Genomic DNA, 115,343 nt, shown 5'->3' on the forward strand with positions numbered 1-115,343 from the left:
CGAACGCGCGGTCGATGATCTCGACCTCGACCCGCTTGATCGCCACCGGGTCGGAGTTGATGCCGAGCACGCACGCCGCCTCGCACGGAGCCGGGCAGAGCCTGCCGGTGAACTCCGGGAAGTTGTTCGTGGCGTGCAGCCGCTCGATCGCCTCCCGCCAGTCGGTGCGGTGGACCAGGTCGTTCCACTCGGGGATGAGGTTGCCGAGCGGGCAGCCGTTGTGGCAGAACGGGATGCCGCAGTCCATGCAGCGTGATGCCTGCTTGGTCAGCTTGTCCTGGGAGAAGTCCTGGTAGACCTCCCGCCAGTCGCCGATGCGGACGTCGATGGGGCGGCGCGCGGGCAGCTCCCGGTCGTGCGTGAGAAAACCCTTGGGGTCAGCCATCGGTTACGCCTCCCTTAACCCTTGACCGCGGCGGCCATGACCGCCTCGTCGATGTCCCTGCCTTCGATGCGGGCCGCCTCGGCCGCCTCCATGACCCGCTTGTAGTCGGTCGGCATGATCTTGCCGAACCGGGCGAGCGCCGCGTGCCAGTCGGCCAGCAGCTCCTTGGCGACCGGGGAGCCGGTCTCCGCGAAGTGCTTCTCGACCGTCTCGCGCAGGAACTCGCCGTCCTCCTCGGTGAGCTCCTCGATGGCGACCATCTCGCGGTTGACCCGCCCGAGGTTGAGGTCGAGCAGGTAGGCGACGCCGCCGGACATGCCGGCCGCGAAGTTGCGCCCGGTCGGGCCGAGGACGACCGCCTTGCCGCCGGTCATGTACTCGCAGCCGTGGTCGCCGACGCCTTCGACGACCGCGGTGGCGCCGGAGTTGCGGACGCAGAAGCGCTCGCCGACGACGCCGCGGATGAACGCCTCCCCGGACGTGGCGCCATAGAGGGCGACGTTGCCGGAGATGATGTGACCGTCGAGCGGTGCCTCCTCGTGCGGCCGCAGCGTGATGCGCCCGCCCGACAGGCCCTTGCCCAGGTAGTCGTTGGCGTCACCGGTCAGCCGCAGCGTGATGCCGCGCGGCAGGAACGCGCCGAAGGAGTTGCCCGCCGAGCCGGTGAAACTGATGTCGATCGTGTTCTCTGGCAGGCCGGCGCCACCGTAACGCTTGGTGACCTGGTAGCCGAGCATGGTGCCGACGGTCCTGTTCACGTTGCGGATCGGCAGCTCCAGCGTGACCGGGGTGCCGTTGTTCAGGGCGCCTTCGGCCAGCTGGATCAGTGTGTTGTCGAGCGCGTGCTGCAGCCCGTGGTCCTGCTCGACCGTGCGGCGCAGCGGGGTCCCCGCGGGCAGCTCCGGCTGGTGCAGGATCGGCGACAGGTCGAGGCCGTTGGCCTTCCAGTGGTTCTGGGCGGCCGTCATGTCGAGCAGCTCGACGTGCCCGATCGCCTCTTCGAGCGAGCGGAAGCCCAGCTCGGCGAGGTATTCGCGGATCTCCTCGGCGATGAACTCGAAGAAGTTCACCACGAACTCGGGCTTGCCGGTGAAGCGCTTGCGCAGCTCGGGGTTCTGCGTGGCCACGCCCACCGGGCAGGTGTCGAGGTGGCAGACCCGCATCATCACGCAGCCGGACACGACCAGCGGAGCGGTGGCGAAGCCGTACTCCTCCGCGCCGAGCAGCGCGGCGATGACCACGTCGCGGCCGGTCTTGAGCTGGCCGTCCACCTGCACCACGATGCGGTCGCGCAGCCCGTTGAGCAGCAGCGTCTGCTGCGTCTCGGCCAGGCCGAGCTCCCACGGCGCGCCCGCGTGCTTGAGCGAGGTGAGCGGTGAGGCGCCGGTGCCGCCGTCGTGCCCGGAGATGAGCACCACGTCGGCGTGCGCCTTGGACACGCCCGCCGCGACCGTGCCGACCCCGACCTCGGCCACGAGCTTGACGTGCACGCGCGACTCGGGGTTGGAGTTCTTCAGGTCGTGGATGAGCTGGGCGAGGTCCTCGATCGAGTAGATGTCGTGGTGCGGCGGCGGCGAGATGAGGCCGACGCCGGGCGTGGAGTGCCGGGTCTTGGCGATCCACGGGTAGACCTTGTGGCCGGGCAGCTGGCCGCCCTCACCGGGCTTGGCGCCCTGGGCCATCTTGATCTGCAGGTCCGCCGCGTTGACCAGGTATTCGCTCGTCACGCCGAACCGGCCCGACGCCACCTGCTTGATGGCGCTGCGCCGCGTCGCGTCGTACAGGCGCTCCGGGTCCTCGCCGCCCTCGCCGGTGTTGGACTTGCCGCCCAGCTGGTTCATCGCGATGGCGAGCGTCTCGTGCGCCTCCATCGAGATCGAGCCGTACGACATCGCGCCGGTGGAGAACCGCTTGACGATCTCGGAGACCGGCTCCACCTCGTCGATCGAGATCGGGGTCCGGCCCGCCTTCAGCTTGAACAGCCCGCGCAGCGTCATGAGCCGCTCGGCCTGGGAGTCCACCATGCCGGTGTACTCCTTGAAGATCTCGTAGCGGCGCGTGCGGGTGGCATGCTGCAGCTTGAAGACCGTCTCGGGGTTGAACAGGTGCGGCTCGCCCTCGCGCCGCCACTGGTACTCGCCGCCGATCTGGAGCCCGCGGTGCGCGTTCGCGACCCTCGGGTAGGCGTGCGCGTGCCTGCGGGCGGCCTCTTCGGCCAGCACGTCGAAGCCGACGCCGCCGAGCCGCGAGGTGGTGCCGGTGAAGCAAGCGTCGATGACCTCCTGGCTCAGGCCGAGCGCCTCGAAGATCTGCGCGCCGGTGTAGGAGGCGACGGTGGAGACGCCCATCTTCGACATCACCTTGATGACGCCCTTGCCGTAGGCCTTGATCAGGTTCCGTACGGCCTTGTGCTTGTCGATCTGGAGCGCACCGGTGTCGACCAGGTCCTCGACGGTCTCGATGGCCAGGTACGGGTTGACCGCGCCCGCGCCGTAGCCGATGAGCAGCGCCATGTGGTGGCACTCCCGCGCCTCACCGGTCTCGACGACGAGGCCGATCTTGGTGCGGGTCTTCTCCTGGATCAGGTGGTGGTGGACCGCCCCGGTCAGCAGGAGCGCCGGGATCGGCGCCAGCATGTCGGACGAGCCGCGGTCCGACAGCACGATGATGCGCGCGCCGTTGGCGATCGCCTGCGACGCCTCGGCGCGGATCTCCTCCAGGCGGTGCAGCAGCGCCGCGCCACCGCCCGACACCTCGTAGAGGCCGGAGATCACGTGCGGGTGGAAGCCGGGCAGGTCGTGCTCGTCGTTGATGTGGATGATCTTGGCGATCTCGTCGTTGTCGATCACCGGGTACGGCAGGACCAGCTGGCGGCACGACGAGGGCCCGGGGTCGAGCAGGTTGCCCTCCGGTCCGAGCACGCTGGCCAGCGAGGTCACCAGCTCCTCGCGGATGGCGTCCAGCGGCGGGTTCGTGACCTGCGCGAACAGCTGGGTGAAGTAGTCGAACAGCAGCCTGGGCTTCTCGCTGAGCACCGCGACAGGCGTGTCGGTGCCCATGGAGCCGATCGGCTCGGCACCGTTCTTGGCCATCGGCGACAGGATGATCCGCAGCTCTTCCCCGGTGTAACCGAAGGTCTGCTGCCGCTTGACGAGCGCCTCGTGCGTGGGGATCTCCCGCTGCCGGGCCGGCAGCTCCTCGAAGCGGACCAGTCCGGCGTGCAGCCAGTCCTCGTACGGCAGCGCGGCCGCGAGCTCGGCCTTGATCTCGTCGTCCTCGATGATCTTGCCGCGGGCGGTGTCGATGAGGAACATCCGGCCGGGCTGCAGGCGGCCCTTGCGCACCACGTCTTCGGGCTTGAAGTCGAGCACGCCCGCCTCGGAGGCCAGCACGACCAGCCCGTCGGCGGTCACCCAGAACCGGCCCGGGCGCAGGCCGTTGCGGTCGAGCACGGCTCCGGCCAGCGTGCCGTCGGTGAAGGTGATCGACGCGGGGCCGTCCCACGCCTCCATCATCGAGGAGTGGAACTCGTAGAAGGCCCGCCGCGCGGGGTCCATCTCGGTGTGGTTCTCCCACGCCTCGGGGATCATCATCAGGACGGCGTGGGGCAGGCTCCGACCGCCGATGTGGAGCAGCTCCAGAGCCTCGTCGAAGGATGCGGTGTCGCTGCCATCTGGATCGCAGATCGGGAAAAGTCGCGACATGTCGCCCGGGATCTGGGCGGATTCGAGCATCGCCTCGCGGGCCCGCATCCAGTTGCGGTTGCCCTTGACCGTGTTGATCTCGCCGTTGTGGGCGATGTAACGGTAGGGGTGGGCCAGCGGCCAGCTCGGGAAGGTGTTGGTGGAGAAGCGCGAGTGCACCAGCGCGATCGCGCTCTCGTAGCGCTCGTCCGACAGGTCGGGGAAGAACGGCTCGACCTGGTCGGGGGTGAGCATGCCCTTGTACACGATCGTACGGGCGCTCAGCGAGGGGAAGTAGACATCCACCTCGTGCTCGGCCCGCTTGCGCAGGCAGAACGCCAGCCGGTCCAGCTCCAGCCCCGACTCTCCGTTGGGGCTGGCCACGAACAGCTGCGTGAAGTGCGGCATGACGGCTCTGGCGCTCGGTCCGGGCAGCGCCCGGTCGACCGGCACCTCGCGCCAGCCCAGGACGTTCAGGCCTTCCTCGGCGGCGATCTCCTCGATCATGCGGAAGGCGATGTCGCGCGCCTCACCGTCGAACGGCAGGAAGGCCATGCCGACGGCGTAGTGGCCGGGCTCGGGCAGCGCGAAACTCACGTTCGTACGGAAGAAAGTGTCCGGGATCTGGGTGAGGATCCCGGCTCCGTCGCCTGTGTCAGGCTCGCTACCCTTGGCCCCCCGGTGATCGAGATTGCACAGCGCCGTCAGCGCCTTCACCACGATCCCGTGCCCGCGGCGCCCGGCGACGTCGGCCACCATGGCGACTCCGCAGGCATCATGCTCGTTGGCGGGGTGGTAGAGGCCCTGGGGCTCGGGGAACCCGAGGTGGGCAGCAGGCATTGAATCCCTCCCGTCGTCATCGTCTGTCAAGAACTGCTCTACAGGCGGGGACGACGTTGGCCCTGCTGCGTGTGCGTAGAGGTTACAACACCCTGCCGGAATAGTTCCCGCCTGGTCCACATCGCGAACATTGGCGACAATCCCGACATACGAGCTGCTATGTCCCAAACACCGGACTGGAGGCCCGGAATTCCCTCGATAGGGTTGGACCATGGACCGTGACGGGGTGGAACGCCTGCTCGACGAGGCCGGAGTCGACGGCAGAAGGCTCAGGCACGCCCTGACCCTCCTCTGCGACGGCCAGTGGTGGACCCTGTCCGACCTGGTCAGGGAGGCGGCAACGGCCCGCCGGACGATCGAGGCGCTGCTGCGCGAGGTCCCGCTGGAGCACTCCGGCGACAGGTTCCGGGTGCCTCTCACGCATTCGCCCGATTTCCAGGACCTGCTGGCCGTGGCCCCGCCCCCGGCCGACCCGGTCGCCTATCTGCTCCCCCACTACACACATGTGCTCGACCGCCTGCGCCGCCTCATCGACGAGGCGCCGCGCTCCCGCCACGCGCTGGACCACGTGGCCGCCACCCCCGACACCGTGCTGCGCAGAGCGCTGCTGCTCGGCGCCCGGTTCTGGCTGCGGGGCGCGAAGCTGCTGTTCGTGGGCGACCACGACCTCACCTCGCTGGCCGTCAAACTGGTCCACCCCGAGGCCGAGGTCACGGTGGTCGACGTGGACGAGCGCATTCTGGCCTATCTGGACGCCCAGGATCTCGGCGTACGGACCCGGTGGGCCGATCTGCGGCTGTCGCTGCCGCCGTCGGCCCGTGACCACGACCTGGCCGTCACCGACCCGCCGTACACACCGGAGGGCGTCGGGCTGTTCGTGGCGCGCGCGATCGAGGGGCTCAAGGACGATGGGCGGGTGCTGCTGGCGTACGGGGCGAGCGAGCGTACTCCGATGCTCGCCCTGAAGGTGCAGAACTCCCTCTCCGCCCTCAACCTCGCATATGACGCTATTTACCCAGATTTCAACAGATATTTCGGGGCGGAAGCCATCGGCTCCGCCGCCGACCTCTACGTCCTGCGGCCCACCACCAAGACCCGTCCCGCCGTCACCGCCCGCCTCGACCGCCTGACCACCGCCATCTACACCCAGGGCCCCCAGTCGATCGAGTCCACCGGCTCCTCGGCGGCCGACAGCTCCTCGGCGGCCGACGCTGACCTGCTGGTGGGTGAGTGGCCGAAGGAGCTGTCGCAGCCCCGGGTGAAACTGTCCACATGGCTGGCCAAGCCCTACGCCGCCGCCGTGGAGCGGGTGGCGATCGCACTGCCCGCCGGCCTGGAGGCCGCGCTCCCGCGCCTCCTGCTGGCCACGCGAGCCGCCCACGTGCGGGTCCTGCTGTCCGCGCCGGCCCCTCTCCCGGACGTCCTTGGGTCCGTCTACGAGCTGACGTCCGACGGCGGCGTCCTGGACGCCGTACGACTCCCGCAGCCGATCGGCGACGAGGCCGGGGTGCTGCGGCGGATCCTCGACAACGGGCACGGCAAACTGGCCAACACCTGGCGCGAGGGGCTCATCGCGGTGGCCCGCTCACAGGGCAGCACCCTCACCAAGAACGACGCCCGCGCCCTCATCCGGCAGGCGGCGCCCTGGGCCGAGGCCGTCACCCCGCTGGAGACGCCCCTCCACCGCCTCGCCGACCTCCCCACCACGGTCTCCGCCACGGTCACGGCCTTGTCCAAAACCACCTGACCACGGCCGCGGACGCCGGCCCCACCGACGCTGGAGCCCGTGAACGCCGGGCCTACGTGCGCTGGGCCCGCGAGCGCATGAGGCCATCGGCCCCGTCGATGCCGGGCCCATGGGCGCGTCAGGTCGCGTCGACCACGCGCTTCTGGATGATGTGCCCGAGCCCGTCGAGGGCCACGAGCTGCGACACCAGGTCCCCCGTTTCCCCTGGCCGCACCGGCCCCACCCACGCGACGGTGACGTAATGGCCGAGCGCCCTGGCCTGCGCGCGGCTGCGTACGGCGTCGAAGGGGACCATCTGCCGGACGAACCCGTCCTTGGCCAGCGCCTTCACCAGCGCGTCGGCCGCCCGCCCGTCGGTGAGGTTGAAGATGACGAACTGCCCCGCCCCCAAGTCGCCCGTGTACGTGGCCCGCAGCGCCTGCGTGCAGCCCGCCGCCGAGACGCCCCAAAGGGCGTCGTCGCAGTCCGCGAGCTGCTCGGCCGAGACGCGACGCAACCCGCCGAGCGTCGCCGTGGCGGGGGCGAACACCTCGTCCACGGTCAGCGGAGCCGCGTCGCGCTGCCGGGAGTCGATGAGGGAGTAGAGCGCCGAGGTCGGCTCGCCCCGGAAGGCGGACGGCCGGGCCTCGGGCCGAAGGAACAACAGCCAGCCCGCGACGGCGAGCACCGCCACCAGGGCGATGCCCAGCGGGATCATGACGCGGGCGCGCATCATGACGCCGGCCCGGTGACCGAGACGACCCGGCGGTAGACGGACTTCTCGGCCCCTCGGAGCGTCAGCGAGAGCGAGACGAAGTCGTCCTTGGGCGTCGGGGCGGCGCCGTCGGCCCGGCCGATCCAGACCAGCCCGACGTAGTGGCCCAAGGCGTAGCCCCCTCCCTCGGTGTGAGCTCCCGGCGGGAAGGCGGTCTTGCCGGAGCCGACCGGGCTCGTCCAGCCGCCCCGGTAGAGCGTCTTGAGCGATTCGACCAGCTCACTGGCGGCCTTGCCGTCGCGCAGGTTGAGCAGGGTGTACTGGCCCACGTAGCGGCCGTCCGGGGTGGTGTAGACACCACGGGCCGCCTGGCTGCACTCGGCGCCGGCGACCAGGTCGAGGAGTTCGGGGCCCCAGACGGCGGCCGAGCAGTCGGTGTCGAGCTTGCTGCCGGCCAGCTTGAGAGTGAGTTTCTTCTCACCGGTGAGCGTCTTCTGCCCGAAGACCTCCTTCTCGGTGAGCGGCGTACGGTCCTTGGCCCGGTCGGCGATCGGATCGAACAGCTTGGGCGAGGCCCAGCTGTGGTAGGTCTCCGGCAGCGCCGCGTCGGCCTGCACGATGGCGGCGCCGCGGCGCTGTTCGGGGGTGTACTGGCCCAGCGAGTTGACGAAGGCGACCAGGGCGAACGCCGCGGCCAGCACCCCCACCGCCGACACGATGATCACCAGGAGCTTCTGCTTCTTGGGGTCCATCCCCAGGTCGGTGAGCAGGGGGAACTGCCAGTCGGAGCGCGCGGGGCGCCGCCGCTTGCGGGTCGCCGTTCTGGAGGCCATCACAGCCCACCCGCCCCGATCAGGTTGCCCAGCCCGAATGTGAGCCCGGCCGCCACCACGCCGACGATCAGCTGCCGCAGCCCGGAGTACAGCCAGGAACGCGCGGTCACCGTGGAGACCAGCGCCCCCGCCCCGAACAGCGCCAGGCACGAGATGACCGCCGACACCCACAGGCTCGTCACGCCGATCAGGTACGGCAGGAGCGGCAGGAGCGCGCCCACGCTGAAGGACAGGAACGACGAGCCCGCGGCCACCTTGGGCGAGGGCAGGTCGTGCAGGTCGACGCCGAGCTCGCTCTGGGTGTGGACCTCCAGGGCCTCGGCGGGGTTCTCGGAGATCTGCCTGGCCACCTCGGCGGCCAGGTCCGGCGCCACGCCTCTGGCGATGAATACCTGGGCGAGCTCTTCCTGCTCGGCCTCGGGGTGGCGTTCGAGCTCACGGCGCTCGACGGCGATCTCGGCCAGGGCCAGCTCGCGCTGGCTGGCCACCGAGACGTATTCGCCACCGGCCATCGAGAAGGCACCCGCCGCCAGGCCCGCGATGCCCGCCAGGGCGATGACCTTGGTGTCGCCGGTGCCGCCCGCGACACCGGCGATGAGCGCGAAGTTGGACACCAGGCCGTCCATCGCGCCGAACACCGACGGCCGCAGCCAGCCGCCGGTGACGTCACGGTGCTGGTGGTGCTGCTCCGCGCCCCCGCTCATCTGGAGTTCTTCTCCTGCTGAACGACCTCGGGGGTCTCTCCCTGCTTCGCGGTCGCGTCGCCCTCGCTGGCGTCGCCCTCGCTGGCGTCGCCCTCGCTGGCGGACTCCTCAGGTACGGACTCCTCGCGTACCGACTCCTCGCGTACGGACTCCTCGCGTACGGGCTCCTCCTTCGGCGCGACGTCCTCAGCGACCGCCGCGGGGTCCGGAGCATCCGCACGTACGACCTCAGGATCCGGGGTGTCATCCGGCGCCTTGTCCGCTTCCCCGGCCTCTGAAGCGGCCTCTGAAGCGGCCTCTGAATCAGCAGCGGCGTCGCCCGCCGAGTCGGCCTGGTCGACCCCGTGAGCCGGATCCGGGCCGCTCGCAGCGGCCGCCCGCACGTCGGCCGGGAGGATGAACTCCTCGCTGTCCTTGTTGCGGGTCAGCCAGAAGTAGGCCAGCGCCCCGATGAACACCACGATCGACGTCCACTGGTTCAGCCGAAGTCCCAGGAGCGTCACCGCGTGGTCCACCCCGCCGACGGGGTCGATCCGCAGCCCCTCGATCCAGAACCGCCCCAGCGTGTAGCCGGCGACATAGAGGGCGAACAGCCGCCCATGGTGCAGCGCGAACCGCTTGCCCGCCCAGAGCAGGGCGAAGCCCAGCAGGACATCCCAGATCGACTCGTACAGGAACGTCGGGTGGTAGAGCACCCCCGGCTCGCCCCCGTGCAGCTGGTCGATCTCCAGCCCCCACGGCAGCGTGGTCGGCCCGCCGTACAGCTCCTGGTTGAACCAGTTGCCCCAGCGGCCGATCGCCTGCGCGAAGATGATGCCGGGCGCCACCGTGTCGGCCACCGCGCTGAGGGACAGGCCGCGCCTCCGGCAGGCCAGCCAGACGCCGACGCCGCCGAGCGCGACCGCGCCCCAGATGCCCAGCCCGCCTTCCCAGATGAACAGGGCCTGGTAGGGCTTCTTGATCGCGCGGTCGCCGAAGTAGGTCTGCCAGTCGGTGATGACGTGGTAGAGGCGTCCGCCGATGAGGCCGAAGATCACCGCGGGGACGGAGATGTCGATGATCGTGCCCGCCTGGCCGCCGCGGGCGCGCCAGCGGCGCTCGCTCAGCCAGACGGCGAAGATGACGCCGAGCACGATGCACAGGGCATAGGCCCGGATCGGCACGAATCCGAGATACCAGACCCCTTGAGAAGGGCTGGGAATCGAGGCAAGGGGCATGTCAGGTGAGGGTAGCGGAAGCGGGACTACTTGGCCGCCTTCGTGACCGCATCGCGAAGATCCTTTGGCGCGAAGACGACCTTGTTGTCCAGGGCCGTACCGTTGAGCTTGACGGTCGGCGTGCCGCCCAGCTTCTGCTCCTTCATGACCTTGGCGCTGTAGTCGAGCTGGGCCTGCACGTTCTTCTGGCCGGTGATGCAGGTGTCGATGCCCGCCCCCGTGGCCCCGGCCTGCTTGGCCCAGTCCACCATCTGGTCGGTCTTGAAGCCCTCGACCGTCTCACTGGGCTGGTTCTTGTAGAGCAGGTCGTGGAAGGCGATCCATTGCTTGCCGTCGCTCAGGCAGCGGGCGGCGGCACCGGCCCGCAGGGAGTTGGACTTCGTCGGATCGGTACTGAAGATCGTGATGGGGTGGTAGACGACCTTGGCCTTGCCCTCGGCCGCGAGGTTCCTGAACGTGCTGCCGCTCACCTCTTCCATCTGCTTGCAGGCGGGACACTGGAAGTCCTCGAAGATGTCGACGACGGGCTTGGTGACACCGCTCTGGGCCATGGTGACCGAACCGTCGGGGTTCACCGTGGTCGGCGGAAGCTGGCCGCCGGCCTGCTCCGCCTGCGAGGTGCTGGCGGCGTACCAGACGCCGAGCCCGACCGCCGCCACCGCGACCACGCTCACGGTCACGTAGGTGACGGCTTTTCTGCGCCGCTCCCGCACGCGGTCGGCGGCCTGCTGCGCCTTGATCTTCTCCCGCGCGGACTTCGCACGGTCCCCCTTGCTCATTGGTCGATCCCCTCTTGTTCATCGTGTACGCGCTCGCCGCCCGCCAACCCGAGCGCCGAGTCGAGCGCGAAACGTCCCGGTGGGAAGCGCACGATCCAGGCGCCGAGCACCACGAGACCGAAGTCGCGCAGAATGTCGAGCAGGTAGGCCGGCTGCTCCCCCGCCCCGAGCTGTCCGCCGCCCCCGAAGCAGCCGCAGTCGATCCGCAGGCCGTGCGCCCACGCCCAGGCGATGCCGAAGACGAAGGCGAACATGAGCAGCCCACCGATCACCCCGGCCACCCTGGTCAGCAGCCCGACGACCAGCAGCACCCCGACCACGATCTCCAGGATCGGCAGGCCGTAGCCCACGGTCGTGGCGAGCGAGTCGGGCAGCAGCTCGTAAGCCTTGACCGCCACGACGGAGTCGGACGGGTTGCCGATCTTCAGCCACCCGGCCACGATCAGCACCCCGCCCAGGACCAGCCGGGCAACGGTCGTCACCCAGAGTACCGCCGTCCGAGCGTTAAGTGACTGTTTCGACGCGACCACGGATAGGGCTCCTCTTTCTCTGCGCTGGAAAGCGCACAGTATCGGGAACCCATCTGACCACGCCCGGGATAAGACTCGGTTAAGAGGGTTTTCCCGCGCACGGGCCGTACGCGCTGCTCACGGCGTCGCGGCGAGCGACCACGACTCACCGCCCGCCAACCGCGAACGAACCCGACCGACCGCTAACGGCAAAAGCCGCAGAGGCCCCAGACGAACCTGACCGACCCCTACCCGCCGACGAACCCGACACGCCGCTGACCGCAGAGACCGCCGACGAACTCGTCAGACCGCTAGCCGCAGGCGAACTTGGCGGCGCCCCAGTCCGCGTGGTCGTTGCCGTTGCCGTCGCCGCCGTCGCCCGCCACGAGGTCCACGTACCGGGCCCCGGTGAGGTCGGCGGTCAGCTCGTAGGCCGGATCGGCGGCCCGCAGCACCGGGCTGTGTGCCTTGACCGCCCCGTCGACGACCACGCTGTACTCCACGGACCCCCTGGTGGCCTGGACGTCGTCCACGCCGACGGAGGCTGTGAAGGCCGTACACCGGCCGCCGAGGTAGAAACGGACGTCGGCGGGCGCGTGCGTGCCCAGCCCCTTGGTGAACGTCTGGCCGCCGATCACGATCGGCGTGCCGTCGGCCGCGCCGAGATCGCCGTTGGACCGGTCACGCTCGACCGGCCCCCAGCCGTTGGCCGCGCTGACCCACTCCAGGTCGCTCGCCCAAGCCTCCGCCGTGGGTGGCGGCGGCAGCGTCCGTACGGTCGTCACCGCGCCGATCGACTTGGCGGCTCCCGCCGCGGTGTAGGCGGCGTCGGCCTTCAGCTCGTAGGTGTCATAGGGCGCGTCCGCAGGAGGTGTCACCTTCCAGGTGGTCACCAGCTTGCCGCCAGGCTCCACGGTGCGGGACTCCACAGTGCCGGTCTCCACTGAGCCGGACTTCACAGCGCCGGACTTCACAGCGCCGGACTTCACAGCGCCGGACTTCACAGCGCCGGCCCCGGTGGCGGTCCAGCCCTCGGGTACGGTCAGCGTCACCTTGACGTCCTGGGCCGCCACGTCCTCCAGGTTGACGAACGTGGTGGTGACCTCGGAGGCCGCGCCCTGCTCGAACGCGGGCGTCGCGGGCACCACGTCCAGCGACGCGCACGCCTGGGCCTCGGGGTCCTCCCCCAGGTCCTTGACGGCGAAGTCGTCGAGGACGAAATCGGCCCCGGCCTGCTCGGGCAGCAGCGAGCGGAGCCCGACCCAGACGTCGCCGCAGCCCGCGACCACCCGCTCGGCGAACCTGCCCGTGCTCCGCCGCTCCGGCACCGGCGTCCGCCGGGTCTCCACGCTGGAGGTGCCCTTGTCGTAGCCGGTCACCCAGGCGTAGGCGTCCGCCAGGGCGCTCTGGTAGCCGAAAGACACCTCGTAGGCGTGTCCCGGCTCGAACCGCACGGTCTGCGGCACGGTCCGGTAGACCAGCCCCTGCCGCTCCTCGTGCGCCTTGAGCGACCAGTCGCCGCTGATCACGTCGTCTACGGTCTTGCCGTTCCAGCCGGCCTGCGTGTACGGCTCGTGCCGCTCCGACAGATGCGTACGCGCGTCGAACGCGCCACCGGCGTCACCCTTGACGAACGGGCCCCACCCCGGCTCGGCGGACTCGAACGTCTCGGTCCCACCCGCCGGATCGCTCCGGATGAGCCGTACATCGTCCACCCGCACCGTCGCCGCGCCGGCGGCGGCCGTGATCCGCAGCGTGACGGAGTCGCGCGGCGCGGTGAAGGCGACCTTGACGCGCTGGAAGTAGGTGTCGTGCTTCTCGTCGGAGGCGATGTAGTTCTTGGCGGTCGAGCGCTGGATCGTCGCCTTCCGGCCACCGGCCTCCAGCGTGGTCTGCCTGGCCTGTCCGGGTTCGACCTCGACGAACGCCGAGGCGGTGTAGGTGCGGCCGGGCTGGAGGCCGGTCAGCCGCTGCTCCAGCCGGGCCTGCGGACCGCCGCCGAGCAGGGCCACGCGCTGGCCGCGCTCGTTCTTCTGGACGCTCACCGGGCCGGTGACCCGCCAGTCGCGCAGTCCGTCGCCGTTGAAGCCGGGATCGCGGACGCCGCTCCCCTCGCCCCAGCGGGGCTCTGCCTGGGCGGGCGCCCGGCCGGGGTAGAGCACGTACGGCACACCCGCCTCGGCCCGCAGGGTGATCTTGCCATCGGCCGGAGTGGCGACGCCCACCCGGACCCGGCCCTGGTCGGTGAGCTTGTAGACGGTCATCGGCCGGGCGGCGTCCCAGGTGGTGGTGCCGCCGGCCGGGTTGTAGTGGTAGAACTTGCCCGCCCACGGCAGCAGGTACGTCGTGCCGTCGAGCACCTTGTGACCGCCTGCGAACAGCTGGCGCCGGCCGTCCACCACCTTGCCGCGTACGCCTCCGGTGAAGGCGATTTCGTCGGGGTTCCAGTCGGTGATCTGGTAGTGCTGCAGGAACTTGGCCGGCAGGTTGTGTTCCCAGATGTTGCGGTAGAAGGCGGTGAAGTCGTTCTGCGCGGTCCAGCCCTCGAACTCGACGATGCGGGCGTTGCCCAGGATGGGGTGGGCGTTCCAGACGTCCTTCTCGCCGTTGCGGATGAACCGGATGATCTGCGAGTTCAGGCCCTTGTTGGTGGCTCCGCCGTAGTTGAGGTCGTTGGCCCAGTGCGACCACAGCGACGAGCGCTCCAGCTTGTCGGACCATTCGGTGGCCACCTGCCAGCCCTGCCCGCGCAGCTCGGTGAGCAGGCGGTCGGCCACCCAGCCGTGCGGGCGGTAGACGTCCACGTACAGGAGGGCCAGGTTCCTGTCGGTCTCGGCGCGCAGGCGCTGGAGCCGCTTGGCGAGGGTTCCTCTGGTCAGGTCGCCGCGCTGGTCGATCAGGTACGACTGGTCGAGCCAGTTCCAGCCCTTGGTGTCCTTGTTGACGAGCTGCTCGCTGAAGCTCTTCGCCTCGGGGTAGGACTCGGTGGCGTTGACGTGCACGCCGAACGTCGCGTTCCAGTCCTTGCCGGTTTTGAGCAGCGTGTTGAGGTCGGCCAGGCCGCCGGCGCGCTTGTTGTAGTCGCCGCCGTAGTCGGGGTGGGCCGAGTCGTGGCCCTCCGACTGGTACCCCTTGAGCAGGGCCAGCTGGCCCAGGCCGTCGGTGGCCAGCGAGATCCGCTTGACGTCGTCGAGGGTGCGCAGGAACGGGTGGGTGGCCTGGCTGGAGAAGTTGAACGGGATGTGCGCGATCACCCGGTCCTTGGTCCGGTCCGCGCCGGGCGCCTTGACGCCGATGCTCCTGAACGCGACGGCGCCGTCCTGCCAGTCGAGGCCGCCGTCGCCGTTGGCGTCGGGGGTGACCACGACCTTGGCCCACGGCAGGTCCTCGGTGAAGGGCGCTCCGGTGCCCCGGTAGGTCCACTGACCGCTCCACACGCCGACCCTGATCCGGCCGCCGTCCTCCTGCCTGGCCTGGTGCCAGAAGCGGGCCGCGTCCTTGTCGGTGACGCCTGAGGGGCGGTCGTAGGTGGAGTTCGACTCGACCGCGGCGGCCAGGGCGCCGGTGTTGACGATGGCGTACGAGGCGCCGATCGGGGCGGCGTCGGGCGCCGTCCCCGGAGTGACGGCGGAGAAGACGTCGGCCGTACGGGTGGAGTTGGGGTCGAGCCTGGTGAACGCGGTCGCGGCGCCCGGCTGGTCACTGCTCACCGACACCAGATCGTGTCCTGGCAGGTCGATGGTGTTGACCCGGAACGCCTCGGTGTCGGAGACCGCGTCGATCGCGAAGGTCGTCACCCGGTCCTTGACGCGGATGCTGGCGTCCAGCGTGACGCCCGCCTCGAAGGTCAGCCGGTAGCGGGCGGACGCGCCGTCGGTGCCGCGCAGCGCGACCGTGGCCTCGTACGGTGTGCCGTTCAGCACCACGCCGGGCACGGCGGTGCTGCCGTCGAGTACGGCGCCGCTCGCCTTGTCGGTGTAGCGCAGGATCCTCGGGAAGGCCGGGTCGAGGTCGACGGTCAGCTGCCCGGAGGAGATCCTGACGGGCTCGGCCACAGTGGTGGGCTCGGGGGCCAGGTTCTGCTGCGTGGGGGTCGGGGGCGTGGGGCCGGTGGTCGGCTGGTCGGGCGAGGACAGCTCGTAGGTGGGCGTCGGCTCCGGGTCGGGTTCCGGGGTGGGCTCCACACCTCGCGCGGAAGCCGCGGTGCCTTGTGCGGGAGTCTCCGGTACGCGCGTGGCCTGTGCGGGGGCGGCCAGGGCGACGCCCGATAAGACCAGGAGGGCGGCGGCTACGAGGGTAACGGGACTCCGACGCATATATGTCCTTTCACAGGCATGCGTCGTACTGCGTGGGGCCCCGATACCAACAACCCGCCACCGCAACACGCGCCATGGACCGACGCCAGAAATACTGACACTTGTCCAGTTGCGAGTCGCGGTATTTGACAGAAAACGGTTAGGCGCGGGAGCGGACGCCCGCCGCCATCTCCCGGGCCAGCACGCCGATCGACTCACGGCCGGCCGCCTCGTCGGGCGCGTCGAGCATCCGGCGGATGAACGCCGAGCCCACGATGACGCCGTCGGCGTAGCCGGCCACCTCGGCCGCCTGCTTGCCGGTGCCGACGCCCAGTCCCACGCACACGGGCAGCGCGGTGTGCGCGCGGGTGCGCTTGACCAGGTCCTCGGCCGCCACGTTGACGGTCTCCCTGGCGCCCGTGACGCCCATCAGCGAGGCCGCGTAGACGAACCCGGTGCAGCAGTCGACCACGGCCTTGATGCGCGCCTCGGTGGAACTGGGCGCCACCAGGAACACCGTGTCGATGCCCGCCGCGGCCGAGGCCGCCCGCCACGGCTCCGACTCCTCCGGCGTCAAGTCGGGCGTGATCGTGCCGACGCCGCCCGCGGCGGCCAGGTCACGTGCGAACCGCTCGGCGCCGTAGCGGTCGATCGGGTTCCAGTACGTCATGACCAGCGTCGCCGCGCCGGTGGCGGCGACTCCCTCGACCGTGCGCAGGACGTCGGCGATCCGGGTGCCGTTGACCAGCGACCGGTGCACGGCGTCCTGGATGGTCGGCCCGTCCATCAGCGGGTCGGAGTAGGGCAGCCCGATCTCGATCACGTCGCAGCCGGCCTCGACCAGGGCGGCGGCCGCGGTGATGGCGCCTTCCTTGGACGGGAAGCCCGCGGGCAGGTAGCCGACCAGTGCGGCCCGGTTCTCCGCCTTCGCCGTGGCGAAAACCGTCTGAAGAGTAGTCATGATCGTCCGTTCTCAGTGGTCAGGGGCCGCATCGCCGCCGTCCTTGCCATGGTGCCATCGGCCGCGGTGCTCGGGCATCTTCCAGAGCCGGTGCGGCGCGAACCCTGGGCCGTCAGAGGTTGAAGTACTTCATCGCCGTGCCCATGTCCTTGTCGCCGCGCCCCGAGAGGTTGACCAGGATGGTCGACTCGGGACCCAGCTCACGACCGAGCTCCAGCGCGCCCGCCAGGGCGTGTGACGACTCGATGGCCGGGATGATGCCCTCAGTCCTGGCCAGCAGCGAGAACGCGGCCATCGCCGCGTCGTCGGTCACACCGTGGTAGACCGCCCGCCCGGTGTCCTTGAGCCAGGCGTGCTCGGGCCCGACGCCCGGGTAGTCGAGACCGGCCGAGATCGAGTGCGACTCGATCGTCTGGCCCTCCTCGTCCTGCAGGACGTAGGTGCGCGAGCCGTGCAGCACGCCGACGGAGCCGGCGGTGAGCGTGAGCGCGTGCTCGCCGCTCTCCAGCCCGTGGCCGGCGGCCTCGTAGCCGTGCAGCTGGACGCCCTCGTCACCGATGAAGGCGTGGAAGATGCCGATCGCGTTGCTGCCGCCGCCGACGCAGGCGGCGACCGCGTCGGGCAGCCGGCCGGTCAGCTCCAGCATCTGGCGGCGGGCCTCGACGCCGATGATGCGCGCGAAGTCGCGCACGATCTCGGGGAACGGGTGGGGGCCGGCGATGGTGCCGAACAGATAGTGGGTCGTGTCGACATTGGTGACCCAGTCGCGGAACGCCTCGTTGATGGCGTCCTTCAGCGTCTGGGAGCCGTTGGTCACCGGCACCACCGTGGCGCCGAGCAGCTTCATCCTGGCCACGTTGAGCGCCTGGCGCTCGCAGTCGACCTGGCCCATGTAGATGACGCACTCCAGGCCGAGCAGGGCCGCCGCGGTGGCGGTGGCCACGCCGTGCTGGCCCGCGCCGGTCTCGGCGATCACTCGCTTCTTGCCGAGCCGCTTGGTCAGCAGCGCCTGGCCGAGCACGTTGTTGATCTTGTGAGCGCCGGTGTGCGTGAGGTCCTCGCGCTTGAGGATGATCCGCGCGCCGCCGGCGTGCTCGGCGAAGCGCGGCACCTCGGTCAGCGTGGTCGGCCTGCCCGCGTACGTGCGCAGCAGGTGATCGAACTCGCGCAGGAACTCGGCGTCGTTCTTGGCCTTCTCGTAGACCGCGGCGACCTCGTCGAGGGCCGGGATGAGCGCCTCGGGAACGTAGCGCCCACCGAAGATGCCGAACTTGCCGTGCACGTCGGGGTCGTTGCCGTAGGCGCCGTTACCTGCCAGGTCGGCGGCGGTGAGAATGGTGCCGTCGTTTGCCACTGCTATCCCTCTGCTCCGTGGTCGGGGCGCGTCGCGGGGTGGGCGCCGGCGGTCACCAGCGCCTCCACGGCCTTGCGTGGATCCTTGCCGGTGACCAGGCTCTCGCCCACCAGGACGGCGTCGGCGCCGACCCGTGCGTAGGCGAGCAGGTCATGCGGACCCCGCACGCCCGACTCCGCGATCTTGATCACATTATCGGGGACCTTCGGCGCCAGCTTGGCGAACACGTCGCGGTCGACCTCGAGTGTCTTCAGATTGCGGGCGTTGATCCCGATGATCCGGGCGCCGGCCGCTACCGCCCGCTCCAGCTCCTCCTCGGTGTGCACCTCGACCAGCGGGGTGAGCCCGATGGACTCGGCCCGCTCGATCAGCGACACCAGGGCCTCCTGCTCCAGGCAGACCACCATCAGCAGCGCCAGGTCGGCGCCGTGGGCCCTGGCCTCCCACAGCTGGTAGGAGGTGAGGATGAAGTCCTTGCGCAGGATCGGGATGTCGACGCGGGCACGGACAGCGGCCAGGTCTTCGAGGCTGCCGCCGAACTTGCGCCGTTCGGTCAGCACACTGATGACGTGGGCGCCGCCCGCCTCGTAGTCGGCGGCCAGCGCGGCCGGGTCGGCGATGGCGGCCAGCGCGCCCTTGGACGGGCTGGAGCGCTTCACCTCGGCGATCACCGAGATCCGGTCGCCGCCGAGCGCGGCGAGCGCGTCTTTGGGCCCCGAAGCCCGCTCGGCCCGCTGCTTGAGCTCGTCAAGCGACACGGCCTGCTGACGGGTGGCGAGGTCGGCGCGCACCCCGTCGAGGATGTCGTCGAGGACGCTCGGCCCTTCGGTCCGCTCACTCACGCGCTTGGGATCCCTCCGGTCGGCAGTTGGGGGCGGCAGAGAGTTCGCATCGCGTCCGCTCCCGGCCTGTCTTGCGATGGTATCGGCCCCGACGTGGTCACCTCACCACAGGCCCCCGACTACGGCGCGAGAAACGCCCCGAATGGCAGGTTTCGGACCACCCAGTACACCAGCACTATGCCGAGAAACGCCCAAAGCCAAGCTGGATGCGCGAGTGTCGTCCGCCGGGGCTTGCCCTGCCAGGCGCGGACCAGCCAGCGCCCCCACCAGAACAGCAGAAACGGGATCATCGCCATGGCGAGCGGGTTGAGGCCGAGCGCGGTCACCGGGTCGAGGTGGGCCAGCGCGTGGATGGTGCGCAACGTACCGCAGCCCGGACAGTAGAGGCCGGTGGCCCACAGGAACGGGCAGGTCGGATAGTGGCCCGGCTGGTTGGGGTCGATCGTGCCGACGACCGCGAACACCGCCCCCGCCGCGGCGGCGACGCCGAGCGGCGCGAGCACGGACCGGAGCCGGTCGGTGCCGCGCCGCTCGAAGTTCGCGATGTCCATCAGTAACCGGACGGGGCGTTCGCGGCGACGATCACGAAGAGCAGGATGTAGCCGATGACGATGAGGATGTTGATGATCGCGCCGAAGATCAGCGCGCGCTTCCACCACGTCTTGGCTTCTTCCGAGGACTGCATCGCGCCCTGGTAGTCACCGGCCTGCCACTTCGAGTTCACCTGCGACGACTTGACAATCGACACGATCCCGAAGGGAAGGCAGCAGAACAGCGTCGTGAGGATGGCCGCGACCAGGTGGTTGTCCGGCGGGCTCTGCGGCGCGCCGTAACCGCCGGGCTGACCGTAACCGCCACCGGGGGGCGGGCCGTAGCCGGGAGGCTGGGCACCGTAGCCGCCACCGCTCGGGGGCTGCTGACCATAGCCACCCCCGCTGGGCGGCTGCTGACCGTAACCGCCACCACCACTCGGGGGCTGCTGACCGTAGCCACCGCCGCCGCTGGGCGGCTGCTGACCATAGCCACCGCCACTGGGCGGCTGCTGACCGTAACCGCCACCTCCGCTGGGCGGCTGCTGACCGTAACCGCCACCTCCGCTGGGCGGCTGCTGACCGTAACCGCCACCTCCGCTGGGCGGCTGCTGACCGTAGCCGCCGCCGGGCGGCTGGGCGCCGTAACCGCCGTCGCCCTGGTTTCCGTAGCTCATGCTGATGACTCCTCAATCTGTGGCGCGTTGCGCGCGGCAGCCTAGCGACAAACCACTATCGACGTGGAATAACGTCCACGTTGCGGACAATTTGTAACCGACTGGATGCCCTGCGGGTCAGTAGTTTCCAGTCGTGGTGGCGGTCGCGAGCCCCACGAAGGTCAGCCAAATACCGCCGAACACGAGCCAGAGAATCGCCCAGAGCACGATCGTGATGTACGAGGTGATCAGGCCGCCCATGGCCATGCCCTGGCCCTCTTCGCCGGTGCGCTTGATGCGGTTGAGGGCGATGTGACCGACGATGGCACCGGGGATGCTGGTCAGGCCGCAGAACAGCAGCCCGACGATGCCCAGGACGAGCGAGGCGACGGCCAGGCCGCTGGTGTTCCTCTGCGGGGCCCCGTACGCGCCGTAGCCAGGTTGCCCGTAGGCGCCCGGCGACTGCTGACCGTACGCATATTCGCCGGACGGCTGCTGGCCGTAGCCGTAGTCGCCGGACGGCTGCTGGCCGTAATAGCCGCTCGGGGGCTGCTGACCGTAACCCGGAGACTGACCGTAGCCCGGGGATTGGCCGTAGCCCGGAGACTGCCCGTAGGCCGGAGGCTGGCTCTGGCCCGGAGGCTGTCCGTAGCCTCCGCCGGGCGGCTGTGCGCCGTAACCCCCGCTGTTGCCCTGATCCCCGTAGCTCATGCCACTGGCACCTCATCCCCTCTTGGCCCGTTGCAGAGGCAGCTTATTGACGAAACGCGCGCCGGTCCGGCAACGGTTCAGACCGTGGACTTTTTGTGATGAGCCCGCGACTGGGAGGGGTCGCGCGCGGCTAGGTCGGGTCGTCGCCGCGGTCCAGGGCGTCCCACATGGAGCGGTCGCCGGTGGTCTCGGGACGCTCGCGGGTGTACTTGGCGGACATACCGGCCCAAGCGCCACCTCGTACGACGGCCACGACGCCACCCGCGACCATCAGCACCGCCCCGAGGCCGCACACCACGGGCCAGAGCGGCACCACGTCCCACTGGATCGCGCCTGTCGCGCGCATGACGTTCCGCTCGCGCAGCCAGCTCAGCACGCCGCTCCCGCCGGCCGCCTGCCACGCGCCGAGCCCGGCGCCCACGCCGCACAGGGCCAGTAGCACTCCGATCACCCGGCGACCGGCTCCCTTGGTGGCCAGCACGGCCACCACCCCGGCCAGCCCGGCCAGGGCCAGGGGCGTCAGAACCGGACTGAGGTCACCGCCGCTCGGCACGGCCAAAGCCCCTGTGCCGGCGCCGCGCACGTTCGTCACCCACGCCCGACCCGCGGCGACCAGCACCAGCACGCAGCCGAGCGCCGTCACCACCAGCCAAGCGGTCAACTCCCGCCGCCCCCGCCGAGCCGCGACCTCAGCCGGAGACCCGCCCTGCTCCCCCGCTCCGCCCTGCTCCCCGGCTTCGGACACGTCACCCGTCTGAGACACGTCCGCCGCCCCGCCTGTCCCGGCCACGACCTCCGCCTGGGTCTCGGGCTCCCGGCCACCCGACTCGGACCCGGCACCCGACCGCGACTTGGACATGGCCTCCGGCTGAGACGCGCTCTCCCGGCCACCTGTGCCGGACAGGTCGCCCGCCCGAGCCCCGGACTCCCGACCGCCCAACTCTGGCATGGCCTCCGGCTGGGACACGGACTCCCGGCCATCCGACCGGGACATGGCACCCGACCGAGACCCGGACTCCGGGCCGCCTGATCGGGGCGCGGCGTCTGGCTCGGGCCGGGCACCTGACTCGGGCCGAGCGACCGACCCGGCTCCAGCGCTCGGCTCAGGTCCGGTGGCCGACCCGGATCCGGTGTCCGGGTCAGGTCCGGTGGCCGTCATGGTGTGATCGTCACCTCAAGCGTGTCGGCGTCGAAGCAGGTGTGGTCGCCCGTGTGGCAGGCCGCCCCCACCTGGTTCACCTTGAGCAGCACCGTGTCACCGTCGCAGTCGAGCGACACCCCCTTGACGTGCTGCACGTGCCCCGATGTATCCCCCTTCACCCAGTACGCCCCCCGGCTGCGCGACCAGTAGGTGGCCCGGCCCGTGGTGAGGGTGCGATGCAGCGCCTCATCGTCCATCCAGGCGAGCATCAGCACTTCGCCTGAGTCGTACTGCTGGACGATCGCGGGCACCAGCCCGTCGCCGTTGCGCTTGAGCCGCGCGGCGATCTTGGGGTCAAGGGACATGTCGTCATTCAACCAGCCGGAGCGGCCGCTCCCCGAATCGACGGTGGCACAGCCGCAGTTCCGGCCTGCCGTCGCCGGCGTGGGGAGGCGGCCGGTCACTGGTCACAGGACCGTCTTGATCCCTGTGACGGTCCGTCGTGGCTGGCGTCCCTTTGGAGGAACACCCCCTCCGAGGGAGTGAAAGAAGCTGCCCGTCCTGGCAGAGGCCCCTAAGGATGGACGTCCCGCCCCTGGGACAGCAGAAGAAGACCGTCCGTCGTGACAGAGGCCACCGACGCCCCTCCAGGAGATCCGACGAAGAAGCCCACCCGCCGTGACGGAAACCCCCACGAAGGACACCCCTCCAGGAGAGCGGAAGAACGGATACCCGGTGAACGGGCACCGCCCCCGAGGATCTAGTCGAGTGCCTGCGACAGCGTCTCGTAGATCGGGAACAGCGGTGCGATGTTGGTCCGGCGCAGGCGCCTCAGGACTTGGCCGTCCGTGGCGACCAGCGCCATGGTGCCGTCGCGATCCCGCAAAGCGGCAAGCTGGCGAACCAGCACCCCCAACCCCGATGTGTCGATGAAGGTCAGGTTGCTCAGGTCGACGACCAGGCGCGGCCCGTGTGTCGCGACCGCCTCGTCGAAACATTTGCGGACCTTTGACACGTTGTCCGCGTCGACCTCGCCCGCGAGGCTGACAACCACGAGCTCGCCATGTCGGCGCCGCGTCATCTCCAGCACATCCACGCCCATGCTCCTCATGACTCCGCCACTAGCGGCCCCCGCGGAAAAGGTACACCGGGACGCGCCGCGTTACCGAGCGTTTTGCGAAGAACGCATTACGTAATGATGCGCGGCGGAGTATTTTCTGTGCGACGCCCGGCAGACGCACGGCAGGGGGAGGGACGATCGTGGTGGACGTCGCGGGTTCCGTCCTCGATCCCGACCTGGGCGATCATGTCTGCCTGCCGTTCCAGGGCGATCGTGAGCGGATGGCCGCGACCAGGGCGTTCACGGCGAACGGGCTGCGCCGCCGGGCCAAAGTGGTGATCATCACCCACACCGACACGCCGGAGCGGACGCGGGAGTGGCTGGCGCCGCTTGTGCCGGGGCTGGCCGTGGCGGAGGCCGCGGGGCGGGTCGAGATCACGGCGTGCGCGGGCGCGGACGGGGCCACGTGGCTGCTGGGCGTGCTGGTCGCGGCCGGCGAGCAGGCCAGGGAGCAGGGGCATCGCGGCGTCTACGCGCTGGTCGACGCGGCTTGGGGGGTGCGGGACCCAGAGGGGCGAGAGGGGTTCGAGGCGGCGGTCAACGCGCTGTTCGGCGAGCGGTGGCTGGCGGCCGTGTGCCAGTACGATCGCGGGCTCTACTCGGCCGCGGCCGTCAACCGGGCGGCGGCCATCCACCCGATCGCGCCGGGGCAGGCGCTGCTGCGGTTCGTCAACATGCGCCCGCAGCCGGGACTGCTGCTGTCGGGTGACATCGACATCACCAACCGGCTGGCGTTCGCCTCGGTGCTGACCCAGCTGGAGGCGGTGGCGGCCGAGGTGGTCATCGACGCGACGGGGCTCGACTTCATCGACGCCGGCTCGGCCCAGTTGCTCGCGCTGACAGCGCTGGCACGCGCCGCCGCCCACCACCATCGCACGGTGGTGGTGTGCCGTGGGACGGTCGCGCGCGTGCTGCGGCTGATCAGGGCCGACGAGGTCATCGCCGTCCGCCGGGCCGTCGATGGGTAGACAGGTCCTCTGTACGGGGTTCGCGCAGGGGCGGATCACTGCCCTGCGCAGATTGGTCACCGAGCGCGCGGCCGGGGAGGGTCTGGCGGGCAAGCGGCTGGAGGATTTCGTGCTGGCCGTCAACGAGATCACCACGAACGCCGTGCTGCACGGCGGCGGCAGCGGACGGCTACGGCTGTGGTGGCACGACGACCGGCTCTGGTGCGAGGTGACCGATGAGGGGCCGGGCCTGCCGCCCGGTTGGACCGGCGCCTCTCACACTCCGCCGGGGGACGAGCCGCGCGGGCGCGGGTTGTGGCTGACCAGGCTGCTGTGCGACCAGGTCACGGTCGTCTCCGGCCCGGGCGGCACCAGCGTACGCTTCGCCGCCGCCCAGGAATGAGCCCCGCAATGAGCCCGACCGCCCAGCAATGAGCCCGATCGCACCAAAAGAAGCGCACCAAAAGAGCAACACACTACGAGTGGGCGGCCGACACCCAGGAGGCGTGCAGGTCGGCGTACACGCCCGGCTCCGTCACCAGCTCGGCGTGCGGCCCCCGCTGCACCAGCCGCCCCGCGTCGAAGACGAGCACCTCGTTCGCGTTCTCGGCCGTCGACAGCCGGTGCGCGATCGAGATCGCCGTCCGCCCTCTGGTGACGCCTTCGAGCGCCCGCGCGAGTCGTACCTCCGTCGCCGGGTCGACCGCCGAGGTGGCCTCGTCGAGCAGCAGCAGGTCGGGGTCGGCCAGGTAGGCGCGGGCGAGCGCGACGAGCTGGCGTTCGCCCGCCGAGAGCGACTCGCCGCGCTGGCCCACCGGGGTGTCGAGGCCGGCGGGCAGGCCCTCCAGCCAGTCGGCCAGGCCGAGCTCGGTCATGGCCAGCAGGATCTCCTCGCGCGTGGCGGCGGGCCGGCCGTATCGGACGTTCTGCTCCAGGGTGCCGTCGAACAGGAAGCCGTCCTGCGGCACCATCACGATGCGCTCACGCAGCGAGGAGAAGCGCACGTCGCGCAGGTCGTGGCCGTCGACGGTGACGCGGCCCGCGACCGGGTCCATGAGGCGGGTGAGCAGTTTGGCGAACGTGGTCTTACCGGAGCCGGTCTCGCCTACGATCGCGATGCGCGAGCGCGGCGGGATGGACAGCGTGACCTCGCGCAGTACGGGGACGCCGCCGGGGTAGCTGAAGTGCACGTCCTCGAAGGCGACGGAGATCGGGCCGCGCGGCAGGTCCACGCCGGAGCCGCCGGGGTCGGCCACGTCGGGCGGGGTGTCGAGGACGCCGAGGATGCGCCGCCAGCCGGCGACCGCGTTCTGGGCCTCGTTCAGCACCTCGGTGGCGGTCTGCAGGGGCGAGACGAACAACGTCACGAGGAACAGGAACGCCACCAGCCGCCCGGCCGTGATCTCGCCCGACAGCCCGAGCCGGACCCCGAGCAGGACGATCCCGGAGATGGCCACGGCGGCCACGATCTCGGTCAGCGGGAAGACGAACCCGACGATCGTCTGCGCCTTGATCTGGGCGGACCTGTTGGCATCGACGGCGGTGTCGATGCGGTCGGAGGTGCGCCGCTCGGAGGCGTACGCCCTGATGGTGGCGGCGCCGACGACGGACTCGCTGACGGCGGCGAGCATGTCGCCGGTCCGCTCGCGGACGGTGGTGTAGGCGCCGGACAGCCAGCGCTGGAAGCGCGGCAGCGCGATCACCAGCGGGATGAAGCAGGCCCAGACCAGCAGGGTGAGCTGCCAGGAATAGATGAACATCAGCACGCTGGCCACGAGCACCTGGCCGAACGCCACGATGATCATCAGCCCGCCCCATTGCATGAACGTGCTGATCTGGTCGATGTCGTTGGTGACGCGGGAGACGAGGGCGCCGCGGCGCTCGGTGTTCTGGGTGAGGACGGACAGGTCGTGCACGTGGCGGAAGCCGCGGACCCGCAGGGTGGCCAGTGAGGACTCGGTCGCCTTGTAGAGGCGAACGTTCATGACATATCCGGCGAGGGCGGTCAGGATCACGGCGGCGGCGCACAGGGCGACGGCCCGCCAGATGTACGGCAGGTCGGGGGTGCCGCCCTTGAGGCCGGTGTCGATGGTCTGCTGCACCGCGATCGGCACGATGATCTTGCCACCAGTGGCGATGACGGCCAGCGCCAGCGTCCCGGCCAGGCCGTTGCGGAACTCCGGCGTGAGCGAGAACCCCTGGCGGATCGTGGCCATCGCCGACCGCTCGGCGTTGCCGCGGATGCCTGTCTCCACGCTCATGCGCTGACTTCCCGCCCGGCGTTGCCGGGGATCCCCTGCCCGACGCTCATGCGCTGACCTCTTCTTCCTCGCTCGATGCTGCCTCGATCGGATCAATCTCTATGGCGGCCCTCTCGGCCTCCTCCCGCTCGTAGGCGGTCACCAGGTTCCGGTAGCCCTCGCAGCGCTCCAGCAGTTCCTCGTGGCCGCCCCGGTCGACGACCCGCCCCCGGTCCAGGTAGACGATCTCGTCGGCCAGCGCGATCGTGGCCATCCGGTAGGCGACGACCACGACGCTCGACGCCGCGTCGCGCAGGCCGTATAGGATCTTGGCCTCGACCTGCGGATCGACGCTGGAGGTGGCGTCGTCGAGAATGAGCAGGCGCGGGCGGCGGACGACCGCGCGAGCCAGCGCGAGGCGCTGACGCTGGCCGCCGGACAGTGACGTGCCGCGTTCGCCGACGCGGGTGTCGAGTCCCGAGGCGAGCTTGGCGACGAACCCGTCGGCCTGGGCCACGCGCAGCGCCGCCCACACGTCCGCGTCGTCGGTGTCCAGCCCGAGCGCGATGTTGCCGCGCACGGTGTCGTCGAACAGGAACGTCTGCTGCGGCACCAGCGCGACGGACTCGGCCAGCCCGCCGTAGGCGAGCCGGCGCACGTCGACGCCGTCGAGCAGCACCTGTCCGGAAGCCGGGTCGACCAGCCTTACGAGCAACTGCACCAGCGTCGACTTGCCGGACCCGGTCGGCCCCACCAGCGCGACGGTGCCGCCGGCCGGTACGTCGAAGGTGACGTCGTGCAGCACCTCGTCGGCGCCGTAGGCGTAGGAGACGTCCGAGACCTCCAGCTTGGCGGGCCGGGCCTCGCTGAGCGCGACCTCGCCGTACTCCATGGAACCCTCGGCCTCCAGTACGGCCTGCACCCGCTGCCAGCCGACGACGCTGCGCGGCAGTTCGGCCAGCACCCAGCCGAGCGCCCGGATGGGGAAGGACAGCAGCGTGAACAGGTAGGCGACCTGCACCAGCTCGCCGGAGTCGATCGAGCTGGTGGACAGCCGCAGCGCGCCGACGCCGAGCACCGCGAGCACGCCGAGCGTGGGCAGGGCCTCCAGCAGGGGGTCGAACAGGCCGCGCACCCGCCCGACGGCGATGTTCGCGTCACGCAGCTCGTGCGCGCGCCGCTGGAAGCGCTCGGTCTCCATCGCCTCCCTGCCGAGCGTCTTGACGACCAGCGCGCCGTCGAAGCTCTCGTGCGCGATCTCGCTGACCTCCGCGCGCAGCTGCTGCGCGCGGGTGGCGAGCGGGCTCAGGCGGCGCTGGTAGATCAGGTTCAGCACGGCGATGGCCGGGAAGATCAGGAAGCCCACCAGGGCGAGCATGGGATCGGTGAGCAGCATCCCGATCGCCGCGGTGAACAGCATGACGATCACGCCGACCGCCATGGGCAGCGGCGCGAGCGGCGCCCAGGCCGCCTCGGCGTCGGCGCTGGCGTTGGACAGCAGCTGCCCGGTCGGGTGCTGGTGGTGCCACGACAGGGGCAGCCGCAGGTACTGCCTGGTGACCGCGCGCCGCGAGCGGGCCTGCATGCGGTACTGCATCAGCCCGGCCAGGATGCGACGGCCCGCCACACCGATGGATTTGAGCAGCGCCGCGCCCATGATGAGCAGCACGCCGATCCAGAGCGCCCCCGCGGCGGTGTCGCCGTGATCGAAGGCGGGGAGCACGACGTTCTGGGTGGCCCAGCCGAGAGCCCACGCGGACGCCACGGTCATGCCACCGTAGAGCGCGCTGGCCAGGACGGCCGCGGCGAACACCGCCTTCTCCGTACGGACGGCCACCCCAAGGACGCGCAGCCCTTGACGCATGACAGCCGAGGTGACCTTGGTCGCCACTCGCAAATTTTCCTTTCCCCGCCCATTTCTACATATGTCACTATCACTGGCGATCAACACGTTATTCCCGCGGGTAGGGTTGGCCGCGTGACTCACGCTCGTAGCGAACGCGCCGCGCTGTGCGACCTGCTCGACCAGCTCGGCCCGGACGCGCCGACGCTCTGCACAGGCTGGAACACCGCTGACCTGGCAGCCCACCTGGTCCTGCGCGAGCGCCGGCCCGACGCCATGGGCGGCATCGCCCTCAAGCCGCTGGCCGGCTACACGGCCTCGGTGCAGGAGGGGCTGAAGGCCAAGCACTCCTACCCCGAGCTGGTCGACCTGGTCCGCAAGCCGGGCGGCGTGTACGGCGTGCTCCCCTTCCTCGACGACGCCGTCAACACCCTGGAGTTCTTCGTCCACCACGAGGACGTGCGCCGCGCGCAGCCGGAGTGGGAGCCGCGCGAGCTGCCCGCCGATCTGGAGCAGATCATGTGGAAGCGGGTGGCCGGCGGCGGACGGATAATGCTGCGCCGATCACCCGTGGGCGTGGTGCTGCACCGCCTGGGCGGCGGCGTGACGCTGGGCGGCGCGCAGCAGGGCCCGAAGGTGGAGGTGACGGGCCGGGCGGGCGAGCTGCTGCTGTTCTGCTTCGGGCGTCAGGAGCACGCCAGGGTCGAACTGGCGGGCGATGCCGACGCCGTCGCCCGGCTCAAGAACGCCAAGCTGGGCATGTGATGGCACACCAACTTCCGGGGCTCCATAGGGGCCTCGGCGATACCTCTTGGCCTTACCATGGCGTGAGAAACAAGCCCCCCGGTTAGGATCAAGGAACGTCTTCACAGAAGATGCCAAGGATCGCCCAGATCCGGGTATATACGGCTGGGAATGGACTGCAGGAGGCCCCCATGCAGGTCAAGAAGGTGGTCACGTACGTTCTAGTGGCGTTCGTGATTTTCTACCTGTTCACCCGGCCGGCCCAGGCCGCATCCGCGGTTAACGGCGTGTTCGACGGGATCGTTCATGGCGCCAACCAGTTGGCTGTCTTCTTTACCAATGTGCTGACCTGACGTGTGGTTCTGTCTGCGCTAGACGCTTCCCCACGATGCCAGATCGTGTTACGCAGGCAGAATGAGAGATCGTCCGAGCGTCACCAAACTCAATCAGCCTGATCCCCACGCCCGGCGCGTCCTCGAACGCGCCGAGATCGAGGGGATCGAGCTGGTCCGCTTCCTGTACGCCGACCACGGAGGCGTCATCCGTGGGAAGGCGGCATCCCGGTCGCGACTCGCCGAGCGGCTCAACACCGGGATCGGGCACACGGTGGCGATGATGGCGATGAACATGCTCGACCAGTTGCAGGAGGTCGAGCACCTGGGTCCGGTGGGCGAGGTGCGCATCGTCCCCGATCCCTCTACCTTCGTCCCGCTCCCCCACGCTCCCGGCGCCGCGGCGATGCTCTCAGATCTCCGCGAGCCGGACGGCTCACCCTGGGCGGCCTGCGCACGCACCTTCCTCAAGGACGCGGTCGGCGCGCTGGCGGACGAGGGCTACACCCTGCTGGCCGCCTTCGAGCCGGAGTTCACGCTCGGCCGGCGCCTGCCCGACCCTGCGGGCGGCTTCGACCGGCTGGTGCCGCTCGACGACACGCTGTGCTACGCCGCCACCGGCTTCGACACCGCCCACGACTACACGATCAAGCTGATCCGCGCCCTGGAGACGCAGGGCCTGCACGTCGAGCACTACCACCCCGAGCTCGGGCCGGGCCAGCAGGAGCTGTCCGTACGCCACGCGCCCGCGCTACGGGCCGCCGACAACCACGTCCTCTACCGCGAGACCGTGCGCGGGGTCGCGATGCGCATGTCGATGTGGGCGTCACTGGCCCCCAAGCCGCTGGCCGACCAGGCGGGCAACGGGGCCCACCTGCACCTGTCCCTGTGGAACGACACCCAGAACGTCTTCGCCGAGGACGGCGAGCTGCGGGCGGCCTTCATCGGCGGCCTGATCGCCCACCTGCCCGCCCTGACCGCGCTGACCTGCGGCAGCGTCAACGGCTTCCGGCGGCTGGCGCCGCGCACGTGGGCCAGCGCCTACGCCGTCTACGGCCCCGACAACCGGGAGGCCGCGATCCGGGTCTGCTCGCCGCTCGGCGAGAGCGGCGAGCCGAACCTGGAGCTCAAGCCGTCCGACTCCTCGGCCAACCCGTACCTGTCGCTCGGCGCGGTCATCCACGCCGGGCTCGACGGGATCCGCCGCAAGCTGGACCCCGGCGAGGCGGTCGACGTCGACCCCGACACGCGGCCCGGCCGCTATCCGCGTCTGCCCGCCTCACTGGAGGAGGCGCTCGACGCCCTGGAGGCCGACGAGGTGCTCATGGAGGCGCTCGGCCCGCTACGGCGTAGCGCGTACCTGGCCGTGAAGCGGTCCGAGGCCGCCGCGTTCGCGGCCAAGGACGCCTCCTATGAGCTGTTCCACCACATGCGGGTGTTCTAGCCGGACCGGGTGGCCGACCGTCCGCTGGTCTGGCAGACCGGATGGCCAACCGTCCGCTGGTCTGGCAGACCAGCTGACCGGCCGTCCGCCGGTCTAGCGGACCGGGTGGCCGGCCATCCGCAGCGTGTCCTTGACCTCGGAGATCTTCAACGTCCCGAAGTGGAACACGCTCGCCGCCAGCACCGCGTCGGCGCCGGCCGCGACCGCCGGAGGGAAGTCCTCCAGCCGCCCGGCGCCGCCGCTGGCGATCACCGGCACCCGGACCGCGGCCCTGACCGCGTGCAGCAGCTCGAGGTCGTAACCGTCGAGCGTGCCGTCGCCGTCCATCGAGTTGAGCAGGATCTCGCCGACGCCGAGCTCCTCACCGCGCGCGGCCCACTCGACCGCGTCGATGCCGGTGCCGCGGCGCCCGCCGTGCGTGGTCACCTCGAAGCCGCTCTCGGTGCCCGGCGCCCGCCGCGCGTCGACCGACAGCACCACGCACTGCGCGCCGAAGCGCCGCGACGCCTCGGTGAGCAGCTCGGGCCGGGCGATGGCGGCGGTGTTGAACGACACCTTGTCGGCTCCCGCGCGCAGCAGCGTGTTGACGTCGTCGACCGAGCGGATGCCACCGCCCACGGTCAGCGGGATGAACACCTGCTCGGCGGTCCTGCGCACCACGTCGAGCATGGTGTCGCGCTCGCCCGACGAGGCGGTGATGTCGAGGAAGGTCAGCTCGTCGGCCCCCTCGGCGTCGTAGCGCCTGGCCAGTTCGACCGGGTCGCCCGCGTCGCGCAGGTTGGCGAAGTTGACGCCCTTGACCACGCGCCCCGCGTCCACGTCCAGGCACGGGATCACCCGTACGGCTACCGTCATGCCCGAAGCGCCTCTATCTCGATCTCGACCAGCATGTTGGGATCGACCAGCCCGGCGACGCGGACGCCGGTGCAGGCGGGGCGCACCCGCCCGAACACCTCGCCGATCGCCCGCCCGACCTGGTCGAAGTGGCCGTGCTCGACCACGTAGTAGCGGACCATGACGACGTCCTCCCTGCTCAGGCCGCCCATCGCGACCGCTTCGAGGGCGATGTCCATGGCCGTCCTGCTCTGCAGGTAGGCGTCACCGTGGTGACGTACCTCGCCGTCGACGGTGGCGGTGCACCCGGACACGATCACCCGGTCACCGACGACCACCGCCCTCGCGTAGCCGTATCTCTCTTCCCAGATGCCTCCGGAGAACACCCTTGGTCCGGTGCTTTCCATACTCATGCTGCCCATCACGCCCCCTCCCGAGGAACTAAGCGCGTACCGCGATCAGCGCGCTCTCCAGCGTGAAAGCTTGAGCGTAAAGGGCCTTGCCCACGATGGCACCCTCCACGCCGTCGGGCACCAGCGAAGCCAGCGCGACCAGGTCGTCAAGAGAGGAGACGCCGCCGCTGGCCACCACCGGCTTGTCGGTGCGCTCGCAGACCGCGCGAAGCAGGTCCAGGTTGGGTCCGCGCAGGGTGCCGTCCTTGGTGACGTCGGTGACCACGTAGCGGGGGCAGCCGTCGGCCTCCAGGCGTTCGAGCACCTCCCACAGGTCGCCGGCCTCCTCGGTCCAGCCGCGGGCGGCCAGCGTCGTGCCGCGTACGTCCAGCCCGACGGCGATCTTGTCACCGTGCTCGGCGATCACCCGGCGGCACCATTCGGGGTTCTCCAGCGCGGCCGTGCCGATGTTGACCCGGCGGCAGCCAGTGGCCAGGGCCGCGGCCAGCGAGGCGTCGTCACGGATGCCGCCCGACAGCTCCACGTTCACGTCGAGCCGGCCGATCAGGTCGGTGAGCAGCTCCCGGTTGGAACCCCGGCCGAAGGCGGCGTCGAGGTCGACCAGGTGGATCCACTCCGCGCCCGCCTCCTGCCAGGCCAGCGCCGCGGCGAGCGGCTCGCCGTAGCCGGTCTCTGTCCCGGCCTCGCCCTGGACGAGGCGTACGGCCTGACCGTCCGCGACGTCCACGGCAGGGAGCAATACGAGCGACATCAGGTCCTCCGGTCGAAAGCGAGAGTCATGACAACAGGTGCCAGCAGCAGGGAAAACACGAACACGGCCAGGCTCAGGAGCGGCGCGCCCCACACCAGCCACGCCACCACCTGGACCAGCACGAACAGCAGCCCCACCACGGCGTTCTGGCCTCGGCGGCGGCGGGCGAGCAGACCGCTCTGGCGGGCGATCCGGACCGGGCGCGGGACCAGCCGGCCGAGTAAGGCGCGGCGGCGCGCGGCTCGCGCCTGCCGTGCCTCGTTGAGCCGGATCGCGCGCGCCCGCTCCGCCTCACGCTCGGCCCGGCGGCGCGCCCGCTCCTTACTCAAGGGTGCCGAGCCAGTTGGACAGCAGCGCTGCCCCGGCGTCGCCGGACTTCTCCGGATGGAACTGGGTGGCCATCAGCGGGCCGTTCTCCACGGCCGCCACGAACGGCACACCGTGCTCCGCCCAGGTGACCAGCGGCTCGGCGAAGCCGTCACCGGGGTGCAGCTCCCACTCGCGCACGCCATAGGAATGCACGAAGTAGAAGCGCGTCGCCTCGTCGATCCCGTCGAACAGCACGCTGCCCGCGGGCGCCTTGACGGTGTTCCAGCCCATGTGCGGCAGGACCGGCGCGTCGAGCCGCTCGACCGTGCCCGGCCACTCGCCGCAGCCCTCGGTCTCGACCCCGTGCTCCACGCCCCTGGCGAACAGGATCTGCATGCCGACGCAGATGCCGAGCACCGGGCGGCCACCGGCCAGGCGCCGGCCGATGATCCGCTCGCCGTACACACTCTTGAGACCGGTCATGCACGCCTCGAACGCGCCGACGCCCGGCACGACCAGGCCGTCGCACTCGAGCGCGGCGGTGAAGTCGGAGGTGACGGTCACGTTGGCGCCCACCCGGGCCAGGGCCCGCTCGGCCGAACGCAGGTTGCCCGACCCGTAGTCGAGCACGACGATGTTCTTCACCACCACATCACCCCCGCGGTGATCGCCAGCGCGGCGCCGACCGCGCAGGCGGCGGCACCGAGCTTGAGCCCCTGCCTGAACAGCGAGAACACGCCGCCGATGAGGAACAGCCCGATGAACACCATGACGATGGCGATCGTGTTGTCGGTCACAGCACGCCCTTGGTGCTCGGCACGCCCGTGGCGCGCGGGTCGAACTCCGACGCCTCGCGCAGCGCCCTGGCCAGCGCCTTGAACTGGGCCTCGACGATGTGATGCGCGTTGCGGCCATAGGGCACGCGTACGTGCAGGCAGATCGCCGCCTGGGCGACGAACGACTCCAGGACGTGGCGCGTCATCGTCGTGTCGTAGTCGGGCCCGATCATCGGCGCCATGCCCTCGGGCTCGGTGTGCACCAGGTAGGGCCGGCCCGACAGGTCGACGGTCACCTCGGCGAGCGACTCGTCCAGCGGGCACGACGCATTACCGAACCGCCTGATGCCCGACTTGTCGCCCAGGGCCTCGCGGAACGCGGCGCCCAGCGCGAGCGCCGTGTCCTCGATCGTGTGGTGCGAGTCGATGTGCAGGTCGCCCTCGGTCTTGACGGTCAGGTCGAACAGCCCGTGCTTGCCGAGCTGCGCCAGCATGTGGTCGAAGAAGCCGACCCCGGTCGAGACGTCGACCCGGCCCGTGCCGTCGAGACCCACCTCGACCAGGACCGAGGTCTCCTTCGTCGCGCGCTCGACGCGACCGACCCGGCCCACCGGCCCACCTTCGTCGGGGCTGTGAGCCGCAGAAGCGCCGTTTCCGTTGGTTGGCTCGCTCACAGCAGGACTCCCTCCAGGGCGGCGCGGAACGCCGCCATCTCCTCATCGGTGCCGATCGACACCCGCAGCCATTCTGGCGGGCCCACCTCGCGGATGAGCACACCGCCCGCCAGCAGGGCCTCCCACACCTTCCGCCGATCGGCGAAACGCCCGAACAGCACGAAGTTGGCGTCTGAGTCGGCGACGGTCAACCCCTTACCGCGCAGCCAGGCCACGATGTCGTCGCGCTCCTGCCTGAGCGCGTCGACCGTGGCGAGCAGCTCGGCGCGGTGCCGCAGCGCCACGCGGGCCGCCGTCTGGGTGAGCGTCGACAGGTGGTAGGGCAGCCGTACCAGCAGCAGCGCGTCGATCACGGCCGGGTGGGCGGCCAGATAGCCCAGACGGGTGCCCGCCATGGCGAACGCCTTGGACATGGTCCGCGTCACGATCAGCCTCGGGTACGCGGGCAGCAGGGTGAGCGCCGAGGGCGTGCCTTCCCGGGCGAACTCCGCGTAGGCCTCGTCGACCACGACCATGCCCTTGGCCGCGTCGAGCACCCGGCTGATCGTCTCCATCGGCAGTGCGGTGCCGGTCGGGTTGTTGGGCGAGGTCAGGAACACGATGTCGGGCCGGTGCTCCTCGACCGCGGCGACCGCCTTGTCCGCATCGAGCGAGAAGTCGGCCTCACGGGCCCCCGAGATCCACTCCGTGCTGGTGCCGGTGGTGATGATCGGGTGCATCGAGTAGGACGGCTCGAAGCCCAGCGCGGTGCGCCCGTAGGAGCCGAACGCCTGGAGAATCTGCTGAAGGATCTCATTGGAGCCGTTGGCCGCCCACACCTGATCCTTGGTCAGCCCGTGACCCAGATAGGCGGCCAGGTCGGTGCGGAGCGCCTCGGCGTCCCTGTCGGGATAGCGGTTGAGCTCGGCCGCGCTGGCGCGCACCTCCTCCGCCAGGTCGGCGACCAGGGCCGGGGAGGGCGGGTAGGGGTTTTCGTTGGTGTTGAGCCGGACGGGCACGTCGATCTGCGGAGCGCCGTAGGGCGTGCGGCCCCGCAGGTCGTCGCGGATCGGCAGGTCGTCGAGCGTCACGTCAAGATTCACGCGGGGATTCACTGAGCCTCGTTTCGCGATGGGACCTGCCAGTCGAAGCGGGCGCGGATGGCGGCGCCGTGCGCCGGGAGGTCCTCGGCGTCGGCGAGCACCGTCACGTGCCCGGCCGCCTCGGCCAGCGCCTCGCGCGTGTAGTCGACGACGTGGATGCCGCGCAGGAACGACTGCACCGACAGGCCGCTGGAGTGGCAGGCGCAGCCGCCCGTGGGCAGCACGTGGTTGGAGCCGGCCAGGTAGTCGCCGAGCGACACCGGGGCGTAGGGGCCCACGAAGATCGCGCCCGCGTTGCGGACCCGCGCCGCGACGGCCGCCGCGTCGGCGGTCTGGACCTCCAGGTGCTCGGCGGCGTAGGCGTCGACGACCTTGAGGCCGTCATCGATGCTGTCGACCAGCACGATGCCGGACTGCCGGCCACCGAGCGCCTCGGTGATGCGCTGGGCGTGCTTGGTGACGCCGACCTGGCCCGGCAGCTCCTTCTCCACGGCCTCGGCCAGCCGGACGCTGTCGGTGACCAGCACGGCCGCCGCGATCACGTCGTGCTCGGCCTGGCTGATCAGGTCGGAGGCCACGTGCACCGGGTCGGCCGTCTCGTCGGCCAGGATCGCGATCTCCGTCGGCCCCGCCTCGGAGTCGATGCCGATGCGGCCCTTGAGCAGGCGCTTGGCGGCGGCCACCCAGATGTTGCCGGGCCCGGTCACCATGCTCGCGGCCGGGCACTCCTCCGTGCCATAGGCGAACATAGCCACCGCCTGGGCGCCGCCCACGGAGTAGACCTCGTCCACGCCCAGCAGCGCGCAGGCCGCCAGGATCGTGGGGTGCGGCAGCCCGCCGTGCTCGCGCTGAGCCGGGCTCGTCACGGCGAGCGACTCCACGCCCGCCTCCTGGGCCGGGACCACGTTCATGACCACGCTCGACGGATAGACGGCGCGCCCGCCGGGGACGTAGAGGCCCACGCGGTCGACCGGCACCCACCGCTCGGTCACGGTGCCGCCGGGCACGACGCGCGTCGTGACGTCGGCGCGGCGCTGGTCGCGGTGGACAAGCCTGGTGCGCCGGATCGCCTCCTCCAGCGCGGCCACGACCTCCGGCCGCAGCTCCCGCAGCGCCGCCTGGATCGCCTCCTGGGGAACTCGGGCCTGCTGGATCTCGACACCGTCGAACTTGGCGGTCAGCTCCCGTACGGCTGCCGCCCCGCGATGGCGGACCTCGTCGCAGATGGGCCGCACCTTCTCCAGGGCGGCCTCGACGTCGAGCTCGGCGCGGGGCAGCACGTCGCGCAGGTTCGCCGGGAGGGAACCGCGCATGTCAATACGGGAAATCACCCACCCAGTTTACGGAGTCCCCTCCCTGAATCCGGTTCTGTCCAGCATCCGGGACGGGGGCGGGTCGTCCCGAATGCCCCGCTATGGGAGTTCCCGAGCGCCACACCATGCTCGGCTTTAGGTGCATTTGTCCTGATATTACGAATCTAGTACGCCAGCGGCATAAGGCTCGCAGAGCCGTCTCCCGGCTTGACCATCTGCAGACCCCCGCCCTCAGGTGCCGATCTTGCCGCAGGGGTATGCCAGGGGTCATGGCGCGGCTGCCCGTCTATGCGCCGATGCTGGCTCAGCTCGGCTCCCTGCCGTCGGTACGCGGGGACAAGTGGGCCGTCGAGATGAAATGGGACGGCGTACGCGCCCTCGTCTACCTGGAGGACGGCGGCGTCCGGCTGCTGTCGCGCAGCGGCAAGGACGTCACCGCGGCCTACCCCGAGCTGCAGCTGATGGCCGGCGCCACCGGCGGGCGGCCGGCGGTCGTCGACGGGGAGATCGTGGCCTTCGACGACGCCGGACGGCCCAGCTTCGGCGCGCTGCAACCCCGCATGCACCAGCGCCACCCGGCCAAGGTCGCCGAGCTGGCCAGGGCCGTACCGGTGACGCTCATGGCGTTCGACCTGCTGCACCTCGGCTCCGACAGCACCATCGGCCGGCCCTACACCGAACGCCGTGAGCTCCTGGAGCACGTCCTGACGCCCGGCTTCCGCTGGCAGGTGCCGGTGTGGTTCCACGACCACGCGGACGGCGCGCTCGAGTCCTCTCGCCGGCTCGGCCTGGAAGGCGTGGTGTGCAAGCGCCTGTCGTCGCCGTACCGGCCGGGCCGGCGCAGCGCCGAGTGGACGAAGGTCAAGAACCTCACGGCCGTCGAGGTGATCATCGGCGGCTGGAAGGCCGGCGCGGGCCGGCGCGCGGGCACGATCGGCTCCCTGCTGCTCGGCGCGCACGACCGGGACGGGCGGCTGCGTTTCGTCGGCCACGTGGGCACCGGCTTCACCCAGGCGATGCTGGACGACCTGTACGAGCGCCTCACCCCGCTGGAGCGGCCCGACTCACCGTTCGCCACACCGGTGCCCCGCGAGGCCGCCCGCGACGCGCACTGGGTCGAGCCGCGCCTGGTGGGCGAGGTCCGCTACGCCGAGCTGACCGGTGACGGCCGCCTGCGCCACCCCTCCTGGCGCGGCCTGCGCCCCGACCGCGAACCGGCCGAGATACGCCTGGACACCGGCGACTGGGCCGCCGGCTGAGCCCTCGATCGCTACGCGCCGGCAGCGGGCAGCGGCTCCCGTACGGCGGGAGCGGGGTCCTTGAGCGTACGGGCCAGCAGCCAGGCCAGCGCCGGGAAGACGATCAGGCCGGCGAGCGCGACCCGCAGCGAGGTGGCCTCCGCCACCGCCCCGACGAGCGGGCTGGTCAGGCCACCGGCGCTCACCGCCAGACCGAGCGTGACGCCGCTGGCCGTGCCCAGACGGTTGGGCAGGAAGTCCTGGCCCAGCGTCACATGCAGGGAGAAAGGCGCGTACAGGGTGATCGACGAGGCCGCGATGAAGATGTACGCGGAAGGACCCGGCGCCAGCACCACACCGGCGATGGCCGGGACGGCGGCCGCGTACGCCAGGCACATGGTGCGCACCCGGCCCCAGCGCCCCGCCAGCCGGCCACCGAGCAGCGTCCCCACCGCGCCCCCGGCGAACAGCACGAACAACGCCACCGCCCCCGCCGCGCCCCCACCCATGTACAGGGCGACGAACGCGCTCAACCCCACGTACGCGATCGACCGGAAGACGATCACCAGGGTGAGCCGGACGAACGACGGCCAGTCGTCACGCCCGACGGAACGGGCGCTCGCCCGAGCCGCCTCACCGTGTCGGGAGAGCGAGCGGATCACCGTGAGCGTGAGCAGCGCGCCCACCACGGCGGGGATGACCAGCAACGGCGAGGCGCCGAGCCCCCACAGCGACAGCAGCGGTGTGACGACGATCGGCGCGGTGGCGAAGCCGAGCGTGCCGCCCAGCGAGAACCAGCTCATCCGCACGTGACTGCCCTCGCTGGCGATCCTGGCCAGGCGAGCCGACTCCGGGTGGTAGGCCGCCACGCCGAGACCCGACAGCGCCACCGCCAGCCAGGTGAGGACGTACACGTCGGTGACACCGCTGAGCGCGACCCCGAGCCCGGCCGTGAGCATGCTGACCGGGATCAGCCACGGCATCCGCCGGCGGTCGGTGAGCGCGCCGAAGACCGGCTGGACGATCGAGGACAGCAGCGTCGCGGCGAGCACGATGCCCGACGCGGCGACGTACCCGTAACCGCGCTGCGCCACCAGGAAGGGCACCAACGCCGGCACCGCCCCCTGGTACACGTCCACACCGGCATGGCCGACGGCCAGCATCACGATCTTGTTCGCCTTCACCCTCCGATCGTCGCCCCGGGATGACCTGGCCCGCTTCCGATAAAATGCCAATCCGTGATGGAAATCCGCCATCTTTCGGAGGCACCCACCGGGATCCGGCCACTCGCGCCCGGCACGGGGATCGACGCGCACCGCCACGACACCCACCAGATCACCTACGCCTGCCGGGGCGTCCTGTCGGTGACGACGAGCGCGGGCACCTGGGTGGCCCCGGCCAACCGGGCCATCTGGGTGCCGGCCGGCACCGTCCACGAGCACCGCGCGCACGGCGACACCGACCTGCGGCTCGTCGGCCTGCCCATCGCCGACAACCCGCTGCGCCTCGACCGGCCCGCCGTCCTCGCCGTCGGCCCGCTGCTGCGCGAGCTGATCATCGCCTACACCGCCGCCGCTGTGGGACCGGACCCCGACGACGGCGGCGCCGAGCGGCAGCGGCTGCGGGCCGTCCTGCTGGACCAGCTCCGCCGCTCCCCCGAGCAGCCGTTCCACCTGCCCACGGCCCGCGATCCCCGGCTGGCCGCCGTCTGCGCGCTCCTGCACGACGACCCGGCCGACCACCGCACGCTCGCGCAGTTCGGGCGGCTGGCCGGCACCAGCGACCGCACGCTGGCCCGGCTCTGCCGGAGCGAGCTGGGGATGACGTTCCCGCAATGGCGTACGCAGCTGCGCCTGCACCACGCGTTGCTCCTGCTGGCCGACGGGATCGCGGTCACCACGGTCGCGCACCGGTGCGGCTGGGCCACCGCCAGCGCTTTCATCGTCGCCTTCCGGGAAGCTCTTGGGTACACCCCGGGCCGCGCCTTTACAATGTAGATTCGCTACACTGGCATCCTGTGAGCAGATCGAAAGCCCAAGGGGGCACTCCGGCCACGGTGGCGCTGACGAAGGCCAAGGCCGAGTTCACCCTTCATCCCTACGAGCACGACGCCAACGCGCAGGCCTATGGCGAGGAGGCCGCCGACGCGCTCGGCGTGCCGCACGAGCGGATCTTCAAGACGCTGGTGGCCGAGGTGGAGGGCGCGCTCGCGGTGGCGGTCGTGCCGGTCTCGGGCAAGCTCGACCTCAAGGCGCTGGCGGCGGCGCTCGGCGGCAAGAAGGCGGCCATGGCCGACGCGGCGAAGGTCGAGCGCGTCACAGGCTACGTGGTCGGCGGCATCAGTCCACTGGGCCAGCGCAAGCGGCTGCCGACCGTGGTCGACGCGTCGGCGCTGGAGTTCGGGACGATCTACTTCTCCGCCGGAAAGCGGGGGCTGCAGATCGAGACCGCCCCCGCCAACCTGATCTCGCTGACGGGGGCCGTGACCGCCGCTATCGGAAGTGCCGGTTGATCCTGTCACGGCGATGACGCGGCTCCAGGAAATCGCGGGGACGCCGCGGTTCCAGGACATCATCGGGACGCCGAGGTTCCATGACGTCCTCGGGACGCCGAGGGTCTCGGGCGTCCTCGGGACGCCGAGGGTCTCGGGCGTCCTCGGGACGCCGAGGGTCCAGGGCGGCACCGGGACGCCGTTCCAGGACGTCACGGCGATGCCGTGGCTCCCGGAAGTCCCGGCGGTTCCATCGATCCATGAACGTGAAGCGTCCGCGGTGGTCGAACTTCCGGCGCCTGTCGCGGGCGAACCGCTCGTGCTCGTGACGGGCCTTCGCCTCCGCCTCCAGCGCCTCCTTCAGGCCCGGGGTGAAGCCGCCGCCGAAGCGGGACATGTCGGGGCGGGGAAAGCCCGACGGGGCGGTGTCGCTCAGCGCCTCCTGCATCGAGTCGACCCAGATCGGGCCCGGTAGCGAGGCACCCTGCACGGAGCCGTAGTACTCATCGCCGATCTGGACGTTCTGCAGGGGATAGCGGTAGGCGCCCCTGATGTCCCCGACGCTGACCGCGGCCGCCAGGTCCGGGGTGTAGCCGGCGAACCACGCCGAGGTGTAGCCGTTGTTCGTGCCCGTCTTGCCCGCCGCGGGACGGCCGATGCTCTGGCCGCGCATGGTGCCCTCGGTGAAGACGCCGCCCAGTACCCAGTTGACCGCATCGGCCACCGGCCGGTCGAGGGCCTCCTCGCAGGCGGGCGGCACCTGGGTGCGTTCGCCGGCCCGGCCGGTGATCTCCACGATCGCCAGCGGCCGGCAGTACCTCCCCCTGGCCGCGAACGTCGCGAACGCCGCCGCCACCGTCACCGGGTCCATCTCGTTGGCCCCGAGCGTGAACGTGGGCACCTCGCGCAGCGGCGTCCCGTCGGCGCGGGAGATGCCCAGCGATTTGGCGGTCGTGACCACGTTGCAGAGGCCGACCTTGCGCTCCAGCATCATGTAGAAGATGTTGACCGACTTCCAGGTGCCGGTCTCCAGGCTGTGCGGGCCGCCGGCGCCCTCGCCGGAGGCGTTGTAGATGGTCGTCTTCGGGTCGTTGACGCGCCGGCCCCGGCAGTCGCGATAGCCCTGATCGGGCGTCAGCTCGCCGGGGGTCTGGAAACCGTCCCCGAACCGCCAGCCCTGCTTCAGCGCCGTGGCCAGGGTGAACACCTTGAACGTGGAGCCGGCCTGGAACCCCATCCCGCCGCCGTGCGTCATGTCGGCCGGCAGGTTGAAGGTGGTCCTGGCGCCGTTCTTCTTGTTGCCCGGGTTGCGGCCGAAGCGCTTGCTCGCCGCCATCGCCATGATCCGCCCGGTGCCCGGCTCGACCATGGCCTCGGCGGCCACCTGGGTGTCGTCGGGGTGCACCCGCTGCCGGATGGCGTGCTCGGCGGCCCGCTGGGCCACCGGGTCGAGGCTCGTACGGATCACCAGACCGCCCGTGCTCATCCTCGCCTGCCGTTTGGCCGGAGTGTTGCCGAAGGCGGGGTTGGATAGGAGCTCCCGCTGAACGTAATAGCAATAGAACGGGTAGTTGCTCTGGGCGCACCCGCCGGGCTCCGGATGGAGCTTGAGGTCGAGGCCGGTCCGCTTGGCCGCGGCCGCCTCCTGCGCCGAGATCCCGCCCACCCCGACCATCCGGTCCAGCACGATGTCGCGCCGCTGCCGCAGCCGGACCAGGTGCCGGTCACCCAGCGAGGGATCGGTCGAGTACGGCATGCGCACCGCCCCCGCCAGCGTGGCCGCCTGGGTCAGGGTGAGCCGGGCGGCCGTGGTCGAGAAGAACCGCCTGGCCGCCGCCTCGACGCCATGAGCGCCCGCGCCGAAGTACGCGATGTTCAGATATTTCTCAAGAATCTCGTCCTTGCGGTACTTCTCCTCCATCGCCAGCGCGTACCGCAGCTCGGTGATCTTCCTGGCCAGGTTGGGCGCGCGGGCCCGGTCGCGCTCGGCGTCACTTCGGGCGCCTTCCACCAGGATGTTCTTCACCAGTTGCTGGGTGAGGGACGAGCCGCCCTGCTTGATCCCGCCCGCCTGCGTGTTGGTGAGCAGTGCCCGGATCGTGCCCTTGACGTCCAGACCGCCGTGCTCGTAGAACCGGGCGTCCTCGATGGCCACGATCGCCTTGCGCATCACCGGCGCCACCTGGTCGAGTCGGACCGTCGTCCGGTTGGCCTCGTAGAACTGGGCGAACTGCTTGCCGTTCCGGTCGAGGAGGCGGGTCACCTGGGACAGCGGCTCCTCACGAGGCGCGGGCGGCAGGTCGACGAACGTCGTGGCGACGTTCTTGGCGGACAGGCCCGCCCCGGTCACGACCGGGGCGGCCAGCGCCGCCGCCAGGACCCCGCCGATCGCCCCGGCCACGGCGAGCACGCCGACGGATCTGAGCACAGTCACTCAGTTGATCTGCGGCCGGGAAGCCCTCGGTAAACACCGGCCTCGCGCGTCTTTACTGTTGTCTGCGGATATTCAGACCAAGTGACGCGAACTGCTCGAACGGCTGGTGATATCCGCGCTCGATGTGGTTGACGCCGCGTAGCGTCGAGGTCCCGTCCGCCACCGCGGCGGCCAGCACGGCCGAGAATCCGGCCCGGATGTCGGGCAGCGTCACGTCCGCGCCCTTGAGCTGTGACACGCCCCGTACGACGGCCGAGTGCCTGGCGTTCGTGTCGTGGTAGCGGCAGGCCGGGCCGCCCAGGCACTGATCGAACACCTCGATCTCGCAGCCCATCTTCTGCAGTGCCGGAACGTAGACCAGGCGGTTCTCGAAGACGGTCTCGTGCAGCACCGACATGCCCTGGCTCTGCGTGAACAGCACCATGAGCGGCGTCTGCCAGTCGGTCATGAACCCGGGATGCGTGTCGGTCTGCACGGCCGCCGCGCGCAACCCCTCGGGCGGCGCGGTGGCGCACAGGTATTCGTCGTTGATGTCGAACTGGGCGCCCATCCTGGCCAGCGTGGTGATCGCGGTGACCAGCCGGTCCTGTGGGCAGCCGTGCACCCGCACCTCGCCGCCGGTGATCAGGCCCGCCGCGAGGTAGGAGAACGCCTCGATGCGGTCGCCCGCGAGCCAGATGGAGGCGCCGTGCAGCCGCTCCACGCCCTCGATGACGATCCTGCGGTCGGGCGAGAGCTCGATCCTGGCGCCCATCCGCTGCAGGAACAGCGCCAGCTCCACGACCTCGGGCTCCATCGCCGCGTTCTTCACCACGGTCTTGCCCTCGGCCAGCACCGCGGACATGAGGATCGTCTCGGTCGCCCCGACACTCGGATACGGAAGTTCCAGCCGGGTTCCGTTCAGCCGCTTGGCCTTGGCGAAGATCCCGGTATCGCCCACCTCGACCTCGGCGCCCATCGCGCGCAGCGCCTCGACGTGGAAGTTCACCGGCCGCCGGCCGATGGGGTCGCCGCCGACCAGCGGCACGAACGCCTCCCCCGCCAGGTGCAGCAACGGGCCCAGCATGAGGATCGGGATGCGGTTGAGCCCGGTGAACGCGTCGGGCACCCGCGGCCTGATCTCCGGCCCCTGACCGATGCGGATCTCCGTCCGGGTGATCTCCACGTTGATGCCCAGCGCGTCGAGCATCGCCGCCGTGATGCCGACCTCGCCGACCTCGGGGACGTTGTGGATGGTGCTCTCCCCGGTGCCCAGCATGGCGGCGACCATGTGCTTGGACACCGCGTTCTTGGAGCCGCGTACTTCGACGTCACCTCTGAGGGGACCGGAGGGTTCGATCAGCCAGACCTTGTCTTCAATCACGAAGCGAGCCTAGCCGGGAGATACGATCGACCTGATTAAGACGTAAATGTGAGGGGGAGCGGCGTGGCGAGGCATGTTCGCGCATTTGCGGTTACTGTCCTCATCCTCGCCACTCTGGCAGTGCTGGCCGGCCTGCTGTGGTCCCACCTGTCCCCCCGCGCGCCGTACCAGGTCACGGCGCAGGGACCGGTGCTGGCGGACCCGACCACGCAGGCGCTGATCGCCGCCGACGGATGGTACGCGGTGATCACCGGCGGGCTTGGGCTGGCCTGCGGGGCGCTCGCGTGGTTCCTCGGCCGGCGGCACCAGCTCGCCGTGCTGCTGGGGCTCGGCCTCGGCGGGGTGCTGGCGGCCTTCCTCACGCTCTGGGTGGGTTCGACGTTCACGTTCGGCGTGGTGGCCGTGGAGGCCGCGGCCGAGCCCGGGGTGAAGGTCGTCCCCGGGTCGCTGGCGCTGACCGCCACGGGCGTGATCGTGTCCTGGCCGCTGGTCGCGGTGGGCTTCTTCGGGCTGCTGGAGGGCATGCACGGGTATCGCGAGTCGCCGCTGCGCAAGCCGTACGGGATCGGCTGACGGCGCCCCTCAAGGGGCCGCTGGTCAGAGGCGTCGGGTCATCGGACGGACAGGTCCTTGGACGGGCTGGCCGTCGTCAGAACTGGCCGTCGGCAGGGCTGGCCGTCGGAAGGGCTGGCCGTCGGAAGGGCTGGTCAGAGGGGTGGGCGGCGCAGGCCGTGCTCGGTGGCCCGCTCGAAGGCGCGGGCCACGCGCAGCACCATGGCGTCGGCGAACGGCCGGCCGATGATCTGCACGCCGACCGGCAGCCCCGACGGCGTGAACCCGGCGGGGACCGACGCGGCGGGCGCGTGCAGGACGCTGATCCAGTACGCCGAGCGCATCCACGCCAGGTAGTCGGGCAGCCGGACCCCGTTGATCTCGCTCACGTAGGGGTGCTCGACGGGGAACGGCGGCACCTGGCTGACCGGGGCGATCAGCACGTCGTAGGTGTCGAAGAAGGCCGCCATGCGGTGGTAGAGGCCGCTGCGCAGGCGTTCGGCCCTGGCCAGGTCGGCGCCGGTGAGCTTGCGGCCCTGCTCGACGTTCCAGGCGGTGTTGGCGCCCAGCCCGTCGAGCTCACCGAAGGCGAGCGTGTAGTACCACGCCCGGTAGATACGGAAGGCGTCATCGGCGTCCGACAGGTCCAGCTCGACCTGCTCGACGCGCGCGCCGAGCCGCTCGAACACGCCGGGCGCCGTCGCGGTGACCGCCGCCGTCTCGGGGTCCACCGGCAGCCCGCCCAGATCGGGGCTCCAGGCCACCCGCAGCCCGGCGACGTCGCGCTCGTCGGAAATGAAGTCCTCGGTGATCGAGTACGGAGAACGAGCATCGAATCCCGAAATAACCGACATCATCAGGGTCAGGTCGTCGACCGTCCTGGCCATCGGCCCCTGAACGGAGAGCGTGTACCAGGCGGCCTGGTCCGACAGGGCGGGCACCCGGCCCGGCGTCGGCCGTAGCCCCACCACGTTGCAGAACGAGGCCGGGTTGCGCAGCGACCCGCCCATGTCGGAACCGTCGGCGAGCGGCACCATCCCGGACGCCAGCGCCGCCGCCGCCCCGCCGCTACTGCCCCCGGCGGACCTGGACAGGTCGTAGGGGTTGCGGGTGGCCCCGAACACCTCGTTGACCGTGTGGGAGCCGGTGCCGAACTCCGGCGTGTTGGTCTTGCCCACGAGGATCGCCCCGGCCGACCTGAGCCGCTCCACGATCACGTCGTCCTTGTCGGGGACATGATCGGCGTAGATCGGCGATCCGTAGGTGGTGCGGATGCCCTTGGTGTCGACGAGGTCCTTGTGCGCCACCGGCACCCCGTGCAACGGCCCCGTCGCCGCACCGGCGTCGGCGGCCTTGGCCGCGTCGAGCGCCTGCTCGGCGACCAGCGTCACGATGGCGTTGACCTGGGGGTTGACCTGCTCAATGCGGTCGAGGTGAGCCTGGAGCAGCTCGACGGCGCTCACCTGGCGGGTCCTGACCAGGTGAGCCATCTCGGTCGCGGTCAGGTAGTGCGGTGCGGTCACGATCCGATTGTCGCTCACACTTCCAGGCGGTCACGATCCGGTCGCCGCTCCCGCCCTCAGGCGGTCACGGTCCGATTGACGCTCACGCCCACGGCGATCACGATCCGTTCGCCCCTAAAGGCGGTCACGGTCCGGTTGCCGCTCAGCCCCTCAGGCGGTCACCGTCCGGTTCCCGCCCACGCTCCCAGACAGGCAGGACCGAGGAGTTGCTTAAGGTCGCCCATCAGCGCCGCAGACGGCGCCACCCGGAGCCCGTCGCCGACCCGCATGACCGTCGCCCTGGACCCGTCGTACACCCGCAGATGCACCTCCGACGCGCCGGGATGCGCGGCCAGGATCTCCTTCAGCCGCCCCACCACCGGCGGCGTGCAGCGGGTCAGCGGCAGGCTCACCAGCAGCGGCCCGCGCGGCTCCCGCGATAAGTCGGGCACCGTGACCTCCATCGCGATGATCTTGGCCACGTCCTCCCGCTTGTCCAGGCGCCCCTTGACGAAGACGAGCGCGTCCTCGGCCAGGATCGTCGAGCTCAGCTGGTAGGCCGACGGGAAGATCAGCACCTCGATCGCGCCTTCGAGGTCTTCCAGCTGGGTGAGCACCCAGGTGTCGCCCTTCTTGGTGCGCTTGCGCTGCAGGCCGCTCAGGATGCCGCCGACCGTGACGATCTGCCCGTCGGCGCGGCTGTCGTCCTGGAGCGCGGCGATGGAGCAGTCGGCCCCCGAGGCGAGGATGTGCTCCAGACCGAACAGCGGGTGGTCGGAGACGTACAGGCCGAGCATTTCCCGCTCGAACTGCAGCAGCGTGCGCTTGTCCCACTCCCCCACCGGGATCCGCACCTCGAACGCCTGGTCCTCGACGGCGCCGAACAGGGAGTCCTGGCCGATGGCCTCGTGCTTCTTGATGTCGACGATCGCCTCGACGGCCTGCTCGTGCACCAGGAGCAGGCCCTTGCGCTCATGACCGAGCGAGTCGAAGGCCCCGGCCTTGATCAGCGACTCGATCACGCGCTTGTTGCGGACGGGTGCCGGGACCTTGCGCAGGAAGTCCGTGAAGTCGGTGAAGCGGCCTTTCTGGCTGCGTGCGGCAATGATGCCGTCGACGACGTTGCCGCCCACGTTGCGGATCGCCGACAGGCCGAAGCGGATGTCGGCGCCGCGCGGGGTGAAGTCGAAGTCGGAGTCGTTGACGTCGGGCGGGAGCACCTTGATGCCCATGCGGCGGCACTCGTGGAGGTAGAGGGCTGACTTGTCCTTGTCGTCCTTGACGCTCGACAGCAGCGCGGCCATGTAGGCGGCCGGGTGGTTGGCCTTGAGGTAGGCGGTCCAGTAGGCGATGAGGCCGTAGGCGGCGGAGTGGGCCTTGTTGAAGGCGTAGTCGGAGAAAGGCAGCAGGATGTCCCACAGCGTCGTGATCGCCGCGGCGGAGTAGCCGTTGGCCCGCATGCCGCTCTCGAAGGAGGCGAACTGCTCGGCCAGCTCGGACTTCTTCTTCTTGCTCATCGCCCGCCGCAGCAGGTCGGCCTTGCCGAGCGAGAACCCGGCGACCCGCTGCGCGATGGCCATGACCTGCTCCTGATAGATGATCAGGCCGTAGGTCGTGTCGAGGATGTCGGCCAGCGACTCCTCGAACTCGGCGTGGATCGGCGCGATCTCCTGCTGGCCGGTCTTGCGCAGCGCGTAGTTGGTGTGCGAGTCGGCGCCCATCGGGCCAGGGCGGTAGAGCGCGATGAGAGCCGAGCAGTCGTCGAAGCCGTCGGGCTTCATCAGCCGCAACAGCGAGCGCATGCCGCCGCCGTCGAGCTGGAACACGCCCAGCGTGTCGCCCCTGCCGAGCAGGTCGTAGGTCTTGCGGTCGTCGAGCGGCAGCCTCAGCGGATCGATCCGCTCACCGGATGTCGCCTCGATCATCTTGAGGCAGTCGTCCATGATCGTGAGGTTGCGCAGGCCCAGGAAGTCCATCTTCAGCAGGCCGAGCGCCTCGCAGGCCGGGTAGTCGAACTGCGTGATGATCGCGCCGTCGGACTCGCGGCGCATGACCGGGAGGTGGTCGGTGATCACCTCGGCCGACATGATGACGCCCGCGGCGTGCACGCCGGTCTGCCTGATCAGGCCCTCCAGGCCCCTGCCGAGGTCCATCGCCGCCTTGACGTCGACCTCTTCGGCGTAGAGCCGGCGCAACTCGCCCGCCTCGGCGAAGCGGGGGTGGGCCTCGTCGAAGATGCCCGCCAGCGGGATGTCCTTGCCCATCACCGCGGGCGGGAACGCCTTGGACACCCGGTCGCCGAGCGCGTAGGGGAAGCCGAGCACGCGACCCGCGTCCTTGATGGCGGCCTTGGCCTTGATGGTGCCGAACGTGACGATCATGGCGACCTTGTCGGCGCCCCACCTCTCCGTCACGTAGCGGATCACCTCGGCCCGCCTCCGCTCGTCGAAGTCGATGTCGACGTCGGGCATGGAGACCCGGTCGGGGTTGAGGAACCGCTCGAAGATCAGGCCGTGCGGCAGCGGGTCGAGGTCGGTGATGCCCATCGCGTAGGCCACCAGCGAGCCCGCCGCCGATCCTCGGCCCGGACCGACCCGGATGCCGTTTTCCTTGGCCCACATGATGAAGTCGGCGACCACGAGGAAGTAGCTCGGGAAGCCCATCTGCTCGATGACGCCCATCTCGTACGCGGCCCGACGGCGATGCTCTTCGTCAAAGCCTTCCGGCCAGCGCCGGTCCATGCCCTCCCAGACCGTCTTGCGGAAGAACTCCCGCTCGGTCATCCCCTCCGGGACCGGATAGGCCGGCATCAGGTTCTTGAACGCGAAGAACCCGGTCGGATCGACCCTCTCGGCCACCAGCAGCGTGTTGCGGCAGCCCTCGGCCCACAGGTCGGAGGAGTCGACCGCGCGCATCTCCTCGGCGCTCTTGAGGTAATAGCCGCTGCCGTCGAAGCGCAACCGGTCAGGGTCGGACAGCTGCCTGCCGGTCTGGACGCACAGCAGGGCGTCGTGGGAGGCGGCGTCGGAGGCGTAGGTGTAGTGCGAGTCGTTGGTGACCAGCGGCGGCAGGCCGAGGTCGCGACCGATCGCGCTCAGCCCGTCGCGGACCCGGCGCTCGATGTCGAGGCCATGGTCCATGATCTCCAGGAAGAAGTCGTCCCTGCCGAAGATCTCCTGATATCTCGCGGCGGCGGCCCGCGCCTCGTCGTACTGGCCGAGCCGCAGCCTGGTCTGCACCTCGCCCGACGGGCAGCCGGTGGTGGCCATCAGCCCATCGGCGTGCTCGGCGAGGATCTCGGCGTCCATCCTTGGCCATTTGCGGACGAAACCCTCGGTGTAGGCGCGCGAGGACAGCCGCATCAGGTTGTGCAGGCCGACCTTGTCGCGCGCCCAGATCGTCAGGTGGGTGTAGTGGCCACCCGCGGAGACGTCGTCGCGTCTCTGGTGCGGCTCGCCCCACAGCACCGGTTGCTTGGTGTGGCGCGACTCCGGTGCCAGGTATGCCTCGGTCCCGATCACCGGCTTGATGCCCGCGGCGGTGGCTCGCCGGTAGAAGTCGTAGGCGCCGTGCAGGTTGCCGTGATCGGTGATCGCGATCGCCGGCATCCCCAGCTCGCCGGCCCGGCCGACCAACTGCTCCAGGCGCGCGGCCCCGTCGAGCATCGAATATTCGGTATGGACATGCAGATGCACGAACGAGTCGCTGGACGACATGGACCGGCGCCTCCCATCTGCATCGTGGCGTGCGCTCCGCACTTTAGTAGCCGCCACCGACAGTCCTGGCGTCGTACGGAACGGGCGTCCTCACCGTGAAGTCAGGTCGCGACGATCACCGGTCGATTAGGCTTCCAGGCGGAGTTGTCACCGCTTGGGGGAGGCCGCACTGAACGGGACGAAAGGGAAGATCGTCCAGATCGCCGCGGCCGCTCTGCTCGGCGCCGCGCTCGCTCTCGCGGGCGCTCCCCTGGGCCTGTACACCTCACTGGCCTGCGCCACCATCGGCGCGGGCTGTCCCGCCGGGGGGCCGCCGCCCGGCCGGCTCCCGGTCCTGACCCGCCTGTCGCCGGTGCAGGCCGCGCAGAGCGGCACGTACGTGGCGCTCGGCGACTCCTACTCCTCCGGCGAGGGCGTCTACGACCGCGCCGCGCGGCCGATCAACAGCGGCGCCGACCGGTGCCACCGCTCCCCGGGCTCCTACGTCCCGCTCGTCGCGGGCGCCCACCGGTTCGGCGGCGGCAGCGCCTTCTGGGCCTGCAGCGGCGCCACCACGCGCCAGCTCTTCTCCGGCCAGTACGGCCAGCAGCCGCAGATCGAGCGCGTGGACGCGGCCGCCAGTCTGGTGACGCTCAGCATCGGCGGCAACGACGCCGGGTTCACCAGCGTGCTCACCGGCTGCATCGTCAAGCTGCCCTGGTCCTCGGCGTGCGTCGACCAGCAGTCGGAGGTGGCCAAGCGGATCGCGGGGCTGCGGCCCAGCATGACGAAGGTGCTGCGGGAGCTCAGGAGCCGGGCGCCGAACGCGCGCATCATCGTGCTCGGCTATCCCCGGCCGTTCCCCGCCGCGCCCCCGGACGGGGTCGACAACCTGACCGTCGAGGACCAGCGGTGGCTCAACGGCATGACGCGGCAGCTGAACGACGTCGTGGCGCGGGTGGCCGGGGAGTTCGACCGGGAGATCGTGGCGTTCGGGGGGACGGGGAGCGTCGAGTACGTGGACGCCTATGACGCGTTCGCCGGGCACGAGGTGGGACGGCCTGACCCGTACGTGAACGGGCTGGCGCTGAACCTGGACGAGTTCGTGGTCAACAGCCGCAGCTTCCATCCGACGGGCGCGGGCTACCGGCGGTTCGCCGAGCTGATCAACGCCCGGATCGCCGCCGGGCCGGGGCGCCCGATGAACAACTTCCACCTCACGACCCCGAGCACCGGCGACAGCCGCTTCTAGCCCGCCGCTCCGGGTGCGGCGACCGCGATGGCCCCAGCCACGCCTCCCCCGCAGGGGGTATCCCCAAAGGGACACCAGCCACAACGAACGGACCGTCCTTCTTCCCCTCCCCCGCAGGGGTCCCCAACAGGACACCAGCCACAACCAACCGCTCTCTTCCCGTCCGCGCAGGGGGAATCCCTCAAAAGGACACCAGCCGCAAAGGACCGCCTTCGTCCCCTCCCCCGCAGGGGGGATCCCTCAGAGGGACGCCGGCCACGACGGACTGGCCCAGGGGTCGAGGCGGTCATGTGACGAAACACCGGAGCCCCTTCGGACGGACACCCCCTCCAGGCGAGCGCAAGCGAACGGCCCGACGTGGCAGAGGCCCCATGGGGGGAGCGGAAGCACGGACACCCGGCCCTAGGCCGTCGTTTCCGGTCGGTGGCTCCGGCCGTTGGCCGATCGTTCCTCGGCCAGGCTCAGGCCCGCCTCTATGACCGCGTTCATGATGGGAACCAGCCGGGCCTCGCCCAGCTCTGGGGCGTGCTCGGCCATCCGGGCGACGAGCGCGCGCTCGCGCGCCATGTCGCGGCCCGCGAAGCCGCCCACCGGCTTGAGGGTCTGCACGATCCCGGCGAGCGCGGCGCGGCGCTCCAGGAGCGTGGCCAGCGCCGCGTCCACCCGGTCGATCGCCTGCCTGCACTCGGGCAGCGTGGCGGGCGCCTCGGGACGGACCAGCGCTCCGACGAGCGCCACCGCCTCCTCGGCCAGCCCTACATCGGCCTCCCCGTGCTCTTCTGTCTGAAGGGCGTCACCCCCAACAGGGCCGCCCACGATCAGGCCGTCCGCGCCCGCCGCCACCGCCGCCGCCGACAGCCCGAGGTCCGCGCTCACGTCGGCGAGCACCGGCCGCCCCGACGCCGACCGCGCGGCCCGCAGCAGCCCCAGGTCCAGCCGTCCCGTCTCGCACAGGATCACCCGGTCGTCGCACTCCAGGGCGCAGTAGTCGGCCAGCCCCAGCCACTCCTCCAGCGTCGCCGACGCCCGGCGTTCGACCACCACCGGCAGGCCCAGCCCGGCCACGGCCCGCACCAGCGGGATGTCGCGCGTCCACGCCGCCCCGACGATCACGCCGTCGGCCGCCCCGGCGATCGCCGGCAGGTCGGCCGCCGAACCCGGCTCGACCAACGTCACCCTGTCACGCCGGGCTTCCACCCGGTCCCACCCGTTCGCCCCACCTGGCCCGGTCGCCCCGCCTGGCCCGGTCGCCCCGCCTGGCCCGACCGGCCCGGTCGTGCCCAGCCCGGTCGCGCCGCCCGGTCCGCGCAGGCTGATCCGGCGGTCGATCACCACCGCCGGGCCGTCGCCCACCCGCAGGCCACCCACGGTCACCACGTGCCGTTCCAAGGTCGATGACATCTCGGCTCCCCACATCGGCCGGCTCCCCTGGAACCGGCAGGAAATCAAAAAGGCAGAGACGATGGCGTCTCTGCCTGTTGCCGACTCCGGGTGGTCGCTAGCCGACGACCGGCCCTCCCGGAGCCGGCTCGGTAAACGCGTAGCGACAAGTCATGTCTAGACTTTACACCGGCCCTCCACCTGCTGGACTCCCCCTCTCACATAGCGGACTAGCGTCTTCGGTTCCCTGTGTTTACCTAGGTAAAGCGGACATCGGCGTAGGCTCGTCGCACCCAACCGGGGCCGGGCAGTGATCCGGTGGAAGCCGAAGCCGCGTCCGTCCGGCAAGCCGGGCGGACCGTGGATGAGAACCGCGTTGTCGGGGCCTGACTGCGCACTCCTGGAGGAAGTGCGCCTCTTGGGCCGCCGCCCCGCCGGACGCTGTCCCGTTGGTGCGGACACCAACGGGGGCGGGGACCGAGCGCCAGTCAGGCACCCGGCTGTGACAGAAAATTACCTCACGATTACCCTCCGTCGCAACCGAGCGATCAAACAACAGTTCTACCGGTAGCCATCGACTCGCATAGCGAGCGCCAGCAACGGTTCGTAGCCTTCAGGCGAGTCGCCGTTGATCCCTCGCTATGGGAGTATTTCCTGGCCTAGAGGAGGGTACGAGGCCGTTGATGTCGGATCGCAAGCGGGACGGACGCCGCATCGCCGGTCGTTACCAGCTGCAGGAACCCATCGGCAGGGGTGGCATGGGCATCGTCTGGCGAGCCCATGACGAGCTTCTGGACCGCACTGTCGCGGTCAAGGAGGTCAGATACGCCGCCGCCCTGGGTGACGAGGTGCAGCTGCTGAACCGGCGCACGATGCGTGAGGCGAGGGCAGCGGCCAGGTTCGAGCACCCGAACGTGATCGTCGTACACGACGTGATCGAGGAGGACGGCCGGCCCTGGATCGTCATGCAGCTCGTCCAGTCACGCTCCCTGGGAGCAGTGATCAAGCAGGATGGGCCATTGCCGCCCAAGCGGGTGGCCGAGATCGGCCTGGCCGTGCTCGACGCGCTGCATCGCGCGCACGAGTCCGGCGTCCTGCACCGGGATGTCAAGCCGGAGAACGTACTGCTCGCCGATGACGGCCGGGTGGTGCTCACCGACTTCGGCATCGCGACGCTGGAGACGGAGACGCAGCTCACGGTGACGGGGCTGGCGGGCACTCCGGCGTTCATCGCGCCCGAGCGGCTCAAGGGGCTGCCCGCGCGGCGCGAGTCGGACCTGTGGTCGCTCGGCGCGACCCTTTACACGGCGGTGGAAGGCCGCTCACCCCACGAGCGCGGCATGGCGCTCGCGACCATGCACGCTGTCTTAACCGACGAACCGGACCCGGCTCCCCACGCCGGGCCGCTCAGCGGCGTGATCAGCGGCCTGCTGACCAAGGAGCCGGTGCAGCGCCTCGGCTACGAGGAGACCGGGGAGTTGCTGCGGGCCGTCATCACGCAGCAACGGTCACGGAAGTCCTCGGCGTCCGCGCCCGCGCCGACCGCGGTGATCCCGCCGGCCGTGGACGAGACCCCGACCGACCCCAACCTGCTGGAGGCCGCCGCAGCCCCGCTCGAGACCGGTGCGCGGCTCACCCCGGCGACCGGCGAGCATTCCGAGGAACCTCCCCAGTCCACCCAGAACGCCGTCCGGCACGACGGCCGACGGTGGGGCCCGATCGTCGCCGTGGTCGTCGCGGTCGTGCTCGTGGCGGGCCTGGGCGGCTATCTCGGCCTGCGCTCGGCCAAGGACAGCCCGGAGGAGGGGACGAAGTCCGCGTCCGTCACGCCTCCTGTCAAGGAGTCGGCCAAGCCGCCCGCGGCGACCGCCGACCCGCCGAAGACCACGCCGAGCAGCGCGGCTCCATCCGCCACGCCGACCGTCAGCCCGTCCGCCGCGCCGACTCCGACGCCGACGGCGAAGCCCACTGAGACGGCCGCCGCGGTGCCCGACGGCTGGAAGATGTACACGAACAAGAAGCTGAAGTTCTCCGTCGCGCTGCCGAAGGGCTGGACGAGATACCGGCACAGCAGCAACCAGATCGCCTTCCATGGCAAGGGTGCGGGCAGCAACGCGTACATCATGTTCGAGATGACGAAGAGCCCCGGCAAGGACCCCCTCAAGGACTGGAAGAATCAGGAGAAGACCGCCAAATACGGGTTCGGCGGCTACGACAAGATCAGCATCAAGGCGGTCGACTTCCGCGGCTGGCCGGCCGCCGACTGGGACTTCACCTGGAACACGAACACGGGCCCGACCAAGGTGCGCAACCGCGGCTTCGTCGCCAACGGCCGCGGCTACGCGATCTACTGGCACAACCTCACGAGCAGGTGGAAGAAGGACAAGCACTTCTTCGACACGTTCGCCGCGACCTTCACCCCGGCCAAGTAGGCTTCCCTGCGTGGAAAGGCAGGTCAGTAACCGATATAGGCTCATCGAACCGCTCGGCGAGGGCGGGATGGGCGTGGTATGGCGTGCCTACGACGAGCTGCTCGACCGTACGGTAGCGATCAAGGAAGTCCGCTACACCGGTGTCGGTGAGGACAAGCGGGCCGAGCTCAACCGCAGGACCATCAGGGAGGCCAGGGCGGCGGGCCGCCTTGACCACCCCTCGGTGATCGTCATCCACGACGTCGTCGAGGAGGACGGCCGCCCGTGGATCGTCATGCAGTTGATCCGCTCGCGGTCGTTGGCCGAGGTGATCCGCGAGCACGGTCCGCTGCCGGTCGCGCAGGCCGCGGCGATCGGCGGCAGGGTGCTCGACGCGCTGCGGGCCGCGCACGCGACCGGGGTGCTGCACCGCGATGTGAAGCCCGAGAACGTGCTGCTCGCCGATGACGGCCGGGTGGTGCTCACCGACTTCGGCATCGCCTCGCTGGAGGCCGAGGCCGGTCTGACCGCCACCGGTGGCCTGGTGGGCACGCCCGCCTACATGCCGCCCGAACGCCTCAACGGCGAGCCCGCCCGGCCCGAGTCCGATCTGTGGTCGCTGGGCGCGACGCTGTACGCGGCCGTCGAGGGCGCGCCGCCGTTCAAGCGCGACTCGTGGGCGGCGACGGTCGCGGCGGTGCTGCGCGACCTGCCTGGGCAGCCGGTCCGGGCAGGCGTGCTCGGCCCGGTGATCATGGGCCTGCTGCAGCGGGACCCGGCCGCGAGGATGCCCGCCGACGAGGCCGCCCACCTGCTGCGGACCGCCGCCGCCGAACCCATGGTGTACGGATATGCCGGACCTCAGACCCCGCAACCCGGCGGCCCGGTAGCCGGCGGGTTCGGGTCCGCGGGAGCCCAGCTACCCGGCGGGTTCGCGTCCGCGGGAACCCAGGTACCCGGCGGATTCGCGTCCGCGGGAACCCAGGTACCCGGCGGATTCGGGCCCGCGGGGACCATGCCCGTACGGACCCGTCGCCGCGGGTGGCTCATGGCCGTGCCCGCGGTCGTGATCGCCGTCGGGGCGCTGGGCACGGGCGGCTGGTACGTCATCTCCTCCCAACAGCCCCCTACCGGCACGTCGACCCCCACCCCCACCCCCAGCGGGACGACGACGCCCACCCCCACCCGTACCGCCGAGCCGTCCGCGACCCCCAGCCCGCCGCGTCTGCCCGACGGCTGGCGCCGGCTCGTCAACTCCACCGGGCGCTTCTCGATCGGCCTCCCCGAGGGCTGGCAGGCCAAGAAGAACCCCAACCGGGACAGCGTCACGGTCACCGGCCCCGGCTCAGTGGGCCAGATGATCGTCGAGTGGACCGTCCCCGAGAAGCCTTCGGCCGACCCCGAGCGCCGCTGGGTGGAGCTGGAGAAGGAGATCCAGGCCAAGGGGGAGTTTCAGCGCTATAAGCGGATCGGCATCCGGGCCACGACCTACCTCGGGCGGTCGGCCGCCGACTGGGAGTTCACCAGGCTGCGCGGCAGCACGCTGATCCACGTGATCAACCGCGGCTTCCGCACCGCCGACGGCCGCCACTTCGCCCTCTACTGGGACACGGCCGACTCATCGTGGGACCAGGACCGCCACTACTTCGACGAGTTCGTCAAGACGTTCAGGCCCCAGTGAACGATCCAGTGAACGATCCAGTGAACGAGGCGGCGAAGGAGCGGGCGCGCTTCTGGCGCCACCCGGCGCTGCCCCAGCTGGACCTGCTCAAGGCCCACTACGTCACCCACCGCTTCACCCGGCACGTGCATGACGGCTACGCGATCGGGCTCATCCTCGACGGCGTGGAGGAGTTCGAGTACCGCGGCGACCTGCACCGGGCGGGCGCGGGCGAGATGGTGCTGGTCAATCCGGACGCGGTGCACACCGGCCAGGCGGGCACGGCGGACGGCTGGTCATACCGGATGCTCTACCCCTCGGTGGAGGCGCTCTCGGGGCTCGCGGCCGAGCTCGGCCTGCCGTACACGACGCCGTATTTCCCCGAGCAGGTGGTGCGGGACCAGGCGGTCGCGGCGCTGCTCGGCCGGGCGCACCTGGCCGCCGAGCGCGGTGACGCGCTGGCCGCCTCGTCGCTGATGCGCGGCTTCTTCGCCCGGCTGCTGATCCGGCACGCCACGCCGCGCCCGTCCGCCGTCCTGCCCGCCGAAGGCGGACGAGCGGTCGCCGAGGCGCTGGAGGTCCTGCACGAGAGCCTGGTGGACCCGCCGTCCCTGGACGATCTCGCGCAGGCCGTCGGAGCGCGGCCGTTCCCGCTGCTGCGCGCGTTCAAGGCCGCGACCGGCCTGCCGCCCCACGCCTACCTGATCTCCGTGCGGATCCAGCGGGCCCGCCGGCTCCTGGATTCGGGCGTACGGCCGGCGCAGGTGGCCGCCGAGCTGGGCTTCACCGACCAAGCCCACCTGAACCGGCACTTCAAACGCATCGTGGGCGTGCCACCCGCGGCCTACCAACGGTCAGCAGGAACGTACAAGACCGGCGATTTCCTCTTCACCTAGCCTCACCTCTCATGGGACAGACAACACACCGTTCCGCCGCAATACGGGACGGTCTTGGCGTGGGCCTGGCCGTGGGGCTGTCCGGGCTCGCCTTCGGCGCCGCGGCGATCACCGCGGGCCTCAGCGTGGCGCAGGCGTGCGTACTGAGCCTGCTGGCCTTCACCGGCGCCTCGCAGTTCGCGCTGGCCGGAGCGGTGGGCGCGGGCGGCGACCTGGTGGCGGCCGCCGCGGGCGCGCTGCTGCTGGGCGGCCGCAACACCCTGTACGGGCTGCGCCTGGCCGACCTGCTCCGGGTACGCGGCCCGCGTCGCCTCCTCGCCGCGCAGGGCGTGATCGACGAGACCACCGCCGTCACGCTCGCCCAGCCCTCGCCCGAGGCGGCGCGCACCGCGTTCGCGACCACCTTCGCCAGCCTGTACGTCACCTGGAACCTCACCACGCTGGCCGGAGCGCTCGGCACGTCGTTCCTGGGCGATCCTGGTGCGCTGGGCCTGGACGCGGTCGGCCCGGCGACCTTCCTGGCCATCCTGTGGCCGCGCCTGACGGGCAGCGCCCAGCTCAGGTGGCTGGCGCTGGCCGGCGCGGCGGTCGCGCTCTGCGCCACGCCGTTCTTCCCGCCGGGCGTGCCGGTGCTGCTGTCGGCGGTCGTGGTTCTGGCGGTGCTGGTCCGATGACGCTGTGGTGGGCGATCGCGGCCGTGTGCGCCGGGTGTTACGCCCTCAAGCTGGCCGGGCTGGCGGCACCGCGCCGGGTGCTCGACCATCCCCGGGTCCGCCGCTTCGCCGAACTCGTGCCCGTGGCGCTGCTGGCCGCCCTGATCGCGGTGCAGATGTTCACCGAGCACGGCGAGCTCCACTTCGACGCCGCCCGCACGGCCGGGCTGGGCGCGGCCGTCGTCGCGCTCCTGCTGCGCGCCCCTTTCCTGGTGATTCTGGCGACAGCAGCAATAGTGACCGCGCTTGTCCGGGTTTTTATCGGGTAGACGGCGGAGCATGTCCGATTCTGCGCTGCTGGTCGGCGGACGTTACCGACTGATCAGAACCATCGGCCAGGGTGGGATGGGAACCGTCTGGCAGGCCCACGACGAAGTACTCGGCCGAGACGTGGCGGTCAAAGAGATCCATCCCCCTCCTGACCTGACCGACCCCGAGCGAGACGTCTTCTCGGTGCGTACCTTCCGCGAGGCCAGAGCCGCGGGGCGGGTGGCGCATCCCGGCGTCGCCACCGTCTATGACGTGCTCGAAGAGCACGGCCACCCGTGGATCGTCATGCAGCTCGTCCACTCGCGCACCCTCGGCGAAATGGTGCGCGAGGACGGCCCGATGGCACCGGCCGAGGCCGCCGACATCGGGCTGCAGTTACTGGAGGCGCTGCGGGCCGCGCACGCCGCCGGGGTCCTGCACCGCGACGTCAAACCGGACAACGTGCTGCTCACCCCGGACGGCCGGGCGGTGCTCACCGACTTCGGCATCGCCACCACCGAGGGAGAGGCGCCCGTCACGAGGACCGGGGTGCTGCTCGGCACGCCCGCGTTCATGGCGCCGGAGCGGGCGGCCGGCGGTGAGGCCCAGATCGCCTCGGACCTGTGGGCGCTGGGCGCGACGCTGTACTACGCCGTCGAGGGCCAGTCGCCGTTCCAGCGCCCCCACGCGCTGGCCACGCTGGGCGCGGTGCTGCACTCCGAGCCCGCCCCGATGGCCCGCGCGGGCATGCTGGCCCCGGTCATCCTCGGGCTGCTGCGCAAGGACCCGGCCGAGCGGATGGCGCTGGACGAGGCCGAGCAGCGGATCCACCGGCTGCTGATCGGCAGCTCTCCGGAGGAGACCGCGCCGGTGAACGTCCCGGCGCCGCCCATGGAGCTCAAACGGGACCCCATGCCGCAGACGGGCGCGATGATGGGGCCGGGAGCCATGGCCGCGCCCGCCGCGGCGGCGGAACCCGAGGCGGACCCGGCGCCATCCGGGAGGCGTCGCAGACCGCCGCTCACCGCGGTCGCGGCCGGCACGCTCGCCCTCGTCGTCCTGACCGCGGGCGCGGCGTGGTGGACGAACCGGCAGTCCCAAGTCCGCCAGCCGGCGACGACGGTCCCGGCCGTGGTGCGTACGACCAGCGTCCGCCCCTCGGGCCCGACCCCCTCGGCGACGCCCACACAGACGGTGACAGAGACGCACGAGCCGACCACCAACCAGAACCAGGTACGGCAGAGCGCCCCGCCCTCCAGCGACCGGACCGGCGAGCCCACCCCGGCCCCGACCGGAACGCCGACGAAGAAGGAGCCCACGAAGGAGCCGACGAAAAAGAAGGAGCCGACGAAGAAGCCCTCGGCCACGCCCACCAAGAGCAAGACCCCCAAGAAGAGCACCAAGACCTCGGCGAAGGCCACCGACGAGCCCGACCAGCCCGTCGACGTCCCTCCGGCCGACAACGCCGACTAGGACGCCGTCCCGCACCGGAGAAGACCGGAGAAGGGCGCCGGTCAGGACTCGTCGCGCACGGCGTCCAGGGCCCGCTGGAGGTCGGCGGGGTAGTCGGTGGTGAACGTCAGCCACTCGCCCGAGCTGGGGTGCTCGAACCCGAGCGACACCGCGTGCAGCCACTGCCGGGTGATGCCCAGCCGGGCGGCGAGCGTCGGGTCGGCGCCGTACATCAGGTCGCCCACGCACGGGTGGCGTAGCGCGGACATGTGCACCCGGATCTGGTGCGTACGGCCGGTCTCCAGCTTGATGTCCAGCAACGAGGCCGCCCGGAACGCCTCGATGGTGTCGTAATGGGTGACCGACGGCTTGCCCCCGGCGACCACGGCGAACCGGCCGTCGCCCGACGGGTGCCGGTCGATGGGCGCGTCGACAGTGCCCCTGAACGGGTCGGGATGTCCCTGTACGAGCGCGTGGTAGCGCTTGTCGACCGTGCGCTCCTTGAAGGCGCGCTTGAGGTGGGAGTAGGCGTGCTCGCTCTTGGCCACGACCATGGCGCCGGTCGTGTTGGCGTCGAGCCGGTGCACGATGCCCTGCCGTTCGGCCGCGCCGCTGGTGGCGATCGTGTGACCGGCGCCGAGCAGGCCGCCGATCACGGTCGGGCCGGTCCAGCCGACGGTCGGGTGGGCGGCCACCCCGATCGGCTTGTTGACCACGACGATGTCGTCGTCCTCGTACACGATCGACATGCCGGGCACCGGCTCGGCGATCGGCATGGGCGTACTGACCGGCGGAGGGAGGGTCACGTCGAGCCAGGCGCCCGCGTGCACCCGGTCGGACTTGGCGGGCGCGTGCCCGTCCACGAGCACCTCGCCCGCGACGATCAGCTCGGCGGCGCGGGTGCGGGAGAAGCCGAACAGGCGCGAGATCGCGGCGTCGAGCCGCTCGCCCTCCAGCCCGTCGGGCACGGGGAGGCTACGCTGGTCAGCCACGCTTGCCGCCCTCCCTGGTGCCGTCGATCTGGTAGCCCCGCCAGGCCAGGACCACCGCGAGGATCCCGCCGCAGACGATCGCCGAGTCGGCCACGTTGAACACCGGGAAGTAGTCGATCACCGGGAAGTGTCCGGGCAGCACCTCGATCCAGTCGACCACGTGCCCCTGGAACTGCACGGACCTGCCGATCCCGGACGGATAGCGCAGCAGCCGGTCGGTCAGGTTGCCCAGCGCCCCGCCGAGCAGCAGCCCCAGCGTGATCGCCCACGGCAGGCTGCGCATCTTGCGGGCCGTGCGGAGGATGGCCACCACCACACCCGCCGCGATGAACGTGAAGATGATCGTCATTCCGGTGCCGATGCTGAAGGCGGCACCGGAATTGAAGATCACCCGGAACTGCAGTACGTCCTGGATGACCACCATGGGCGCTTTGCCGTCGAGCGTCCGCAGGACGAGCGTCTTGGTGATCAGATCGGCCGCGTAGATCACGACCGCCAGCACGACGAGGACCGCGAAGAGGCGGCCGCGCCGCCCCCCTACCGGCGCTCCTCCTTCTGCTTGCAGGCCACGCACAGCGTCGCCCTCGGGAACGCCTGCAGACGTTCCTTGCCGATCGGCTTGTGGCACGATTCGCACACTCCATAGGTCCCTGCGTCGATCCGGGCGATCGCACGTTCGTTCTGCGCGACGAGGTCACGCGCATTCAGGGTAAGGGCGATCTCGCGTTCGCGCTCATACGTCTTGGCACCCGCGTCGGCCTGGTCGTCACCGGCCCCCTGGGTGACGTCACCCGAGGCGATCTCGGACTCATGGCGAAGAATGTCGGTGTTGAGCTCGTCGATCTCGCTCTGCAGCCGGCCGCGGACGTCGGCGAGCTCCTCCTCAGACCACATCGACGGTGTAGCGGTCTGCGTGACTGGCGCCATGGCTACCTCCCCATGCTGGAACAAGGCCGTAAATGGTGCGGGCAGCTTAGGTCCCCCATAACAGAACAGCAAACGACCCGCCGGACGATTTACCTCTCCCGTAATATCCCGCCCCGCTCGTTCAACTCCTCCTCAGAGGCGCCCATTCCCACAACTTTGTCGGGGTTTACGAGTTCACTACCTGCCGAGCGCCAACCCGGAAGCTTTGCGGTCCACTCTGCGTTATGGTGTGAAGCTGCAAGGCGTTGATGGGGCCCGTCTGTGACGGACATCACCCCGGAGCCGCCGGAAGAACGGCTCTCACGAGCTCACTAGACCCGGCCGCAGCCCGAACGAAGAGGGCCTCACCTGAGGCCAAGAAGGGTGGTACCGCGGGGCCGCACGGCTTCGTCCCTTCACGCTCACCTGTCAGTCAGTGATCGCGTGGAGGCCCGCCCGAGATGTCTTCCCCTTCTTTCCGCCCTCTTCCCGCGCAGGTCGACCTGCCCGCGCTCGAGCGCGAGGTCCTCGACCGCTGGCGGGACGGGAAGATCTTCGAGCGCTCCGTCGAGCAGAACGACGGCAACCCCTCCTGGACCTTCTACGAGGGCCCGCCCACCGCCAACGGCCTGCCCGGCGTCCACCACGTCGAGGCCCGGGTGTTCAAGGACCTGTTCCCCCGCTACAAGTCGATGCGGGGCTTCAGCGTGCCGCGCAAGGCGGGCTGGGACTGCCACGGCCTGCCAGTCGAGGTCGGCATCGAGCGGGAGCTCGGCCTGAGCGGCAAGAAGGACATCGAGGCGTACGGCATCGCGGAATTCAACGCCAAATGCCGCGAGTCGGTGCTGCGCCACGTCGACGCCTTCGAGCAGATGACCGAGCGGATGGGTTATTGGATCGACCTGTCCACCGCCTACCGGACCATGGACCCGTCCTATATCGAATCGGTCTGGTGGTCACTCAAGGTCGTCTTCGACAAGGGCCTGCTGTTCCGCGACTTCCGCATCACCCCCTACTGCCCGCGCTGCGGCACCGGCCTGTCCGACCATGAGCTGGGCCAGCCCGGCGGCTACGAGACCGTCTCCAGCCCATCGGTCTACGTGCGCATGCCCGTCACCTCCGGCCCGCTGAGCGAGCTCGGCGCGTCCCTGCTGGTGTGGACGACGACGCCGTGGACGCTGGTCTCCAACACCGCCGTGGCCGTACACCCCGAGGTCACCTACGTCGCGGCCCGCACGGCGGACGGCGAGGTGCTGGTCGTCGCCGAGCCGCTGCTGGCGGTGCTCGGCGAGGGCGCCACCGAGGTCGCCCGCTTCACCGGCCGCGACCTGGAGCACACCTCCTACACGCGGCCGTTCGAGCTGGTCGACATCCCCGGCGCCCACTACGTGGTGCTCGGCGACTACGTGACGGTCGAGGACGGCACCGGGCTGGTCCACCAGGCTCCGGCGTTCGGCGCCGACGACCTGGCGGTGACCAAGCGCTACGACATGCCGGTCGTCAACCCGATCGGCCCCGACGGCCGCTTCCTCGACGACGTGCCGATGGTCGGCGGCCAGTTCTTCAAGGACGCCGACGAGGGCCTCACCGAGGACCTGCGGGCCCGCGGCCTGCTGTTCCGCGGCACTCACTTCGAGCACAGCTACCCGCACTGCTGGCGCTGCCACACGGCGCTGCTCTACTACGCGCTCCCCTCCTGGTACATCCGGACCACCTCGGTCAAGGACCAGATGCTGGCCGAGAACGCCAACACCAACTGGTACCCCGACACCATCAAGTGGGGCCGGTTCGGCGAGTGGCTGCGCAACAACGTCGACTGGTCGCTGTCGCGCTCGCGCTACTGGGGGACCCCGCTGCCGCTGTGGGTCTGCTCCGCCGACGAGTCCCACGTGACGTGCGTCGGGTCGATGGAGGAGCTGGGCACACTGGCCGGCCGCGACGTCTCCGCGCTCGACCCGCACCGCCCGTACGTCGACGACGTCACCTTCCCCTGCCCGACCTGCTCGGCCGAGGCCCGCCGCGTGCCCGACGTCATCGACGCCTGGTACGACTCCGGATCCATGCCGTTCGCCCAGTGGGGCGAGCGGGGCAAGCCGGAGGGCCTCTACCCGGCGCAGTTCATCTGCGAGGCCACCGACCAGACGCGTGGCTGGTTCTACTCGCTGATGGCCGTGGGCACGCTGGTGTTCGGCCAGTCCTCCTACGAGAACGTGCTCTGCCTCGGGCTCATCCTGGCCGAGGACGGCCGCAAGATGAGCAAGCACCTGGGCAACATCCTGGAGCCCATGCCGCTGATGGACGAGCACGGCGCCGACGCGCTGCGCTGGTTCATGGCCTGCTCCGGCTCGCCGTGGGCGGCCCGCCGCGTGGGGCACAACGCCCTTGAGGAGATCGTCCGCAAGGTCCTGCTGACGTACTGGAACACGGCCTCGTTCTTCACCCTCTACGCCAACGCCGAGTCGTGGACACCCGAGCGCCTCGCGCAGGCGACTCCCGCCGCCGAGCGGCCGCTGCTCGACCGCTGGGCGCTGGCCGAGCTGCACCGCACGGTGGCCGAGGTCACGGGCGCGCTGGACGAGTACGACACCCAGCGGGCCGGGCGCCGGCTGGCGGAGTTCCTGGACGACCTGTCCAACTGGTACGTGCGCCGCTCGCGCCGCCGCTTCTGGCAGGGATCGGCGGACGCGTTCGCGACCCTGTACGAGTGCCTGGAGACGGTCACGCGGCTGATGGCGCCCATCGCGCCGTTCGTCACCGACTACCTCTGGGACGTGCTGCGCGGCGAGGGCGCGCCCTCCTCCGTACACCTGACCTCCTGGCCCGCCGTACGCGAGGACCTGCTCGACCCCACGCTGTCGGAGCGGATGGCACTGGTACGACGGCTGGTCGAGCTGGGCCGCTCGGCCCGTGCCTCCTCCGGCGTCAAGACCCGCCAGCCGCTCGGCCGGGCCCTGGTCGGGGCGCACGGCTGGCCCTCGCTCCCGTCCGAACTGCGGGATCTGATCGCCGACGAGCTGAACGTCCAGGCTCTCGAGGACATGTCCGGCTTCAGCGCCGATCTCGTGTCCTACACCGTCAAGCCCAACTTCCGGGCCCTCGGCAAGCGGTTCGGCTCGCAGACCAAGCTGGTGGCGGCGGCCGTCGGCGCGGCGGAGGCCGCCTCCCTGGCGCCCACCCTCCGCTCCGGCGCCTCTGTCACGGTGGACGTACCGGAGCTCGGCACGGTGTCGCTCGGCCCCGACGACGTGATCGTCACCGAGCAGCCGCGCTCGGGCTGGGCCGTCGAGACCGGCGCCGTCGACACGGGCACCGGCGAGACGGTGGCGCTCGACCTGGAGCTGACGGACGAGCTGCGCCAGGCCGGTCTGCTGCGCGAGGTCATCCGCCTGGTCCAGGAGGCCCGCAAGTCGACGGGCCTGACCATCACGGACCGGATCTCCCTGTGGTGGTCGGCCTCCGACCCGGACCTGGCCCAGGCGCTGCGGTCGGGGTGGCAGGCGGCGGCGGAGGAAGTACTCGCCACGACCGTCACGGAGGGGTCCGAGGACGGGCTGCCGTCGCACTCGGAGACGGACCTGGGGCTGACGTTCCAGCTGCGCCGCGCCTGACGGGCCGTATGGGGTTTTGACTGGGTGGGACGTGTCACTTAGACGCGTCCCACTCGGCTGACGGGCGACGCGCCTGGCCGCGTCCCACTCAGCTGACGACCTGCGCGCCTGGCCGCGTCCCACTCAGCTGACGACCTGCGCGCCTGGCGGCGTCCCACGCCGCTTCGCGCCTGGCGGGCCCTCTCGGGCCGATCGACCATCGGGCTCACCCGAGGCCAAAACTCGGATCGAGGCCGGTCAGATCGGCGCTGGCGGTCCACACGCGCGCCGCGAGATCGGCGTCGGCCAGGTGACCTCGCACGGGTTCGAGAGTGGGCACGCCGCGGATCCCGAAGACCCGGGGCCCCCACAACTGGCCGCCGCGCACGGACGGATCGAGGACGGCCCGGACGGCGGGCCAGGCGGCGGCCTCCTTGCCCTGGAGGAGGAGGCCGGCCGGCAGACCGCGCAGCCGTTCGCCGGTGGTCCTTTGGTGGACCGGTGGGCGTGATGGGGTGAGGGAGTCGAGCGCGCCGCCGGGGTGGGTGAGCACGCTCAACGTCGTACTGCCGACGGCGCGCAGGCGACGGTCGAGTTCGAGACCGAAGAGCATCTGCGCGAGTTTCGATCGCGCGTACGTTCGTTTCGGCCGGTAATCGCGCGTGCTCTGGAGATCGTCGAGATCCAGGCTCTCGGACTTGGCCGTGAAGCTACCGGTGGTCACCACCCGGCTCGCGGACCCGGCCGTCAGCAGAGGTGCCAGCCACCAGGTCAGCGCGAAGTGCCCCAGGTGATTGGTGGCGAACATCAGCTCGTTGCCGTCCTTGGTCTCGCGCCGCGGCGGCTGATCGAGCAGCACTCCGGCGTTGCAGACGACCGCGTCCAGCCTGTCCAGACTCAGCGCGTCCACAGAGGCTTTGAGCGAGGAGAGATCGGCCAGGTCCAGGCGGATGTGACGGACGCGCGCGCCGGGGACGCGGGCGCGGATCGAGACCTGAGCCGCTTCGGCCTTGGCGGTGTCCCGGCTGCCGAGGATGACGGTGGCACCGGTGCCGGCGAGTTGTTCCGCGACGAAGTATCCGATGCCCGCGTTGCCACCGGTGACCAGGAAGTTCTTGCCGTCGGCGCGCGGCAGGCGGCGCACGTCCCAGGGGTCTGGGCTGTGGGGGTCGGTCATGTCCGGCTCCTTACATGGGGAGGTCGTCGTGTCGGCCAGGCGCCATACCGGCCAAGAAACTATAATCACTATAGATTCAGATGCATTCTAGTTTTGGGATACGGTGGAGGCATGGCAACGACGATGGGGCGCCGCGAGCGCAAGAAGGCACAGACCCGCCGGGCGTTGTCGGACGCGGCGTTGCGGCTGTTCGCCGAACATGGCTACGACGGCGTCACCGTCGCTCAGATCGCCGACGAGGCGGACGTCTCCATCGCCACCCTGTTCGCGCACGTGCCGGACGGCAAGGAAGCGCTGATCTTCGACGACGGCGCCGAACGACACGTGTGGCTGGTCGCCGCGATCCACGACCGCCCCTCCGGTCAGTCGGTGCTGGAAGCCCTGCGCCGCTGCCTGGCCGGCCGGGGACCCTTCACCGAAGACCTCCCGCCCGACCTTCGGCGCAAACGCGACCTGATCGTGGGTACGCCCGCCCTGCGGGAATACTCACGCAAGCTCTGGATAGCGAGCGAGGGCGCCCTGGCCGAGGCGATCGCCACGGAGAGCGGCCGCGACCCCGCCGACATGACGGTCCGCGCTCTCGCCCGCTACGTCCTGGAGATCCCGGAGCTCGCGGGCACGGAAGCGGACCCCCTGGCCGCGATGCACGCCATCTTCGACCTCCTCGAATCCGGCTGGCCCGAATCACCCACGGACACCTGACCGGCCCACCTGACCGCGCCTCACCCGGACGGGCCCTACCCACGGGCCCCTATCCGGACGGGCCCGCCCCGCCCGCTCCGCCGCTCAACCCGATCCGACGGGACCCCTGACCGCACCCCGCCCGACCAGACCCCTGACCGCACCCCGCCCGACCAGACCCCTGATCGCACCCCACCTGACCGGGCCTCACCCGGTCCGCTCGCTCCGCCGCTCAACCGACCCGCTCGACCCGACCAGCTGGACCCGGCTCACACGCTTCTGCCGATCGACCTGGCCCCTTGCTCGGCCTGGGCCGTGCGGTCTTCAAGGGCGGCCGAGGTGATTTCCCAGGCGAAGGGGCCTCGATGGCTGGCCCGCCCCGCCGACGATCTCGCTGGCCAGCCCGCCCGCGATCTACATGCCCGCCGGTCCGGCCTCCACGACCGGCGGCCCGACAAACCGCAGTGGCCCAGCATCCGGGCAGCCTCTACGTTGGCCGCTGAACCAACGTCGAGGCTTTCGCCCGGGCTCACCTAGCTGACGGACTCGCGATCGTTCTGGCAGACCGAGCAGCTCGTCAAGCCAGCCGACTCGGCCTGCGAGATCGTCATGGTCTCCACACCCGTTTCACCCGCGCCCCGGATGAGGGGGCAGGCGGTGCTGTGGTAGCGGCGAGTGCCGACGATGACCTTCACCGTGGCCGACCGCCCGCTCTTCCCCGCGCCTTCGCTGTCGGGCTTGCCACCCTCACTGTCGGGCTTGCCGCCCGTGGTGGTCGCTTCTTTGGCGGGGTCGGCGTCTCCCCCGCCAGAGGACCCCTTGGCAGACGCGGCGCTGTCCGACTTAGTGGACGAGACGCTATCCGGCTTCGCAGACGCGGCACTGTCCGACCTGGCCGATGCGGCACTGCCTGGCCTGGCCGATGCGGCACTGCCTGGCCTGGCGGGTGCCGGGGTGTCCGGCCTGCCGGACGCGCCGCTGTCCGGCCTGGGCGGCGTGGGCCCGGATGCGGGCTCGGGCGCTTTGGCCGCTGCCTTGGCGCTCTCGGCTGCCTTGGCGCTTTCCGCGGGTCTGCTCGCCGCAGGCGTCGTACCGGCAGCGGGTCTCCCACTGGCCGGGCGCGACCCACTCGGCGGCCCAGCGCTCTCTGCCTTGGGCGTAGCCCCGGAAGCGGCTCCGGGCTGCACCGGCATGATCACGGTCCCGCCCACCGACTCGGACCGCTCTCCCTTGGCCCCGGACGTCTCCCTCTTGGCCCCGGACCGCTCTCCCTCGGAGCCGGACGTCTCCTCTCCGGAGCCGGACGCCTCCCCTCCGGATCCGGGCCGCGCCGGCTTACCGGACGCGGTCGGCGCCGTAGGCAGAGGACCCTTGGGCTTGGCCGCGGACTCGGCCGTCGAGGCGGGACGCTCGGGCGCCACGGCCGGGTGCTCAGGCCGGTCCGACGACGGGCTCCAGCCGGCTTTGCCGGGGCCGGGGCGCTGCGGCGCGGGCTCTCCCGCTTGTACGGCACGCTGAGGCGCCGTCGCGGGCCCAGAGTCGTCGACGTCCGGCGCGACACCTCGGCCCTGAGCGCCACGGCCTTGAGCATCACGGCCTTGAGCATCACGGCCTTGAGCATCACGCTCCTGACCGCCAGGCTCGGAGGTCCCTTGGGCCTGACCACTACGCTCGGCGGTCCCCCGGGGCCGGCCACCACGTTCGGTGGCCCCTTGGGCCGGTCCGCCGCGCTCGGGCGCACCTCGGTCCGGTCCGCCACGGCTCTGACCGGCGGCCTCTGCCGCAACGGACGAGGGGCGCTCTCCGGGCCGACCTACTCCCGGCTTTCCGGGCGTCTCGGGCCTTCCGGGCGTCTCCGGCTTGCCGGTCGCCCCAGGTTGGCGGCTTCCGGGCTTGCCAGTCTCGGTACGTCCGCTTCCGGACGGGCCGGACGACGGCTGACCGGACCCAGGCTTGCCCGACGCTGGCTGGCCGCTCCCAGGCTTGCCCGACGACGGCTGCCCGCTCCTGGTCTGCCCGGACGACGGCTGGCCGGACGACGGCTGGCCCGACGACGGCATGGTGGTGATGTACGGGGCCAGCCTCGGACCGGCGGAAGGGTCGGACGACGGGGGTTCCGTACGGTCCTTGCCGGGCCCTGAGGCGGCCGGCTTGGTCGTGGCGCTGGACGACGGCGCGGGCTCCGCGGGGCGGGCGAACCAGCCCGTCGGCTCGGCCGGGGCGTCGGCGGGGTCCGGGGCGGGGGTGGCGGCCTTCGAGTCGGGCTTCGGCTTGGTCGGGCCGCCGGACACCGGGGGGCGCAGGTCGCGCGTGGCGCCGGGCGCCTCGGCCCGGAGGTCTGCGGGGACCTTGGGAGTCTGCGAAGGCTCGGGGCCACGCTTGGGAGCCGATGAAGGGCCGGAACCAGGCTTGGGAGCCGATGAAGGCGCGGATCCGGGCTTGGGGCCGCCGACCGGCGCGGGGCCCATAGCGGACACGGAGCCGGTAACGGGGCCGGAAGCGGCGCCGGTAGAAGAGCCGGGGCCGGAAGCGCCGGGCAAGGGGGTGACGGCGGGCTCAACGCCGCCGGGCTTGGAGGCGGCAGCGGGCTCGGGGCCGGCGGCAGGCGGCAGCTGCCGTCCGCCCAGCGCTGCGTCCGGCAGGCACGCCGTACAGGGCGTGAAGCCCTCCTCGCGCGCCTCCTCGTACGTGAGCTCCTCTTGATCCCGTCCGATCAGCTGGCGGCAACCCGGGACGTGATAGCGCTTGCGTCCGGGGATCACCAGGACGAGCGCGTCCGGGGAGATCCCGCGCACCGCGGGACGGCGTTGCGTCGGCGCGGTGGCCGTCTGCTGGTGCGTCTGTGGACGCGGCGACGGCGGCGCTCCCATCGGGGCCCCCAGGGGACCCGGCTGGGTCTGGCCATGCGGCAGGCCGACCGGCGCGTGCCCCACCGGCGGGGTGGCCGGCGCAGCGGCCCGCCCACCACCGGGAAACAGCTCGTGACGCCGCAGCAGCGCCCCGATCACCAGGAACAGCGCGGACAGCACGCTGACCACGATGGACCACATGATCAGGAACGGCTTTGCCAGAACGAAGCCCGCGATCAGCAAGACAACCGCCGCGAGCACCAAACCAGCACTGATTAGGATCACAAAGGGCTCTTTCGAGTGACGGGTCCTTGATGACCCGCTACTTTACCGGCGGTCGTTGTGCGGACCGTCACCGCCGGGGAAAGCGCCCTGCGGGGAGTCACCGCCGAACGGGTTGGGACCACCGGGGAGAGGCTGCTGACCACCCTGAGGCACCGCGTGCGACATGGCCGGGGCCGCCGCCGAGGGACCGCCGCCGGTCATGACCGGGAAGCCACCGCTGCCTTCCGCGGAGACGTTCAGCTCGGCGAGCTGGTTCTCCAGGTAGAGCTTGAGGCGGCTGCGGTATTCGCGTTCGAAGCTGCGCAGCTCCTCGACCTTGCGCTCCAGCTCGTCACGGGTCTGGACGAGAGAACCCATGGCCTGGCGGTGGCGCTCCTGCGCGTCGCGCTCGAGCGTCTCGGCGCGGGCACGGGCGTCGCCGATGACCTGCTCGGCCTGGCGGCGAGCCTTGGTGAGGATCTCGTCGGCCTCGCGGCGGGCGCGGGTGACCGTCTCGTCCGCCTCGCGGCGGGCGTCGGAGATCGCCTGGTCGGCGGTCTGCTGGGCCAGCGCGAGCACGCGGGCCGCGGTGTCCATGTTGTCCTCGGCCGGAGGCATGTTCATGACGGGGACCGGCTGAGGCTGCTGCTGCGGCTCGGGAACCTTCATCGGCTCCGGCTGCGGCGGCATCATCATCTCGGGCTTCGGCTGCTCCTGCACCGGAGCGGAGGCCATGGGCATGCTCATGCCCCCGGGCACCTTACCGCGCAGGCACTCGGCCAGCTTGGCGCGGAGCTCCTCGTTCTCTTGGATCAGGCGGTCGAGCTCAGCCTCGACTTCGTCGAGGAAGGCGTCGACCTCTTCCTCGTCGTAGCCCGGCCGTAGCCGAGTGGTACTGAACTGCTTGTTCCGCACATCAGCGGGCGTCAGCGGCATCTTTTGGTCTCCTTGGCGCGCTTGGAGTCTGTCCGGAGGGACGGTTAACCCGAATCACTTCAGCGCGGACACGAGTTGGATCACGACCGGTGCCCCACGGCCTCCATCACCGCGGGCCCAGTGATCCGGCGATCTGGATCAAGAGCAGAACGATGATGAAGAGGACTGTGAAGCTTAGGTCAAAGGCCACCGTACCCAACCGGAGCGGGGGAATGAAACGGCGGAGGAACTTGAGAGGTGGGTCGGTTGCGGTGTAGGTGGCCTCGGCAAGCACGAGCACGACGCCCGAAGGGCGCCACTGACGGGCGAACGCCTGGACCGTCTCAAAGATCATCCTGCCGATGAGCAGCACCAAATAGAGAGACAGGACTACGACCAAGATCTGGCTTACGATCCCCACGGTCTGGCCGCGCCTCCACTTCTGATGTGCCCGCCGGGCCTCGGTGAGGCCTGGTTGGGTGCGATAGACATACAGAGACTCTAACTCTGGTTGAAGAACCCGCGTTCCGCGATTCGAGCCTTGTCCTCGGCGGTCACCTCGACATTGGCTGGGGACAACAGGAACACCTTGTTGGTAACACGTTCAATGCTGCCATGTAGGCCAAAGACCAGACCTGCCGCGAAATCGACCAGGCGTTTTGCGTCGCTGTCAACCATCTCGGTCAGGTTCATGATGACCGGGGTGCCGTCGCGGAAGTGCTCGCCGATCGTCCGGGCCTCGTTGTAGGTCCGGGGATGGAGGGTGGTGATGCGCGCCAGATCGGTCGTACGGCGCTCCAGGACGGTCGTGGATGGCCTCGGCGCGGGGACCCCGGAGTCTGCCTCGTCGTCGCGTTCCTGGACCGCTACGGCCCGCTCCTCGCCGGTCCGCGGGGGCTCGTCCTCGTAGGCGTACTCGTCCGGGTAGGTCTCATACCTCTCGTAGCGGTCGTCCTCCACGAGACCGAGGTAGACCGCCATCTTGCGCATCGCGCCGGCCATCGCTACGTCGTCCTCCTGCTCATGGTCGCACTCGCTCGGGCCTGTCGCCGGGTCCGAGGCGGTAGCCGTACCCCCTTGGAGCTCACCGCTGATCGACCTCTACTGGTGGTGTGAGCCTGTAAGACCCACTTGACGGGACATTACCTGACGAAGGGCTTGCGACGACCGAGCAACGCCGTACCGACCCGAACGTGTGTCGCGCCGTGCGCGACGGCCGCGCCGAGGTCATCGCTCATGCCCGCCGACAGCATCGTGGCACGGGGGTGGCGCTCGCGTACGGCGGCGGCCAACTCTCGCAGCCGGGCGAACGCCTTGCCCGGGTCCTCCCCCAGCGGCGCCACGGCCATCACCCCGCCCAGCCACAGGTGCGCGGCCGCGGCGATCAGGTCGGCGATCCCCGGCACGTCGGCGGGCCTGGCGCCGCCTCTGGCCGGGTCGTCGTCGAGCGCCACCTGCACGAGGCAGCCGACCTGGCGCCCCTGCTTCCCGGCCTCCCGGCTGATCACCTCGACCAGCCTGGGCCGGTCGACGGAGTGGATCACATCGGCGTAGGAGACCACCGAACGGACCTTGTTGGTCTGCAACTGGCCGACGAAGTGCCAGGTCAGGGGGAGCTCCTGGCATTCGCGCGCCTTGGGGGCGGCCTCCTGGTCGCGGTTCTCGCCGACCTCGCGGACGCCGAGCTCGCACAGCAGGCGGACGTCGGAGGCGGGATAGGTCTTGGTCACGGCGATCAGGGTCACCTCACTCCGATCACGCCCGACCGCCCGGCACGCCTCGGAGATCCGCCCCTCCACCTCCGCCAGCCCCGCCGCGATCTCATCCCGCCGCGCCCGATCGGTCACGTCTCGCCGCGCCGGGCCACTCTCGTCCCGCCGCGCCTGGTCAGTCTCGCCCCGCCGAGTCCGGTCGGTCTCGTCTTGCCGCGCTCGATCCGTCTCGTCACGCCGCGTCCCGTCACTGGCGTCTTGCCGCGCCCGGGCCGTCTCGTCACGCCGCGTCCCGTCACTGGCGTCTTGCCGCGTCCGGCCGGTCTCGTCCGTACTCACGCTCACGTCCACCTCTTCGCTCCGCTCGGGTATCTCTCTGCCGCAGGGCGCGCCTCCCATGTGGTGCGGCGCTGTTCTTCTGGTACGGCAGGCCCGGTGGGCCCCACCCGCCGCACGGGGCCAGGGGCCTCCAGGAAGACGGCCGCTGATCCCGCACGGGGCCGGCCGCCGTGACGAGGCACGTGAGTCCGGTCACCCCAGCTCTACACGACTCCCGACCACCCCGACCACCTGAGTCGACCACCCCGGCTCCATGCGGGCCCAACCACCCCGGCTATGGGAAGTCCCGACCATCCCCGGCCGCGTGAGTCCGATCGCTCCCGCTACGTGGGTCCGGCCACCCCGCCACGTGGGTTCAGCCACCCCGGATACGTGAGTGAGATCACCCCGGTTACGTGAGTGAGATCACCCCGGCCCGGTGAGCCAGATCACCTGGCTGGAGGAACCGGCCCCGAACGCGGCTGCGCCGCTCCATTCCCCCGGTGAAGGGCCATCGAGGCCCGGTGAGGAAGGAGCGGCGGAGAGTCGGACTACTTGAGGAAGTCGGGGACGTCGAGTTCCTCCTCCTGCTCCTCGAAAACCACCGGACGGCGTTTGGCGGGCTCCGACATGCGGGAGGTGATGGGCGTGGGCGGATTGGCGGGCTCGGGCGTGGGCCGCGGGATCGAGACGGGGCCGGAGGGCTCGTCGGCGATCGGCTCGTGGGCCGCCGGCTCGGGCGCGCTCTCCACCGGACGCACCGGCTCGGGCCGATGGTCGGAGCGGAAGTCGGACCGCTGGTCCGGGCGCGGCGGTTCGGGACGGAGGTCGGCGCGCGGCTCGGACAGGGGCTCAGGGCGAGGCTCGGGCCTGAAGTCGGAGCGCGGCTCAGGGCGAGGCTCCGGCCTGAAGTCGGGGCGCGGCTCGGGACGCAGTTCGGGCCGGGGCTCGGGGCGCTGGTCGAAACGCTGCGGCGCGGGCTCGGCCTTCACGCTGGGCGCCGAGACGCTGGGGCGTACCGGCGACGACACGGGCGGGGCCGTGGACGCGGCGGCGGGACGGCTCTGCGGGCGCGGGAGCGGCTTCTCCGCCGGCGGCGGCACGTCGTCGAACCCGGCGGCGATCACGGTGACGCGGACCTCGTCGCCGAGCGCGTCGTCGATGACCGTACCGAAGATGATGTTGGCGTCGAGCGCGGCCGCCATCGACACGAGCTGGGCGGCCTCGTTGATCTCGAACAGGCCGAGGTCGGAGCCGCCGGCGATCGACAGCAGCACGCCGTGGGCGCCGTCGATGCTGGCCTCCAGCAGCGGGCTGGAGACTGCCATCTCGGCGGCGGCGACCGAGCGGTCGTCACCGCGCGCGTGGCCGATGCCCATCAGCGCCGAACCGGCGCCCGACATGACCGACTTGACGTCGGCGAAGTCGAGGTTGATCAGGCCGGGCGTGGTGATCAGATCGGTGATGCCCTGCACACCCGACAGCAGCACCTGGTCGGCCGCCTTGAACGCGTCGAGCACGCTCACTTGCCGGTCGGAGATCGACAGCAGCCGGTCGTTGGGGATCACGATCAGCGTGTCGACCTCGTCGCGCAGGGTCTCGATGCCGGCCTCGGCCTGCGAGGCCCTGCGACGGCCCTCGAAGCTGAACGGCCGGGTCACGACACCGATCGTGAGCGCGCCGAGCGACCGGGCGATGTTCGCCACGACGGGCGCGCCGCCGGTGCCGGTGCCGCCTCCCTCACCCGCGGTCACGAAGACCATGTCGGCCCCCTTGAGGACCTCCTCGATCTCCTCACGATGGTCTTCGGCCGCCTTGCGCCCCACATCGGGGTTGGCGCCGGCTCCCAGCCCGCGGGTGAGCTCGCGGCCCACGTCGAGTTTGACGTCGGCGTCACTCATCAGCAGCGCCTGGGCGTCGGTGTTTATCGCGATGAACTCGACGCCCTTGAGTCCCTCCTCGATCATCCGGTTGACGGCGTTCACTCCGCCGCCGCCAATGCCGACGACCTTGATGACCGCGAGGTAGTTCTGCGGTGCTGCCACGACGAGGGGCCTTTCCGCTCGTTGACTTGCCATTTCGGTGCGGATCGTCTCCGCGTTCTCTGCTTCGTTAACTCTCAACCTCAAGTTGAGATTCAGATTTATGTCAACCTGAGGATTGATACGGACAGTAGGAGTTACGCTCCGGGCGGGTCAACTAACCGCGCCGCAAGCACGTCCGGCGTGTCGCGGGCTGTCCGTTTCGCTCCGTCGTCCCGCCAGGTCGGAACCCTCCTCTGCCACGCGCCGTGTTACAGGCTCTCACGCCGGAAGCCCCATCCCGGACAGACTCGGCCATCGGCGGGCGGCATGATCGGCGCGCTCTGACAGGTGCGCCGCCCTTTATGCGACGCATATCCCGTAGGACGCGCCAACCCCACCCCCGGATCACGCCGTACGACGGCTCCGTTGGCGGCACGGTGGAATCCGGGCGCTTGACCGTCACCACGTGGGCGGGGGTCCAGCTCCGACGCTTGACCGCCACCACGTCGGTGGGGTCCAGCTCCGGCACTTGGCCGCCACCACCTCGGCAGGGTCCAGCTCCCACGCTTGAGGGTCACCACGTCAGTGGGATCCGGCACTTGAGCGTCACCACCTCGGTGGGGTTCGGCACTTGAGCGTCACCACCTCGATGGGATCCGGCTCATTTGAGCGTCACCACGTCGGGTGAGCTCACGTCGTAGACGCTGGCCTTGCGGCGCAGGAGGGTCTTGAGGATGCGAGCCTTGTCCGCGCCCCGGTCGGCCCCGCCCCAGACGACGCCGCGGCCGTCGGAGAGCTCCAGCGACACACCCTCGGGCGAGGAGGCCCGGACCCCCCGTACCTTGGCCGCGAGATCGTCGGGCAGTGACTGGATCACCCGCAGCGCGGCCATGGTCGTGGGGTCGCCGGCGGCGGGGCGGTCCACCTTGAGCGTCGGCAGGCCGGGCGGGACCGTGTCCTGGAGCTCGATGACGACGCCCCCCTTGTCGATCAGCGCCGCCTTGCCGCCGGCCGTGATCGCGGCGATCGGCTCGCGCTCGACCACCTCGATCTTCAGCGTGCCCGGCCAGACCCGGTCGACCTTGGCCGAGGCGAGCTGCCTGATCTGCATCACCCGGGCCTCGACGCCGGCCAGATCGACGGTGGCCAGCGGGTGCAACTCGGGCACCCCGGCCTGTTGCTCTATGCGCTCAGCAGGCACTGTGACATTTCCCACGATGTCGATCGATCGTACGCCGAGCACGGGCGAGAAGAAGATCAGCCAGACGGCGCAGCCCACCACTCCGGCGGTCAGCAGTACCAGAAAAGCGTTGCGCGCCTTCATCGCCCTCCCAGGGTCACCCACCTTGCGCAACCGGCACGCCGTGCGCCACCGAACCTACGCCGCAAGAGTCACCGCCACGCACGCCGCGCGCCACTGAACCTACGCCGCGTCCGGCCACCGCCCACGGCGCCACGCCAGAGTCCCACCGCCAGAACCCCCGCCGCCCGGCCGCCTGTGGCCGCCGGCCGTGAGGGACGGCGGGGTCATACGGCGAAGAGCCACGCCACGCGCAGCGGACCACGGCGTCGTCCCGCGCGGAGCCACGCCAGATGTAGTGGACCGCGGAGTCGTCCCCTGCGGAGCCACCCCAGGCGCAGCCGGCCGCGCAGCCGTCCCGCAAAGAGCCACGCCACGCATAGTCGCCCGAAGAGCCGTACCGCGCGGAGCCACACCCGAGGTGGCCGGCCGCCGAATCAGCCCGCGGAGAGCTGCTCAAGGATCTGCGGTCCGAGCTCCGTCACGTCGCCCGCGCCCATCGTCAGCACGATGTCGCCGCCCCGGGCCCGAGCCGCCACCAGGGCCGGCACCGAGGCCCGGTCCGGGGCGTAGACCACCTGCTCGGCGGGCAGCCGCACGCGGCCCGCCACCATGGCCCCCGACACGCCGGGCTCGGGGTCCTCGCGGGCGCCGTAGACATCGAGCACGATCGCCTCGTCGGCCAGCCCGAGCGCCGTCCCGAACTCCTCGGCGAAGAACCTGGTGCGCGAGTAGAGGTGTGGCTGGAAGATCGCGATGACCCGTCCGTCGCCCGAGTAGGAGGCCACCACGTCACGCGCGGCCCTCAGGTCGGCGGCCAGCTCGGTCGGATGGTGGGCGTAGCTGTCGAACACCGCGACCCCACCCGCCTCGCCCTTGGCCTCGAAGCGCCGCTTGGCCCCGGTGAAGGTCGCCAGCCCGTCTCTGATCTCCTCGAACGGCAGTCCCAGCGCCACGGCCACGGCGACCACGGCGGTGGCGTTGAGCGCGTTGTGCGCCCCGGGGACGGCCAGCCGGACCTCGCCCATGCCCTCGATGGTGTACGTGGTGCCGAACCCGTCGGGCCTGACGTCGCGCACGCGGTAGTCGCCCGTCTCGCCGTACGTGATGACCTTGATGCCGCGCGCCCGCGCCACCTCGGCCAGCTCGGCCGCCCCAGGGTCGTCGGCGCAGGTGATCAGCAGCGACCCGACGCGGTCGGCGAAGCGGGCGAAGCTGTCGTGCACGGCGCGCGGATCGCCGTAGTTGTCGAGATGGTCGGCCTCGACGTTCGTCACCACGGCGATGTCGGGCGCCAGCATGAGGAAGGACCCGTCGCTCTCGTCGGCCTCGGCGACGAACACCTCCCCCGACCCCTCGTCGGCCCCCAGCCCGGTGGTGACGAGCTGGCCGCCCACGCAGTAGGACGGGTCGGCCCCGCACTTCTGCAGCGCGACGGTCATCATCGAGGCGGTGGTGGTCTTGCCGTGGGTGCCCGCGACGGCGACGCCGTTGCGCCCGGCCATCACGGAGGCGAGCGCGGCGGCTCGCGGGATGACCCGCAGCCCCTGCTTGAGCGCCTCGCCCAGCTCCGGGTTGGAGTCGCGGATCGCGGTGGACACCACCACCGTGTCCACGTCCCTGATGTGGGAGGCGGCGTGGCCGATGTGCACGATCGCGCCGAGCTCGCGCAGCTCGTTGACCTGATCGGTGCTGCGCGCGTCGCTGCCGGACACCCGCACCCCGCGCTTGAGCAGGATGCGCGCGATCCCGGACATCCCCGCGCCGCCGATGCCGATGAAGTGCACGCGCCCCAGCTCTTCTGCGGCGACGGGATCGACCAGCTTGACGAGACTCATCGGGCTATCTCCAACACTTTCCTGGCCAGAATGATATCGGCGTCCTTCCGTCCCAGTCTGGAGGCGGCCTCCGACAGGGCCACGACCCGCTCGGGACTGTGGAGCACGGGAAGGACGTTGTGGACGATCCAATCAGATGACAGGTCGGCGTCGCCGACCACGAACCCGCCACCGCCCGCCGCGATGCGCTCGGCGTTGATCCGCTGCTCGCCGTTGCCGTGCGGCAGCGGCACGTAGGCGGCGGGCAGTCCGACCGCGGTGAGCTCGGCGCAGGTCAGCGCGCCGCTGCGGCACAGCGCGAAGTCGGCGGCGGCGTACGCGAGATCCATGCGGTCGAGGTAGGGCAGCAGGACGTATTGGGGGTCGCCGGGCGGCGGCTCGCGCTCGACGGTGTTCTTGGGGCCGAGCACGTGCAGCACCTGCACGCCGGCCGAGCGCAGGACCGGCGCGGCGGCCAGCGCGGCCTCGTTGAGCGACCTGGCCCCCTGGGAGCCGCCGAACACCAGCAGCGTGGGCCGGTCGGTCTGCAGGCCGAACCAGGAGCGGGCCTTGTCGCCCATCGACAGCCGGTCCAGCGAGACGATCTCGCGGCGCAGCGGGGTGCCGATGTATTCGGCCTTGCCCAGCACGTGGTCGGGGAAGCCGGTGAAGACGTGGTCGGTGAGCCGGGCGCCCAGCCGGTTGGCCAGGCCGGGCCGCGGGTTGGCCTCGTGCACCACGATCGGCAGGCCGCGCCGCTTGGCCGCCAGGTAGGCCGGGGTCGCCACGTAGCCGCCGAAGCCCACCAGGACGTCGGCCTGGACGCGGTCGAGTATCGCCGCCACCGCGTTGACCGCACCGGCCAGCCGTCCGGGCACGGTCAGCAGCCGGGGCGTGATCGCCCTCGGCAGCGGCACCGCCGGCACCAGCTCCAGCTCGTATCCCCTGGCCGGGACCAGGCGGGTTTCGAGGCCGCGTTCGGTGCCCACACAGGTTATGCCGATGCGCTGGTCATAATGGCGCAGCGCGTCCGCAAGGGCGAGAGCCGGCTCGATGTGCCCGGCCGTCCCGCCACCGGCGAGGACCACCCTCATCTAGGTCACTCCCTAACGTCTCACTCGGCCTTTGGTCGTTCCCCCCAGGCCAAGCCAGCTTAGGGCCCGTACGGCCGGTCCGGGGCCACGAGCGGCCAGAGCCTCGCGCGCGCCCGGCTCACGTTTCGCGAACGACAACAGCATCCCCAGGGCGGCGAGGGTCGGCAGGAGGGCCGACCCCCCGTAGGAGACCAGGGGCAGCGGGATGCCGGTGATGGGCACCACGCCGAGCACCGCGCCCATGTTGATGATGGCCTGGCCGACGATCCAGGCCACGATGGCGGCGGCGGCCAGCCGTACGAAGGAGTCCTTGACCCGGGCGGCGACCCGCAGGCCGGCGTAGCCGAGCAGCCCGAACAGCACCACCACGGTCAGGGTCCCCATCAGCCCGAGCTCCTCGCCCAGGATCGCGAAGATGAAGTCGCTCTCGCCGTGGGGCAGCCAGCTCCACTTGGCCCGGCTGCTGCCCAGGCCGAGCCCGAACCAGCTGCCGGAGCCCATCGCGATCTGCCCTTGTACGGCCTGGTAGCCGTCGCCCTGGGCGTCGGCCCACGGGTTGAGGAAGGCGCCGATGCGCGCCATGCGGTACGGCTCCACCTTGATCATGATCAGCGTGGCCAGCACGGCGAGCGCCAGGATGCCGCCGAACAGCTTCACCGGCGCGCCCACCACCCACAGCAGCGACAGGAAGACCATGAACAGCACCAGCGTGGTGCCCAGGTCCCGGCCGAACATGACCATGACGGCCAGGAGCGCGGTGCCCGGCATGAGCGGGATGAGCAGCTGCCGCCACTCGATGCGGCCCTGCCGCGCCCTGCGGGCCAGCAGGTCCGCTCCCCACAGCGCGAGGGCCAGCTTGGCGGGCTCGGAGGGCTGGATGCTGTAGGAGCCGACGTCGATCCACCGCTGCGCGCCCAGCTGGGACGAGCCGATGAACAGCACCATGACCAGGCCGATGAACGACAGCGCCATCAGCGGGTAGCCCGCCCAGCGGAAGAACTTGTGCGGCAGCCTGGAGCAGACCCACATGAGCGTCACGCCCAGACCGGCCGACAGCGACTGCTTGATGAACCAGGTGAACGGGTTGTCGGTCTTCTGCATCGCCTCGATGCTGGAGGCCGACAGCACCATCATCAGCCCGAGCGCGAGCAGCAGCCCGCAGCAGCCGATGATGAGGTAGTAGGTCGCCAGCGGCTTCTCCAGCAGCTCCTTGAGCACGGCGAGCTGGTCGCGGATCCAGCCGGTCGGCCCTTCGACCGCGCTCTGCCGTGGCCGCTCAGGAGCCTGTGGAGAGGTGGTCGTGCTCACGTGGCCGCCTCCAGGCCGCGTACGGCTCGCGCGAAGGCCTCCCCTCGGGCCGGGTAGTTGGCGAACATGTCCAGCGACGCGCCGGCCGGCGACAGCAACACGGTGTCTCCGGGGGAGGCGAGCCTGGCGGCTTCGGTGACGACACGATCCATCGCACCAGTGTCTTGGGCGGAGATGTCCACGACGGGGACATTCGGCGCGTGTCGCGCCAGAGCTTCGGCGATCCGGGCGCGGTCCACGCCGAGCAGCACCGCGCCGCGCAGCCTGGGCGCTGCCTGGCGTACCAGGTCGTCCACGTCGGCGCCCTTGAGCTGGCCGCCCGCGATCCACACGATCGAGGGGTAGGACGACAGCGCCGCGCCGGCTGCGTGCGGGTTGGTGGCCTTGGAGTCGTCGACGTAGTCGACCTCGCCGACCCGCTCGACGTGCGCCATGCGGTGCGGGTCGGGCACGAAGTCGCGCAGGCCCTGGCGTACGGCGTCGGGGGTGACGCCGAGCGTGCGGGCCAGCGCGGCGGCGGCGAGCGCGTTGGCCACGTTGTGCGGCGCCAGGGGGCGCACGTCGGCGAGGGTCGCGAGCTCCTCGGCGGCCTCGGCGGGGTTGGCCACGAACGCCCGGTCCACCAGCAGGTCCTCCACCACGCCCAGCTGGCCGGGCCGGGGCACGCGCAGCGTGAAGCCGACCTTGTCCGGGTAGGGGGCGGCCAGCCGCGACGCCTCGGGGTCGTCGGCGTTGTAGACCACGGTGCCCGCGCGCTCGAAGATGCGTCCCTTGGCCTCGGCGTACGCCTCCATAGAGCCGTGCCAGTCGAGGTGGTCGGGCGCCACGTTGAGTATCGCGGCGGCGTGCGGGGCGAGCGTGCTCGACCAGTGCAGCTGGAAGCTCGACAGCTCGACCGCCAGGGCGTCGTACGGCTCCCCCACGGCCTCGACCACGGGCAGGCCCACGTTGCCCACGGCCAGCGCCTTGCGCCCGGCGGCCAGCAGGATGGAGGTGAGCATGCGGACCACGGTCGTCTTGCCGTTGGTGCCGGTCAGCGCGAGCCACGGGGCCGCCTGTGCGGGGCGCAGCCGCCAGGCCAGCTCCACCTCCCCGACCACCTCGACGCCCGCCGCGAGGGCCGCGGCGATCAGCGGGTGGTGCGGCGCCCAGCCGGTGGTGACGAGCCGGGTGACGCCCGCCGGCAGCTCCATCGGGCCGAAGCGCACCTCGACGCCGAACCCGGCGAGCTCGGCCGCCACGGCGCGCCGGCGTTCGTCCTCGGCGGCCTCGACCACGACGACGGGCTCACCCCGCGCGGCGAGCACCCGCGCCACGGCGGTGCCGGAGACGCCGAGCCCGGCCACGCAGGTGAGAGCCATTACTTGGGCATCCATTCGACGTAGAACAACCCGAGCCCGAGTGCCGCGCAGAGTCCGGCGATGAGCCAGAAACGGACCACGATCGTGGTCTCGGCCCAGCCCTTGAGCTCGAAGTGGTGCTGCAGCGGCGCCATCCTGAACACCCGTTTACCGGTCATCTTGAAGAAGCCGACCTGGATGATCACCGACATCGTGATGATCACGCACAGCCCGGCCAGGATGATGAGCAGCAGCTGGGTGCGGGTGGCGATGGCCAGACCGGCCAGCACGCCGCCCAGGGCCAGCGAGCCGGTGTCGCCCATGAAGATCTTCGCGGGCGGGGCGTTCCACCACAGGAACCCGATCAGCGCCCCGAGCACGGCCGCCGCCACCACCGCCAGGTCGAGCGGGTCCCGCACCCAGTAGCAGTTGGGGCCGAGCTGGTCGATGCAGTTGTTGCGCAGCTGCCAGTTGCCGATCAACACGTACGCGCCGAGCACCACCCCGGTCGCGCCACTGGCCAGGCCGTCGAGGCCGTCGGTGAGGTTCACCGCGTTGGAGAACCCGACGATCATGATGAGGACCCAGATGGTGAAGCCCACGATGCCGAGCGAGGGCCCGAAGTCGCGCAGGAACGACAGCCTGGGCTCGGCGGGGGTGATGCCGTAGACGTTGGCCTGCTGGGTCACCAGCACCGCGAAGACCGCGCCGATGACGAGCTGGCCGAGCGCCTTGGCGCCGCTGCGCAGGCCGAGGCTGCGCTGCTTGTAGATCTTGATGAAGTCGTCGAGGAAGCCGACCGCGCCGAGCCCGGTCATCAGGAACAGCACCAGCATCCCCGAGACGGTCGGCGCCGACAGCGTGGCCAGGCGGGAGGCGCCGTAGGCGAGCAGCGAGGCCAGCACGATCACGGTGCCGCCCATGGTGGGCGTGCCCCGCTTGCCGTGGTGCCCGGACGGGCCCTCCTCGCGGATCTCTTGGCCGTAACCGCGCCGGGAGAACAGCCGGATGGCCAGGGGCGTCCCGAGCATCGACAGGATCAGCCCCACCGCACCGGCGATGATGATGTCGGTCACTGCGTGGCCCCCCCGAGCAACTGCTCGGCCGTCCGCTCCAGACCCATCGCCCGGGGCCCCTTGACCAGCACCGCGTCACCCGGCCGCAGCCAACCGGCCAGCTCGGCCGCCGCGGCGGCGGCGTCGGGCACGTGCAGGATGAGCGTCTGGGGCGGCTGCGCGGGTGCTCCCGCCATCGGCGGGCCTCCCGCGAGCGGGAGCGGCGGGCCCGCGGCGGAGGCCGCCTGAGCGGCCGCGTAGGCCCCCTGAAGCACCGGCTGGGCGTCGGGCCCGGCCACGATGAGGCCCGCCAGTCCGGAACCGCCAGCCAGGCGGCCCAGCTCCTCGTTGAGCGCTGCGCTGTCCTCGCCCAGTTCGCGCAGGGCGGCGATCACGGCGAAGCGGCGGCGGCCCTTGCCGAGCACGCCGAACGTCTCGAACGCGGCCCGCATCGAGTCGGGGTTGGCGTTGTAGGCGTCGTTGACGATCGTGACCCCATCGGGGCGGTCGGTGACCTCCATCCGCCACCGGCTGCGCGGCGTGGCCTCCGACAGCTCCGCGGCGATGGTGGCGACGGGCAGGCCGAGCTCGTAACCGGCCGCGGCGGCGGCCAGGGCGTTCTCCACGGCGTGCGCGCCGTACAGCTTGAGCCGGACCTGCCCGGAGCCCGAGGGGGTGCGCAGCGTGAACGAGGCGCGCCCGCGCTCGTCGACGACGACGTCCTCGGCGCGGATGGCGGCGGCCTCGGAGCGGCCGAACAGCGTGACCCTGGCGTCGGTGCGCGAGGCCATCTCCAGGACCAGCGGGTCGTCGGCGTTGAGCACGGCCACGCCGGTGCGCGGCAGCGCCTCGACGAGCTCACCCTTGGCCTTGGCGATGGCCTCCTTGCCGCCGAACACGCCGATGTGGGCGGTGCCGACGTTCAGCACCACGCCGATCCGCGGCGGCGCGATGCGGGCCAGGGCCTGGATGTGGCCGATGTTGCGGGCGCTGAGCTCCAGCACCAGGTAGCGGGTGTCGGCGTCGGCCCTGAGCACGGTCAGCGGGTGGCCGAGCTCGTTGTTGAAGGAGCCGACGGGCGCGATGGTCGGCCCGATCCGCCCGGTCAGCCGGGCCAGGAGGTCTTTGGTGGAGGTCTTTCCGGCCGAGCCGGTCACGCCGATCACGGTGGCCTGGGGCAGCGCGGCGGCGTGGGCCGTGGCCAGGTCGGCCAGCGCGGCGGCGGCGTCGGGGACGATTACCGTGGGGGCCTCGACCGGCCTGGTGGCCAGCACGGCGACGGCGCCGGCCCGGATGGCCTGGGCGGCGTAGTCGTGGCCGTCGACCCGCGCGCCCTTCAGGGCGACGAACAGGGATCCCGGTTCTACGCCCCGTGAGTCGATCACGACGGGACCGCGCACCACGGCGCGAGGGTCGGCCATGCCCGACAGGGCGCCCGAGGTTATCTCGGCGATCCTGGCCAGAGGCAACGGGATCATGCGTGCTTCCTGCTTTCCTTGCGTGCGTCGATCGCTCCGGCGACCACTTCGCGATCGTCGAAGGGGATCACCTCACCTGAAACGTACTGGCCCTGCTCGTGACCCTTGCCTGCCACGACGATCACGTCGCCACGCCCGGCCCGGCCGATCGCCAGGTCGATCGCGGACGCGCGGTCGGGCTCAATGATCACATGAGCGCGGTCGTGCTGCGGAACGCGGAGCGCTCCTTCCATCATCGCGGCCAGAATGTCCAGAGGGTCCTCGGAACGAGGATTGTCGCTCGTGAATATGGCCACATCGGCCAATCTCGCCGCGGACTCGCCCATGACGGGCCGCTTGCCCGCGTCGCGCTCGCCGCCACAGCCGAGCACGACGACCAGCCGGCCCGCGGTGACCTCGCGCAGCGAGCGCAGCACCGACTCGACCGCGGCGGGTTTGTGGGAGTAGTCGACGATCGCCTGGAACTCCTCGTCCGCCTGCGTGATGCGCTGCATGCGGCCGGGGACGCCGATGAGCGTGCCGACGCCGTGGACGGCGGTCTGCAGCGGCACCCCGGCCTCGACGAGCGTGACGATCGCGCCGAGCGCGTTGGCGACGTTGAACGGGCCGGGCAGCGAGATCTGCGCGTCGGCCTCGACGCCGCCGGGACCGGTCACGCGGAAGGTGCTGCCGTCGGCGCCCAGCCGCACGTCGAGCGCCCGCCAGAGGGCCTCGGGCGCGCCCAGCGCGGAGAACGTGGTCATCGGCACCTTCGCCACCGACAGCAGCTCGCGGCCATAGGGGTCGTCGATGTTCGTCACGCCCACGCGGGCCAGCTCGGGCTGGAAGAGCCGGGTCTTGGCGGCGAAGTAGTCGTCGAAGTCCTTGTGGAAGTCGAGATGGTCCTGCGACAGGTTGGTGAACAGGGCCACGTCGTAGTGGAGGCCGTCGACCCGGCCGAGCGCCAGGGCATGGCTGGAGACCTCCATGGCCGCCGCCGTGACCCCCGCCTCACGCATGAGCGCGAACAGGCCGTGCAGCTCGGTGGCCTCGGGGGTGGTCAGCCTGGGCTCGAAGCGCAGGTCGCCGGCGCGGATCTCGACGCCGCCCACCAGCCCGGTGGTGTGGCCCGCGGCCCGCAGGCCGGCTTCGAGCAGGAACGAGGTGGTGGACTTGCCGCTGGTGCCGGTGACGCCGAGCAACTGGATGTCGTCGGCCGGCCGGCCGTAGACCCAGGAGGCGACCTGCCCGAGCACGGCTCGGACGTCGGGCACGACGAGGACGGGCAGGCCCGTGGCGGCGGCGGCCGCGCGGCCGCCGGGATCGGTGAGGACGGCCACGGCGCCGAGCGCCATGGCCTCGGCGGCGAAATCGGCGCCGTGGGACCGGTTGCCCGGCAAGGCCACGTAAAGATCTCCGCGCCGCACGTGGCGGGAGTCGATCGTGACACCGGTGAGCGGGGCGTACGGCGACCGCGACGTGCCGGAATCGGCGTCGAGCATGGTCGCCAGCCCGGTCAGCGGGCGGGGCGGACTGGTCGTTGGACGCATAGACGACGGGGGACGCACGGCCGCAGCGTACCTTCCCTGGTCACTGTCCCGCGCGCGTCCGCACCGTGGGTGCGGCCGAGCCGGTCGGCGGAATCTTCTTGCTCTTGATGGCGAACGTCATCACGTCCTTGAAAACAGGGGCCGCGACCTGGCCCCCGAAGTGGTCCTTCGTGGGATTCTGCAGCACGGACAGCACGACCAGCCGCGGCGCGTCGGCGGGGGCGAATCCGGCGAACGACGCCGTGTAGCCGTCATAGCGGCCGAGCTGCGCGTCGTAGCGGTTGGCGGTGCCGGTCTTGCCCGCCACCCGGTATCCCGGGATGGCGGCCAGCTCGCCGGTGCCCTCGGCGCTCACCGCGGTCTCCAGCATGGTGGTGATCTCCTTGGCGGTCTTGTCGCTGACCACCCTGGTCTCCTTACCAGGAGCGGACGGTACGAACCTGCCCGACTCGTCCGTCGTGCCCGCGACGATCTGCGGCTCGATCTTGACGCCGCCGTTGGCGATGGTCTGGTAGACGCTGGCCATCTGCAGCGCGGTCACGGACACGCCCTGCCCGTAGGCGATCGTGCAGCTCTGGCTGCCCGACCAGTTCTTGTAGTTGGGCAGCAGGCCGGCCTCCGCGTTGGGCACGCCGCCGCCCGGCCGCGCGCCGAAGCCGAAGCTCTTCAGCATCTCGTAGAGGCGCTGGCTGCCGACCTTGCGCGCGGCCATGATGGTGGCCACGTTGCTGGACTCGGCCACGGCCTGGCGGTAGGTCATCGGCTCCGGCTTGTGCGGGTGCGCGTCGTGCAGCACCCGGTCCGCGCACCTGATGTTGTCCTTGACCTGGAAGACCGTGTCGGGCGACACCACGCCGGCCTCCAGGGTGGCGGCGGCGGTGATCACCTTGTTGGTGCTGCCCGGCTCGAAGACCTCGGAGGCGGCCCGGTTGACGTAGAGGGCCGCAGGGCCCTTGCGCCAGTTGTTCAGGTCGAGCTCGGGGGCGTTGGCCATGGCGATGATCTGCCCGTTGCGCACGTCCATGACGATGACCGTGCCGCTGCTCGCGCCGGAGTCGCTCACCTGCTTGGCCACCGCCTGCTGGGCGGCCCACTGGATGTCGCGGTCGATGGTCAGCCGCACGTCGCGGCCGTCGACCGGGACCGTGCGCTGGCTGCTGGTCATGGGGATGCGCTGGCCGTCGCGACCGGTCTCGACGCGCTGCTGGCCGTCGCGCCCCTTCAGCAGGGTGTCGCGCGCCTGTTCCATGCCGCCCAGCCCGCTCTGCTCGTCGCCGACGAACCCGATCAGGCTGCCCGCCAGGTCACCGCCCGGGTAGACGCGGCGGTAGGTCTTCTTCGTGGTCATCGCGGGCACTTCCGCCTTGAGCAGGCGGCTGGCCACGAGCGGATCGGCGTCCCTGGCCAGGAGCTGGTATTGGGTGTTCGTCTTGGCGAGCTTGGCGGCTATCTCCTCCTGGGGCCGGCCGAGCTGGGCGGCGAGCACGGCGGTGATCTTCGGCCGTACCTCATCCTTGATCTTGCTGGGGTCGATGGCGATCTCGCGGGCCTCGACGGTGACGGCCAGCGCGTGACCGTTGACGTCGGTGATGGACCCGCGCTTGGCCGGGATCTCCTCGGTCTGCGTGCGCTGGCCCACGGCCCGCGCCTCGTAGACCTTGGAGTCGAGGCCCTGCATCTGGACGAGCCGGCCGCCGAAGATCGACAGGATGAACGTCATGCCGATCAGGCCGATGTTGATGCGCCTGCGCGGGTTGCCCAGGCGCAGCACGGGCGACGGCTTGGGCGGGCGCGGGGGCGCCGGGGGCCTGCGGGGCGGCCCCTCGCCGCCGCGCCGCGCGGGGGGCTGCACGCGCGTGTGCTCGTCGTCGCGGGTACGGCGAAGCCTGCCGCCGTCGCCGGGAGCCTCGTCGCGGGCCCGGCGCACGTCACGGGGGACCTCTTCGCGGGTACGGCGGAGCGGCCCGTCGTCCTGGCGGGCCCGGGAGCGCTCGTCCCTGGCCGGGGGGATGCGATCCCTGGGGCGTTCGGCCTCCGGGCGCGGGCGTACGGAACGCTGGCGGGCACGCTCCTTGGCGGCGTCGTCCCCGTCCTGCCGGGAACGGCCCTTCGGCCCGTCGCCACCCTGCCGAGGCCGGGCACGCGGGCCCTCGCGGTCGTCCTCGCGAGAGCGGCCGCGGGGCCCGTCAGCCGGGTCCTGCGGGCGTCGGGCCCCGCGGTCGTCTCCGTCGTCGCGGCCTTCGTCCCTGACGAACGGACCGAACGGGAGGTCGAGCGGGTCCGGCCGCTTTCTCGGCTCCTTGGGTGGATCATCGGGCCGGCCCGCCCCCTCCGAGCGAGCCGACCCCGCTTGCCGCCCCTGCCGCCCCGGCCCGCCGGGGGTACGGCGAGAGGCGCCGGGCCCTCCCTGGGAACCGGCGCCGCCGCGGCCGGGACCCTGCCCCCTGCCGCCTGTGTCTCTCACCGTCCCTGGTCCACCTGGCTGGTGTCGGCGCCCGCCTCGGTCAGCACGTTGGGCTTGTCCCAGTCACGGTGCTGACCCTGCATCTCGGCCTGGTCGGCGACCGGGCCGGGACCCATGTTCGTCTCGTTGACGAGCTTGGCGTCCTCGTTGGCCTGCCGTGCCACCTCGATCTCTTTGCGCAGGTTGGCCGCGGTGTTGGAGTCCTGCGCGAGAACGACGTTGAGCAGCAGCAGGCTCATCAGGCCGCCGCACATCAGCCCGACGACGAGCAGCACGAACGGGGCCCGCTGGCGCCCCCGCGACGGGCGTCGCTTGAGCGCCGGGCGCGCCCGGTCCTGGCCCGCCGATGTCCCGCCGGGACCGGTCGTCTCGGGACCGTCGGGGCGCGAACGCGGGATGGGCTTGGACTGGTGAGGCACGCCGGGCCTGCGCGGGCCGGTCTTGGGCGCCGTCTTCTGCGGGACGCCGCGGACGGCCGCGCCCCGCCTGCTCTCCTGCTCAGTCCTGGTGGTCAACACGGATCCTCTCTGCCGCCCGTAGCCGGGCCGAGGTCGCCCGCGGGTTGCGGGCCAACTCTTCTTCACTTGGGAGCTCGGCTCCCCTCGTCACCAGGCGGAACCGCGGCTGATGAGCCGGCAGCGGGACGGGCAACCCAGGGGGGCCGGTGTCCTTGGTTCGCGCCGCGAGGACCTGCTTGGTGAGCCGGTCCTCCAGGGAGTGGTAGGAGAGCACGACGACTCGCCCACCGAGCACCAGCGCGTCGAGCGCCGCGGGCAGCGCCACCTCCAGGGCGGCGAGCTCCGCGTTGACCTCGATGCGCAGCGCCTGGAAAGTTCTCTTGGCGGGGTTGCCCCCTGTGCGCCGAGTGGCGGCTGGAATCGCCTGACGAACGATCTCCGCCAACCGCTTAGTCGACGTTATGGGGTCCTTGGCCCTTTCCTGGAGAATTAGGCGCGCGACACGCGGTGCGAACCGTTCCTCTCCGTAATCGCGGAGGATGCGGGTTAGCTCCGCGGCCGAGTAGGTATTGACCACCTTCTCCGCTGTGAGCTCTTGATCCGTATCCATCCGCATGTCGAGCGGAGCGTCATAGGAATAGGCGAATCCGCGTTCGGCCTCGTCCAGTTGCGGCGAGGACACCCCCAGGTCGAACAGCACCCCGTCGACGGTGGCGTGGCCCGCGCGGGCGAGCACGTCGGCCAGTTCGTCGGACGAGGCGTGGACCAGCGTGGTCCGGTCGGCGTAGGGGGCGAGCCTGCGCGTGGAGAACTCGATCGCGAACGGGTCGCGGTCGATGCCGATCAGGTGCAGAGACGGATGAGCGGCGAGCAGGGCCTCCGAGTGGCCACCGAGGCCGAGGTTGGCGTCGACGACGACGGGCTCCTGGCCGGTCAGCGCCGGAGCCAAGAGCTCCAGAACGCGGTCGAGCATGACCGGAACGTGACCGCCCGTGCCTGCGTTGTCGTACATCTCCAACCCCCCTCTCGCGTCCTTGCTCGCGGATGACGCGTCCGGACGATCATCGGCCCACCTGGCCCCCACCCGGCGCCGTCCGGCCAGGTCCCCATCCGCACCCTCTTCGTGGACGCCTGCCATCTGACACCGGGGAAGGTGCATCAGCTGGCCGGCAGTGGTTGCGGGTGGAGACCTCGCCGAACGACATCTCCGACGGATCGACCGTGGCTCTACAGAATCCCTGGCAGCACCTCCTCCGACAGATCGGCGAACGCCTGCTCCTGCGCGTCGAGATAGGTGTCCCAGGCTTGGGCGTCCCAGATCTCCAACCGGGTGTTGGCCCCGATGACCGCGCAGTCACGCACGAGGCCCGCGTATTGGCGCAGGCTCTGCGGGATCGTGATGCGCCCCTGCTTGTCAGGCGTCTCGTCGGACGCGCTGGCGAAGAAGACGCGGCTGTAGTCGCGCACCGCCTTGGCGGTGACCGGGGCGGTGCTGAGAGCCTCGGTAATGCGCTGGAACTCCTCTACGGGAAAGACGTAGAGGCATCGCTCCTGGCCTTTGGTGATCACAAGACCCTCCGCCAGCTCCTCACGGTACTTAGCCGGCAGGAACAGCCGTCCCTTGTCGTCCAGACGCGGCTGATGGGTGCCGAGGAACATCGGCCCCACCTCCCGTGCCTAGCGAAGCGCTCAGCGCTGGCGCACCGGGCCCTCCACTGCGCACCACCATACTCCACTTCTCCCCACCGTCAACTGATTCCCAGCCGCTTCGCCACTAGATCGCCGCGCGTTAGTGCAGGTCAGAGCCATGCCGTCGGGTGGGGGGCGGTGGGGCGCGACCCAACCCTCATGGGCGTGTCGAGGGTTGGAATGACCATGGAATTAGCGGATCAAGCGCTTCACGAAGCGCCGCGTGGTGGAAAGTGGAGCGCATCGCGAGGGCCACTGTCACGGGATTCGCACCCGTATGGCACAAGAACCACAACTGGGGGCAGGTTCTCTGGAATATCGGTAAAAGTCGCCCAAGAACCCCCAGCGTCGTAGGGTCGTACACACAATGGAAAAGGAATGGCATGGCTCCCGCAATCACGCCCTGGCACGCGGGACTGCCGTAGCACTTCTCATGGAGGCCTGGTGGCAGTAACCCATGACGTCCCTAGCCGGCTCGACGAGCTGGTCTCCACCGCGCACCGGATTCGGCAGGCGATCGAGTCGGTGATCGAGGGCAAAGGGGACGCCGTCCGCCTCACCCTGACTGTCCTGCTGGCCGAAGGCCACCTGCTGATCGAGGACGTGCCCGGAGTCGGCAAGACCATGCTGGCCAAGGCACTGGCCAGGTCCATCGACTGTCCGGTCCGGCGCATCCAGTTCACGCCGGACCTGCTGCCCAGCGACATCACCGGTGTGAGCGCCTACAACCAGCAGACCCGGGAGTTCGAGTTCAAGCCGGGGCCGGTGTTCGCCAACATCGTGGTGGGCGACGAGATCAACCGGGCTTCGCCCAAGACGCAGTCGGCGCTGCTGGAGTGCATGGAGGAGCGCCAGGTCACGGTCGACGGAGTGACCTACCCGCTCGACGCGCCCTTCATGGTGATCGCCACGCAGAACCCGATCGAGATGGAGGGCACCTATCCCCTCCCGGAGGCGCAGCGCGACCGTTTCACCGCCCGCGTCGCGATGGGCTACCCGGAGCCCTCGGCCGAGCTGGAGATGCTCGACGTGCACGGCGGCACCCCGCCACTGGACAAGCTGCAGCCGGTCGCCACGACCGCCGAGGTGCGCGCGCTGATCGAGGCGGTCCGCGGCGTGTACGTCTCGCAGCCGGTCAAGAAGTACGCCATCGACCTCGCCGTCGCCACCCGCCACTCCCCCGACCTGCGGCTGGGCGCCTCGCCGCGCTCGACATTGCAGCTGGTCAGGGCGGCCAGGGCCAACGCGGCGCTGTCCGGGCGCGACTACGTCATCCCCGACGACCTGCAGGAGCTGGCCGTGCCGGTGCTCGCGCACCGGCTGCTGCCCAGCGTCGAGGCCCAGGGACAGCGCCGCCTGCCCGAGCAGGTGGTGACCGAGCTGGTCAGGCGCGTGCCCGTGCCGGAGACGCGAGCGTCGTGAGAGACGGGCTGCGGGCGCTGACTTCCCGGGGACGCTCGTTCCTGGCCTCCGGGGTGGCCGCCATGTTGATGGCCTTCCTCCTGGGCGAGAACGACCTGTTCAGGATCGGGGTCCTGGTGACGGCGCTGCCGCTGCTGGCCGCGATGGTGGTGGCGCGCACCCGCTACCGGCTGAGCTGCGCGCGGCGCCTGGACCCGGCCAGGGCGGAGGTGGGCGGTGAGGCGACCGTGACGCTGCGCCTGGAGAACGTCACCCGGCTGCCCACCGGGCTGCTGCTCATCGAGGACACCGTGCCGTACGCGCTGGGCGTGCGGCCCCGGTTCGTGCTGGACCGGGTGGAGTCGCGCGGGATCCGGGAGATCGACTACCGGGTCCGCTCCGACCTGCGCGGCCGCTACACGATCGGCCCGCTGTCCGTGCGCATCACCGACCCGTTCGGGCTGGTGGAGCTCACCCGGGGGTTCACCATCAGCGACACGCTGGTGGTGACGCCGCAGGTGGTGGCGCTGCCCCACGTACGGCTGTCGGGTGAGTGGACCGGGGGCGGCGACAGCCGTACCAGGAGTGTGGCGGCGGCCGGCGACGACGACGTGGCGCCGCGCGAGTACCGGCAGGGCGACGACCTGCGGCGGGTGCACTGGCGCTCCACCGCCCGCCACGGCGAGCTGATGGTGCGGCGCGAGGAGCAGCAGTGGCAGAGCCGCGGCGCGCTGCTGCTCGACACGCGCCGCTACGCCCACCGCGGCGAGGGCCCGCGTTCCTCCTTCGAGGTGGCGGTCTCGGCCGCGGCCTCCATCGGCGTGCATCTCGCCCATGAGGGCCTCGGCCTGAGACTGGTGACCGACCAGGGCGCCGAGCACCTGACCGACACCGGGTTGAGCTGGTCGCTGCTCGACACCCTCGCGGTGGTACGGAACAGCCCCGCCCGCTCGCTGGAGCTGGGCGTGTCCGCGCTGCGTCAGGGCGGCGGCGACGGGCTGATCGTGGCCGTGCTCGGCTCGCTGGACCCGGAGGAGGCCAGGGAGCTGGCCAGGCTCAGGCACAGCGGCATCACCGGCGTGGCCGTACTCCTCGACGTGGGCACGTGGGACGGCGGCGAGCCGGGCTCCACGGAGAACTACCAGGCGGTGCAGGCGGTCCTCGCCGGTTACGGGTGGCGCATCGTGCGGCTGCCCGCCGGCGTGCCGATCGCCTCGGTCTGGCAGGACGCCGCCAACCGCGGCAGGTACGCGCTCAACTCGGCAGGAGGTGCGGCATGAGGCTGTCGATCGCCTCGGCGGTGGCCACGTTCTGCGCGGCCGTCCTGCTCTATCCGCTCTTCCAGGGCGGCTCCTGGTTCTGGGCGTCGCTGGGGGCGGTGCTCGCGGTGATGTGCGGTGGCCTGGTGAGCGGGCGGCTGTCGCTGCCCGCGTGGGCGGCGGCGCTGGTGAGCGTGGCCGCGCTGTGGATCTATCTGACCATGGCCTTCGCCTCCGACAAGGCGTGGGCCTGGGTGGTGCCGACCAAGGGGTCGGTGCTGGAACTGGCCAAGCTGCTGGGCACCGGCTGGGCCGACATCCAGCGCTTCGCCGCGCCGGTGCCCGCCACCGAGGGCATAGCGCTGCTGACGACCGGCGGCGTGGGGCTCATCGCGCTCATGGTGGACCTGTTCGCCGCGCGGTTGCGGCGGGCGGCGCTGGCGGGGCTGCCGATGCTGGCGCTGGCCACGGTGCCAGCCACGATCCTGCCGGATCCGATCAGCTGGCCCGCGTTCATCATCGCCGCTCTCGGCTTCACCGGTCTGCTGATCGCCGACGGCCGCGAACGCGTCGGCCACTGGGGACGCGCGGTGCTGGTCAGGCGGACCCGCGCCGCCACCTCACCGGTGCCGGGCGCCGAGCGCGAGACGGCCGACACCCGGGGGCTGCGCCTGTCGGGCAAGCGCATCGGGTTCGCCGCGATCGCGCTGGCGGTCCTGGTGCCCGCGGCGCTGCCGGCGATGGAGCCGGTGTCGTTCTTCACCTTCGGGGTGGGCGGTAACGGGTCGGGCAGGGGCAATTCGATCAGCATCCCGAATCCCATCGCCGGTCTGAAGGGCCAGCTGGAGCTGCCGGAGCGGCGCGTCGTCCTGTCGTACACCAACACCGATGACAAGCCCCGCTACCTGCGGATCTACTCGCTCGACACCTTCGACGGCGAGCAGTTCGGCATGACGGAGCCGAAAGGCTCACCGGACAACAGGACGGAGAACGGCCCGCTGCCCGCTCCGCCCGGCCTGTCACCGGCGACCAAGGTCTCGAACGTGACGACCAAGATCCAGCTCAGTGACGAGATCGAGCGGCTGTCGTTCCTGCCCCTGCCGTACCCGCCGCGGCAGATCAACATCGACGGCGACTGGCGCGCGGACACCACCACCCTGATGGTCTTCTCCACCAGGGACGAGGCCGCCGGACTCGGCTACGAGGTCTTGACCACCGAGCCAGCGGTGACCGGCGACCTGCTCGAAGCGCTGCCGCAGGCCAGGGCCTCGGCGAGCGACCCGCGTTACCTCAAGCTGCCCGACAACCTGCCCCCGGAGATCAGGGACCTGGCGGCCAAGGTGACGGCGAACGCCCGGAGCAGCTACGAGGCCGCGGTGAAAATCCAGGAGTTCTTCACCAAGACCGGTGACTTCACCTACAGCCTCAAGACGCAGGGCTCCGGCAACTCCGCGCTGAAGGACTTCCTGCTGCGCAGCAGGGCCGGTTACTGCGAGCAGTTCGCCGCGTCGATGGCGGTGCTGGCCAGGCTGGTGGGCATCCCGGCCAGGGTGGCGATCGGCTACACGGGCGGCACGAAGGACGGCGACAGGTGGACGGTCGGCACCAACGACTCCCACTCGTGGCCGGAGCTGTACTTCGACGGCGTGGGCTGGCTGCCGTTCGAGCCCACTCCGACGGGCTCGCTCGGCCAGGGCAGCGCCCGGGTGCCCGCCTACACGCAGCCGCTCCCCCGTTCCACGAGCGACAACTCCACGCCGACGCCCGGGGCGACCAGCACGTCCGACGACTCGCCGCTCGGCCCGCAGAACCGGAACAACCCCCGCGCGCTCGACCGCGAGGCCACCATCGCCGACAGCGGGCTGCCGGTGGACGACTCGATGCCGCTGATCGGCAAGATCGGCATCGGCGCGGGCGTGCTCCTGCTCATCCTGCTGATCCCGGCCGGGATACGGCTGATCACCAGGAGCAGGCGGGTCCGCGCGCTGGGCTGGAAGGTGTCCGAGCCGTCTGACGAGATGACGGCCAGGGTCGCGGCGGGCAGCCACCCGGCCGTGGCGGCCGCCTGGGCGGAGCTGGACGACGTGCTGTTCGACTACGGAATGGCCCGCGAGCCCAGCGAGACGCCCCGGGCGCTGGCGCGGCGGCTGACCGAGCGCTATGAGTTCGGGGCCGAGCCGGCCGCGTCCATCGCGGCGATCGCCTCGGCGGTCGAGCGGGCGTTGTTCGCGCGGGACGCCGGAGAGATCGCGCCGATGAGGAAGGACCTTCGCAAGGTACGGCAGGCGCTGGCGGCCACGGTGTCGCGCTGGAGGCGGGTGCGGGCCCTGCTGCTGCCTCCGTCGACGCTACGGCGGCTGCGTCAGATGGGCGAGGGTGTGCTCGACGGCTTCGACCGGCTGGAGAACATCAGGTGGCGGCGGACGGCGGCCCACAAGGGCTCGTGAACGTCCGAATCGACCGTGCGGTCGTCCCCTTCCGGGGGCGGCCGCACGGTCGTCTGGAGGTCGTCCGGCGCTCAGCGCTCGTCGTGACGACGGCGCCAGCGCTCCTCCATGCGCTCCATGAAGCTGCCTCGGTTGCCCCGGCGGGCCGGCTTGCCCGAGACGGAGGCACCAGAGGCGGGCGCGGCGTCGCCGAACCCGTTCATGCGTTTCCAGCTGGACAGACCCCACAGACACGCGGCGAGCATGACCACGAAACCGCCGACGCCGAGGGGGATCATATTGATCACTACGCCGACCATCAGCAGGACGACGCCGAGCGCAAAGCCGATGGAGGCCTTGATGAGGCGACGTTTGTAATGGCTGCGCGGGTCACTGATCCTTACGGTGTTGGCCCACTTCGGGTCCTCGGCGTAGAGGGCCTGCTCGATCTGGTCGAGCAAGCGCTGCTCGTGGTCAGAGAGCGGCACGGCGCCTCCCAAGGACGGCCCCAGGACGGGGAAGACGGCAACGGACGACACGGGGTGTCCGAACCTCGCGGTCGGTTATCCCCAGAATACGAGGCCGGAGACGTAGGCGAAAGCGAACGCCCAACGCAGACCAAACCGGAGGTGACGTCATGACTCCATTGTGGGTCATCCAGCGCCCCTCCTCAGAAATCGTGACATCGACGTCATGCCTCCATTTCATCAAGTCTGCCGCGTACAAGCGACGCCGGGAGCACCGCATCGGGACCAAATCTCCGGATTGCTCGATCCATCGCCTGTTCGGCCTCCCGCCAGCCGGTCTCCCGCTCGCCCAGACCGAGCTGGCGGGAGGATGAATCGGCGGGGCGCAGGTTTTCCATCCTCACCCCGACCAGGCGCAGCCGCACCCGCTCGAGCCCGGCGGCCTCGAAGAGCTCGCAGGCGGTCGTGTAGATCTCCTGGGCCACGTCGGTCGGCTCTCTGAGGGTCTTGGACCGGTTGATCGTGGAGAAGTCGGCTCGGCGGAGCTTCACGCTCACTGTCCTGCCCACGTGACCGGCCTTACGCATCCGGGCGGCCACTCGCTCGGACAGGCGCAGCAGTTCGCGTTTGATCACTTCGGGATCGTCGACGTCGGCCGCGAAGGTCTCCTCGTTGCCGATGCTCTTGTCGGGCACGTGCGCGGTCACCGGGCGCTCGTCGCGCCCCCATGCCAGCGCGGCCAGATGGCCCCCCACGGCCTGGCCCAGCTCGCGCCGCAGGGTGTTGACGGGGACCTTGGCCAGATCGCCGACCGTGCGGATGCCGAGGCGCGTCAGGGACTGCTCCGTGCGCTCACCAACGCCCCACAGGGCCGAGACGGGCAGCGGGTGGAGGAAATCCACCACCTCGCCCTCAGGCACCACCAGGAGGCCGTCTGGCTTGCACTGCTTCGAGGCGAGCTTGGCCACGAACTTGCTGCTCGCCACCCCCACCGAACACGTGATGCCGTAGCGCTCCAGCACCTGGGCCCTGATCATCGCGGCGATCGCGGCGGGCGGGCCCAGCCGGCGCCGGGCGCCGCCGACGTCGAGGAACGCCTCGTCGGAGGCGATCGGCTCGACCATCGGGGTGATCGCGTGGAAGATCTCCATGACCCCCTTGGAGACCTCGGAGTATTTGCCGTGGCTGGGCGGGATGATGGTGGCCTGGGGGCACATCCGGCGCGCCCTGCTCATCGGCATCGCCGAGTGCACGCCGTAGGCCCTGGCCTCGTAGGTGGCGCTGAGCACCACGCCGCGCCCGGCCGGCGAGCCGACGATCACCGGGCGCCCTCGCAGCTCCGGGCGGTCGAGCAGCTCGACGCTGGCGAAGAAGGCGTCCATGTCGACGTGCAGGATCGGGCAGCCGCCGTCATCGGCCCCGGTCTGAGGAGCGGGGCCGATGCCCGTGATCTGCTTGCGAGACACGCCACCATTCTATCCGAACACGTGTTCCATGGTAGGGGCAGGTCAGCCGCGATGGCCCAGGACGTGGAGCTGCGTGGCGATGTCACGCAGCACGGGATGGACGGCGGCGGCCTGTTCGAGCGCCACGAGGGCCTCGGCGGCGCCCGGCTCGCCGTCGACCAGCCTGCTGGGCACCAGGTCGGCGAACACCCGCACGCCGTGCACCTCTCCGACCGTGAACCCGGTCGCGGCCAGCAGCTGGGCGAGCGTCTCCGCGGTGTAGCGGCGCGGGGTGGGGTCGCGGTCGCCCCAGCTGCCCCTCGGGTCGCTCAGCACGGCCCTGGCCTCGTCGAACTGGCCCGCGAGCGCCCGGTGGATGGCGCTGGAGACCGGATTGGCGGCCAGCACGCTGACCGCGCCGCCCGCGCGCAGCACCCCGGCGACGGCCGTGAGGGCGCTGATCGGGTCTTCGACGTATTCGAGCACGCTGTGGCAGATGACCAGATCGGCGCTGTCGTGGTCGAGCAGGTCGCCCAGGTCGGCGGCGTCGCCCTGCAGGGCGCGCACGCTCACGCCCTTCTCCTTGGCCCGGCGCTCCAGCGCGGCCAGCGAGTCGGGGCTCGGGTCGACCACGGTGACCGTGTGGCCCAGCTCGGCCAGCGGCACCGCGAACCCGCCGGTCCCGCCGCCGGCGTCGACGATGTCGAGACCGTCGCGCCCCGTGGCGGCCGCCCGCTCGGCCAGCACCGCCCGCAGCGCCGCCCAGACGACGGCGGTCCGCACCGCCGGAGTCCTCGTCACGCCCGCGGTACGCCCTTCAGAACGCAACCTCGGCTCGCCTCCCTCTGCTCCACGAACCTATGTCGCCCGACCCATGCCGCTGAAGCCCTGTCCCATAAAGCTCCCGCCCCAGCCTACGCGGTGTGGGAGATCGCCCGCTCCGCCTCCTCGCTTCCAGGCTCGCTTCCAGAATCATCGAAGCGCCCTCGCCGGTGCCGCCCGGTGCGATGGACTTGCCGCCGACGATCTATGCACAGAGGGACATATGAGGATTTTTCGGTATATTGCGCTGGCAGTGGTGGCCCTGGGGCTCCTGCCGTTCGTACCGGCCCAGGCGGAGACGGCGGGTGAGGTCTACGGCGCGTACTCGCGGATGATGTCGCGCAGCGCCGGCCAGTTCTGGGCCGACGGCAGGGCCGCCGGGCAGTGGGCCTGGAAGCCGCTCTCGGACACCACGTCGGAGATCAGCTGGGGCGATCCCGCCAAGTGGCCGCCGAGCTACGCGGAGAAGTTCGTTCACGACGGTGACTGGGTCATGCTCGACGGCTGGCGCGACAACGGCACCTACTACCGCGTGCGGGTCACCAAGGAGCAGATCGGCGACGCCAAGTGCGACGATCTGCGCACCCTGGCCACCAGCGGCCGGCAGCACTACGTGAAGTGGGACATCCCCGGCCAGGCGTACTGCCTCAAGGCCTGGGGCACCATCACCGAGGAGTCCTCGGGCAAGGTCGTCGACTTCGGCCACACGCAGATCTGGTCGCCGCCCGCGCCCTGCTCCAACGCCAAGTACGGGCGGAAGACCTGCGTCAAGCAGTGGGAGTCCTGGTGGGACAACCAGGGCGCGCCCGGCCAGCCGATCACCAGGAAGCTGGAGCGCGACCAGTTCATCGCCCGGGGCATCGGCATGGCCTTCGCCATCCAGCAGTATTTCCCCAAGACGTGGCGGGCCGAGGCGCACTCCGACTGGACCTGGTAGGACGCTGGTGCCCCGCCGGCTGGGATGGGCCGGCGGGGCCTTTTGTGGGGCGTCGGCGCCCATGGCCGGCGCTGTCTTCCTGGCTCGGGACGGGACCGGGGCGGGTGGGCTCCTGGCCGAGCCGCACGGTCAACCATGCGCCCGGCGGGCGTCGAACGGTTGACCGTGCGGCATACACGTCCCTCGCCTAGCGCAAGCCGTGCAGGCCGCGTATGTGGAACGTACCTCGCGAACATGGACGGACTTCGGATCAGAAGTAGGAACTTCTTCTACTCGGTGGGGCCGGTATCCGCCGGGGGTAGAACCCGATGCATCCGAAGAGGCTGCCTAAAGGGTGATACTTGGCTTCAGCTGCTTGAAGCGGGCCAGCAGCCCGTTCACGAACTGGGGCGACTCATCCGTCGACAGCTCGCCCGCCAGGTGCACCCACTCGCTGATGACCACGCCCTCGGGGACGCCGGGCATCCACAGGAGCTCATAGGTGCCGCCCCGCAGCAGGTTGCGATCGACGGCGGGCATGCGGTCGAGGGTCCAGCCCTCGGAGTAGGTGGTGATCAGCTCGTCGATGCGGGCCTGGTGACGGGCCACGCCCTCGACGATGGTCGAGGTGTATTCGTTGACCGGGGGCTCCTGCCGTTCGACCCGCTCGGCGAGGATCCGCAGTGGATCCTCGCCGCGCAGCTCGGACTCGAAGAGGATGTCGAGCGCACGCCTGCGTGCTTTGCCTCGCGCCGACACCTCAGGCCCGGCCGAGGTATTCGCCGCTGCGGGTGTCGACCTTGATCTTCTCGCCGGTGGTGATGAAGAGCGGGACCTTGACCTCGGCGCCGGTCTCCAGGGTGGCGGGCTTGGTGCCGCCGGTGGAGCGGTCGCCCTGCAGGCCCGGCTCGGTGTTGGAGATGATCAGCTCGACCGCCGCGGGCAGATCGATGTAGAGCGCGGAGCCCTCGTTGAAGGCGATCGTGGCCAGGGTGTTCTCGAGCATGTAGTTAGCGGCGGTGCCGACCGTGCCGGAGGGCACGTTGACCATGTCGTAGGTCTCGGTGTCCATGAAGACGAAGTCGTCGCCGTCCTTGTAGGAATATTGCATCTCGCGCTTGTCGACGTTGGCCACGTCGACCTTCACGCCGGCGTTGAAGGTCTTGTCGACGACCTTGCCCGAGAGCACGTTCTTGAGTTTGGTGCGGACGAACGCGCCGCCCTTGCCCGGCTTGACGTGCTGGAACTCCACAACGGCCCACAGCTCACCGCCGTCGAGCTTCAACACCATGCCGTTCTTGAGGTCGTTGGTCGTCGCCACTCGTATTCTCCCGCGTGTGGCCGCTCAAAGGACGAGCAGCTCCTTGGTCGTCTTCGTGAGGAGTTCCGGCCCGCCCGTGCGTGTCACAAGGGTGTCCTCGATGCGAACACCGCCCCGGTCCGGGAGATAGATCCCCGGCTCGACGGTGACAGGAACTCGATCCTCAAGTCTACCGGTCCTCAACGGGCCCAGGAACGGGTCCTCGTGGATCTCCAGCCCGACGCCGTGGCCGAGGCCGTGCCTGAAGTGGCCGCCGTGACCCGCCGCCTCGATGACCGAGCGGGCGGCCGCGTCCACCTCCTTGGCCGTCGCGCCCGGCGCCAGCGCCTGGCTGCCCGCGCGCTGCGCCTCGGCGACCAGGTCGTAGATCTCCCGCTGCCAGGCGGCCGGGCCGCCCAGGGCGACCGTACGCGTCATGTCGGCGTGGTAGCCCTGGTAGCAGGCGCCGAAGTCCACGGTGACCAGGTCGCCCGTGCGCAGCTCCCTGCCGGTGGGCGCGTGGTGCGGGATGGCGCCGTTCTCGCCCGCCGCGACGATGGTGGCGAAGGCCGGTCCGTCGGCGCCCAGCTCGATCATGCGGGCTTCAAGGAGCCGGGCGACGTCGCGCTCGGTGACGCCGGGGCCGATGTTGCCCATCACGTCGGCGAGTGCCTGGTCGCTGATCGCGCAGGCCGTACGGAGGAGTTCGAGCTCGTCGTCGTCCTTGACCGCCCGCAGCACCTCCACGAGCGGCTCCAGCGGCACGGGCCCGCTCTCCAGCAGGCTGCTCAGCCGGTTGAACGTCGCCACGCTCATGCTGGCCGCCTCGATCCCGATGCCGGGCGCGGCCAGCCGGGCCGCCACGTCGGACGCCTCGACGGCCGCCACGTCCAGCCCGCGCGTCTTCTCGATGTAGCGGTTGTCGGTCACCAGCAGCGCGGAGCCGTCGGCCTTGACGAGCACCGCGGCGTTCGAGCTCTCCAGCCCGGTGAGGTAGCGCACGTTGACGCCCGAGGTGACGAGGATCGCGTCGACCTCGCGCGCGGGCAGCATTTCCGCGACCCGCGCCCGGCGTTCCGGGTAATTGACGGTCATTTCGTCAATGTACGTGTATTAACCCTCGCGCCACTATTGACCTCCCCTGTCACACGCGAATACCGTGCCGAACGCTGTTCTCATAATTCCATGGAGCGCCCCATGATGAGGTACGCCTTAGCTGTCGCCTTGACCGTTCTGACCATGGGGAGCGTCCCGGCCGCCGCCGCACCGCCGCCACCCGGTCACATCCGGGTCGATCAGGTGGGCTTCGCGCCCGCGGAGTCCAAGCACGCCTTCCTGATGACCCGCGCGCGATCGGCGGGCGCGCGCTTCAGCGTCGTCCGCGACGACGGGCGCGAGGTGCTCAAGGGTACGGCGGGCCGCGACCTGGGCTCGTGGAACGGCACGTACGGGCACGTGTACGGCCTGGACCTCACCTCGCTGAAGGACCCGGGCCGCTACCGGATCAAGTCGGGCACGATCACCTCCCCCGCCTTCCGGATCGTCCCGGCCTCGCCCACCTCGAAGATCCTCACCTTCTTCGAGGGGCAGCGCGACGGCGGCCGCAGGCACGCCAACGACAAAGCCGCCTCGGTCTACGACTGGCCCGTGTTCACCGGGCCGGACACCGACGAGATCAAGGGCGGGCTGCGGAAAATCGGCGGGCCGGTGAACGTCGAGGGTGGCTGGTTCGACGCGGGCGACTATCTCAAGTTCACCCACATCCTGGCTTATGTCGACACACTGCTCTGGGCCTCGGTTCGGGACGGCGGACCCGATCAGCGTCTCAATCGCGAAGCCAGCCACGGCCTGAAATATCTGGACAAAATGTGGGACGGCGCTTCCAAGACCCTCTACATCCAGGTCGGCATCGGCGCGGGCGACAAGGAAGCCACCTACGTCGGCGACCACGACGTCTGGCGGCTGCCCGAGTCCGACGACTCCTCCAAGCACCGCTACCTGCGCCACCGGCCGGTCTTCCGCGCGGCCGCCCCCGGCAAGCCGATCAGCCCGAACCTGGCCGGCCGTACCGCGGCGGCCTTCGCGCTGGCCGCGCAGCTGGAACCCTCCCGGGAGCGGGCGACGGCGCTGCTGGGCAAGGCGGCGGCGGTCTACGCGATGGCCAAGACGGAGAAGGTGGGGCAGCTCGTCACCTCGCTGCCGCACGCCTTCTACCCGGAGAGTGCCTGGCGCGACGACATGGAGCTGGGCGGCGCCGAGCTGGCGCTGGCGGCGCTGCGGCTCGGCGACGACCGGGCCGTGGGCTGGCTGGAGCAGGCGGCGCGCTGGGCCGGCCAGTACCTGGAGCACGAGGCCGGGGACGACACCCTCAACCTGTACGACGTGAGCGCCCTCGCCCACACCGACCTGGTCAAGGCGATCCGGCAGGCGGACGCGTCCAGCCCGGTGCAGGCCGACCAGGTGATGGGTCCGGACGGGCAGCCGGCGCTGGTCGGCTCGGGAGGTCAGCGGAAGATCTCCGACGGGCTGGCGGTCTCCGAGCAGCAGCTGGTGGGCGATCTGCGGGCCCAGCTGGAGATCGGTTCCGCGCGGGCGGCGAAGGATCCGTTCCGGGCGGGGGCCGCGTACGCCGAGTTCGACGCGGTGCCGCACGCGTTCGGGCTGGCGGCGACGTCGCGGCTGTACGCGTCGGTGAGCGGGGACCGGGCCTACGACGCTTTCGGGACGCGGCAGCGCGGCTGGGTGTTCGGCGCCAACGCCTGGGGCGTGTCGTTCGTGGCCGGGGCGGGCGAGAACGCGATCAGGTGCCCGCACTACCAGATCTCCGACATCACCCGTAAGCCCGCCACTGGGGCCGTGGTGAACGGGCCGAACGACGCGTCACTGTTCCACGACGGGCTGGGCGGCCACCTGGAAGGGATGGTGCCCTGCCCGTCGGACGGCGTGGACCGCTACGCGCCGTTCACCGGGCGGGGCAGCCGGTTCGTGGACGACGTCCGGTCCTGGCAGGCGTCGGAACCGGCGGACGACTTCGCGGCCATCGGCGTGTACGCGCTCTCGCTGATGTCGCGTTGAGTGCGATGACCACCATGGGTCCCCGGGTGGTTCGTCACACGACCGCCTGGGACCCCGGCCCGGCCACCACCCCGAAGGCAGGATGCCCGATGACCCGACGGACACCGCCCAACCCCTGCTCGGGCTGAGGCGGGCGCGGATCGCGATCTCTCCGTCCAGTTAATCGCTGGCGGGCGCGGAGGTCTCCGGGTTGACTGCACGGGTGACCGCTTTGCCCGTGCCCGCCGACCTGGCCCATCTGGTGGCCGGGATCTGGGTGCTTGACGGTGACGTGGTGCCGAGAGGGCTGCCGCAGCCGGCCGTCGACCTGCTGGTCATGCCCGATGGGGCGTGCTGGCTGGCCGGGGCGGAGACGCGCGCTCGGCAGGGGGCGCTGCCCAAAGACGGGTCCCTGGTCGGGGTGCGGCTGCGACCGGGGACGGTGGCCGGGCTGTTCGGGGTCGCTGCCGACGAGGTGCCGCTGGCCGGGGCGCCCATCGCGGCCGGGCAACTGGACGGGTCGGTGACCCAGCGGCTGGCAGGGGCGCTGGCACTGGTGCGGGCACGGGCCGGGCGATGCCGGGTCGACGAGCGGGTACGCATCGTGCTGGCGGCCATGCACGCGGCGCCGGGCGCGCCGGTCGACCGGCATGCCGCTCAGGCCGGGTTGTCCGAACGGCAACTCCGGCGGCGTTTCGGGGCGGCGGTCGGCCTGCGGCCCAAGTCCTACGCACGCGTGGTGCGGCTGCACCGAGCACTCGCCGACGCGCACGCCGCGGTGGCCAAGGGCGAGCGCCCGGACTGGAGCGCCATCGCCGTGCGCAGCGGCTGCTACGACCAGTCTCACCTGCTCGCCGAATTCCGGCACGCGGTGGGGGTGCCGCCGACCACGTTGCTGGCGGATGACCGTTTTCTCCAAGCCCCGGCCTGCCAGGGCTAACACACTCGACGCATGACTGATGATGTCGTCAAAGAAATCTTCGACTGGCACCGGGAGACCGCCCGGGTCGGTCTCGCCGGGGACGGGGTGCGCTTCGTCGAACCGCTCGGCGCCTGGGTGGTGCACGGCTACTCCGAGGTGAACCAGGTGCTCACCGACTACTCGACGTTCTCCTCCGACGAGCTGCGCTACAGCGCGCGACCCATACCGCACCGGGACAACCCGGTTCTCAGCAGCCTGTCGGCGATGGATCCGCCCCGGCACCACCTGCTGCGCCGACTGGTCAGCCGGGCCTTCACGCCCCGCGCGATCCAGGCGTTACTCCCCTCGATCACGGACACCGTGCGGAGGCAACTGGCCGATGCGGACGGTGACCTGGACGTGATCGGCCGGCTCGGCTACCCGTTGCCGGTGCGCACCATCGCCGCGCTGCTCGGAGTCGAAGCGGACCGGCAATCGGACTTCATGCGCTGGACCGAGGCGATCACCTCCTTCGCCGGGTCGTTCGCCGAGGACCCGGTGCGTCAGGCCGCGTTCCGCACCGCACACGCCGAACTGGTCGAGTACTTCCGGGAGGTGTTCGCCCAGCATCGTGTCCGCCCCCAGGGCGACGTGATCGACACTCTGCTGGCCGCCGAACCGGACGGCAGCCGACTGTCCGACGAGGAGTTGATCGACTTCTGCACGCTGCTGCTCATCAACGGCCACGAGACGACCAAGACCCTGCTGGTCAACACGGTGCTGTGCCTGGCGGCTCATCCGGACGCACTGGCCCGGCTGCGTGCCGACCCTGGACTGGTACCGGATGCCGTCGAGGAGGTGCTGCGCTTCCTGCCCCCGGTGGGTGGCACCGACCGTTTCACCACCGCCCCGGCCGAACTCGCCGGGCACGCGATCGAGACCGGCCAGCGGGTGATCGTCATGGTGCTCTCGGCCAACCGGGACCCTCGGGTGTTCGCCGAGGCAGCGGAGTTCCGGCCCGGCCGAACGCCCAACGAGCACCTTTCCTTCGGCCATGGTGTGCACTTCTGCCTCGGCACGCACCTGGCCCGGCTTGAGCTCGCGATCGCGGTCAACGCGCTGTTGCACCACTTCCCCGGTCCGTGGTCGGTGGGCCGGATCGCGACCGGGCGCACTCCGGTCGGCATCGACGTACTCGATCTGGTGCTAGTCAGCCCGTAGCCGGGGACCGATCCCCGAGCGGGGGAAGCCGAGGAGAATCCAGTAGGCGCAGCTCAAGAACTGTTGCTCAGGCCCTTCGGGGGAACGGATACGCGGCGAACGTTGGTGGAAACCGCGCTGGCCACTACCGGTTACTGAAGTCCGCCCTTCCGATCGTGGAACTGGGCGCCCGGTCCGAGGAGTCTCGGACCGGGCGTCGCAGCGGGCGTCGGGGTCAGGGCTTCCAGTTGTCGAGGAAGTCGTTGAGGGGGCCGGAGGTAGGTACGTCGCCCTTCTCCTGGGCCTTGCGCAGATCGCGCATGATCCCCGTGATCTGGTCGAGCGCCGAGTCGTCGTGGTTCTCCAGGAACTTCTGACCGGCCTTCCTGATCTTCTCGTGGGCCTTCCTCGCGGTGCGGGGCTCGATGTCGCCGATGGTCTCCTGAGCCGTGAGCGACTTGTCGAACTCACCCAGCCACTTCACCCACCCACCGGGCGGGACGCTGTTGGCCAGCGTGCCCTTGGGGCTGGGTGTCGGGCCCACCGGATCGGTCGGGAGGGGCGCGATGGACGTGGACGGTTCGGGGGTCGGGGTCTCCGTCGGCTCCGGGGCCGACGTGGTGGTGATGGGCGTCATCGAGGGTGTCGGCCCGGCCTCGGGTTTGCCGCGTGAGCCCGCCCACAGGACCAGGCCCACGGTGACGACCGCGATCACGGCCAAGGCCACGCCCAGCTGCACGAACAGGCGGCGGTTCGACGGCGGCGGGGATGGCGGCGAGTCATAGATCGCCGTGTCCCCGTTGCGCGGGCCGGCGCCGTGGTGAAACACCCCGGCGGGCATGGCATGAGTGTCACCCGCCCGGGCCGCATCCACGCCACGCCCGGCCGCCGGCCCGCCCGCACCCGGCTGGGTGAAGATCTGGCCGGTCTGGGGAACGCCGCTCGGGTGGGATGTGGCCTGACCGGGCTGAGGCGCACCACCCTGATATGGCCCCGCCTGGCCGCCCTGAGATGCGCCGCCCTGAGATGCGCCGCCCTGAGATGCGCCGCCCTGAGATGCGCCGCCCTGAGATGCGCCGCCCTGAGATGCGCCGCCCTGATCGCCCAGATATGGACCAGCCTGACCGCCCTGGGATGCCATGGGAGACGTGGCTTGGCTGGGCTGCGGCCCCGTGGCCGGGCCGGGCTGGGCACGGGATGGCCGGGCGATCGCGGCCAGCGCTCGGCGTACCGTCTCACCGCCGGCCGGGCGAGCGGCGGGATCCTTGGCGAGCATGGCCAGCACCAGCCGGTCCAGCTCGCCCGGTACCTCCGCCCGGTGACGGCTCGGCGGCTCGGGCTCGGCGTGCAGGTGCCGATCGCCGACCTCGTCCGGCGAGCCTTCGAACGGCGGGCGCCCGCACAGCACCTCGTAACAGACGCACCCCAGCGCGTACAGGTCGGCGGCGGCCTCTCCGCCGCGTCCGTCGATCACCTCGGGCGCCCGATACAATACGCCGTCGTCGGAGGACACCTGGTCGGCCAGCCCGAACCCGACTACCTTCAGCACCCCGCTCCCGGCCCGCCGGAAGCTGTCGGGCCCGATCTGGCCGTGCATGACCCCGGCCCGGTGCGCCGCTTCCAGCCCCGCGGCCGCCTGCCCGATGAGATCGCATGCCTCCACGATGGGCAGCGGCCCCCCTCCTGCCACCTCCTCACCGAGGCTCTCCCCTGTGAGGAACTCCATCACCAGGAACGGCGCCCCCTCGTGGTCGCCCACGTCGAGCACCATGGCCACGTTCGGATGGATCACCCGGGCCACGGCCTGGGCATGCTGCCGGAGCACCTCGGGCGTGGCCGCCCCGGTGTCCAGCATCTTCACGGCCACGGTCCAGTCGGCGCGCTGGTCGTAAGCGCGCCACACCTCGCCCGTCGGCCCGCTGCCGATGAGCTCATCAAGCCGATACCGGCCGGCGACCAAAGACGGCGTCGCTTCGGACATTATTTCCGCCAATAACTACAGAAACGGCAATTTCGACCCACCCTAGGCCCCCACGAACCTCAACCGCCCCATAACACGGTCCGAAGGGATCAGGTCCTGGCACAGTCGGATACCGGGACCGGTCACCGCCCCTGTCAACCCGCCGGGTCGCGCAGGCGTCTCACAACGTCGCGAGGAGGCGCCATGGGTGAGGGGGCGGTGCGGACAATCGTCGTCAAAGAACGTGACGGTCCGGGACGTACGCCGTACGGCCTATGACGGGCCCGGGCATCACGCCCGGGGCGCATCGTCCTCGGGCCAATCCTCGGCGTAGATCAGCGCGAGCTCCTGCCACACCTCTTCCACCGGCCGTCCCTGCACCCGCGCGAGGTGCCGTACGAGCAGGAGGATGAGATGCAGGGAGGCCATCGCGGCGACCTCACGCGGAACGTCGTTGATGACCCGGCCGATCACCTGCAGGCCGACCGGGTCGCTGGTGTCGCCGCTCTCCCGTGCTTCCAGAGCGACGGTGACCATCGCCAGCACGGCGTTCATGTGCTCTTTGAGGAAAGCGCCCCGCTGAGGGCTGCCTGTCATGACTAGTGCACCTTCCGGCATGGAGGGATTGGCGCCCTGGGGCACCCGAACCAGCATGCCGTCTCAGCCGGTGCGATGCGCATCGATTCGCCCAGGAGACCGCTTACCGTCCCGGGTAGTCTTTCGCGACCCGCGCCCACCACGTGAACTGCTGTCTGCCCGGATTCGGTGACGCGCCGACGAAGCCGGCACGACATGAAGAACGCCGATCTCCGGGAGAAGAGCGGGGAGCGCTATAGCTGGGGCAGAATTTGAACCTGCGATCTCTGGGGTTGCGAGCAGGGCGCCAGACGCCTCAGGCTGCTCACCGGATCGCGCGCGATGGCACCTGAACTGCTCCGACGCCCGTGAGGAACATCCGCCCACGGCCCTTTTTCTGCGGGTACTCCTCACGAACCTGGGAAGCAGAACCTGGGAAGCACTTGACACCCGGCCTGTTCGTCACCGAGTTCTGGACGTCCGGTTCGAGCCCACGTCCGTGGGACGAGTCGTGACAGGCTGGGATATGGGACGCTGGCGCCAGTACTCTCACGCACTTGCCCCTCGTACGTTCCAGCATGAACGCCTTCGGCACCACGAACATCCAAATCCACCGGCTCTCGGCAGCCGTAGCCGTCGGCGATGCACTGTCGGCGATCGAGATCGGCGAGTCGCTTGACGTGTCCCGTATGCCTGACAGCCTGGTCGGACGCCGGACCCAGGTTCACCTCGACCTCGCGCACGCCTACGCCGTCCAGCGCAAGGACGCGGCAGCCGTGCACATGCTGCTCCACGCCGAACGGCAATCCCCCGAACTGGTCCGCTACGGCCAGCGCGCCCACGACGTGCTGACCCAACTCATCAAACGCGAGCACCGGCCCAGCACACCGCAGCTACGCGGGCTGGCCCAGCGGGCGGGCGTCGTCTGACCCGCACAAAAGTACGGGCCCTTTACCCGCACATCAGTCACAGGCGTTCGCGGTAGCGGTTCCTACAGCCAGCGTTCATGGACCGTGACCACCTGACCGCACCGCCCCGACGACCCGGTGCCGACATGCCATCCGCTGACCGGGCTCGTCGAGATCGGCGCGCCTACGGTGCCTCACGCGTCATCGAACGGCCCGGCCAGTCGCTGCCGTCAACAGCCGGCAGGTGGCCTCGCACTCTTCATGGAGGGGTGGTGCGGGGCCACCGTTCCGCTGTCCGGCAGCGCACGCCCGTACGGCCGGACGAGTCCCCGCCCGCTCCGGGGTGGGCGGGGACCACACGCAAGAGCCCACTGTCATGATCCTGTGGGAGCCGTACATACCCTGCGGCGCGAACCTCCGGGTGACCGAGACCTCCTGCTGTGGCAGATATGAGTGGTGCAGCGAAGGCGGCCGGTTCCTCGTCCTGCGGCACAACGGCAAGCACTTCGAGGAGGCAGCTCGCGGCCGCTATGCGGAAGCCCGGCTGGTCTGGGACGCACTCGTCCGAGGCCATCGGCGATGCCGGCGAGCGTCGTAGGAAGAGGCGACGAAGCAAGCCGCGCCTGTCGTGCGGCGTCTCATCGGCCATATGGGGCCATATGGAGGGACGCCCGCCCGATTCACCCCCACGGGCGTGGGGAGCACACTTCGTGAGCAGCCACAATAAACGCGACTTGGGATTACCCGTATTTCGGGGTTTGTCGCGACACGACAGGCTGCCGCGGGCGAGCGATCATGGCCGTCGACTCCGGTCAGCAGGTGGCCGCAAGCGCCGACCATGGGGGTTGCGCGCCGGCACGGCGCCCCAAGAAACACAGCCCGAGCGAAGCGAGGCCCATTGTGGCTGGACGCGCAAAAAGGGCCCTCCAGGATGATCCTGAAGGGCCTTTTCACCTTGGTAGCGGGGGCAGGATTTGAACCTACGACCTCTGGGTTATGAGCCCAGCGAGCTACCGAACTGCTCCACCCCGCGTCGCAAGAGAAAGACTATCGGATCCTGGGAGTGCTTCGGCCGCCCGCAAGGAATCAGGAGGCGATTTCCTTGATCCGCTCGATCAGCTTCACCCGGTCCTCGTGCGTCGCCCCGAACGGCGCGATGTTGAGCGTCGTCACCCCGGACTCCTTCATCGCCGCCACCCGGTCACGGACGAACCCGTCGCTCCCGATGAGCGACATGCTCTCCAGCAGCTCGTGCGGCACCAGCGCCGCCGCCTCCTCCTTCTTCCCGTCGAGGTACAGCTCCTGGATCGCCTCGGCCTCCTTCTCGTAGCCGTAGCGCCGCGCGAGGTCGTTGTAGAAGTTGCGGCCCTTGGCGCCCATGCCGCCGATGTACAGCGCCGCCATCGGCCGCCCGAACTCCAGCAGCCCCGCCACGTCGTCGCCGATCGCCAGCGACGCCTGCGCGATCACGTCCAGCTCACCCAGCTCGTCCTGGCGCTTGGCCCGCCCGGCGGCCAGCGACGGGCCCCACACGTCCGCCGCCTTCTCGGGTACGTAGAAGATCGGCTCCCAGCCTTCGGCGAGCTCGGCGGCCAGCTCGACGTTCTTGGGGCCGATGGCCGCGATCACGATGGGGATGCGGGGGCGTACCGGATGGTTGATGATCTTCAACGGCTTGCCGAGTCCGGCCCCCTGGCCGGGCGGCAGCGGCAGCGTGTAGTGCTTGCCCTCGTACTCCAGCCGCTCGCGCCGCCACACCTGGCGGCAGATTTCGATGATCTCCCTCGTACGGGCCAGCGGCGCGGTGTACGGCACGCCGTGGAAGCCCTCGATCACCTGCGGCCCCGAGGCGCCGAGACCCAGCGTGAAGCGCCCGTCGGAGACGTAGTCCAGACCCGCGGCGGTCATCGCCAGCAGTGCCGGGGTGCGCGAGTAGATCGGCAGGATCCCGGAGGCGATCTCCAGCCGCTCGGTCCTGGCCGCGATATAGCCCATCTGGCTGACGGCGTCGAAGCTGTAGGCCTCGGCGACGAAGACGATGTCGAGACCCGCCTTCTCGTAGTCGGCCAACTCGGCGACCGACTCCTTGAAGCCGCCCGAGTAGTTCAGTGCCATACCGATGCGCATGCCGGGCTCCCGATGAACCGAATGTTGTTCCGTTGCGACGGCAACAGGTTAGCGCGCCGCGTCACCGGCGGCGAGCGGCTAGCCTGGGTCGAATGCTGAAGCGCGTCGTCATCGCCGTGTCCGCCGTGCTCGCCGTGGGACTGGCGGGGCATCAGCTGATCCCGGTGCTCGGCGGGTTCACCCCGGTGATGGAGAGCCTGCTGCCCTGGTTCGGCCTGATCGTACCGATGCTGCTGGTGGCGGCCGTCGTGGCACGCTCCAAGCTGGCCACGGCCGCGGCGCTCGTGCCCGGCGTGGTGTGGGCGTCCATGTTCGGCTCCACGCTGATGCGCACCCCGCCCGGTGGCCAGAGCGACCTGGCGGTCGGCACGGTTAACGTGGGCGTCACCAACAGCGCCTCGGGCGAGGCGGTGCGCCGCATCGCCGAAGACCTCGACCTGCTGGCGGCCCAGGAGCTGACCAGCGGCGGCCCGGCCGCCAAGCAGCTCAACAAGATGTTCAAGTACCACTATCCGGTGAGCACGGTCGGCCTGTGGAGCCGCTACCCGATCACCGAGACCAAGCCGCTCGACGTCGGCATGGGCTGGCCGCGCGCGCTGCGGGCCGTGGTGGCCACGCCCAAGGGCAAGGTCACCGTGTACGTCATGCACCTGGCCTCCGCCCGCCCCGGCCACACCGCCTCGCGCGATGAGTCCCTGGCCCACGCCCGCGAGCTCATCGACGCCGACCCGAGCAAGCGGATCCTGCTGCTCGGCGACCTCAACACCGCCACCACCGACCGGGGCATGCAGGGACTCACCCCGCCGCTGACGGACGCGCAGCTCACGGCGGGCGACGGCTTCGGGTTCACCTGGCCGTCGGAGTTCCCGATCACCAGGCCGGACCACATCCTGTTCAAGGGGATGACGGCGACCAAGGCGGGGGTGGCCCCGGCGACGGGCAGCGACCACCGCGCCGCGATCGCGTCACTGCGCCTCTAGCGCGCCGGGCGCCCGTCCCCCAGGTGGTTCGTCACACAACCGTCTCGATGCCGGTGACGGTCCCATCGTGGCTGGGGTCCTTCCATGGGATACCCCCTTCGGGGGAGAGGAAGAACGGATGCCAGGCGAACGTGCGCGGTCAGGTCTCTCCTTTTGGCGGGCTACCCCTTCGGGGAGGGGAAGACGTGCGCGGTCAGGTCTCCAGCAGCGACAGGTCCTCAGGGGTGTCGATGTCGGCCGGGTCGCCCAGGCCGTCGCACGGCACCTCCGTGACCAGCTCGGGATGCGCCTTCAGGAAGGGCCTGGCCCCCACATCCCCCATGGCCAGCGCGGCGACGGCGGCGAAGTGGCGGCGGGCGATCAGCACGGGGTTGCGGCGCCGGCCGCCATAGGTCGCCACGGCCACCTCGGCATCCGCGTCCACGAGGGCGCGTACCGCCGCGGGCCCGATGAACGGCTGGTCCACCAGCGCGATGACCACCGACTCGGCCTCCTCGGGCAGCGCGGCCAGCCCTACCCTCAGGGACGAGCCCATGCCCGTCGCCCAGTCCGGATTGCGCACGGTCACCGCCCGGCGCACCTGTACGGTCGCCGCCCCGAGCACGACCACCACCGGATGGCAGCCGCCATCCTCCAGCAGCCGCACCCCCCGGTCCACGAGCCGTTCGCCCTCGTACTCGACCAGCGCCTTCGGCGTGCCCAGCCGGGCGCCCTGCCCGGCGGCGAGCAGCAGCCCGGCCACTCGGGAGCCTTTCATGGCGTCTCCTGGTGGATGCGCCCCTCGGTGTGGGTCAGCGGCCGTCCCGAACCGCCCCAGCGCAGCTGGATCAGCTCGGCGGCGATCGACACCGCCGTCTCCTCAGGGGTCCGGGCGCCCAGGTCGAGGCCGATGGGCGATCTCAGCCGGGCCAGCTCGTCCTCCGTCAGGCCCGCCTCGCGCAGCCGGGCCAGCCGGTCGTCGTGGGTGCGGCGCGAGCCCATGGCGCCGACGTAGCCCGCGCCGGTGCGCAGCGCCACCTCCAGCAGTGGCACGTCGAACTTGGGGTCGTGGGTGAGCACGCAGATGACCGTGCGCTCGTCCACCTGTACCGAGGCCAGGTAGTCGTGCGGCCACTTGACCACCACCTCGTCGGCGTCCGGGAAGCGCTTGGGGGTGGCGAAGACGGGCCGCGCGTCGCAGACGGTCACGTGGTAGCCCAGGAACTTGCCCACCCGCGCCACCGCCGCGGCGAAGTCGATCGCGCCGAACACCAGCATCCGCGGCGGCGGCGCGAACGACTGCACGAACACCGCCAGGTCGTCCAGCCGCCGCTCGCCCTGCCCGCCGTAGTGCCTGATGCCCGTCGCGCCCTGGGCCAGCATGCCGCGGGCGTCGTCGTCGACGGCCTCGTCGAGCCGGTCCAGGCCGAGCGTGCCCGAGGAGCGGTCCGGCCAGATGACGCGCCGGGCGCCCATCCGCCCGGGGCCGGAGACGATCGTGGCGACCGCCACGGGCTCGTGCGCGTTCACGGACTCCGCGATGTCGCCGAGCTGGGGAAAGGTGTCGGCCGAGATGGGTTCGACGAGGATGTCGATGATGCCGCCGCAGGTCAGCCCGACGGCGAACGCGTCGTCGTCGCTCACGCCGTACCTCTGCAGGATGGGCGTGTCGATCTCGGTGGCCAGCTCGAACACCGCGCCCTCGACGCACCCGCCGGACACGCTGCCGACCACCTCGTCGCCGCGCACCGCCATGGCCGCGCCCGGCGCGCGGGGCGCGCTGCTGAACGTGCTCACCACTGTGGCGAGCCCGAACTGGTGCCCCGATCTCCACCAGCGCATGATCTCCGGCAGCACGTCACGCATGGGCGAGCCTCTCACTGAGTTCTTCGAAGGCGGCCAGGCTGTGCCCGGCCACCAGATCGTCCAGGTACGGCAGAGCGGCCCGCATGCCGCCGGTCAACGGCTGGTAGTCCGCGTACCCCTTGTGCGGGTTGACCCAGATGACCCGGTGCGCCTGCCGGGCCAGCCGGGCCATCTGCGTGCCGAGGAGTTCCGGGTCGCCCCGTTCCCAGCCGTCCGAGGCGATCACCACGATCGCCCCTCGCGCGCTGGCGCGGGTGAGGTATTGCCTCAGCTCCTCGCCCAGCCTGGTCCCGCCGCTCCAGTCGGGCACGGCCTTGGACACCTCGTTCAGCGCCGTGCCGGGGTCGCGGTGGCGCAGCTCGGCGGTGATCGGGGTGAGTCTGGTGCCGATGGAGTAGACCCTGGTGGCCCGCGGCTCGCTCCTGACCAGGGCGTGCGCGAAGCGCAGCAGCGTCTCGGCGTAGGGGGCCATGGAGCCGCTGACGTCCACGAGCAGCACGACGCGGCGCGGCCTGGTGGTGTGCCGCCGGCGGCGCAACCGCGCGACCTCGCCCTTCCTGAGCGCGTCACGGATCGTCCGCCGCTGGTCCAGAACGCCCCGGTGCGCGGCCTCGAACCGCCGCGAGCGCCGCTGCGCCCGCCGGCCGCGCAGCATCGACAGCATCCGGTGCACCTCCGCCCGTTCGGCCTCGGTCAGCCGGGCCACGTCCCGGTTGCGCAGGATCTCGGTACGGCTGGCGGTGCCGGGCACGGCCTCGGCCTCGCCCTCCTGCGCGTCCTGTTCGGTGGCGGCGGTGTGGCGGGTGAC

General features: G+C 70.8%; 97 protein-coding genes and 1 tRNA gene (2 of these 98 only partly in view). 28 read left to right on the forward strand and 70 right to left on the reverse strand.

Going from position 1 to position 115,343, the window contains the following annotated elements; genetic code table 11:
• Nucleotides 1-385, reverse strand: the beginning of a protein-coding gene (locus tag AB0J16_RS13195; protein WP_358538100.1) for a glutamate synthase subunit beta. The gene continues 1,094 nt to the left of window position 1, outside the view; only the first 385 of its 1,479 coding nucleotides appear in the window; the start codon lies at nt 383-385; the stop codon falls past the left edge of the window.
• 14 nt (nt 386-399) lie between these two features.
• A complete protein-coding gene (gltB, locus tag AB0J16_RS13200; protein ID WP_358538103.1) occupies nt 400-4,908 on the reverse strand; it encodes a glutamate synthase large subunit in 4,509 nt (1,502 codons plus the stop codon).
• 211 nt (nt 4,909-5,119) lie between these two features.
• Between gltB and AB0J16_RS13205 the strand changes: the two genes are divergently transcribed.
• A complete protein-coding gene (locus tag AB0J16_RS13205; protein WP_358538105.1) occupies nt 5,120-6,655 on the forward strand; it encodes a bis-aminopropyl spermidine synthase family protein in 1,536 nt (511 codons plus the stop codon).
• Nucleotides 6,656-6,773: 118 nt separating this feature from the next.
• Here AB0J16_RS13205 and AB0J16_RS13210 read toward each other — a convergent pair whose 3' ends face one another.
• From AB0J16_RS13210 to AB0J16_RS13285, 16 genes are all read right to left on the reverse strand, one after another.
• On the reverse strand, nt 6,774-7,370 hold the full coding sequence (locus AB0J16_RS13210; protein WP_358538107.1) for a hypothetical protein: 597 nt from the start codon (nt 7,368-7,370) through the stop codon (nt 6,774-6,776).
• Complete coding sequence (locus AB0J16_RS13215; protein ID WP_358538109.1) at nt 7,367-8,182, reverse strand: hypothetical protein; 816 nt, start codon at nt 8,180-8,182, stop codon at nt 7,367-7,369. Before AB0J16_RS13215 ends, AB0J16_RS13210 begins: the two co-directional genes overlap by 4 nt.
• The gene (locus tag AB0J16_RS13220) at nt 8,182-8,886 is read right to left on the reverse strand and encodes a VIT1/CCC1 transporter family protein (RefSeq protein ID WP_358538111.1); all 705 of its coding nucleotides are present in this window, start codon (nt 8,884-8,886) and stop codon (nt 8,182-8,184) included. Before AB0J16_RS13220 ends, AB0J16_RS13215 begins: the two co-directional genes overlap by 1 nt.
• Nucleotides 8,883-10,103, reverse strand: a complete 1,221-nt coding sequence (lgt, locus tag AB0J16_RS13225) for a prolipoprotein diacylglyceryl transferase (RefSeq protein WP_358538113.1) — start codon at nt 10,101-10,103, stop codon at nt 8,883-8,885. Before lgt ends, AB0J16_RS13220 begins: the two co-directional genes overlap by 4 nt.
• Before the next feature lie 26 nt (nt 10,104-10,129).
• The gene (locus AB0J16_RS13230; protein WP_358538115.1) at nt 10,130-10,882 is read right to left on the reverse strand and encodes a thioredoxin domain-containing protein; all 753 of its coding nucleotides are present in this window, start codon (nt 10,880-10,882) and stop codon (nt 10,130-10,132) included.
• Nucleotides 10,879-11,364, reverse strand: coding sequence for a MauE/DoxX family redox-associated membrane protein (locus tag AB0J16_RS13235; RefSeq protein WP_358538117.1), 486 nt, complete (start codon nt 11,362-11,364; stop codon nt 10,879-10,881). Before AB0J16_RS13235 ends, AB0J16_RS13230 begins: the two co-directional genes overlap by 4 nt.
• Before the next feature lie 338 nt (nt 11,365-11,702).
• Nucleotides 11,703-15,707: an endo-alpha-N-acetylgalactosaminidase family protein gene (locus AB0J16_RS13240; RefSeq protein WP_358538119.1), complete on the reverse strand. Its 4,005-nt coding sequence runs from the start codon at nt 15,705-15,707 to the stop codon at nt 11,703-11,705.
• Between the two features lie 139 nt (nt 15,708-15,846).
• Nucleotides 15,847-16,647: a tryptophan synthase subunit alpha gene (gene trpA, locus AB0J16_RS13245; protein WP_357945518.1), complete on the reverse strand. Its 801-nt coding sequence runs from the start codon at nt 16,645-16,647 to the stop codon at nt 15,847-15,849.
• Between the two features lie 112 nt (nt 16,648-16,759).
• Nucleotides 16,760-17,965, reverse strand: coding sequence for a tryptophan synthase subunit beta (trpB, locus tag AB0J16_RS13250; protein ID WP_358538839.1), 1,206 nt, complete (start codon nt 17,963-17,965; stop codon nt 16,760-16,762).
• Between the two features lie 38 nt (nt 17,966-18,003).
• Nucleotides 18,004-18,843: an indole-3-glycerol phosphate synthase TrpC gene (trpC, locus tag AB0J16_RS13255; protein WP_225291735.1), complete on the reverse strand. Its 840-nt coding sequence runs from the start codon at nt 18,841-18,843 to the stop codon at nt 18,004-18,006.
• Nucleotides 18,844-18,962: 119 nt separating this feature from the next.
• Nucleotides 18,963-19,394 carry a DUF2752 domain-containing protein gene (locus AB0J16_RS13260; RefSeq protein WP_357945515.1) on the reverse strand — a complete coding sequence of 144 codons (432 nt, stop codon included), beginning with the start codon at nt 19,392-19,394 and terminating at the stop codon, nt 18,963-18,965.
• Complete coding sequence (locus tag AB0J16_RS13265) at nt 19,394-20,050, reverse strand: CD225/dispanin family protein (protein ID WP_358538123.1); 657 nt, start codon at nt 20,048-20,050, stop codon at nt 19,394-19,396. Before AB0J16_RS13265 ends, AB0J16_RS13260 begins: the two co-directional genes overlap by 1 nt.
• A 117-nt stretch (nt 20,051-20,167) precedes the next feature.
• Nucleotides 20,168-20,740, reverse strand: a complete 573-nt coding sequence (locus AB0J16_RS13270; protein ID WP_358538125.1) for a DUF4190 domain-containing protein — start codon at nt 20,738-20,740, stop codon at nt 20,168-20,170.
• Between the two features lie 130 nt (nt 20,741-20,870).
• Nucleotides 20,871-21,734, reverse strand: coding sequence for a Trp biosynthesis-associated membrane protein (locus AB0J16_RS13275; protein ID WP_358538127.1), 864 nt, complete (start codon nt 21,732-21,734; stop codon nt 20,871-20,873).
• A gap of 161 nt (nt 21,735-21,895) precedes the next feature.
• Nucleotides 21,896-22,246 carry a phosphoribosyl-AMP cyclohydrolase gene (gene hisI / locus AB0J16_RS13280; RefSeq protein WP_358538129.1) on the reverse strand — a complete coding sequence of 117 codons (351 nt, stop codon included), beginning with the start codon at nt 22,244-22,246 and terminating at the stop codon, nt 21,896-21,898.
• 395 nt (nt 22,247-22,641) lie between these two features.
• Nucleotides 22,642-22,977 (reverse strand): STAS domain-containing protein, encoded by a 336-nt coding sequence (locus AB0J16_RS13285; RefSeq protein ID WP_358538132.1) that lies wholly within the window; start codon nt 22,975-22,977, stop codon nt 22,642-22,644.
• Between the two features lie 164 nt (nt 22,978-23,141).
• Between AB0J16_RS13285 and AB0J16_RS13290 the strand changes: the two genes are divergently transcribed.
• Nucleotides 23,142-23,969: an MEDS domain-containing protein gene (locus tag AB0J16_RS13290; RefSeq protein ID WP_358538134.1), complete on the forward strand. Its 828-nt coding sequence runs from the start codon at nt 23,142-23,144 to the stop codon at nt 23,967-23,969.
• On the forward strand, nt 23,962-24,351 hold the full coding sequence (locus AB0J16_RS13295) for an ATP-binding protein (RefSeq protein WP_358538136.1): 390 nt from the start codon (nt 23,962-23,964) through the stop codon (nt 24,349-24,351). The genes AB0J16_RS13290 and AB0J16_RS13295 overlap by 8 nt, the downstream gene beginning before the upstream one ends.
• 73 nt (nt 24,352-24,424) lie before the next feature.
• Here AB0J16_RS13295 and AB0J16_RS13300 read toward each other — a convergent pair whose 3' ends face one another.
• Together AB0J16_RS13300 and AB0J16_RS13305 are read right to left on the reverse strand one after the other, a co-directional pair.
• Complete coding sequence (locus AB0J16_RS13300) at nt 24,425-26,209, reverse strand: ABC transporter ATP-binding protein (RefSeq protein WP_358538138.1); 1,785 nt, start codon at nt 26,207-26,209, stop codon at nt 24,425-24,427.
• A 46-nt stretch (nt 26,210-26,255) separates the two neighbouring features.
• Complete coding sequence (locus AB0J16_RS13305; RefSeq protein WP_358538842.1) at nt 26,256-28,052, reverse strand: ABC transporter ATP-binding protein; 1,797 nt, start codon at nt 28,050-28,052, stop codon at nt 26,256-26,258.
• A gap of 114 nt (nt 28,053-28,166) precedes the next feature.
• Between AB0J16_RS13305 and AB0J16_RS13310 the strand changes: the two genes are divergently transcribed.
• The 3 genes from AB0J16_RS13310 to AB0J16_RS13320 all read left to right on the forward strand — a co-directional run bounded on the left by AB0J16_RS13310 (nt 28,167) and on the right by AB0J16_RS13320 (nt 30,551).
• Nucleotides 28,167-28,796 carry a TIGR03085 family metal-binding protein gene (locus AB0J16_RS13310; RefSeq protein WP_358538140.1) on the forward strand — a complete coding sequence of 210 codons (630 nt, stop codon included), beginning with the start codon at nt 28,167-28,169 and terminating at the stop codon, nt 28,794-28,796.
• A gap of 170 nt (nt 28,797-28,966) precedes the next feature.
• Nucleotides 28,967-29,128 carry a hypothetical protein gene (locus tag AB0J16_RS13315; protein ID WP_214637633.1) on the forward strand — a complete coding sequence of 54 codons (162 nt, stop codon included), beginning with the start codon at nt 28,967-28,969 and terminating at the stop codon, nt 29,126-29,128.
• A gap of 61 nt (nt 29,129-29,189) precedes the next feature.
• Nucleotides 29,190-30,551, forward strand: a complete 1,362-nt coding sequence (locus AB0J16_RS13320; protein ID WP_358538143.1) for a glutamine synthetase family protein — start codon at nt 29,190-29,192, stop codon at nt 30,549-30,551.
• A 93-nt stretch (nt 30,552-30,644) separates the two neighbouring features.
• On the opposite strand, the gene hisF is transcribed toward AB0J16_RS13320, so the two are convergent.
• The 9 genes from hisF to hisD are packed head-to-tail and all read right to left on the reverse strand — an operon-like array spanning nt 30,645 to nt 36,721.
• Nucleotides 30,645-31,406 carry an imidazole glycerol phosphate synthase subunit HisF gene (gene hisF / locus AB0J16_RS13325; RefSeq protein WP_357945485.1) on the reverse strand — a complete coding sequence of 254 codons (762 nt, stop codon included), beginning with the start codon at nt 31,404-31,406 and terminating at the stop codon, nt 30,645-30,647.
• Nucleotides 31,403-31,798, reverse strand: coding sequence for a Rid family hydrolase (locus AB0J16_RS13330; RefSeq protein ID WP_358438859.1), 396 nt, complete (start codon nt 31,796-31,798; stop codon nt 31,403-31,405). The genes hisF and AB0J16_RS13330 overlap by 4 nt, the downstream gene beginning before the upstream one ends.
• Before the next feature lie 28 nt (nt 31,799-31,826).
• Nucleotides 31,827-32,549 carry a bifunctional 1-(5-phosphoribosyl)-5-((5-phosphoribosylamino)methylideneamino)imidazole-4-carboxamide isomerase/phosphoribosylanthranilate isomerase PriA gene (gene priA, locus AB0J16_RS13335; protein ID WP_358538145.1) on the reverse strand — a complete coding sequence of 241 codons (723 nt, stop codon included), beginning with the start codon at nt 32,547-32,549 and terminating at the stop codon, nt 31,827-31,829.
• Nucleotides 32,549-32,878, reverse strand: a complete 330-nt coding sequence (locus AB0J16_RS13340; RefSeq protein ID WP_358538148.1) for a hypothetical protein — start codon at nt 32,876-32,878, stop codon at nt 32,549-32,551. The genes priA and AB0J16_RS13340 overlap by 1 nt, the downstream gene beginning before the upstream one ends.
• Complete coding sequence (gene hisH / locus AB0J16_RS13345) at nt 32,871-33,506, reverse strand: imidazole glycerol phosphate synthase subunit HisH (RefSeq protein ID WP_357945479.1); 636 nt, start codon at nt 33,504-33,506, stop codon at nt 32,871-32,873. Before hisH ends, AB0J16_RS13340 begins: the two co-directional genes overlap by 8 nt.
• Entirely contained in the window at nt 33,500-33,655 is a 156-nt protein-coding gene (locus tag AB0J16_RS13350) for a hypothetical protein (RefSeq protein WP_357945477.1), read from the reverse strand. The genes hisH and AB0J16_RS13350 overlap by 7 nt, the downstream gene beginning before the upstream one ends.
• Nucleotides 33,652-34,245: an imidazoleglycerol-phosphate dehydratase HisB gene (gene hisB / locus AB0J16_RS13355; RefSeq protein ID WP_358538150.1), complete on the reverse strand. Its 594-nt coding sequence runs from the start codon at nt 34,243-34,245 to the stop codon at nt 33,652-33,654. Before hisB ends, AB0J16_RS13350 begins: the two co-directional genes overlap by 4 nt.
• Nucleotides 34,246-34,304: 59 nt before the next feature.
• A complete protein-coding gene (locus tag AB0J16_RS13360) occupies nt 34,305-35,390 on the reverse strand; it encodes a histidinol-phosphate transaminase (RefSeq protein ID WP_358538152.1) in 1,086 nt (361 codons plus the stop codon).
• 8 nt (nt 35,391-35,398) lie between these two features.
• Nucleotides 35,399-36,721 carry a histidinol dehydrogenase gene (gene hisD / locus AB0J16_RS13365; protein ID WP_358538155.1) on the reverse strand — a complete coding sequence of 441 codons (1,323 nt, stop codon included), beginning with the start codon at nt 36,719-36,721 and terminating at the stop codon, nt 35,399-35,401.
• 251 nt (nt 36,722-36,972) lie between these two features.
• Between hisD and ligD the strand changes: the two genes are divergently transcribed.
• Nucleotides 36,973-37,962 carry a non-homologous end-joining DNA ligase gene (gene ligD, locus AB0J16_RS13370; protein WP_358538157.1) on the forward strand — a complete coding sequence of 330 codons (990 nt, stop codon included), beginning with the start codon at nt 36,973-36,975 and terminating at the stop codon, nt 37,960-37,962.
• An 11-nt stretch (nt 37,963-37,973) separates the two neighbouring features.
• Here ligD and AB0J16_RS13375 read toward each other — a convergent pair whose 3' ends face one another.
• Nucleotides 37,974-39,125 carry an MFS transporter gene (locus AB0J16_RS13375; protein WP_358538159.1) on the reverse strand — a complete coding sequence of 384 codons (1,152 nt, stop codon included), beginning with the start codon at nt 39,123-39,125 and terminating at the stop codon, nt 37,974-37,976.
• A 57-nt stretch (nt 39,126-39,182) separates the two neighbouring features.
• Between AB0J16_RS13375 and AB0J16_RS13380 the strand changes: the two genes are divergently transcribed.
• Nucleotides 39,183-39,938 carry a helix-turn-helix transcriptional regulator gene (locus tag AB0J16_RS13380; RefSeq protein WP_358538846.1) on the forward strand — a complete coding sequence of 252 codons (756 nt, stop codon included), beginning with the start codon at nt 39,183-39,185 and terminating at the stop codon, nt 39,936-39,938.
• Nucleotides 39,939-39,958: 20 nt separating this feature from the next.
• Nucleotides 39,959-40,453: a Cys-tRNA(Pro) deacylase gene (ybaK, locus tag AB0J16_RS13385; RefSeq protein WP_358538161.1), complete on the forward strand. Its 495-nt coding sequence runs from the start codon at nt 39,959-39,961 to the stop codon at nt 40,451-40,453.
• Here ybaK and AB0J16_RS13390 read toward each other — a convergent pair.
• The gene (locus tag AB0J16_RS13390) at nt 40,434-42,860 is read right to left on the reverse strand and encodes a transglycosylase domain-containing protein (RefSeq protein WP_358538164.1); all 2,427 of its coding nucleotides are present in this window, start codon (nt 42,858-42,860) and stop codon (nt 40,434-40,436) included. The genes ybaK and AB0J16_RS13390 overlap by 20 nt on opposite strands.
• Nucleotides 42,861-42,918: 58 nt before the next feature.
• On the reverse strand, nt 42,919-44,229 hold the full coding sequence (murA, locus tag AB0J16_RS13395) for a UDP-N-acetylglucosamine 1-carboxyvinyltransferase (protein ID WP_357945456.1): 1,311 nt from the start codon (nt 44,227-44,229) through the stop codon (nt 42,919-42,921).
• A 63-nt stretch (nt 44,230-44,292) separates the two neighbouring features.
• Between murA and AB0J16_RS13400 the strand changes: the two genes are divergently transcribed.
• A complete protein-coding gene (locus AB0J16_RS13400) occupies nt 44,293-44,802 on the forward strand; it encodes a hypothetical protein (protein WP_358538166.1) in 510 nt (169 codons plus the stop codon).
• A gap of 134 nt (nt 44,803-44,936) precedes the next feature.
• On the opposite strand, the gene AB0J16_RS13405 is transcribed toward AB0J16_RS13400, so the two are convergent.
• Nucleotides 44,937-46,304, reverse strand: coding sequence for an amidase (locus tag AB0J16_RS13405; protein ID WP_358538169.1), 1,368 nt, complete (start codon nt 46,302-46,304; stop codon nt 44,937-44,939).
• Between the two features lie 158 nt (nt 46,305-46,462).
• Nucleotides 46,463-49,999, reverse strand: a complete 3,537-nt coding sequence (gene dnaE / locus AB0J16_RS13410) for a DNA polymerase III subunit alpha (protein ID WP_358538171.1) — start codon at nt 49,997-49,999, stop codon at nt 46,463-46,465.
• Between the two features lie 154 nt (nt 50,000-50,153).
• Between dnaE and AB0J16_RS13415 the strand changes: the two genes are divergently transcribed.
• On the forward strand, nt 50,154-51,230 hold the full coding sequence (locus tag AB0J16_RS13415; protein ID WP_358538173.1) for an SGNH/GDSL hydrolase family protein: 1,077 nt from the start codon (nt 50,154-50,156) through the stop codon (nt 51,228-51,230).
• 402 nt (nt 51,231-51,632) lie between these two features.
• Here the strand turns inward: AB0J16_RS13415 and AB0J16_RS13420 are convergent, their stop codons facing one another.
• Nucleotides 51,633-52,631: a chorismate mutase gene (locus AB0J16_RS13420; protein ID WP_358538176.1), complete on the reverse strand. Its 999-nt coding sequence runs from the start codon at nt 52,629-52,631 to the stop codon at nt 51,633-51,635.
• Between the two features lie 662 nt (nt 52,632-53,293).
• Between AB0J16_RS13420 and AB0J16_RS13425 the strand changes: the two genes are divergently transcribed.
• Genes AB0J16_RS13425 through AB0J16_RS13450 form a run of 6 tightly spaced genes read left to right on the forward strand, consistent with a single transcriptional unit; the run spans nt 53,294 to nt 60,012 of the window.
• Nucleotides 53,294-55,042 carry a protein kinase gene (locus AB0J16_RS13425; protein WP_358538178.1) on the forward strand — a complete coding sequence of 583 codons (1,749 nt, stop codon included), beginning with the start codon at nt 53,294-53,296 and terminating at the stop codon, nt 55,040-55,042.
• Between the two features lie 10 nt (nt 55,043-55,052).
• Complete coding sequence (locus AB0J16_RS13430; protein ID WP_358538181.1) at nt 55,053-56,702, forward strand: serine/threonine-protein kinase; 1,650 nt, start codon at nt 55,053-55,055, stop codon at nt 56,700-56,702.
• 8 nt (nt 56,703-56,710) lie between these two features.
• A complete protein-coding gene (locus AB0J16_RS13435; protein ID WP_358538184.1) occupies nt 56,711-57,577 on the forward strand; it encodes an AraC family transcriptional regulator in 867 nt (288 codons plus the stop codon).
• A gap of 11 nt (nt 57,578-57,588) precedes the next feature.
• Complete coding sequence (locus AB0J16_RS13440) at nt 57,589-58,251, forward strand: AzlC family ABC transporter permease (protein ID WP_358538187.1); 663 nt, start codon at nt 57,589-57,591, stop codon at nt 58,249-58,251.
• Nucleotides 58,248-58,559, forward strand: coding sequence for an AzlD domain-containing protein (locus AB0J16_RS13445; RefSeq protein ID WP_357641961.1), 312 nt, complete (start codon nt 58,248-58,250; stop codon nt 58,557-58,559). Before AB0J16_RS13440 ends, AB0J16_RS13445 begins: the two co-directional genes overlap by 4 nt.
• Before the next feature lie 10 nt (nt 58,560-58,569).
• Nucleotides 58,570-60,012 (forward strand): protein kinase, encoded by a 1,443-nt coding sequence (locus tag AB0J16_RS13450; RefSeq protein WP_358538189.1) that lies wholly within the window; start codon nt 58,570-58,572, stop codon nt 60,010-60,012.
• Between the two features lie 41 nt (nt 60,013-60,053).
• Here the strand turns inward: AB0J16_RS13450 and AB0J16_RS13455 are convergent, their stop codons facing one another.
• From AB0J16_RS13455 to AB0J16_RS13465, 3 genes are read right to left on the reverse strand one after another with little or no spacing between them, the layout of a single operon-like run.
• Nucleotides 60,054-60,983 carry an RluA family pseudouridine synthase gene (locus AB0J16_RS13455; RefSeq protein WP_358538192.1) on the reverse strand — a complete coding sequence of 310 codons (930 nt, stop codon included), beginning with the start codon at nt 60,981-60,983 and terminating at the stop codon, nt 60,054-60,056.
• Nucleotides 60,976-61,557 carry a signal peptidase II gene (gene lspA / locus AB0J16_RS13460; RefSeq protein WP_358538195.1) on the reverse strand — a complete coding sequence of 194 codons (582 nt, stop codon included), beginning with the start codon at nt 61,555-61,557 and terminating at the stop codon, nt 60,976-60,978. The genes AB0J16_RS13455 and lspA overlap by 8 nt, the downstream gene beginning before the upstream one ends.
• Nucleotides 61,521-61,910, reverse strand: a complete 390-nt coding sequence (locus AB0J16_RS13465) for a TraR/DksA C4-type zinc finger protein (protein WP_357945428.1) — start codon at nt 61,908-61,910, stop codon at nt 61,521-61,523. The genes lspA and AB0J16_RS13465 overlap by 37 nt, the downstream gene beginning before the upstream one ends.
• A gap of 440 nt (nt 61,911-62,350) precedes the next feature.
• Between AB0J16_RS13465 and ileS the strand changes: the two genes are divergently transcribed.
• Nucleotides 62,351-65,497: an isoleucine--tRNA ligase gene (ileS, locus tag AB0J16_RS13470; protein ID WP_358538198.1), complete on the forward strand. Its 3,147-nt coding sequence runs from the start codon at nt 62,351-62,353 to the stop codon at nt 65,495-65,497.
• 205 nt (nt 65,498-65,702) lie between these two features.
• Here the strand turns inward: ileS and AB0J16_RS13475 are convergent, their stop codons facing one another.
• Nucleotides 65,703-66,653 carry an SDR family NAD(P)-dependent oxidoreductase gene (locus AB0J16_RS13475; protein ID WP_358538201.1) on the reverse strand — a complete coding sequence of 317 codons (951 nt, stop codon included), beginning with the start codon at nt 66,651-66,653 and terminating at the stop codon, nt 65,703-65,705.
• A gap of 111 nt (nt 66,654-66,764) precedes the next feature.
• On the opposite strand from AB0J16_RS13475, the gene AB0J16_RS13480 reads away from it, so the two are divergent.
• Complete coding sequence (locus AB0J16_RS13480; protein WP_358538204.1) at nt 66,765-67,355, forward strand: TetR family transcriptional regulator; 591 nt, start codon at nt 66,765-66,767, stop codon at nt 67,353-67,355.
• Nucleotides 67,356-67,867: 512 nt separating this feature from the next.
• Here AB0J16_RS13480 and AB0J16_RS13485 read toward each other — a convergent pair.
• From AB0J16_RS13485 to mraZ, 18 genes are all read right to left on the reverse strand, one after another.
• Nucleotides 67,868-70,468 carry a hypothetical protein gene (locus tag AB0J16_RS13485; RefSeq protein ID WP_358538207.1) on the reverse strand — a complete coding sequence of 867 codons (2,601 nt, stop codon included), beginning with the start codon at nt 70,466-70,468 and terminating at the stop codon, nt 67,868-67,870.
• Nucleotides 70,469-70,510: 42 nt separating this feature from the next.
• Nucleotides 70,511-71,383: a DivIVA domain-containing protein gene (locus AB0J16_RS13490; RefSeq protein WP_357945415.1), complete on the reverse strand. Its 873-nt coding sequence runs from the start codon at nt 71,381-71,383 to the stop codon at nt 70,511-70,513.
• Nucleotides 71,384-71,489: 106 nt separating this feature from the next.
• Complete coding sequence (locus AB0J16_RS13495) at nt 71,490-71,783, reverse strand: YggT family protein (protein ID WP_357945412.1); 294 nt, start codon at nt 71,781-71,783, stop codon at nt 71,490-71,492.
• Nucleotides 71,784-71,863: 80 nt separating this feature from the next.
• Nucleotides 71,864-72,364 (reverse strand): cell division protein SepF, encoded by a 501-nt coding sequence (gene sepF, locus AB0J16_RS13500; RefSeq protein WP_225291780.1) that lies wholly within the window; start codon nt 72,362-72,364, stop codon nt 71,864-71,866.
• A 140-nt stretch (nt 72,365-72,504) separates the two neighbouring features.
• Complete coding sequence (locus tag AB0J16_RS13505) at nt 72,505-73,182, reverse strand: YggS family pyridoxal phosphate-dependent enzyme (protein WP_358538848.1); 678 nt, start codon at nt 73,180-73,182, stop codon at nt 72,505-72,507.
• Nucleotides 73,183-73,943: 761 nt separating this feature from the next.
• Nucleotides 73,944-75,437 carry a cell division protein FtsZ gene (ftsZ, locus tag AB0J16_RS13510; protein WP_358538210.1) on the reverse strand — a complete coding sequence of 498 codons (1,494 nt, stop codon included), beginning with the start codon at nt 75,435-75,437 and terminating at the stop codon, nt 73,944-73,946.
• A 640-nt stretch (nt 75,438-76,077) separates the two neighbouring features.
• Nucleotides 76,078-76,740 (reverse strand): FtsQ-type POTRA domain-containing protein, encoded by a 663-nt coding sequence (locus AB0J16_RS13515; protein ID WP_358538213.1) that lies wholly within the window; start codon nt 76,738-76,740, stop codon nt 76,078-76,080.
• 413 nt (nt 76,741-77,153) lie between these two features.
• Entirely contained in the window at nt 77,154-78,554 is a 1,401-nt protein-coding gene (gene murC / locus AB0J16_RS13520) for a UDP-N-acetylmuramate--L-alanine ligase (RefSeq protein ID WP_358538216.1), read from the reverse strand.
• A complete protein-coding gene (murG, locus tag AB0J16_RS13525) occupies nt 78,551-79,627 on the reverse strand; it encodes an undecaprenyldiphospho-muramoylpentapeptide beta-N-acetylglucosaminyltransferase (RefSeq protein WP_358538218.1) in 1,077 nt (358 codons plus the stop codon). The genes murC and murG overlap by 4 nt, the downstream gene beginning before the upstream one ends.
• 12 nt (nt 79,628-79,639) lie before the next feature.
• The gene (gene ftsW / locus AB0J16_RS13530; protein WP_358538220.1) at nt 79,640-80,935 is read right to left on the reverse strand and encodes a putative lipid II flippase FtsW; all 1,296 of its coding nucleotides are present in this window, start codon (nt 80,933-80,935) and stop codon (nt 79,640-79,642) included.
• Nucleotides 80,932-82,311 (reverse strand): UDP-N-acetylmuramoyl-L-alanine--D-glutamate ligase, encoded by a 1,380-nt coding sequence (murD, locus tag AB0J16_RS13535; protein ID WP_358538222.1) that lies wholly within the window; start codon nt 82,309-82,311, stop codon nt 80,932-80,934. Before murD ends, ftsW begins: the two co-directional genes overlap by 4 nt.
• Entirely contained in the window at nt 82,296-83,351 is a 1,056-nt protein-coding gene (mraY, locus tag AB0J16_RS13540) for a phospho-N-acetylmuramoyl-pentapeptide-transferase (RefSeq protein ID WP_357945394.1), read from the reverse strand. Before mraY ends, murD begins: the two co-directional genes overlap by 16 nt.
• The gene (gene murF, locus AB0J16_RS13545) at nt 83,348-84,808 is read right to left on the reverse strand and encodes a UDP-N-acetylmuramoyl-tripeptide--D-alanyl-D-alanine ligase (protein WP_358538224.1); all 1,461 of its coding nucleotides are present in this window, start codon (nt 84,806-84,808) and stop codon (nt 83,348-83,350) included. Before murF ends, mraY begins: the two co-directional genes overlap by 4 nt.
• A complete protein-coding gene (locus tag AB0J16_RS13550; protein ID WP_358538226.1) occupies nt 84,805-86,337 on the reverse strand; it encodes a UDP-N-acetylmuramoyl-L-alanyl-D-glutamate--2,6-diaminopimelate ligase in 1,533 nt (510 codons plus the stop codon). Before AB0J16_RS13550 ends, murF begins: the two co-directional genes overlap by 4 nt.
• 40 nt (nt 86,338-86,377) lie before the next feature.
• Nucleotides 86,378-88,801 carry a penicillin-binding transpeptidase domain-containing protein gene (locus tag AB0J16_RS13555; RefSeq protein WP_358538229.1) on the reverse strand — a complete coding sequence of 808 codons (2,424 nt, stop codon included), beginning with the start codon at nt 88,799-88,801 and terminating at the stop codon, nt 86,378-86,380.
• Nucleotides 88,798-89,316, reverse strand: a complete 519-nt coding sequence (locus tag AB0J16_RS13560) for a hypothetical protein (protein ID WP_358538231.1) — start codon at nt 89,314-89,316, stop codon at nt 88,798-88,800. The genes AB0J16_RS13555 and AB0J16_RS13560 overlap by 4 nt, the downstream gene beginning before the upstream one ends.
• A complete protein-coding gene (rsmH, locus tag AB0J16_RS13565) occupies nt 89,300-90,271 on the reverse strand; it encodes a 16S rRNA (cytosine(1402)-N(4))-methyltransferase RsmH (RefSeq protein ID WP_358538233.1) in 972 nt (323 codons plus the stop codon). The genes AB0J16_RS13560 and rsmH overlap by 17 nt, the downstream gene beginning before the upstream one ends.
• A 215-nt stretch (nt 90,272-90,486) precedes the next feature.
• Nucleotides 90,487-90,918 (reverse strand): division/cell wall cluster transcriptional repressor MraZ, encoded by a 432-nt coding sequence (gene mraZ / locus AB0J16_RS13570; protein ID WP_214637671.1) that lies wholly within the window; start codon nt 90,916-90,918, stop codon nt 90,487-90,489.
• Nucleotides 90,919-91,392: 474 nt separating this feature from the next.
• On the opposite strand from mraZ, the gene AB0J16_RS13575 reads away from it, so the two are divergent.
• Genes AB0J16_RS13575 through AB0J16_RS13585 form a run of 3 tightly spaced genes read left to right on the forward strand, consistent with a single transcriptional unit; the run spans nt 91,393 to nt 96,055 of the window.
• Entirely contained in the window at nt 91,393-92,370 is a 978-nt protein-coding gene (locus tag AB0J16_RS13575) for a MoxR family ATPase (RefSeq protein ID WP_357639605.1), read from the forward strand.
• Entirely contained in the window at nt 92,367-93,629 is a 1,263-nt protein-coding gene (locus AB0J16_RS13580; RefSeq protein WP_357945380.1) for a DUF58 domain-containing protein, read from the forward strand. The genes AB0J16_RS13575 and AB0J16_RS13580 overlap by 4 nt, the downstream gene beginning before the upstream one ends.
• Complete coding sequence (locus AB0J16_RS13585; RefSeq protein WP_358538235.1) at nt 93,626-96,055, forward strand: DUF3488 and transglutaminase-like domain-containing protein; 2,430 nt, start codon at nt 93,626-93,628, stop codon at nt 96,053-96,055. Before AB0J16_RS13580 ends, AB0J16_RS13585 begins: the two co-directional genes overlap by 4 nt.
• A 71-nt stretch (nt 96,056-96,126) precedes the next feature.
• Here the strand turns inward: AB0J16_RS13585 and AB0J16_RS13590 are convergent, their stop codons facing one another.
• The 3 genes from AB0J16_RS13590 to AB0J16_RS13600 all read right to left on the reverse strand — a co-directional run bounded on the left by AB0J16_RS13590 (nt 96,127) and on the right by AB0J16_RS13600 (nt 98,729).
• On the reverse strand, nt 96,127-96,522 hold the full coding sequence (locus AB0J16_RS13590; RefSeq protein WP_358538237.1) for a DUF3040 domain-containing protein: 396 nt from the start codon (nt 96,520-96,522) through the stop codon (nt 96,127-96,129).
• 203 nt (nt 96,523-96,725) lie between these two features.
• Nucleotides 96,726-97,967: a DNA polymerase IV gene (dinB, locus tag AB0J16_RS13595; RefSeq protein WP_358538239.1), complete on the reverse strand. Its 1,242-nt coding sequence runs from the start codon at nt 97,965-97,967 to the stop codon at nt 96,726-96,728.
• A 42-nt stretch (nt 97,968-98,009) separates the two neighbouring features.
• The gene (locus AB0J16_RS13600) at nt 98,010-98,729 is read right to left on the reverse strand and encodes a methyltransferase domain-containing protein (protein WP_358538242.1); all 720 of its coding nucleotides are present in this window, start codon (nt 98,727-98,729) and stop codon (nt 98,010-98,012) included.
• 295 nt (nt 98,730-99,024) lie between these two features.
• On the opposite strand from AB0J16_RS13600, the gene AB0J16_RS13605 reads away from it, so the two are divergent.
• Nucleotides 99,025-99,705, forward strand: a complete 681-nt coding sequence (locus AB0J16_RS13605; protein ID WP_358538244.1) for a hypothetical protein — start codon at nt 99,025-99,027, stop codon at nt 99,703-99,705.
• Nucleotides 99,706-100,032: 327 nt separating this feature from the next.
• Here AB0J16_RS13605 and nusB read toward each other — a convergent pair whose 3' ends face one another.
• The 3 genes from nusB to AB0J16_RS13620 are packed head-to-tail and all read right to left on the reverse strand — an operon-like array spanning nt 100,033 to nt 102,079.
• Entirely contained in the window at nt 100,033-100,443 is a 411-nt protein-coding gene (nusB, locus tag AB0J16_RS13610; protein ID WP_225291799.1) for a transcription antitermination factor NusB, read from the reverse strand.
• Nucleotide 100,444: 1 nt separating this feature from the next.
• Nucleotides 100,445-101,005: an elongation factor P gene (gene efp, locus AB0J16_RS13615; protein ID WP_357639628.1), complete on the reverse strand. Its 561-nt coding sequence runs from the start codon at nt 101,003-101,005 to the stop codon at nt 100,445-100,447.
• Between the two features lie 24 nt (nt 101,006-101,029).
• A complete protein-coding gene (locus AB0J16_RS13620) occupies nt 101,030-102,079 on the reverse strand; it encodes a Xaa-Pro peptidase family protein (RefSeq protein ID WP_358538247.1) in 1,050 nt (349 codons plus the stop codon).
• 102 nt (nt 102,080-102,181) lie between these two features.
• Between AB0J16_RS13620 and AB0J16_RS13625 the strand changes: the two genes are divergently transcribed.
• The 3 genes from AB0J16_RS13625 to AB0J16_RS13635 all read left to right on the forward strand — a co-directional run bounded on the left by AB0J16_RS13625 (nt 102,182) and on the right by AB0J16_RS13635 (nt 106,160).
• Nucleotides 102,182-104,059 carry a glycoside hydrolase family 9 protein gene (locus tag AB0J16_RS13625; protein ID WP_358538250.1) on the forward strand — a complete coding sequence of 626 codons (1,878 nt, stop codon included), beginning with the start codon at nt 102,182-102,184 and terminating at the stop codon, nt 104,057-104,059.
• A 202-nt stretch (nt 104,060-104,261) separates the two neighbouring features.
• The gene (locus tag AB0J16_RS13630) at nt 104,262-104,978 is read left to right on the forward strand and encodes a helix-turn-helix domain-containing protein (protein ID WP_358538253.1); all 717 of its coding nucleotides are present in this window, start codon (nt 104,262-104,264) and stop codon (nt 104,976-104,978) included.
• A gap of 12 nt (nt 104,979-104,990) precedes the next feature.
• On the forward strand, nt 104,991-106,160 hold the full coding sequence (locus AB0J16_RS13635) for a cytochrome P450 (RefSeq protein WP_358538256.1): 1,170 nt from the start codon (nt 104,991-104,993) through the stop codon (nt 106,158-106,160).
• Between the two features lie 214 nt (nt 106,161-106,374).
• On the opposite strand, the gene AB0J16_RS13640 is transcribed toward AB0J16_RS13635, so the two are convergent.
• Both AB0J16_RS13640 and AB0J16_RS13645 read right to left on the reverse strand, forming a co-directional pair.
• A complete protein-coding gene (locus AB0J16_RS13640; RefSeq protein WP_358538258.1) occupies nt 106,375-108,120 on the reverse strand; it encodes a serine/threonine-protein kinase in 1,746 nt (581 codons plus the stop codon).
• A gap of 270 nt (nt 108,121-108,390) precedes the next feature.
• Complete coding sequence (locus AB0J16_RS13645; protein WP_358538261.1) at nt 108,391-108,696, reverse strand: hypothetical protein; 306 nt, start codon at nt 108,694-108,696, stop codon at nt 108,391-108,393.
• A 536-nt stretch (nt 108,697-109,232) separates the two neighbouring features.
• Between AB0J16_RS13645 and AB0J16_RS13650 the strand changes: the two genes are divergently transcribed.
• Nucleotides 109,233-109,604, forward strand: coding sequence for a hypothetical protein (locus AB0J16_RS13650; RefSeq protein ID WP_358538263.1), 372 nt, complete (start codon nt 109,233-109,235; stop codon nt 109,602-109,604).
• Nucleotides 109,605-110,539: 935 nt separating this feature from the next.
• Here AB0J16_RS13650 and AB0J16_RS13655 read toward each other — a convergent pair.
• Nucleotides 110,540-110,616: transfer RNA gene (locus AB0J16_RS13655), tRNA-Met, on the reverse strand.
• Between the two features lie 53 nt (nt 110,617-110,669).
• The gene (locus tag AB0J16_RS13660) at nt 110,670-111,710 is read right to left on the reverse strand and encodes an LLM class F420-dependent oxidoreductase (RefSeq protein WP_358538265.1); all 1,041 of its coding nucleotides are present in this window, start codon (nt 111,708-111,710) and stop codon (nt 110,670-110,672) included.
• A gap of 92 nt (nt 111,711-111,802) precedes the next feature.
• Here AB0J16_RS13660 and AB0J16_RS13665 point away from each other — a divergent pair, with 92 nt between their 5' ends.
• Nucleotides 111,803-112,690 (forward strand): endonuclease/exonuclease/phosphatase family protein, encoded by an 888-nt coding sequence (locus AB0J16_RS13665; protein WP_358538267.1) that lies wholly within the window; start codon nt 111,803-111,805, stop codon nt 112,688-112,690.
• Between the two features lie 193 nt (nt 112,691-112,883).
• Here AB0J16_RS13665 and AB0J16_RS13670 read toward each other — a convergent pair whose 3' ends face one another.
• The 3 genes in view from AB0J16_RS13670 to AB0J16_RS13680 are tightly spaced (each overlapping or abutting the next) and all read right to left on the reverse strand, a layout consistent with a single transcriptional unit that may run on beyond the window.
• Nucleotides 112,884-113,447, reverse strand: a complete 564-nt coding sequence (locus tag AB0J16_RS13670) for a nucleotidyltransferase family protein (RefSeq protein WP_358538269.1) — start codon at nt 113,445-113,447, stop codon at nt 112,884-112,886.
• Complete coding sequence (locus tag AB0J16_RS13675) at nt 113,444-114,535, reverse strand: XdhC/CoxI family protein (RefSeq protein WP_358538271.1); 1,092 nt, start codon at nt 114,533-114,535, stop codon at nt 113,444-113,446. The genes AB0J16_RS13670 and AB0J16_RS13675 overlap by 4 nt, the downstream gene beginning before the upstream one ends.
• Nucleotides 114,528-115,343: the 3' portion of a VWA domain-containing protein gene (locus AB0J16_RS13680; RefSeq protein ID WP_358538273.1), read on the reverse strand. The gene runs 255 nt beyond the window's last position; the window shows 816 of its 1,071 coding nt (coding positions 256-1,071); its start codon lies off the right edge, out of view; it ends in the stop codon at nt 114,528-114,530. The genes AB0J16_RS13675 and AB0J16_RS13680 overlap by 8 nt, the downstream gene beginning before the upstream one ends.

The organism is Nonomuraea sp. NPDC049750, assembly GCF_040659625.1.
Taxonomy (GTDB): Bacteria; Actinomycetota; Actinomycetes; order Streptosporangiales; family Streptosporangiaceae; genus Nonomuraea.

Coding starts and splice junctions, on each gene's coding strand:
- AB0J16_RS13665 (WP_358538267.1), top strand. CDS start 111,803: ATGCTGAAGCGCGTCGTCATCGCCGTGTCCGCCGTGCTCGCCGTGGGA.
- AB0J16_RS13475 (WP_358538201.1), bottom strand. CDS start 66,653: ATGACCGACCCCCACAGCCCAGACCCCTGGGACGTGCGCCGCCTGCCG.
- AB0J16_RS13295 (WP_358538136.1), top strand. CDS start 23,962: ATGGGTAGACAGGTCCTCTGTACGGGGTTCGCGCAGGGGCGGATCACT.
- AB0J16_RS13210 (WP_358538107.1), bottom strand. CDS start 7,370: ATGATGCGCGCCCGCGTCATGATCCCGCTGGGCATCGCCCTGGTGGCG.
- murD (WP_358538222.1), bottom strand. CDS start 82,311: ATGGATGCCCAAGTAATGGCTCTCACCTGCGTGGCCGGGCTCGGCGTC.
- dnaE (WP_358538171.1), bottom strand. CDS start 49,999: ATGTCGTCCAGCGACTCGTTCGTGCATCTGCATGTCCATACCGAATAT.
- AB0J16_RS13640 (WP_358538258.1), bottom strand. CDS start 108,120: ATGTCCGAAGCGACGCCGTCTTTGGTCGCCGGCCGGTATCGGCTTGAT.
- AB0J16_RS13620 (WP_358538247.1), bottom strand. CDS start 102,079: ATGACCGTCAATTACCCGGAACGCCGGGCGCGGGTCGCGGAAATGCTG.
- priA (WP_358538145.1), bottom strand. CDS start 32,549: ATGTCGCTCGTATTGCTCCCTGCCGTGGACGTCGCGGACGGTCAGGCC.
- AB0J16_RS13265 (WP_358538123.1), bottom strand. CDS start 20,050: ATGAGCTACGGAAACCAGGGCGACGGCGGTTACGGCGCCCAGCCGCCC.
- gltB (WP_358538103.1), bottom strand. CDS start 4,908: ATGCCTGCTGCCCACCTCGGGTTCCCCGAGCCCCAGGGCCTCTACCAC.
- hisF (WP_357945485.1), bottom strand. CDS start 31,406: ATGACGGTAGCCGTACGGGTGATCCCGTGCCTGGACGTGGACGCGGGG.
- AB0J16_RS13205 (WP_358538105.1), top strand. CDS start 5,120: ATGGACCGTGACGGGGTGGAACGCCTGCTCGACGAGGCCGGAGTCGAC.
- AB0J16_RS13230 (WP_358538115.1), bottom strand. CDS start 10,882: ATGAGCAAGGGGGACCGTGCGAAGTCCGCGCGGGAGAAGATCAAGGCG.
- AB0J16_RS13625 (WP_358538250.1), top strand. CDS start 102,182: ATGATGAGGTACGCCTTAGCTGTCGCCTTGACCGTTCTGACCATGGGG.
- hisI (WP_358538129.1), bottom strand. CDS start 22,246: ATGTCCCTTGACCCCAAGATCGCCGCGCGGCTCAAGCGCAACGGCGAC.
- AB0J16_RS13550 (WP_358538226.1), bottom strand. CDS start 86,337: ATGCGTCCAACGACCAGTCCGCCCCGCCCGCTGACCGGGCTGGCGACC.
- AB0J16_RS13270 (WP_358538125.1), bottom strand. CDS start 20,740: ATGAGCTACGGGGATCAGGGCAACAGCGGGGGTTACGGCGCACAGCCG.
- AB0J16_RS13585 (WP_358538235.1), top strand. CDS start 93,626: ATGAGGCTGTCGATCGCCTCGGCGGTGGCCACGTTCTGCGCGGCCGTC.
- trpA (WP_357945518.1), bottom strand. CDS start 16,647: ATGACTACTCTTCAGACGGTTTTCGCCACGGCGAAGGCGGAGAACCGG.
- ileS (WP_358538198.1), top strand. CDS start 62,351: ATGTCTTCCCCTTCTTTCCGCCCTCTTCCCGCGCAGGTCGACCTGCCC.
- murC (WP_358538216.1), bottom strand. CDS start 78,554: ATGAGTCTCGTCAAGCTGGTCGATCCCGTCGCCGCAGAAGAGCTGGGG.
- AB0J16_RS13220 (WP_358538111.1), bottom strand. CDS start 8,886: ATGAGCGGGGGCGCGGAGCAGCACCACCAGCACCGTGACGTCACCGGC.
- murF (WP_358538224.1), bottom strand. CDS start 84,808: ATGATCCCGTTGCCTCTGGCCAGGATCGCCGAGATAACCTCGGGCGCC.
- AB0J16_RS13275 (WP_358538127.1), bottom strand. CDS start 21,734: ATGTCCCGGTCGGATGGCCGGGAGTCCGTGTCCCAGCCGGAGGCCATG.
- sepF (WP_225291780.1), bottom strand. CDS start 72,364: ATGGCCGGCGCGATGCGCAAGATGGCGGTCTACCTCGGTCTCGTGGAG.
- ligD (WP_358538157.1), top strand. CDS start 36,973: ATGGCGCGGCTGCCCGTCTATGCGCCGATGCTGGCTCAGCTCGGCTCC.
- AB0J16_RS13515 (WP_358538213.1), bottom strand. CDS start 76,740: ATGAAGGCGCGCAACGCTTTTCTGGTACTGCTGACCGCCGGAGTGGTG.
- AB0J16_RS13645 (WP_358538261.1), bottom strand. CDS start 108,696: ATGACAGGCAGCCCTCAGCGGGGCGCTTTCCTCAAAGAGCACATGAAC.
- AB0J16_RS13380 (WP_358538846.1), top strand. CDS start 39,183: ATGGAAATCCGCCATCTTTCGGAGGCACCCACCGGGATCCGGCCACTC.
- AB0J16_RS13635 (WP_358538256.1), top strand. CDS start 104,991: ATGACTGATGATGTCGTCAAAGAAATCTTCGACTGGCACCGGGAGACC.
- AB0J16_RS13305 (WP_358538842.1), bottom strand. CDS start 28,052: ATGCGTCAAGGGCTGCGCGTCCTTGGGGTGGCCGTCCGTACGGAGAAG.
- AB0J16_RS13260 (WP_357945515.1), bottom strand. CDS start 19,394: ATGGACATCGCGAACTTCGAGCGGCGCGGCACCGACCGGCTCCGGTCC.
- AB0J16_RS13300 (WP_358538138.1), bottom strand. CDS start 26,209: ATGAGCGTGGAGACAGGCATCCGCGGCAACGCCGAGCGGTCGGCGATG.
- AB0J16_RS13675 (WP_358538271.1), bottom strand. CDS start 114,535: ATGCGTGACGTGCTGCCGGAGATCATGCGCTGGTGGAGATCGGGGCAC.
- lgt (WP_358538113.1), bottom strand. CDS start 10,103: ATGCCCCTTGCCTCGATTCCCAGCCCTTCTCAAGGGGTCTGGTATCTC.
- rsmH (WP_358538233.1), bottom strand. CDS start 90,271: ATGTACGACAACGCAGGCACGGGCGGTCACGTTCCGGTCATGCTCGAC.
- AB0J16_RS13490 (WP_357945415.1), bottom strand. CDS start 71,383: ATGCCGCTGACGCCCGCTGATGTGCGGAACAAGCAGTTCAGTACCACT.
- AB0J16_RS13660 (WP_358538265.1), bottom strand. CDS start 111,710: ATGCGCATCGGTATGGCACTGAACTACTCGGGCGGCTTCAAGGAGTCG.
- AB0J16_RS13480 (WP_358538204.1), top strand. CDS start 66,765: ATGGCAACGACGATGGGGCGCCGCGAGCGCAAGAAGGCACAGACCCGC.
- mraZ (WP_214637671.1), bottom strand. CDS start 90,918: ATGTTCCTCGGCACCCATCAGCCGCGTCTGGACGACAAGGGACGGCTG.
- AB0J16_RS13465 (WP_357945428.1), bottom strand. CDS start 61,910: ATGGCGCCAGTCACGCAGACCGCTACACCGTCGATGTGGTCTGAGGAG.
- AB0J16_RS13440 (WP_358538187.1), top strand. CDS start 57,589: ATGGGACAGACAACACACCGTTCCGCCGCAATACGGGACGGTCTTGGC.
- AB0J16_RS13315 (WP_214637633.1), top strand. CDS start 28,967: ATGCAGGTCAAGAAGGTGGTCACGTACGTTCTAGTGGCGTTCGTGATT.
- murG (WP_358538218.1), bottom strand. CDS start 79,627: ATGAGGGTGGTCCTCGCCGGTGGCGGGACGGCCGGGCACATCGAGCCG.
- AB0J16_RS13215 (WP_358538109.1), bottom strand. CDS start 8,182: ATGGCCTCCAGAACGGCGACCCGCAAGCGGCGGCGCCCCGCGCGCTCC.
- AB0J16_RS13425 (WP_358538178.1), top strand. CDS start 53,294: ATGTCGGATCGCAAGCGGGACGGACGCCGCATCGCCGGTCGTTACCAG.
- AB0J16_RS13420 (WP_358538176.1), bottom strand. CDS start 52,631: ATGTCATCGACCTTGGAACGGCACGTGGTGACCGTGGGTGGCCTGCGG.
- AB0J16_RS13240 (WP_358538119.1), bottom strand. CDS start 15,707: ATGCGTCGGAGTCCCGTTACCCTCGTAGCCGCCGCCCTCCTGGTCTTA.
- AB0J16_RS13320 (WP_358538143.1), top strand. CDS start 29,190: ATGAGAGATCGTCCGAGCGTCACCAAACTCAATCAGCCTGATCCCCAC.
- AB0J16_RS13445 (WP_357641961.1), top strand. CDS start 58,248: ATGACGCTGTGGTGGGCGATCGCGGCCGTGTGCGCCGGGTGTTACGCC.
- AB0J16_RS13670 (WP_358538269.1), bottom strand. CDS start 113,447: ATGAAAGGCTCCCGAGTGGCCGGGCTGCTGCTCGCCGCCGGGCAGGGC.
- AB0J16_RS13450 (WP_358538189.1), top strand. CDS start 58,570: ATGTCCGATTCTGCGCTGCTGGTCGGCGGACGTTACCGACTGATCAGA.
- AB0J16_RS13330 (WP_358438859.1), bottom strand. CDS start 31,798: ATGAGTATGGAAAGCACCGGACCAAGGGTGTTCTCCGGAGGCATCTGG.